Below are 113,448 nucleotides of genomic sequence, written 5' to 3' on the forward strand. Positions count from 1 at the left end.
CGGAACGAAATGGGGCGAGATGGTCGAAGATTGGTTGACTGAGGATCAGATGCTTCAGAAAAAGTTAAGACGAACGATTAAAAAGATTTACGAAACGTTGGTGGCGAACGGATTCGAGGGTTCTTACCGAACGGTCTGCAATTTCATCAAGAGCTGGCATATGACGAGCGAGGAGGAAAACGACACAAGGCACGAACGATTGCAGCACCTTCCGGGTGAGGCGCAGGTGGATTTTGGAACGATGGAAGTCGTCAAAGATAGTCATGCGGTCGATGTAAAGTGCCTCGTCATGAGTTTGCCCTTCAGCAACCGCACAGCAGCCGTCGCACATGTCTTCCCGGATGCGAAACATGTGCTGGATCGTTTCCATCTCATCCAGTTCTTCACGGACGCCCTTCGCCGCCGGCGTCGTTTTTTGAACGAGACGTCACCATCATGTCCGTGTGATTGACCTTGCTCTCGCCTGTCGTCCGGAGACGCTGTCCCCCGAAGACCGGGAGGTCGCCGATTCTTGCCTTCGGGAAGATCCGTTCACCCGGGACCTCTATCAAGGACTTCAACATATCCGATATGTGCTGAAGGCCACGTGCCATGGACAGGCGAAACGTCGACTGACCGATTGGTTGGATCGTTATCAGTCCCATCCTTGCGGGCCTCTGGCGAAGATCGCGAAATCGATCCAGAACCGAGAGGAAGCGATACGTCGAACGATCGTGTCCAGTCTATCGAACGGAAAGATGGAAGGAACGAACAACAAGATCAAGCTCATCAAACGCCGTGGTTATGGCTATCGAAACCTTGAACGGTTCTTTTTAAGGTTGTATCTAGAAATCGGTCGTTAAAATAGCAACCACGAGTTATGGTGATGAGCCATATTAATTCTATTAATAACTGTTTAATAAACATTATTATTTAATCGAAAGATATCTATATTAACTTGTGATAATATAAGAAACTCACAAGTAAGCTGAAACCATTTAAATGCTCACTGCAGCTATAGTAGTTAATCCTGAAATAGTCGAAAAGACGCGACCCTATCATAAGGGCCGCGTCTTTTCATTTTCATATATTCTTGTTAAACCTTTTCTGCCCACGCGACATCAATAAATGCATCACGCCCTGAAATAGCCCGGTCTTCTTTATAATGTATCGGATTCTTTTTGTGGAAGTCCTGATGATACTCTTCGGCCGGGTAAAACGTGTCAGCCGGCAAAATCTTCGTGACGATCGGATCCTTAAATCGTCCGCTCGCGGCGAGGTCGTCACGGCTCTTCTCGGCGGCAACACGTTGTGCTTCCGTATGATAGAAAATGGCCGGTGCGTACTGCGTGCCGCGGTCTTGGAACTGGCCGCCGTCGTCGGTCGGGTCGGTCTGAATCCAGTAAAGTTCGAGCAAGCGTTCATAAGTGAACAGTGACGGGTCGAACGTGATCTCGACGACCTCATAGTGTCCGGTCGTGCCTGTCTTCACTTGTTCATACGTCGGGTCGTCGACGTGACCTCCTGTATAACCGGATACGATCGACTCGATGCCAGGTTGCTCCTCGAACGGCGTCACCATGCACCAAAAACAGCCTCCGGCAAATGTTGCTTTTTCCAATTTAATATCCCCCTCATCACACATTGTCCAAATAAAAACGCCCATGTCGTCGACATGAGCGTTCTGTCATATCGTCCAAGGCAGTCCGCCTTGCTGGAAGTAGCACCTTGCCGAAGCAGGTTGCTGTGAAGTCATAGAGCCAGGTCTCTCGTTCACTCAAGATATCGATATGTAGTTGGTGAGAGCATCATACCACCTCGCGGCGAATGACGTCAATGATTTGCTTGGCGCCATTTTAATACCGTAGCAATGATGATCACGCCGAGTAATAAAATGGACAAAAGCGTCGCATACGGTAACTGACGGCCGTATAACTGTAAAAAGAACAATCCGAAGACAGCAAGTAAGACAATGGCATAAGAGCGAGTCATGACTACCTCCATAACCGTTTTCTACAGTGTAGCAAGTCCGTAAACGTTTTGCGATAAAAAGAGGGAATTTCAACGCGATAGCGAATATCGCACTATTACGAAGGGGGAAACGAAATGAGCGAAACATTGAATTTGATGGAATTGACGATTGAGACCGCACATCAAGGTTACAAGGAAGGAACATTTACAGCCCGAGAGGTGACGGCCTTTTATTTAGAACGAATCGCCGAATATAATGAGACGTTACGGGCGGTCATCCAAGTGAATCCGGACGCATTGTTTGAGGCCGAGGCATGCGACCGCGCGTTTCGACGTGGGGAGCGGCTGCCGCTTCTCGGTATCCCGGTATTAATAAAGGACAATGTTGAGACGGCGGGACTATTGAAGACGACCGCGGGGGCGAAAGCGCTCGAGCATCACTTCGCCGGACGAGACGCCGTCCTCGTTCAAAAACTACGAGACAACGGCGCCGTCATTCTCGGTAAGGCGAACTTGTCCGAGTGGGCGAACTTTTTGGCAGAAGGCATGATGAACGGTTGGAGCGCGGTCGGTGGCCAAACGAAAAATCCATACGGGGACAACCTCGACGTCGGAGGCTCAAGCTCAGGTTCCGCCTCGGCCGTGGCTGCAAACTTGACGCTCCTCGCCATCGGGAGTGAGACGAGCGGTTCCATCATTCACCCGAGTGTACATAACAGTATCGTCGGCATCAAACCGACGGTCGGGCTCGTCAGCCGGAGCGGGATCATTCCGATTTCCCGTTCTCAAGACACGGCTGGACCAATGGCGCGGACGCTGCGCGATGCGGTCGTCGCGCTCGAAGTCATCGCGGGTCCGGACCCGCTCGACCCGGCGACGGCCGTCCAGCCCGCCGGTCCCCCATATGTGACGTGCCTTGACGAGCGTCAAGCTGTCGGGATGCGTGTCGGATACGTCAAACCGGATTTATCCGAAGAAGAACAATCGTACTATGACAAAGCGCTCGCGCATTTGCGAGACAGCGGTGTCGAGCTCGTATCCGTCGACTTGCCGTCAGATGCCACGCTCGATCAAGGAGATATTTTGTATCACGAGTTCAAGCTCGGGATTGACGCCTATCTCGCTTCGACGTCACTCCCGTTTCAAACGCTCGGCGACATCATCGCGTGGAATGAGGAGCACCCGGAATCGATCCCATACGGACAAGAGACGTTTAAGAAAGCGAACATGCTCTCAGGTAGATTGGTTGAAGCGACGTATGTGAAGCGTCGGCTAGAAGATGTCCGGCTCGCCAAAACGGACGGACTCGATCAACTGTTTTCCAAGCATCAATTGCATGGTCTCGTCTTGCCGCACGACTTGAACTATGACATGGCCGCGAAAGCCGGTCACCCGACGATCACGATTCCGTATGCCGTGAAACAGAGCGGTGCCCCGTTCGGGTTATCGTTCACGGGGACGAGTTTTTCGGAGCGCGATTTGATTCGCATCGCCTACGCGTTCGAACGTCATGTCACGCGGCCGCTCCCGCCGTTGTAAGAACGTTGCACCCGTCGACTCGGTCCGCTACAATGGGAATTATGCGGATTGAAGAAAGGACAGATTGCAATGAAACCATCTATATACGGGCTGACGTTTGATCAGCTCACGGACGTCTGTGTCGATTTTGGATACAGTGCCTACCACGCGAGACAAATTTGGGACTCGCTCTACATCGACCGGGTCAAGTCGATGGATGCCATCAACGTGCGAGATGAAGTGAAAACAGCGCTTGCGGAACGTTATGTCATCTCGACACAAGAGTTGTTCGTCAAACAAGAGGCGGACGACGGGACGGTCAAATTCTTACTTAAACTTCACGACGGCCACTACATCGAGACGGTGTTGATGCGCCATAAATATGGTCGCTCGGTCTGTGTGACGACACAAGTCGGGTGTAACATCGGTTGCAGCTTCTGTGCGAGCGGTCTGTTGAAGAAGACACGCGATTTGACGGCAGGCGAAGTTGTCGAACAGATCATGACCGTGCAACATTTCTTGGACGAAGTCGGGGAAGGGGCCCGCGTCAGTCATATCGTCGTCATGGGAATCGGGGAGCCGTTCGACAACTTCGATCACTTAGTCGACTTCCTTCGTGTCGTCAAAGACGAGCGCGGTCTCGCCATCGCGCCGCGGAAAATCAACGTCTCGACGAGTGGGCTCGCCGATAAGATTTACAAGTTCGCCGACCTCGATTTGCGCATCAACTTGGCGCTGTCGCTCCACGCGCCGAACGACGCGCTCCGAACACAGATCATGAAGATCAACCGTGCGTTCCCGCTCGACAAGCTCATGCCGGCCATCCGCTATTATGTCGAGAAGACGAACAAGCGGATCACGTTCGAGTACATTCTTCTCTCGAAAGTGAACGACTTGCCGGAACATGCCGAAGAGCTCGCTGACTTGATTGCGGACATCAAAGACAAATCATACGTCAACTTGATTCCGTATAACCCGGTCAACGAACACATTCAATACGAACGAAGTACGTCTGAAGACATCATGGCGTTTTACGACATTTTGAAGAAACGTGGTGTCAACACAGGGGTCCGCCTCGAACACGGGACCGACATCGATGCGGCCTGCGGTCAGCTCCGCAGTAAACATATGAACGTCGAAGGTGCCAAATAACTCGATTCTCCCGCTCGCGTAGCGGGAGTTTTTTGTTCCTTTCTTGAATCCATGGAGAAACAATTTTCAGAAACAGGAATAGAGACAACGACTCGAGGGAATAGTCCTCTGATATCACAGGAGAGAGTGGAGGCTATTTGAATGGAGAACGTGAACGCGACATGTTGGATTCGAGTCAGAAATACGCTTGGGGAAGGGCCATGCTGGGACGCTGAATTGAAGCGATTCTATTGGGTCGACATCGAAGGGCATACCCTCTGGTGGTACGATGAGAAAGAGGATGAACTCTCTTCATCGGACATGGGCCAACAGATCGGATTTGCCGTCCCGAAAGTGACGGACGGGGTCATCGTCGGACTGAAGGACGGCATTTATGAGTGGGACGAGACGTCGAAACAATTGGATAAAATCGTCGAACTCGACGACGCGGACGGCGTGCTCCGATTCAACGATGGCAAAGCCGACCCATACGGTAGAATCTTTGCGGGGACGCTTCACCTCGAAGACGAAGAGAACGAGGCGACGCTGTACCGGTTGGACCGCGACGGGACGACCGAACAGATGCTCACCGGTCTGACGCTCTCAAACGGTTTGACATGGTCGCCGGATCATCAATGGTTTTATCACATCGATACGCCGACCGAGACGGTTCGGCGATATGCATACGATTTGTCGACGGGCACGTTCGGGGAAGGGGAAGCCGTCATTGACTTCAAAGAGGAAGAAGGATTCCCTGACGGCATGACCTCGGATGAGGAAGGCCACTTATGGATTGCGCACTTCGCCGGCAGCCGCGTCTCGCGCTGGAATCCGGAAACGGGCGATAAAGTACTTGAAGTCAACGTGCCGGCGCCGAACGTCACGTCTTGTTGTTTCGTCGGGGACGATTTGAAGCAACTCGCCATCACGACGGCTCGTGAAGGCATGGATGACGAGGCGCTTGAAAAATATCCGGAAGCCGGATCCGTATTTAAAATCGATACAGACGTGAAGGGGATGCCACTTTATCGTTACGGACGTTAAGGAGGGAGGACGATGGTGAAACGACTGCTCGTTCGCGCAGGAATTGGCCTTGCGCTCGCCGCGGTGGCCCGGGTCGGGATTAAGAAATATCTCGACGACCGCGCGGCGAACGACCATTCTTATCTTGAACCAAAATGGGATGAGACGCCGAGCGTGGACGCGGACAAAGATGAGGACGAGGTCGGTTTGACGCAACTCGATTCGATTTATCGTGCCGAATGGCAAGCGAACGCTTATCCACGTTCCGAGGCGGAACGAAAAGCACTCGAAGACTAACCTTGACGAAAACACGCTCAATCCGAGCGTGTTTTTTGTTGACAGAAACTCGGATTCCGTTCATTATCTAAAATGTAATGATTACCATTTAGGAGATGTTAATTTATGAAACGCATTCCCATCACTGTATTGTCAGGCTATCTCGGGAGCGGCAAGACAACATTGCTAAACCATATTTTAAATAATCGGACCGGCAAGAAGTACGCCGTGATCGTCAACGACATGAGTGAGTTAAATATTGATGAGCGCTTAATCGAGCAAGGGGGCTTCTCTCGAACGGACGAGAAATTGGTCGAGCTATCGAACGGCTGCATCTGTTGCACGCTCCGTGAAGACTTGCTCGAAGCGGTACAGGCGCTCACGAACGACCGTGAGCTCGACGGAATTATCATCGAGTCCTCTGGGATCTCGGAGCCGATCCCGGTGGCCCAGACGTTCACGTACGCCGATGACGCGCTCGGCATCGACTTGACGAGCCGTGTCTATATCGACGCGATGGTGACGGTCGTCGATGCTTACCGTTTCTTGAAAGATTTCAATTCCGGTGAGTCGCTTCATGAGCGGAAACAAGCAATCGATGAGACGGATGTCCGTGAAGTCGTCGACCTGCTCGTCGACCAGGTCGAGTTCGCCGACATCATCGTCTTGAACAAAGCCGACCGGGTGTCGGAGGCCGAACTGAACGAGATGGCCGGTCTGCTGAAGACGCTCAACCCGTCTGCAAAACTATTGACCTCGGTTCATTCGAACGTCGACTTGACCGAACTGCTCGACGTCAACCTGTTCGATTTCGAGCAGGCGATGCATTCGGCCGGCTGGATTCAAGAGCTTGAGGCGGAAGAACATACGCCGGAGACCGAAGAGTACGGCATCAGCTCGTTCGTCTATCGTCGCCGTCGTCCGTTCCACCCAGCGCGACTTCATGCGTGGATTGAGCAGTTCCCTGAGGAAATCGTGCGGGCAAAAGGATTTTTATGGATTGCTTCGCGTAACGACCTCGCCTGCTTGTTCTCGCAGGCCGGATACGCCTCGACGCTCGAGCACGCCGGGCGGTGGCTCGCGACGCTTCCGGAAGAGGAGCGCCGGCTTATGTTCGCGGCAGAACCGGAGCTCGCCGAAGACTATATCGAGCCTTACGGCGACCGCCAAACCGAGCTCGTTTTAATTGGACAGCGAATGGACCGTGCGCGTGTCGAATCGATGCTTGATACTTGCCTGTTGACTGACGAAGAGATGGCGCTCGATTGGACGATGCTCGAAGACACGCTTCCGGGGAATGGCGTTGTCACTTTCTCATAAACCGTTTACAAATCGAAATTGGTCGTCTATACTGTTCCTTGCATGAACAAACCGCATACATTGGACTACACTAGGGGTGCTTCGGCTGAGATGTGAGCATGGCTCCGATCCCTTATGACTCGATCCGGGTAATACCGGCGTGAGGAAGTGTGGCACTTTTTCTGATGGACTTTAATTGGACGAGTGGCCGCATTCTCATGGATGCGGCTTTTTTCGTGCATACAGATAAAGGGGGAACAGAACATGAACAACCAATGTGGAACGAGCCCGATTGTCGGGTTCCGCTTTACACTCAGCCCGATGACGTCCGATTTCGTGAGCGTCATCAAAGGCGCACTGAAGGAGACGGACTTACAGAACGTCTGGCGCCATACTGATGACGTCTCGACGGTCATCCGGGGACGGAGTGAGCACGTATTCGATGTGGCCAAGGCCGTCTTATCTCATGCGACGAAGTCGGGGGTGCACGTCTCGATGAGCGGGACATTCTCGGTCGGCTGCCCTGGCGACACGACGGGGGACAACTTGCTCGACGTGACGAACGAGCCGGCGAACGGTTCGGTCGAAAACCAATACGTCTCATCCCAGTTCGCACTCTATCCGCTCGGGGACGAAACGTATATGGACATCATCTATGAAGAGATCGACTTTGCAAAAGCGCGCGGTGTGTTCAATGACTCGATGCATTACGCCTCCGGCATCCATGGCGACATCGAGCCGGTATTCTCGTTTTACGAGGCGACGTTCGACCGGGTGCGTGCGAAGACGAGCCACGTCGTCATGACGGTCACGTTCAGTGTGAACAGTCCGTCACACGAGGGACAAAACAATGCTTAAGTCGTGGAAGTTAAAAGAGATCGTCTTGTTGTCGATTTTATCGGTCGTCTTCGCCGTCGTCTATTTGGCGTTCGTCCACGTCGGAAATTTGTGGGCTGGGCTGATTGGGCCAATCGCCTACGAGTGGATTTTCGGAATTTGGTTCATCGTCTCGATTATCGCCGCCTATATCATCCGTAAGCCCGGTGCCGCCTTTTTGTCGGAAGTGCTCGCGGCGACGATTGAGATGATGATTGGGAACGCAATCGGGCCACGCATCATTCTCGTCGGGATCATTCAAGGACTCGGAGCCGAAGCGGCGTTCGCCGTCACCGGGTATAAACGATATGACCTGTGGGTGCTCATGCTCGCTGGCTTCGGTGCGGCCGTGACGAGTTTCGCCTATACATACGTCATGGGCGGCCTCGCCGCACTCAGTCCGACTTATGTGGCGACGATGTTCGCTCTGCGCGCGACGAGTGGGATGCTCATCGCAGGGCTCGGTGGGAAGATTTTAAGCGACTTGTTGCTCAGAACAGGAGCCCTCGAAGGCTACGCCCTTGCACGACAAGGACGTGCCCATGGTTGAGGCGGAGCAGCTGACGTTTCGTTACCCCGGTAAACCGACCGACGTGTTGACCGACGTGACGTTCACACTCCGCGACGGCAGGACGCTCATCACCGGGGCGAGCGGGTCGGGGAAATCGACACTGTTCGCCATGATGAACCGTCTCTACCCGGACAATTGTGACGGCATCGTCACAGGGAAACTCCGATTGTTCGACCGGTCGTATGAGACATACGGGCCCGGTGAGGTGAATCGTCGCGTCGGCACGGTGTTTCAAGACCCGGATAGTCAGTTCGTCATGCAGACGGTCGAGGAAGAACTGATTTTTACGCTTGAAAACTTCCAAGTCGACCGGGAAGCCATGATGGGGCGTATCGAGGCGATGTTACAGACGCTTCACTTAAGCAAGTATCGGCATCGTCGGATCCACGACCTGTCAGGCGGGGAGAAACAACAAATCGCCGTCGCCTGCGCCTTGGTCGGTCGGCCGGAATGGCTTCTGCTTGATGAACCACTCGCGCATCTTGACCCGGAGACCGCCGCACGATTCGTCCGTTGGCTCGACGTCGCCGCCCGTACCGTCAACGTCGTCGTCATCGACCATCGGCCGTCCTTATGGGGAAGCTTCTTTGACCGACAAATCGAGCTTCAGACCGGGTGCATCATAAACGACCGGCCGTTCACGCCTCGTCCGGATTATGAGTTCGAACCGATTCAGATGCCACGGACAGATGATTTATTATTTCACATACCGAAAATAAATCGAGAAACGTTTGAATTGGCAGCGAGCGACTTGACCGTCGCCGCGGGAGAAGTCGTCGCCATCCTTGGACGAAACGGAAGCGGCAAGTCGACATGGCTCAAAAGCCTGGCTCGGAATCATCGGGACGTCGGGCTCGTCCCCCAGTCCCCGGCGCACTTGTTTATCACGGGGGAAGTGACACGAGAACTCGCTTATGGTCACGACCGGCCGATTGATGAATTATTGACTCGGCTCGGGCTCGAGACGTTGCGTGACGCCCATCCGCTCTCACTCAGCCACGGCCAAAAGCGACGGCTTGCCATCGGGGTGATGATGCTGTCTGGCAAACGCCTGATCGCGTTTGATGAACCGACCGCTGGACAGGACGAGTCGTCGCTCCGAGCGCTCCACCAGTTGATGGCCGAACGTGCTCGCGAGGGGCAGGCGGTGTTGTTCGTGACGCACGATCTCAGTTTTGCCCGGACCGCGAACACCTATTACTTGATGCGAGATGGGAAGCTGAGTGGGCCGTACGACACGTCACTTTGGGATGATGCTGACTTGCTTCAGGCTCATGGCTTACTGACGGAGGGGACAGGATGACGTTTCATGAGATGAATCCGACCGTCAAGTTTGTGACCGTGACCTGCCTCATGTTCGGCCTCGCTTTCATGTTCAATCCATGGACGCCACTCGCCGTCTTCATTGGCACGCTCGTCCTTCAGTCCCTTTTTGCGAACGTCAGCTGGAAGCGGTGGGGGCTTTTCATGATCCCGTTTTTATTGACCGCCATTGGCACCCTCTGGACGACGCTCGTTTTCGGGAAAGCGTCGAGCGGGGAGGTCGTGTTCGTGTTGTTCGGGAACAACGTCACGGAAGAGAACGTGATGCTCGCGGTGACGCTCGCCTTGCGTGTATTGGCGTTCACGGCGTTGTCCCTCCTCTTTACGTTGACGACGGATCCGAAGCGTTTCGTGTATAGTCTGATGCAGCAAGGGAAGTTATCACCGAAGATCGCCTATAGCGTCTTCGTCGGGTTTCGTTTCTTTCCGATTTTAAAACATGAAATGATGCAGCTTTACGAGACGCATGCGCTTCGGGGAGTCCGTCTTGAGACGCGGCTCGATCACGTTCGGCATGTCCCGAAATTGTTGATCCCACTCCTTGCCGGTTCGATTCGCCAAGCCGAACGAATCGCCTTCTCGATGGAGGCCAGGGCGTTCACAGGAGATAAGCGGACAACATACGAAGTCGTGCCCGTCACACGAAGCGACATGTTGTTGGCGTCATTGTTACTTCTCTTGTTCGGAGTGAGTGTGTGGATTGGAATACGCTAAAACAGGACGACTCACTCAGAGTCGTCCTGTTTCGTTTCTTTGACGATGCGGAACTTCGGTTTGACTGATTCGTTGTTAAACGCCTCGAGCACCGTGTTCTCGTTCGCCATTCGGATTTGTTGAGGCTCACCTTTTGACGTCGTCCCGATACAGAACATGTTCGCCTCGTGGTCAGCAAACAGCGTTTTGTACGCGGTCGAGTGATGCATGAGACGACCGGGTGATCCCCAGCCGACAATGGCCATCCCGCCGCTCTGTTCGACTTCGTCGAGCGTCTCTTCGACGTAATGGAAGTTCGTCTCGTCGAGTTGCGATTCGACGTAGGGGAGATTGTCGTTAATGGCGAGCGTCGGGACGAGACTGATGACGCGCACTTCCCGAATCGGTTTGTCGAGATGATTGCGCATGAGCATGTACGCCCGTTGCGTCGTCGTCCCGGACAAGAACGCGTCACTCATTCGAGGGGAGTAGATGATGACGGCGCAAATCACCCCGTCAACGACGTCAGTAAACTCATAGGACCGCATGTAGCGTTTCGTCTTGTCGTCATTAAAGAACGACTTGACGCGAATCGTCACTTCCTCGATGTGTGTGTTCATATCGTTTCCTCACTTCAACTAAAGATATACGGTCATGTCAGACTCGCGAACCATTCCAAGTAACGAATCGCATAGCGTGCGACTTGTTGTTTCGTCGACTTCCCGTCACCGGGCAAGAGTACGACTTCCTCTTGGTATTGTTCGTAATACGACATGACGTTGTCGACGTACTGTTCACTGCGATTATACTCGAAGATGGCTGAACGAATCGAGTCGGTCGAGTCGGTCGAGCGGCCACCGTGTTCACTCAAGTAGTATGCGGCCGCATGGGCCGAGTCGATCAGACTATGAGGGTCGGCTTGTCCGTCACCGTTGCCGTCACGACCGAGCCCGCCATACTGTTCAATCAACGTCACATCCGTCAAATCGACTTCATCCTCAGGGACATCCCCTTTTTGGTCGTCTGTGTCATATTGCCAGCCGAGCCAAGTCCGGGGCATGAACTGGAACGGACCGATGGCACCGACCGATGAGCGCATCGAGGCACTGTGTGAGAAAATCGTCTCGACGCGATGGACTGCGGCGAGTAACTGCCAATCGACATCATACGTATCCGCCGCGTCCTCATACACCGAGACGTGATTCGCCGGGACGCCGTGATCTCCATAATAGGCACGGTAAAGGGCGTTGTTCACTTTTTCATCTTGACCGAACCAGCCGATTGCGGCGAGGATCAACACCGCCACAAGCATGATACTGGTCAGTCGCAGCATCAATCGTTTCAAGATACCGCCTCCTAGCTTTCTAGACAATACCCGAATAGTGTAGCATATAGCTAACAGGAAGGACAGGAGTGGATATCGATGCTCGAACGAATCGTCTTTACCGTGATTCTCGCCTATTTATTAATCATTCAGCTGTTCAATGCCCGCTTGATGAAATCGATGATCACTTCGCTCGGACGAGGGCGTGTCTACGAAGAGTCAATCAAGTCCGCCTGGGGCTTATCGCTCTTGCTCCTCGCGCTCGTCTTCTTGTTCGATGTGCCGTTTGAAGCGGTCGGTCTCGCGTTCATGCCGGACGCGGCCGACGAACGGGCATGGAACTATTTCGTGTTCAGTTGCGTCCTCATGGGCAGTCTCTTCGTCTTCTACTTATCCGTCTTGACTTCAGAACGGCTCCGCCAGCGGCTTCGTCCGCACTATGAACTTGAAATCGAAAAAGTGCTGTTGCCGCGAACGAATGAAGAGGCCAAGGCTTGGAAAGCCGTCTCGTTCACGGCCGGAATCACGGAAGAATTTATCTTCCGCGGGGTGTTGATTTACACAGTCACCTTGTATGTCGATTTCTCAGACGTTTGGCTCGCCTTGGTGAGCGGGGCCCTGTTCGGTGTAGCCCATGCGTATCAAGGTGTTCGAGGTGTGGTCGTGACCGGTTCCGTCGGCTTCCTCTTCGGCTTTCTCTTTTTGGCGATGGGCGTCCTTTGGCCAATCATGATTTTACATGTGTTACTTGATCTGGTCGCAGGGCCGATTCATGTCGACGAGCCAAAAACGTTGTGACGGCTGACTCATAGGCGTCGCGGTCTTTCAAGATGCAGTTCGTATGTTCCGCATCGTGAATCAACGCAATCTCGTTTTGACGGTTAAGTGCGTTCATCTCGACCGACATCCACGTCGGGACGAAGTCATCACGTGTCCCATGGATGAACAAGACGGGCGCCTTCGTCTCCGCGAGCGCACGTTTTGGACTCACTTGATGCATCCGGAATCCGGCACGTGTCCATAAAAAGTAGTCGATTCCTGGTAAGAGGAAGTCCCCCGGCATCCGGTGCAAGTTGTTCAATTGATGGCGCATCAGTTGACGCAAGTCATCGAACGGACACTCGGCAATCAAGAAGTCGACGTCCGTGAGCGGTCCTGCCTGAAGGATGGTCGCCGCACCCATCGATACGCCGTGCAACCCAATCGCTTCGACCGGTTCATTCATCCGGAGCCACTCGACCCAGTCGACGATATCGTGTTTTTCATGATACCCGTACGAGGCGTAGACGCCTTCTGACTCGCCATGAGACCGTAAGTCGACAGCGAGCAGGTTATAGCCAAGCCGATGGAACATGGCCAAGTGGGGTGCCATGAAACTATGCGACGCCGTATACCCGTGGACGAAGACGATCCATTTCTTTGCCTCGCCATTCCGGTAGACACGGCCATAGAGCCGATAGCCGTCTCGAGATTGGAGCGAGACGTGTTCGAATGGCACGTCGTGATAAAACGATTGATCTTCTGTCGTATACGGCGCGAGCAACATCTCAGGCGTCTTCCGTTTCCCTCGTGTCATCCGTTTGAAGGCGTAATAACTGATGGCGTAGTAGCCGGTGAACAGTGTCGCGAGCCCGTATTTCCATTTTGATTGCATGAACATCGCTCCTTTCTCCATCATTGTACCCGAAACACGTCGTATGCTTCACGTACGAGTTGTCGGGATAGGGGAATACGAGACGATTCCCTCAATCGATTCTTCAACAAACGGCCGTTGCATCGTTCTTCGCCCCAGACTATGCTCGTGTGGTAGATGAAAAGGGGGACTTCATGTGACGCGTGAGGCGATAGATCGCTGGATTCAAGCTTGTGTAGCAGGGCAGACGCATTATGTGACCGAAGAAGGGATTTCAATCCAGCAACGGGGGAGGCGGGCGACGAGGCATTTATCGCCCGTGCTTGACGCCTTGATGGAGCAATATGCCGAGGCAACTCGTGACTTGCACGTTTCCGTTCACGCGCTCGCCGTCGAAACAGGGGTTCGGCCGGAAGAAGTTATGCGTGCACTCCTCGCTTTAACGGACGTGTACCTCGTTTCGCACCACGTCGAAGAACGGTTACTCACGATTCACCATATGAAGATTGATTCGTCCCGAAAGCTATCCGTGCACGTGACGTTCAGCGCGTGGTTGACGTATCATCTCGAGAGAATCCGCAACGCTCGGCCTCAGGTCGGGTCATAACGAAAGGGAGTGGCGACGAAGCCACTCCCTTTCTATATAGCGATCAACTGCCCGTCACGCAGACGGAGGACACGATCGCACACGTCGAGCATGCGCTCATCATGCGTGATGACGAGGACGCGTTTGTTCCGATTATGAGCCGCATCGGCTAGACGTTCCATGACGAGACGACCATTCACGAAGTCGAGGCTCGCCGTCGGTTCGTCGGCCAAGATGAGCTGTGGGTCATTGATCAGGGCTCGGGCGACGGCGACCCGTTGCCGCTCTCCACCAGAGAGCCGTTCTGGCAGCTCGGTGACGCGATGCCGTAATCCGAGGTCCGTCAACAATCCTATCGCGTCGCCTTCGGTCTCGCTCTCGCCTTGGACGAGTTCGAGCTGTTCGCGCACCGTCAAATACGGGACGAGGTGGGCGTCTTGAAACACGAAACCGATTTCGTTCAATCGTAATTTTCGCCGAGCTTCCTCGTCGAGAGTAAACACGTCGACCGAATCGAAGAACAGACTGCCCGCATTAGGACGTTTTAATAGACCAAGTATTTGAAGCAACGTACTTTTTCCGCTGCCGCTCGGTCCGATGATGCCGATACACTCACCTGGGGCGACGCTTAAGTCGACTCCAGATAAAATCGGCTGTTCATAGGCGTGATATATACCACTTAATTTCATTTGATGCGACCTCCTAATGCGTCGGCAGCGTCGAGCCGACGAAGTGTCTGTAACGGTAACACGGTTCCGAGAACCGAGATGATGACGAACAGTGCACTATAAAGCGTCATGTTCGTCAACTCGAACTTGAATCGGACCGTGTCCGGAACGATTTGCGTTGCCAATAAAGTGACGAACGTCGCGACCAAGCTCGCCATGACGACGGTGACGAGCACTTGGGAAATGAGCGCGACACCGATTGTCTGGGAACGAATCCCGATCGCTTTCAATATGCCGAGCTGCGGCAGTTTTTGTAACGTCACCATGTAGAAGAACGCGGTCAAAATGAACGCCCCGATGACGAGAAGAAACGCGCGCATCATCGTGAACGTACCTTGTTCGGCGGAATAACCGGGTACGGATTCGATGATGTCTTGTTTTGAGTATTTCGTTAGAGGCGGGTCGCCGTCGCCGAGCCAGGCCGAGACGTAGGACGGACCACCCGCAGCTTTCTGATAAGCGTTCCACGTCTCCATCGTCGTCCAGACGACAGGGCCGTGGCTGAATCGTCCGTCCGTCACCCCGGTGATCGTGAAGCGGTATCCGCTCGCAAAGTCCTCGACGGTATCCCCAATCGCATACGTCTCTAAAAAACTTGGGTCTACGAGGACTTCCCCGACGGAAAGATTGAGGGCAGGTCCAATCGTCGAGTCTTTCGGTAAGGCGAACAGCGTCGCGTCCTGTTTCGATCCTTTCACGAATGTGAGTGGTTTTACAGCGAGCGGGGTCATCGCCGCGTTAGGCGTGCCTTCGATGAACGAGCGCGTCAGTTGCCCGTCCGCGTCTGCTGTGAGGTGGAACGTGTCGACGTCGAGTTCACGCACAGTCGCCCCGTTATCGTAGGCGAGTCCGTCCGCTAGACCGGTGATGAGCGTCGTCAACAAGACGATGGCGAGCGTGATGAATAAGATGAGCCCGAACTGTCGGCGCTTTCGCCACATTTCTTTTAATCCGAGTGTCATAAAAAAGCCTCCTTCATGTCGATGAAGGAAGCATAACGAACGAATATGAACAGAAGATGAACAAGTCACAACTGTATCGTAAACGTCGTCCCTGAGCCGAGCGTGGAGTCGACGTGAATCGTGCCACCGTGCAAGGCGACGATGTCATGGACGATTGAGAGACCGAGCCCGGTCCCGGCCGCGCCTCGGGAAACGTCACCTTGGAAGAAACGTTCGAACAGACGTGCTTTCGTCGCCTCATCCATCCCATCTCCCTCGTCTGAGACCGTGATCGTGACACGTTCGTCTCGTCTCAACTGGACACGGATCGTACTGCCTTCGTCTGAGGCATGAATCGCGTTTTGGAGCAAGTTCGCCCACACTTGAGCGAGTAAAATCGGGTCGCCTTTTACGGTGATGTCGTCGAGGTCGGTGACGACGGCAATCCCTTTTCGGTCGAGTTGGAACGAGAGACCGCGTACCGCGTCTTCGATTGACGGGGCAAGCGGGACGTCTTGGTCAAGCGAGAGGTTCGCCTCATCGAGACGGGCAAGGAGAAGTAGTTGATGCGTCAACGCCGACAACCGCGTCGTCTCAGCACGAACGATTTTTGCATATTGTTGTGTTTCCCCCTCGGTCGAATCGACGAGCGTCGAGGCGTAGCCAGAAAGGGACGTGAGCGGGGTCTGAAACTCGTGCGAGACGTTCGAGACGAAACGTCGTCTCGCTTGTTCAGACGTCTCAATCGTCCGCGCCATGTCATCGAAGCGGCGAGCGAGAATCCCAATCTCATCGGCACGTTCGAGCGGCAAGTCACGTGGCCGCTTTCTCGATGCGACCGATGCTGTCGCGTCCGTCAACGCTTTTACGGGCTTGATGATGGAACGCGTCGCGACCGCAATCAAGAGAAAAGCCAAACCGGTCAGCAGGGCGAAAAACAAGCCGACAAAGAGATGCAGTTCGCGAATTTGGGCCGATAAGTCCGGTCGCATGAACACGGCATCGACCCCGTCTATGCCTTCAAGCGGAAACCCGTACGTGTTGACGACTTCGTTGTCAAACAAGCCGAGTAGAAACAAATGGAACGGATAATCGCGCATCCCTTCATACACCGCGCCGTTCCGCACCGAGGCGACGATCTGGTCGTCAATCGACTCATCTCGGAAAGTACCGCCGTAACGTACGACGCGACCATCGGCTTTGACGACGTAAAGCTGGTACCCGGTTCGGGCAAGGAGCGTATAGAAGGCGGACTCGTCCTGGTCTGTATGATTCGAGAAGTATCCGATTGCCGTGCTCGCCGTCTCACTCGTCTTCTCACTATAGGACGGTTGCCACCACGTGTAATAAGCGAAATTACTGACGAGAAGGGCGATCGCCCCGGAGAGAAGTAAAATCATGAACACGATGAGGACGATTCGTGTATAGAGGGTTTTCATGGGGTCACCTCGAACGTATAGCCGACCCCACGTACCGTCCGAATCGTGACTCGGTCGTTTACTAAACGGGTCCGAAGCCGTTTAATATGGACATCGATTGTCCGGTCGTCCCCGTCGAAGTCAAGTCCCCATACGTGTTCAATCAATTCTTCGCGGCTGAACACACGGCTCGGGAACGCGGCGAGTTGATAGAGGAGCTCGAACTCGCGTTTCGGCAGATGGATCGTCTCGCCGGATAACGTCACGCGATAATCGCGCAAATCAAGCGAGAGCGGACCGACATGGATGAATGTCGCTGCCGTCAGCTCATACCGTTTCGCGATCGCCTGCAAGCGGAACAACAGTTCATCCGGAATGAACGGTTTCGTCATGTAATCGTCGGCGCCGTGTTCAAAGCCGCTACGTTTGTCGTCCCATTCACCGAGCGCGGTCAATAAAATAATGGGAATGTCGAGTGTCGCCTTCATCCGGCGACATAGCTCTCGACCGTCCATCCCCGGAAGCAACACATCGATGACGGCCGCGTCCGGTGGGTCCGTCATGAACGCTTCTTCCGCAGAAATCGGGTTCGTGGCGAGTGTCGTCACGTGCCCGGCGCGACGAAGCGTCTCGTCGACTAAATGAAGGATTTGTTCGTCGTCTTCCACAATCATTACATGCATCGGTCTCGTCCTTTCTATCCGTACGAAAAACGGCAGCGACGTTTGCCGTTGCCGTTAAGAAATTACGTTGTTGTTAAGTTGCTGTGAAGGGCACGCATCGCCCGTAATAAGGCATCCTTGAAGTATTTGTCTTCTTGCGTCTCAATCGTCTCGATGGCCGTCTTGTCACCGGTGCTCGCCTTGACGAGCAAGTTGATGAAGGCCCCCCAGCGCTTCACATGCTCGGGTTTCGGATGGTTCATCGCCGTCGTCAACGTGAACCAGTACGGTTTGTCTCGGCGTTGCAACGTCGCGATGACTTGTTTCGCCATCTTCGCCTCGTCCTCGGACGGAAGCGTCGCCGTGGCGAACCAACCGAGCAAGGAAGCGCTCATCGATTCAAGCGCCTGTCGCATCTCCGGCTCGATTTCTTGGCGACCGAAATCGGTCAAGTTGACGAAGACGAGACGGTCTTTCAAGTCCATGTGGGTGATCCAGCCGCTCGCTGACTTCAGTTTCTCTTTGTCTTTCGATTGGGCCTTGAACGTATAGCCGTTTTGTTTGCCGATATAGATCCGGAACTGGCCACGGTCGACGTGTTTGTCGATTTTAAACTCGACATCTTGTCCGACTTGGTACGGTTGATTTTTTTTATTTAGCGTCTGTCCTTTTTTCAACTCGGGTCGTCGAACGATGTAACGGAGTGCCTCTTGTTCGGTCCGATCGTCGAGCGTCCACAGGTTATGGGGTGTCACATTTTTGAACCGGTGGCGCCGGACGTAAATGTATTGGTCGAGTGCCTCGATTGCGTCAGCGACCGTACGTTTTCCGGCTAAGTAATCGTCTGCGATATCGCGAAGGGTCAGCGACTCGAGACGGTCGATGTGTCCATTATATGGAACGGTGCCAATCACGAATAGAGCTGTCGCAATCAGTTCACTTTCTCGTGGGGTCAAGGGACGTTTGGCCATGATGCACTTCCTCTCTACGGTCATATACGTCTAGTATAACAAAAACCGTTTTCCTCATGTGAATGGAATGAACCAAATGGAAAATTTGTACAGGCTGACAGGAATTCGGCTCAATCTTCCGAATATTTGTTAAGATAGAGTGAATAAGGGATGTAGAGACGAGGTGATGAGATGAAGCTGTCGATTGAGTCTGGCGACTATATCGTCTTGATTGAGATCAATAAAGAAGTGTTGAAGTGCACGTCACTCGAAGAGGCGACGTTTGCGGAACGGGACCGCTATGAACTCGTCGGCCGGATGAGCGAACGGCTTCCTGCCGAGGTGATCGTCCCGTCTGTCATCGACTATATCCGCTTCGGTAGCGGGTATATCGGAGACAAAATCATCTGGAACAGCGAGACGGAGTCTTTCTTCTGTCAACAGTTCGAGACGATTGATGGTTCGCCTCTCGGTGAAGACTTAGAAGGGTTCAGTCCGGATCCGTACCGGACGGAGCTCGCTCGTTACTATACGTATTTGACGATCGGAAAAATTGTCGAGTTCGACATGGAGCATCCCGAAGAGCCCGACTATTGGTGAAGACGTGAAAAATGTCATACTCTTTTTTTGTGAAAAAAGGGAAATCACATCGGAAATTTGAGATAATGGTCTCATCATGTGCATTGTGAATGGAGCGTAGGGCGATGAAAAAAATAATCTTAGTGACGGCGTTGGCATTGCTCGTCCCGACGACGGCCGGGGCTAATAAACCGGTCATCCTTGAGAAACATGGATACGTCGTCGCAGAGCCGCGCGTCGGCAACCAATATTACATCAAACAAACCGGAACCGACTTGACGTGGAACACGACACGCGGATCGAGTGACATTGTCGTCGCGCTCATCGATTCGTCGGCCGACCGTAGCCATAAAGAGTTGCTGAACGTCCCACGCGTCGTCAATTCGATGAAAGGGCCATATAGCCTCGACTATCATGGTACCCATACGGCCGGAATCATGTCAGGTCTACACAACAAGTATGGTATCGCCGGCCTTGCCCCGAACGTTCGCTATCATTTTTATAACGTGTTTTACGGAAAAAATTCTGAGTTCACCGATTCTTGGACGGTAGCGAAAGCCGTCGATACGGCCGTGGTGAAGGGCGCATCCATCATCAACTTGTCGCTCGGTGGACAAGACTATGACCGAGTACTGGCCGATTCGATTAAACGGGCCCGGGCGAAAGGCGTCGTCATCGTCGCCTCTTCGGGAAATGACGGGGCGACGAAAGTCTCGTTCCCGGCCAACATGAAAGAAGTCATCGCTGTCGGAGCGGTGGATTCGAGACATCGACTCGCCGCGTTCTCGAACATGGACAGCCAAGTCAAAGTCGTTGCACCGGGAGTGAACGTCTTATCGCTCGGCTTGAAGAACAGTTTCATCTATATGGACGGGACGTCGATGGCCGCGCCGATGGTGACGTCGGGGATCGCGCTCGTCAAATCGGTCAATCCGTTCCTGACCCCGACTGACGTCGACGGCTTGATTCAAAAGATGCCGCGTGTGAGCGGGAAGTCATACACGGAACTGAACACGAAGCGGTTGCTCGATGCGACCCCGCGCCCGGTAACCCTATCAGCGCCGGCGACGTTGACGAATCGATACGTTCAAGAAGCGAAACTGAGCGTGATGAACCGTCCGAACTTGAAGACGACGTACACGCTCTATCAAGGGACGCGCAAACTGAAGACGCTCCCGGCGAACGGCGGGGCATTCACGATGTATGCTGGCGGGGACTGGTTGCCGAGCGGACAGTATCGGCTCACGGCCGTCGTGACGGACGGCAAGTATAAACGGGCGTCAAGCCGCAACGTCACGTATGTCAATCCGGTCAAAACGAGTGTGACGGTGAAGGCGGCCGACGAGGCGACGTTCTCGGTCACGACGACGCGGAAAGGGACGGTGACGATTCTCGACGCGAGCGGCAAGACGGTGTATGAGGCGCTCCACGTCCCGGGCACGTTCCCGGTCCGAGGCGATACGGCCGCGAAGTTGACGGTCGTCTTGAAACCGACCGATCTCACCGAACGCATCGTCTCGACGACGTTCACGCCGGCACCACAGCCAGAAGAACCAACGGAAACGATTGAAGAAACATAAAAAACCACCATCAGGTTCGATTCGTCGCACTTGATGGTGGTTTTATATAGTTAATCGATGGTAATGGCCTCACCAATCCAACGAATGCTCGCTTCTAGCACGTTCCCGTTGTCATCGATATGTTCAAAACTTAACTTGCCGTCGGCGATGATGTCGCACAAGCCGGCGCGGACGAGGTCGCTCCAAGCACGACGTGTCTGAATCGATGCGTCATACATCGGAATCGATTCAGGGAAACGTTCATGGAGATGGGCCAAGTTGTGATGATCGAAGTGGTACGGCCGTTTTGACAATTCATTCGGTGCTTTGATGTCAAACGGCTCGAACCCTTGGACGAGTCGATTCTTACGATAGAAGGCGAAGACGCCGTTGTTCAGGTGGAGCGCTTTAATGTCATCGATCTCAATCACATAGGTCAGCCGTTGAATCCAACCGTTCTTTGCATCTTGACGCATCAAAATCCCTCCTTGTTCAATGGAACACGCCTTATTTTAGCGCTGACGGCCATGAAAATCAAGTTCAGGTTGTCGGTTGTCAACGAGACGTTTATCGGCTACAATGATTGAGGTGACTATGAGGTCTGGACAATCGCGGGGCGCAAGCTTTGAGGAAAGTCCATGCTCGCACAGCCTGTGATGGCTGTAGTGATCGTGCTACACGAAACGATAAGTGTAGGCAACGCAAGTTGACGGCAGAAGAAGCACCTAAGTCCTCGGATATGGTGCAAGCTTCTTGAAAGTGCCACAGTGACGGAGTCTGTCCGGAAACGGTCAGAGTGGAACGAGGTAAACCCCACGAGCGAGAAACCCAAACTATGGTAGGGGAACTTCCTGACTGGAATCGAACGGGACGGAAGGCGCCAAGCGGCGCAGATAGATGATTGTCACTCCATCGTGCCAGGGAGACCGCTACGAGCACCGGAGTACAGAACATGGCTTACAGGGCAGCATAGTCTCTTATTAAACATCGACCAGGAGTTCAAGCAATCCTACTTGAGCTCCTTTTTACATGACCATTTTAGGAGTAACACTTATAGAAAGTAGGGGATAATATGGCAAAACGAAAACTGATTGCCACTGCAGCGATGGGCATTGAAGCGCTCGTCGCCAAAGAAGTGCGCGACCTCGGCTACACGTGTGAAGTCGAGAACGGACGCGTCTATATTGATGCCGAGATGGAGGACATCCCACGTTTGAACCTATGGCTCCGGACGGCAGATCGCGTCAAGCTCGTTGTCGCCGAGTTCAAGGCGACGACGTTCACGGAACTGTTCGACGGCGTCGTCGAATTGCCATGGACGGATCTCATGCCGTGGGACGCTCGCTTCATCGTCGACGGCCGCTCGGTCAAGTCGAAATTGTTCTCGATTCGTGACTGTCAGAAAATCACGGAAAAGGCGATTGTCGACGCGATGCAACGCGGGTATAACAAGCCGGGCGAGTGGCTCCCGAAAACGGGTGCGTACTATCCGATTGAAGTCGCCTTGTTGAAAGACGTGGCGACAATCACGATCGACACGTCAGGGGATGCGCTTCACCGTCGTGGCTACCGTGAGCTCCACTCACAGGCGCCGCTCAAAGAGACGATGGCCGCGGCGATGATTCAGCTGACGAACTGGAAGCCGGACATGCCGTTCTATGACGTCTTCACCGGTTCCGGGACGCTCGCGATTGAAGCGGCGCTCATCGGGCGCAATATCGCACCTGGCCTCAACCGTGAGTTCTGCTCACAAGACTGGCCGTGCGTGCCGAAGAAAGCCTGGTACGAGGCGATCAACGAGGCGAACGAGAAAGCCGAGTGGGACAAACCGCTCAAAATTTACGGCATCGACCTCGACCCACGCATGGTCAAGCTCGCCAAAGACAACGCCGAACTTGCCGACGTTCGTGACGCCATCACGTTCGTCCATAGTGATGCGGCCGCGTTGAAGCCGAAAGAAGAATACGGCGTCATCATCGGGAACCCGCCGTACGGGGAGCGGTTGCAGACGGAAGAAGAGATTATCGATCTGTATGAACGGATTGGACAACAGTTCGCCAAGTATCCGGGCTATAGTGTCTACATGTTGACGAGCTATGAGGACTTTGAGAAGGCGTACGGTCGTCCGGCGACGAAACGACGCAAGCTCTATAACGGAAATATCGAGACACAATACTACCAGTTCTTCGGCAAACGTCCACCGAGACGTCCGGTCGAGCCGACAACAGAAGGTAAATAAAAAACCGCTTCGTGAGCGGTTTAAGGTCGTAGACGGACGTCTGCGGCCTTTTTGTGTTGGCTTAGCTAAAATAAAGCTGTAACATCGACTCGACCCAGGCAAGGTCGTCACCGTCGTATACGAGATTTTCGTTCGCAATCAATAACGCCATCCCGTGGACCGTGCTCCACATGAGGACGGTCTTGTCTGGATAGTCAGACGTGTCGGTCGACGTCGTAGCCAAATAGTTAACGGCACTCGTGTGAAATACATTGAATGCCTCGACCGAGGAGTCGATGTCCGTTGCCCCGATTTTGATGGGGACGGCTTGATCGGAAGAGAAGATAAAGAACCGGTATGCGGGATGCTCGATGAGAAATTGAACATAACAGACGCCCATCTTAACGATTTGCGCTTTCGGGTCGTCTGTTTCCGTCACCGCCTTCTTGAGCGCGGTCGAGAAAGCGTTCCACACCATCTGCCCAATCGCTTGAACTAGATCGTCCTTGCTCGTAAAATGCCGATAGGGCGCCGCGTGGCTCACCCCGCAACGTTCGGCGACTTTTCGAATCGATAGCCCGTCGACACCGGCTTCGTTGATTAACGAAAGTCCTTCATCGATCAACTTTTGACGAAGCTCGCCGTGATGATACGTTTTCTGCTTCATGCGATCCCTCATTTCGTGTTCGTCTGTCTCACCATTATAAAAGAAAAATGTTGACGGTGTAAACATGAGGTCTTAATCTAAACGTAAGTAATGTTTACGTCGTCAACATTAAAGGAGGAGCGAATGGGATGAAGCAGACAGCACTCATCACGGGGGCATCGAGTGGAATCGGGCTCGAGCTGGCACACGTGTTCGCGAGCAACGGATACGATTTGATTATCGTGGCCCGTCGCGAGAATCGATTACAGGATTTGAAAGCATCGATTGAATCGAAACATCCGGTCACGGTCACACCGATTCCGCTCGATTTGTCTTTACCGGAGAACGCCGCCGCGCTATATGCTGAGACGACGCGGAGTGGACGGCACGTCGATGTGTTGGTTAACAACGCCGGATTCGGCGATTATGGAGATTTTATCGAGACGGATGTGCAAAAGAATCATGACATGTTACAAGTGAACATCGTCACATTGACGACATTGACGCGTCTTTATACGCCGGCGATGCTCGAGCGTCGACGAGGAGGGGTGATCAATCTGGCCTCGATCGTCGCCTTTCAGCCTGGTCCGTTGATGGCGGTCTATTATGCGTCGAAGAAGGCGTACGTGCTCTCCTTCACCGAGGCGTTGGCTTCCGAATTTGCCGGTAGCGGCGTCACCGTGACCGCGCTCTGCCCCGGACCGACAGATACCGGGTTTGCCGACGTCACCGGTCTCGAGAAGTCGGTCCTGTTCGAGCGATTCCGACCCGTCCCGGCGAAAGACGTGGCCGCGTTCGGCTACCGTTCGTGGGTGCGGGGGAAAGTCGTCGCGATTTACGGCTTGCCGAACAAGTCGCTCGTCTTCGGAGAACGGTTCTTGCCACGTGGCGTCACCTCGAATTTGATGAAATGGATGCAAAAGAAAGCGGTCTGACGCGACAAAAAAGACGCCCTTCTAATGAGAAAGGGCGTCTTTTGAAGCCAGATGATGTCATTCGCCGACCATACCGTCATTGTCATTGTCTCGCATATACGGATAGAGCCAATGGTCGCGGGTGATCGGCATCGTGAACCCGGCGTCTTTCGCTTCTTGAATCGTCACTTGTCCGTTGCCGTTCTTGTCGACGGCCGTGAGGTCACCTTCGTCAGCGGGTAGGCTCGTGTCTGACGACGGTTCGGTCAGACCAAGTGAGGCGTTCACGTCGTCTGGGTTGACGTTGTCGAACGTGTCGACGATGACGTTTCCGTTCAGCGTATACGTGTATTGATAGCGAGACGGGATTTGCGTCACGGTGTCCGGATATGAAATGAGCGCCTCGAAGTCGGTGACGCCCCCGGCATTACGAATGATTGTCTCCATATAGGCCTGGTCGCCATGACGGTTGAGCGTACTGTTCTGTGGGGTGATGTTATAGGCGTTCGAGACACCTCCGAGCGAGTCGGCGATGACATGTCCTTCATCAAGGTCGCTTTGTTCGGTCCCGGGAACTTTTGCCTCGTCCGCATAATAGCGTCCCGAGGCGTTGACGCCCTCCGTGGCATCGTCTTGTAAAATAATCTCATCGGCGATGACGCGCACGAGTTGGCCATATTCGTTCGTGAATGCCCAATAGGTGCGGTCGCCATAGCCGATATCGACGACGACGTTCGCTCTCCGTTGACCGGATAAATCGCCGCCATCGACTTCGATTAGCTCGAACCCTTCGAAGCGGTCGGACGAATCGGTTCGCTCGACGGATGTCGGTTCGACGGGACTTGCCTCCGTCTCGTTAGGCGCCTGCGTGACAGAGTCTGTCTCGGACGTGCAGCCGGTTATGAGCAAAAGAATGAGTGGAACTGCGAATAACAAACGAAAAAGTTTCATATGTACTCTCCTGATTTTTGGCATACTCATCTAGTTTAGGAATGTTCAACGTGTTTGACAAGAACTTCGATTCATCTTAATTAAAGACGCGCAATGTGCCGGGACACCGCCGAACCATGTTACAATCAAAACGTCGACGCGTTTCAATCATTTCCATACAGGCTATACATACGTATACATCGTTTGAGAGGAGACGAGTTATGCAGACATATACTGTCGAATATGCGTTTCAAGACAAAGAACGGACGACACGGACGTGCGAGGTCCAACTCGACCGCACGCCGGATTTGAACGATAATGAGCAATTGGCCCAAATGTATCAGATTGTATCGGATGCGATTCGCAAGCCGATCACGAGCTTTGAAATATTGGCAATCCGCTGAAACATCGGCCCCGGGCACACGCCTTGGGGTTTTGTTCAGTTCACGGGATAGGAGTGAAGGAAAAATGAAAGTAGTCGTTGTAGGGTTAGGGGACGTCGCAAAGAAAGCGTATTTACCGGTATACGCCGGACTCGATGGCGTGGAGGTGCATCTCGTCTCTCGTGATCAAGAGAAGGCCGAGCAGCTCGTTGCACAATATCGGTTCGCCGGGCATTCCCGTTCGCTTGAGGCGGCACCGCTCGAAGAGGCGGACGCCGTATTGATTCACTCGACGACGGCCGCCCACGTCGAGCAAGTGGCGTATGCGCTCAATCAGGGACGGCATGTGTTCATCGACAAGCCGGTCACGTTCACATTAAAGGAAACGGCACGTCTCGTGCGGCTCGCGGAGTCGAACGGTGTCGAACTCGTCACCGGATTCAACCGTCGCTTCGCCACGGCAACGAGAGCGCTACAAGAAGTCGAGTCGAAGAACATGGTGCTCATTCAAAAGAATCGGATTTACCAGCCTTCGACGCTCCGAGAGTTCATCGTCGAGGACTTCGTCCATGTCGTTGACACACTCCGGTATTTGACGGGGCGCCAGCCGATCGAGGCTCTCACGGTCCGACCACGGTTCGAGGGCGACATTTTGAAACAAGTGCAAATCCAGTTCACAGCCGGCGGGATTGAGGCGATCGGCATTATGAACCGGGATAACGGCTGTACGGAAGAAGTGATGGAAGTGATGTCACCTAACCTGAAGCGCGTCTCTCGTGACGTCGAGCGGGTGTATGACTATACCGCAAGCGGTTCGCTCGAACGGGCGTTGAATCCGTGGGAGTCGAATCTTGCCCGGCGCGGGTTTACAGCGATGATTGATGCGTTCTTGAAACTGATTGCCGGAGAACAGAACGACTCGGTATTAGGGAAAGACAGCTTAGAGACGCACGCGATCTGTGAACGAATCGTCGAGGCCGTCTCCGATTGCTGATTCGTTTCCCCCTGTAAGAGAGCGGGTAAGGACTTCGTAAAGAGGAGGGATGAAACGTGGACTTTCAAGAGATTGTCATGCAGGCGAACGATTTGCTATGGACATATGTCCTTATATTTGTGTTGATTGCCGGTGGGATTTTCTTCACAATCCGGATGGGGTTCGTGCAGTTCCGGATGCTACCGGAGATGTTCAAACTGTTGTTTGTCAAAGGGATGAAGCATGAGAAAGGTCAAGTGTCTTCGTTCCAGGCGTTCGCCATCGGTACAGCTGCCCGGGTCGGGACAGGGAATATCGCCGGTGTCTCGACAGCCATCGCGCTCGGGGGACCGGGGGCGGTCTTTTGGATGTGGCTGATCGCGTTGATCGGTTCGGCCTCGGCGTTCGTCGAGAGCACGCTCGCCCAAGTGTACAAAGTGCATGACGGGAAGGCGTGGCGCGGGGGACCGGCGTATTATATCGAACGCGCGCTCGGCCAGCGGTGGCTCGGCATCGTCTTCGCAATCTTAATTACATTTTCATTCGGATTCGCGTTCAACTCCGTTCAAGCGAATACCATCGCCTTGTCCGTCAACAACGTCTTTGACATTGACACTGTATGGGTAGGTCTCATCCTTGCAGTCGTGACAGGCATTGTCATCTTCGGGGGGATTCGTTCGATCTCGACACTGTCCGGGATTATCGTCCCGATCATGGCCGGAGGCTATATCCTCTTGGCACTCTGGGTCGTACTGACGAACCTCGATGTCGTACCGGCCGTCTTCTCGGCCATCTTCTCTGAAGGCGTGTTCGGTTTCCAACAGTTGTTCGGCGGTGCGATCGGAGCGGCCGTCCTGCAAGGGATTCGTCGGGGACTATTCTCGAACGAGGCTGGGATGGGCTCAGCTCCGAACGCCGCCGCGACGGCCGAGGTCAGTCACCCGGTGAAACAAGGACTGATTCAATCGCTCAGCGTTTTCGTCGATACGCTATTCATCTGTACGGCGACAGCGATGATTGTGTTGATTTCAGGCGTACCGGGATCAGCAGAGCTGCAAGGAATCGAGCTCGCGCAAGAGGCGTTGTTGACGGAAATCGGCCCGGTCGCCACATCGCTCATGACGATTGCGATTCTCTTATTCGCCTTCAGTTCGATTTTGGCCAACTACTATTATGGCGAGACGAACATCGAATTTATCTCAGAACGGAAAATTTATCTCGTCATTTATCGAATCGCCGTCGTCGGGATGGTCATGTTCGGCGCCGTGCGATCGGCCGGACTCGTCTGGTCGATTGCCGACATCTTCATGGGTATGATGGCGCTCGTCAACATGTACGCCATCTTCCGACTCAGTAATGTCGCCAAGGTGTTGCTCGATGACTACGTCGCGCAGAAGCGGGCCGGGAAAGACCCTCACTTCAGGCGGGATGACGTCGACTTACCGGGCAAAGAGCACGTTGAGGCGTGGGAGTCGAAGCAAGAACAAATCAGTTGATACGAAGCAAGGGCCAGTCATCGGTCCTTGCTTTCACTCCATTCCAAATATTTTATTTCAATTACCGTTTTTTTTTTAAACCATTAAAGAAAAGAGTTAGAATCATGCTACACACATTCAAAATTGTATTCAAGCGCTTTTTTGTAGAGCGCTTCTTCGATCAGGCGGCCATGCTTGCCTATTATTTCATCTTATCGACCTTTCCTTTCCTACTGTTCGTCCTTGGCATCGTCGGGCTCTTGCCGTTCACGAGCGGGGACGTGATTGAGGCGCTCGCCCTCGTCATGCCGGAGACAAGCTTTGAGCTGTTAGAAGGAAACATTGAGTCAATCTTTGACGACTCAAGGCTCGGACTCGCCTCTTTCAGTATTTTGCCTGCACTCTGGATTTCTTCGATGGCGGTACAGTCACTCGTCCGTTCGTTAAATGATGCCTATCGCTTAATTCGGAATAAATCGTTCTTGCGGGGTGCGCTCCAAGATATCGCTGTCACACTCGCGCTCATGTTCGTGCTCCCGTTCTCGCTTGTCATCCCGGTCGTCGAGGCGGCGCTCCGTGAAGTGTCGACTCACATCATCTTCATTGAGGATATTGTCGCCACGTATGCGCAGATATGGTTTTATTTCCGCTGGATTGTCGGGTCGCTCGTCTTGTTCAGTGTGTTCTTGCTCGTTTATAAATGGTTGCCGAGTCACCGCGGGACGATTCGTGACAGTTGGGGTGGGGCCGCGTTCGCCACAATCGGCATCTTGACAGTTTCGAACGTGTTCAGCTACTATTCACAGTATGCGAACTATGAGCGTTTTTACGGCCAGCTTGGGGCGTTCATCGTCCTTCTCATTTGGTTTTATTTGGCCGCTTCCGTCATCTTGATTGGTGGGCTGCTCAATGCGACGCTCATTGAACGAAAAGAAAAATCCGGGTAACGTGCAATTGCAAGTTAGCATTCCTCGATACGGGGAATGGTATTCTTAAGATCGCATCTTTTAATCGGAGGTGGGAAACATGGATATGCAACGGCTCGTACACAATCGTCGTTTCATCGATCAATCATTGTTTTACCTCGCCTTACAATTATGGAAGTGGATCATGCTACTGCCGGTTTTGTTCTATCTAGACGTTTCCATGCGCGTCGCCCCGTTTTCCCAATATGTGATGGTCAGCCTTTTGCTCTATGTCGCGTTCCGTGTCATCCAGTACGTCATCGCGAGCCGGGCTTCCTTGATGGAGCTGCTCGAGTTCGGATATGGCGTCTTGTCACTCGTGCTCGTGACGTCACTGCTGATTGAAGTATCGGCTTCTCCGACGGCCATCGCGTTCCTCGCCGCCGTCTTTCTTGTCCACCCGACACTTGCCTTGCATCATTACCGTGACTTCACGGAACGGAAATGGCTGAATAAACAGTTTCGCCTGTTCAGCCCGATGCTCAAGCAAGGTGAGGTCCCGGTCCACGTGCTCGTCTTGACCGAGGACGAGATTGTCATCACGGCAGAGAGTGGGAAGGAGTTCACGTATCGGCATATTTATTGGGGCGGATTCTATTTTGAAAATGTCTCTTAAGGTGGTTGTTTGATTGGAAAATGTCATTGTCATCAGTTTTTGGATCGTCGCGTTTCTCGCGTTCTTTAAAGGAGCATACGACATGTTTCGAGAGTATCGGACGACGAAACAGCGCTCGGTCCTTTACTTTTTGATCGTCTTGATTTTGACTTGGTTTTGGTTCAATCCGTACGAACTGACGGCGCTACATCCGTTCGTTCTGATGGCATACTATTGGAACCGGAACCGGATGCTTCGAAACGTCATGCTCGTCCTTGTAATCGTCCCGTTCCTCATCCGTGTCTGGTTACTCGCTACAAACATGTAACCGACATAATAAAAAAGCTCGTCCCGATAGTAAAACCGGGACGAGCTTTTTGATGCTTATTCTTCTTTAGCGGCAGCAAGTTCTGCCTCCATCGCTGAAAATTCACGATTGATTCGTTTTTGTTCACGTTGGTTCGTGAACGTGCTGACGAGGACGATGGCAAGCAGACTGAAGAAGAAGCCTGGTACCATCTCGTAGATGACGCTCGACAAGCCAGTAATGATCCACAGGATGACCGTGATGGCACCGACGAGGATACCAGCGAGCGCACCTTGACGCGTCATCTTCGACCAATAGAGCGACAAGAGGATCGCTGGACCGAAGGCTGAACCGAAACCGGCCCATGCATAACCAACGAGCGTCAAAATCGTGTTCGACGGGCTAAGCGACATGATCGTCGCGACGATCCCGACGAGCAAGACACCAATTCGTCCAGCGAGGACCATTGTCTTCTCGCTCGCATCTTTGTTGAAGAACTTACGATAGAAGTCTTCTGTCAACGCAGACGAGGTGACAAGCAATTGCGACGAGACTGTCGACATGACCGCTGCGAGAATCGCTGCGAGCAAGAACCCTGTGATGAACGGGTGAAACAAGACGTCCGAGAACTGGATGAACACCGTTTCCGGGTCGGCGAGGGCATTCCCTTGACCACGGAAGTATGCAATCCCGACAAGTCCCGTCATGACAGCACCAATAATCGAGACCGTCATCCAACCCATCCCGATTCGGCGTGCCGTCTTAAGCGATGGCACATCTTTAATCGCCATAAAGCGGACGATGATGTGAGGTTGACCGAAATAACCGAGTCCCCATGCGAGGAGTCCGATGATTCCTAGCGTCGTCGTCCCGTTGAACAAGTCGAACAAGTCCGTATTGATGGCGGTCGCCGTATCGACGGCGTTCGACATGCCGCCGACGTCCGTCAGTGCGACGAGCGGCACAAGGACGAGTGCGAGGAACATGATGACGCCTTGGGCGAAGTCCGTCCAACTGACGGCCGTGAACCCGCCGAAGAGCGTGTACAAGATGACAACGCTGATTGTCACGATGACACCAGTCTGATAGTTGATTCCAAACGAGCTTTCAAACAATTTACCGCCCGATACGAGACCGGCCGACGTATAGAACGTGAAGAAGATGATGATGACGGATGCTGACAGAATCCGTAGCCAGTTCGAGTGATCTCGGAACCGATTCTCAAGAAAATCTGGAATCGTGATCGAGTCATTCGCCATCTCAGTAAAGACGCGAAGACGCGGAGCGACCAACAAGTAGTTCAAGTAAGCTCCGATGACCAATCCAACGGCTAACCAAATTGCTGATAATCCCGTGGCATACATTGCCCCCGGTAGTCCCATTAACATCCATCCACTCATATCTGACGCGCCGGCCGACATGGCGGTGACACCTGGCCCCATCTTGCGGCCACCTAACATATAATCCGATGAGTCGGTCGTTCGCTTATATGCGACATAACCGATAGCGAGCATCATCACGAGGTAAAGCGCGATGGATACCCATTCTTGCCATAACATTGTATTACCTCCTGTACGCTGTTTAAATATGGTTCAATCGTCCGCTTACATCATGTGACGTCTTTCCCACATTATGTTATAGCGGAACGGTGAAGACGAACTTGTGACTAACCTTAACGGACCTTCACAGTCATTGCAAATCAGTCTTTTTTCATAAAAACGGCTCTAAAGCGCATTATATCAACGGATAAGCCTTACTTTTTTCACAAATAAAGTTTAAATGTTCTGAATTTTCGTCACTTGGAGGAGATGTGTCTGTAATCTCCTTGTAACATTATGGCTTTGAAATCGTTATCTTATCAAAAAAGGGGCGGCTCGTTTGAGCCGTCCCTTCATTAACTATGTCCTACTCTTCGATTGAGCGTCCGAAGATGATTTGTTCGACCGCGCGCATCGTCGGAAACGTCTGTCCGGATTTGGCTCGCATCGTCACGAGCGCATACTGCTTATCGGCCTCTTCCATCAAAAAGACCATCGTATATCCGGATTCGTCCGTGTAGCCGGTCTTCGTCGCCGTCACCAAATCCGAATAATGGATGCTTCGTTCGTTGACGGCCGATCCGAGATGATACCACCAGCGGCGCTTCCCGTTCCCGTCCTTGTCCGAGAACAGCGCTTCGTATTCATATGTACCGGCAATCTCGATCAGCTCGGGATACTGTCCGAAGACGTATGCGATTTTCGCCATGTCGTGCGCTGTCGTGTAATGGTCCGGGTCGGTATAACCGTGCGCATTCATAAAATGGGTGCCCGTCAAGCCGAGGGTATCGACCCGTTCGTTCATCAATTCGACGAACGCGGAGGTCGAGCCGCTCACATATTCGGCGAGTGCGTTCGCTGCGTCATTCCCTGACTCGAGCAACGTCGCATAGAGGGCTTGACGGACGGACAATTTGTCGCCGACGGCGAGATGCGCGATATGACTGTCCCACGGAATATCGAGCGTGGACGGTTTGATTTCAATGAGTACGTTGTCGAGTTCACCCGCAAGGCTCGCCTGTTCATAGGCGAGAAGCGCTGTCATCAATTTTGTGGTGCTCGCCGGATAGACACGATCTTCTCCGTTTTTATCGAGTAAAATCACGCCATCGGTCAAATTGACGAACGTCATCGCACCAACGGGCATCAACGCGTCGTCTACCGGTTCGATTATGTCTAATCGCCAATCAGGGATCGGGATGTCAGGAAACGTCGGGCCTTGACTGACCTCAACGGCAATCGGCTCTTCTTCGATAGGCTGGACGGGCGTCTCCCGTTTGAATCCGACGAGTGCCGGGATGAGCGCGACGATGGCAAGGAGGATCAATCCAAATAGAATCCGTCGCATCATATATGTTCGTTGTTTTTGTCTACGTGTTCGATTCACACTACATTCGCTCCTTTATTGTTTACTTTTCTACCATAATGGATATAGAGCAAACAAATCGTCAGAAAAATCAAGAAACAGGTCAATATTTTGTTGAACGACTTCGAATTCTGATTCAACTACCGAATCGAATAACAGGTGCAAAGATAGGCAACGGCTGACGAATGTAATAAAGTAGTGATGTAAGGATAAATGAACAGGGGTGGTCAAGACATGGAATTGACAAAACAGTGGCGTGAGCACTTTAAACAGCTTCGCGCCTTCGACGAGGCAATCTCGTTACTCTACTGGGATATGCGGACGCAGATGCCGGAACAGTCGGCACCGCTACGGGCGGAGACAATCGGCTATTTATCGACAGAGGCGTTCAAGCGTCAGACGAGCGAATCGTTCAAACGATTGCTCGACGAGATGGAAGGGGCAGACGGATTGACGCCAATCGAGTCCCGCTCGCTCTCTGTCGCCAAGACGCAGTATGAACGGAACGCCAAAATCCCGCCTGAAGAGTATCAGGCGTACGTCACGCTCGTATCGGAAGCGGAGACGGCGTGGGAGAAAGCGAAAGAGCGCGATGACTGGGGAATGTTCGCGCCATACTTAGAGAAGATTGTGACCTATCAACGAACGTTCGCCGATTATTTCGGCTATGACGCGCACCCTTATGACGCATTGCTCTACGACTTCGAACCAGGCATGACGGTCGCACAGCTCGACCGATTGTTCGAAGGACTCCGCGATGAACTCGTGCCACTCATCCGTCAACTTCCGGAGGCAGAAGCAAACCTCGATTGGTCGATGGAACAGAAGGCGCAAGAGCGAATCTGTCATGATTGGATGCGGGTCGTCGACTATGATTTGAGCCGTGGGCGATTGGATGCGACCGTCCACCCGTTTGAAATCACAATCAACCGTCGTGACGTCCGAATCACGACGAAATACGATGAAGCCGATTATCGGAACGCCTTGTTCGGTACGATGCACGAGGCGGGACACGCGACGTATGAACAACAAATCGATGCGTCACTCGACGAGCTCGGTCTCGGAGGCGGAGCGTCGATGGGGATTCACGAGTCGCAGTCGTTGTTCTTCGAAAACTTTGTCGGTCGGAGCGTCGCCTTTTTACAAAGTGTGTATCCAAGACTGCAAGCCGAGCATCCGCCCCTCGCATCTGTCGATTTCGAGACGTTTTATGCCGGGGTGAACGAGGCAAAGCCGTCGCTCATCCGAATCGAGGCCGACGAGCTGACGTACAGCCTTCATATCATCATCCGATATGAACTTGAAAAAGCGCTCATCCAAGGAACGTTATCCGTAGCGGAGCTTCCGGCCGCATGGAACCGTCTGTATAAAGAGTATCTCGGGGTCGACGTTCCAAGCGACGCGAAAGGTGTGCTTCAAGACGTGCACTGGGCCGGCGGTTCATTCGGCTACTTCCCGAGTTACGCCCTCGGTCTCGTCTATGCGGCTCAGTTGACAGAAGCGCTCCGGGCCGAACATCCTGAGCTCGACACGTGGATTGGGAACGGGAAATTCGGTCCGATCAAACAATGGCTCGAAACGAACGTCCACCGTCATGGCAAGTCGCTCACCCCGAACGAGTTGGTTCGCGAGGTGACGGGTGAAGAAATCTCAGTCCGTCCACTCGTCCGCTATTTGACGGCCAAGTACGGGACAGCGTGAGCCGATGAGACTGTTCGCGCACCGGGGGGTCATGGCGCATTATCCAGAAAATACGATGTCGGCCTTCAAGGCTGCGATTGAGGCAAATGCGGACGGCATCGAGACGGATGTCCATATGACACGGGACGGTATGCTCGTGCTCATCCATGACGAGTCACTTGAACGGACGACGGATGGACGAGGGCGGGTCGTCGACAAGACGTATGCCGAACTCCGAACGGCCAACGCGGCGCTTCACTTCGGAGGAGATGAACCGATTCCGACACTCGAAGCGTTTCTCGAACTCGTCAAACCGACATCGCTCCTTATCAACCTCGAACTGAAGACAGATGTGGAGCATTATCCGGGAATCGAAGCAAGTCTGGTCGACATGGTGAGGCGGACACGTTTCCCGGTCGAACGACTGATCGTGTCTTCCTTCCATCATGATACGTTACGACGTTTACGTAAGTTGACGACTGAATACGAACTCGCCGCCTTGACCTCGAAACGGATTACGGACCCCGTCTCCTATTTAAAGCGACTTGGAGCCGATGCCATTCATCCAAACGTCCGCGCATTCACGGACGACGAGATAAAGGCATTGGTCGAAGCGGGGATCCACGTTCGGCCGTACACGATCAAGACGGAAGAACAAGTAAATCGTTTCAAGGGACTCGGCGTCGACGCGTTATTTGTGAATGACGTCGAATGGGCCCGAGCACATTTGACCCTGTGACAATACATGTCACAGGGTTTTCATTTAATTGAGACGGGGAAGTAACAGTACTGTAAAGAAAGCGGTCTCACTCGAAGAGGCGTCACAGCACATTCGAGACATACTGTCGCCTTTACGCCATTGTCCTGTTGTCTTAAATTTAAGATGTCACCCGCTACATAGCAATCGGATGTAGCACGCAATGCAGCATCACACCAAACTTGTGGTACGCAGTCCATCGGTCAACTTAAGGGAAAAGGGAGGAAAATTTCACATGAAGAAATTGATGTCTTTACTCGGAACGCTCGCACTTGCGTTCGCACTCGTCTTACCAGTCAGCGCGGACGGCCATGATGGCGATGCAATGGTCCGGGTACTCCACGCTTCACCTGATGCCCCAGCGGTCGACGTCTACGTCAACGGGGAAGTCGCAGTCGAAGGCGCGGAGTTCAAAGCACTCACAGATTACCTGACGCTCCCAGCTGGGGATTATAACGTTGAAATCAAACCAGCAGGCGATGCAGAGACGGTCGTCGTCGCAGCCGACCTCTCACTCGAAGCAGGCAAATTCTACACAGCTGCAGCAATCGGCCAACTCGAGAATATCGAGATCGCAGCAATGGAAGATGACTCTAACTTTGAAGATGGCAAGTCAAAAGTTCGTGTGGCTCACTTTGCACCGGATGCACCAGCCGTTGATGTGGCACCAAAAGGTGGAGACCCACTCTTCTCGAACCTCGAGTTCAAAGCGGTATCTGACTATGGTACACTCGATGCCGGCACGTATGACCTTGAAGTCCGTCCAGCGGGTGCGACTGACGTCGTGAAAGCGCTTGACGGGGTCGCCCTCGAAGGTGGTAAGAACTATACAGCATTCGCCATCGGACTCCTTGAAGGGGAACCAGCGTTTGAAGTGTTGCTTGCAGCAGACGGTGGGGAAATGGCAGGAGCTCCTGAAACAGGACAAGGCGGACTCGCGCAGCCTGCCTCGATGAACTGGTTGCTTGCAGCAGCAGTACTTGGTGCGGCAGCGGCTGGCTTCTACGTCTTTCGTCGTAAGCAGCAAGACGCCTAAGCTTTTACTGATTGGATCGTTCGCATTTCTCTCGATGGCCGCCAAGGTCGATGCGCCGGATGAAGAATTCCGACTCCCAACGGTCGGATTCGCCGAACCGCTCGTCCTTGCCTCGACTGAGGTCAGCCGGCAATCGTTTCACCGGGAAACGTTTATCCCAGAACGACTCCTCATTCCATCACTCGACGTCGACGCGATTATCGAACCGGTCGGGAAAGACCGACTCGACCGGATGGATACGCCAGATGACGTCAATGCAGTTGGATGGTATCAATACGGCGCACGTGCCGGTGCAATCGGCAACGTCGTCTTATCCGGACATTTGGATGATCTCCAAGGTCCGGCCATCTTTAGCGAACTCGCCACGTTGCAACTCGGAGAGACGGTGACGCTCCGACGCAACGAGCAAGTCGCTCGGTATGAGGTCGTCTCGTTAGAACGCTATCGGACCGAAGATGTGCCGCTCGCATCCATCTTTGCGGCCACACAATCGGAGCGGTTGCAATTGATCACCTGTGCAGGGCCGTACGACCCTGAACATGGATACCGCGACCGCATCATCGTGACGGCGAAGCTTATACGAAATTGAATCGATGGCCCGGAGTGATTGCCACTCCGGGCTGTTTATTGTTAAATGGGGTGTCGTCACTTTTTTTATTCAGAACGCGGAACGGGGAAGAAAACGATCAAATCATTTAGAAAGTATACCTCATCGATCGGTCTATGGCTTATGATGTACCTTCTCGTCTATATCGCCACAGAACAAGCCGCTTGGAGCTTGTTTCTTGCGAGTGTGAGCTATGTGGTCTGGTTCAACATAACAAAGAGATCAGTCAAAAGGCAGGCGCGAGCTATAAACCGAGAGATAAGAGGAATGCACCTTCGCAATGAGGACGATTTGCATAAAGAGGCTAAACGTAGGTGGGATGAAAAGACACGAAATCGACCGCCTCATGAGAACTAAATAGATGTAAAAAAATAAGCCATAAATCCATCACTGGGATGGGTCTATGGCTTATTTTGACGTCGACGTGGGCCGTTACGCGTCCATGCGGTCGAGCAGCTTCGACAAGACGATGAGCTCCTCATCCGAGAAGTCCTCGAACACATCCATCAAGTACTCGATCTTCATGTCTTCTAACGTCTCGAACAAGGCGCGGCCTTCATCTGTCGCTTGGAGTTCGACGACACGGCGGTCGCGCTCGCTCCGTTCACGTGAGATGAGTCCCTTCTTCGTCAACTCATCTGCGAGTGCCGTAATCATCGAGGCCGAGAACTGGAACTCGTTCGAGAGCGCCGATGCAATCTGGGGGCTCGTTTGGCAGAGTGACCGAAGGATGAAAAATTCATTACGCGTCAAATATTGCGAGAACATCGCGCGGAGGTTTTTTTTCACGCCACGATAGTTCATGCGAATCCCGCGTTCGGCGTCAGCGACGAGCTGACGGCGGGATGCTGTCTGTACAGGGGTTGTCATCCTCGGAAGTACCTCCTACTTAAAAATCATTATTTGCATATATTTCAGTACATAAAAACATTCTACAATAAAAACATGAAGTCTGTAAAGTTATGTCGGCTCTTCCCGAATCCGTAATTGTTGGATGATTTCGTCATAATGTTTCAAGTCCGGATAAAACCGACGGAAGAAGAACTCGATTTGCTGGTCATCGCCTTCGACGAGCAACTTGGCGAGCACGGCATAGACGACTCCCATCCCTTGACGGGGGAGTAGCGAGGACGGTAAGAGCGCCGAACAGTTCACGGCCCGGTTGAAATACAAGTCGAGCGTCTCGCTCAAGTCGTGGAACGTGCGAATTTGGGCGTAATGGAACATGCGGGTCAGCTCGATGATTGTCGACAAGTCCGTCTCGAGCAGCCAGTCGCTCTGGAAGATGGCATTGTCGAGTTTCTCGACTGTCGGATCGTTCGCGATATAATAGTTCAAGTTGTCGCGTGTGATTGTCACTTCTTCCGGGGAAGCGATGATTCGTTCAACCGTCTCCTGCTCGAACGTCCGGAGCTGTTTTCGGATGTTGACGAACTCTGAATCGGCGATTTCGAGCAGACCGGCGACGCGACTGAAGCTACGCTTGATTTCTGGTGGGACCGCGTTCGGGTTCTTGTAGCCGAGGTCGTGCTCGATCTCGGCCCAAGCGTGTTGCAAGATGGACCGGACTTGAATCTCCGCCTCCTTCTCCCGGTACCGCTCATATTCGCCGAGCGCGAGACGTTTGTCGCTCAAGCCCACCACATAATGGACGGACAAATAGCCGAACTCGTTCGCGTCGAGCAAGGTCGACTTGTCGATGGACTGTTCCCGGTCGATTCGAAACTCTTCTTCTAGAATTCGGGCGACAGCTCGGACGTCGTCATGAAAATACGTGACGATCCGTAACCCGGCCAAATCTTGTACGTCCCGCAGCGACCGATATTGATAAGGTTTCCTAGATAATTTTGCATAGAGGCTCTCTGCCTCTTTTGCCCGAGCGACGATGGAATGGAATTGAATCCCGGCATTGTCGAGCAACTCACTGAGTAATTGCTTCAGTTTGGCCGCGAACGCCTCGTAGTCCTCTTTTTCATTCAAGTAGTCGAGCATGATCGCATTCATGTCTTGTTTCGGCATCCATATCACTCCTTGTCTCATTGTCATAAGTATAGCATCATTGTTTTCAAGGTACATAAGCCAGGTGAGACCGGAAAACTTGAGGAGGACCAATATGAAAGCACAACATACATTTCGTTCGGAGGAGCGCGAGAAGCTTGAAATCGTCGCTTCCCTGTTACAACAGGCCGGATATCAGATCACTTCGATTTCATCCTCGAACGAAAACATGACGTTCAAAGCGACCCGTGACACGGTCCTGTCTAAACGTGACGAGGAGGAACGAATCAACCAACTCGTCCATCATTTCGGGATCCTTTCCTGGTCTGTTACGTATCGATGAACCTTCTCTGAAACATTCCGTCCGAAATCGGGTTTTAGCGCTCACTTTTTGGGAATAGTATATTATTCGATTTTGACTGTGAACGTTTAGGAGGATGAAGGATGTTAGAAACGAGAATTGTACGTGATATGACGTCGGTCGACCATGAAGTGAACGGGATGGTGTCGGGCGGCTGTGTGAACGAGCACATCTACTTATTTGCTAGAGACGAAGAATTGACGCTTCGGCTCGCCGCCGAGGCGGGCGTCCAGCCGTATCGGATCACCGAGAAAGGGTTGTGGGAGTCGCTCATGTCCAAGTTCACGAAGAATTCAGACGATCGCATCGAACAACTTGAAAGCCTCGGGTTGACGAAAGAGATGGTCGAATCGCTCGAAGGCGAGATTCAAGACGGAAAAATCGTCCTCGTCTGTGACAAAACGTAAAACAGGATGGAACTGACTTGTGTCAGCTCCATCCTGTTTTATTTCGTGTCGTAATAGGCGTCAACGATACGCTTCAGCGACCGGACGTTCAAATCGAGCGGCTGAAAACCGGCCTCGGCGAGCAACTGTTTCGTGTTCGCGTCGGTGAACCGGATGTCTCGGTCTAGGTAGGGGTTGAAGACTTTCACCATCTCGTTGAACGTCTCCTCGACCGTGCTGAGCGACGACGTCGGTGCCTCTGTGATTTTCAAGTGGGGGAAGGCGAGCGCCTCTTTCATAAATTCGAGCATGTCCGCATTTCGTGGTGGCGTGTCGTTCGTCACGTTATAAATCGTGTTCGGACGCGCATGTTCGATTGCGGCAAGCAGGACGTCCGCGACGTAGTCGACCGGGACGAGATTCGACGTCCCGCTCTCCGACCCGACGAGCCGAATCGGGCCAGCCGGAGCCCCACGACGTTCGAGCCGACGTTTGAACACCTCGAGGGCGCGCATGTAGCCGTACATCGTGAACTTCGAATCGGCTTCTCCTGTCTTCGAGTCGCCGACGATGATGGCCGGTCGGAAGATCGAGACCTCGAGTTCGTGGCGCATCGCCCAGACGGCATGTTCGGCGTGGGCCTTGCTCTCTTCGTATGGATTATGGAACGTCTGGTCCGTATAGAGCGTCTCGTGGCCGATTTCTTTTGCTCCGAGCGTGTAGGCCGTGCTCACATGGAAAAAGCGGCGACACCCGAGTGCTTTCGTCAAGCCGAGCGCTTGTTTCGTGCCGGTCAAGTTCGTCTCGAACAGCTCATCGCGAAGTTCTTCGTCGAATTTTACGAGTGCGGCCATATGCAGCACGAGGTCCACCTTCCCATGATTTCGCTCGATAAACGTCTCGTCCGCACCGAGGAGCGGCGCCGTCAAGTCACCGGCGAGCACTTCGATGGCCTCACGTTCTTTTGGCGTAAAAACATGGGTGACTTTTTCGGGGGAGCGGGCGAGGACATAGAGGTGATGGCCTCGCGCAATCAATTCCTTTGCCAGCCGGCCCCCTAAAAATCCTGTTGCACCTGTCATAAAAATATTCACAGCGTTCTTCCTCTCTCGTTCAGTCTTTCTTCATCATACCAACAAGGAAGGTTTCAAGCTACTTTGATTCGTGTTTTCAAATTTGGGGTTTAACAATTTTTAAAGTGGGTTATGAACTAAAGAGAAGCGTACGAAACGGTACGTCATGACAGTGATGACCTGTCAAATAACTTAAGTGAGGTTTTTTAGAATCATGGCAAATCTATTCGGAACTGATAAGGATAGCTACAGGAAGCAACAAGCAGAGATTGAGAAAACGGTCGAAGAGAAAGGGATCACGCAAATCCATCTCTACTTCTCGGACGTCCTCGGCGATTTAAAGCTATTGACGCTGTCTGCAAAATTGTTGCCCGAAGTCTTTGAAGGGAAAACGATGTTCGACGGTTCATCCATCGACGGGTTCTCTTCCATCAAAAACTCAGACTTATTCTTACGCCCGGATTTAGATCGTCCACGGTACGAAAAAGACGGTGAAGAGAGCATCCTCGCCTTCTTCTGTGACGTTTGTACACCTGATGGGGAGCGGTACGAATTCGATCCCCGGAACGTCTTGAAAGATGCGCTCGAGCGTGCTGCCCGGGATGGCTACTCGATTTTTGTCGGGGCTGAGCCGGAATTCTTCATCTTTGACGAGAACGGTGAATTCTATGACGAGGCTGGATACTTCTCGACCCGCTCGGAAGACAAAGGTTATGAGGTACGACAACATATCGCCAATCGCCTAAGCGAGGTCGGTTTCAATATCGAGGCGGTCCACCACGAAGTGGCACCCGCCCAGCACGAGATTGGCATCAAATATGACGATGCGCTCCATACAGCGGACAACATTCAATTCTTCAAAGAAATCGTCCAGCTCGCCGCACAAGAGAAAGGCGCGAAAGTGTCGTTCTTACCGAAACCGCTCCGCGATGTGAACGGGTCGGGGATGCACTTGAACATCTCGGTCTGGAAGAACGACAAAGATGGAAAACCGACCGAGAACGCGTTCGAGGAGCCGGATGCAGATTATGGATTGTCGACGACGGCCCGTCACTTCATCGAGGGAATCTTGAAGCATGCCCGGGCGACGGCCATCTTCACGAACCCGCTCCCAGAGTCGTATGAACGACTCGTCCCAGGTTTTGAGGCGCCGGTCAATATTTGCTGGAGCCCGTCGAACCGAAGCTCGATGATTCGAATCCCAGCATCGCGCGGCAGTGCGACACGCGTCGAAGTGCGAAACCCGGACCCAAGCGCGAACCCGTATTTGGCACTCGCGGCCCTTATTTATGCAGGTCTCGAAGGAATCGAGCAACAAATCGAACCGTCAGCACCGAACGAAGACGACTTGTTCGAATACTCGGCGAAGCAAATCGAGAGCCAAGGCATCGCCTCGCTCCCGGCAACGTTCCACGAGTCGATTCAATCGCTCAAGTCGGATAGCTTCCACAACTATTTCAACGAAGATTTGATCGATCGTTACTTGTCACTCATCCAAGTGCGCAAATAACACGAAAGACGCCATTCCTCCAATGTGAGGAATGGCGTCTTTTTAATGAATTCCGCGCATAAAGCGTTTGATAACTGGCGCGAGGGCGAACAAAATCAGACTGAGGACGATGGCGGCGCCACCGATGATCCCAAAATAAATCATCTCATTCTCAGGTGAATAGAAACGGACAAGCTGGGCGTTGATCCCTTGTGCGGCCGCGTTTGACAAGAACCAAAGTGACATCGTCTGGGCCGAGAAGGCGGCCGGCGCGAGTTTCGTCGTCGCCGATAGTCCGACCGGAGACAAGCTCAGCTCACCGAGAACGACGATGAAGTAACTAAGGACGAGCCAGAGCGGGTTCACGAGCGTATCCGGACCACCGAAGTAAGCCGGGAGTAAAATGACCAAGAAGCTCAGTCCGGCGAACAAAATACCGAAGGCGAACTTGACCGGGATACTCGGTTCTCGGTCACCGAGCCGCACCCAAAGCCAGGCGAACACAGGTGCGAGCAGGATGATAAAGAGCGGGTTGAGCGATTGGAACCAAGCGGCCTTCAACTCAAGGCCGAGGAAGTTCAAATTCGTCCGTTGATCGGCATAGTTCGCAAGAATCGTCGCCCCTTGCTCTTGAATCGCCCAGAACATGACCGAGGCGATGAAGAGCGGGATATAGGCAAGGATACGTGACCGTTCGATTTCGGTCGTTTTCGGGCTCCGATACATGACGATGAAATAAATCGTCGGGATCGTAATCCCGAACACACCGACGAGTCCGATGAACGTATTGATCGTGAACAGACCGCGCGGAATGAGAACGGCGAGCAGCCCACCGATGAGAAGTACCGCGATCGTCGTAAATTTGATTGCGTTCTTTCGTTCACTTGGCGTCAACGGATTCGGCACATAAGAACCGGCGAGACCGAGGTTTCCTTTCTTCGTGACGATAAAGACGACAAGCCCGATGAACATTCCGACGGCGGCGAGGGCGAAGCCCCAATGGAAGCCGTAATCGGCCTGGACTTGACCGACGATGAGCGGGGAGATGAACGCCCCAAGGTTGATCCCCATATAGAAGATACTGAAACCAGCGTCCCGACGACGATCGGTCTCATGATACAAGTCGCCAACGATACTCGAGACGTTCGGTTTCAAGAGACCGGTCCCGATGACGATGAGTCCCATCGAGATGAACAAGAACGTCAGACTCCCAGGAACAGACAAGACGATATGGCCGAGCATGATGAACACGCCGCCATAGAATACGGCCCGTGACGTCCCGAAGACACGGTCGGCGAGCCAACCGCCGATGACGCCGGACATATAGACGAGCGCCCCGTACACCGACATGATAGACAAGGCGACGTTCCGGTCTAAGCCGAGTCCTCCTTCAGATACCTCGTAATACATATAGAAGACGAGGATGGCCCGCATCCCGTAATACGAGAAACGTTCCCAAAACTCAGTGAAGAACAACGTGAACAACCCTTTTGGCTGTCCGAAAAATCCTTTTTGTGGCACACTGTCCACGATTTTCTGTTTATCGATTCTTTCCATGAAAGATTCCTCCCAACTTTCATATCATAAAAAGAACCATTATCTTTGTAAAGTAAAAAGAAGCGAAATTTCAGATTTTAATATTTTTGAAACGAAACTAAAAACCACACTAATCCGAGTGGTTTAGTGTGGTCTTAAACTTAGGCTGTCTTCTGTTTCGTCTCCGCTGCGCGAACGCGTCGTCCGAGCTGCCAATAGATGAGGCCGGAGATACAACTGGCGATGCCGACGAGGAGTAACGCCACGTGTCCGGCTCCACGGTTGAAGAACAAACTTGCAAAGAGTGGTGCTGTCACGCCGCCAATCAACCATTGGATGCTGGCAGCGCCGTTGTATGCCCCACGCATATTCTCGGGCGCGATCATGGCGATGAACGTCTGCTGGACCGGGGACATGATCATCTCGCCGAGCGTATAGAACGCGTAGACGGCAAGCAGAATCGCGACGAGCATGAGATATGGAGTCCCAAGCGTGTACAAGAGACGCGGGACGACAGCGAGGAGCATCATCCCGACTCCGAACACGGTCGCTCCTGCGAGCATGACGTTCCCGAACGGTTTTCGACCGAGCTTCGAGGCGATTGGGAATTGGAACAACACGACCATGATGCCGTTTAACGCGAGCAAATAAGCGAACGGGTTTTGTCGATCCGTGAACGTCGGGAGCGACTCGCGCAAGAAGAGCGGCAACATGCTCTCGACGATGGCGAAGCCCATCGAGATGAAAACGCCGGCAAAGATGAACACGAGAAAGACGCGATCTTGTGAGAAGACGCGGAGCACGTCCTGGTTGGATAACGTCTCATGCTCGGTCGTCTCAGGCAACGACTCCCGAATGAACTTGCCGAGGACGAGCGCGTACAAGCCGAAGACGACAGCCGCCGCAAAGAAGATATACTGCCGGTCGAGGAAGAGGACGGCACTGCCGAGGAGCGGACCGAACGCGGCACCGATGTTATGGCCCATACGAAGAAGGCCGAACGCCTCATTCAACTGCTCCGGTTCGGTCACGTCGGCGACCATGGCGCTCGCTGCCGGGTGGAAGAGCGAGTTCGTCAAGCCGAGCATCGCGTTCAGAAGCAGGAGCGGCCAAAACGTGTCGGCAAATGCAAAGCCGACGAGCGCGAGCGCATCCCCGATGATGGCCGTCATCATGACAGGTTTACGCCCATACAGGTCGGCGAGGCGGCCACCGATGATGGAACCGATGAGCGCCATGATCGGTCCGGTCGCGAGGATAATCCCGACTTGGATGTAACTGTCGAGCTTGTCGCTGTAATAGAGGACGAGGAACGGGGCAATCATGAACATCATGACGCCGGTGATTGTCTCGCCAAGAAAACGAATCCAAATGTTGCGGTCGAGCCGCTTGAGTGATTGATACATACGTGTTCACCTGTTTCTCAGAAAGTAAAAAGGGACGATGCATGCACGGAGGCATACTCGTCCCTTCTTTACGCATGCCTCGAAAGACAGGCGAAACCGTTCGTTTGTCACGAAAGCCGAGGCGCCTGCCTGTCCGTATGAAGTTTTGTCTGTAGTCCGTTCATGACTGACATGGCGGCAGCCTCCTTTCTGTTAGTTGTCTACAGCTAAACTGTATGACAGATTGTTTGAATGTGTCAACCTATTTTATAGCAGTTCGTTTAAATTCTTCCGAGATAGGCGATAGTCGATAATGCGCGACAAGATGACCTGAATCATCGCCGTGACGGGCACACTGATGAACATCCCGACGAGCCCGAAAAGACTCCCGCCGATAATGATGGAGGTGATGACCCAAAACGGTGTGATGCCCACGCTATCACCGAGAATCTTCGGCCCAAGCCATAAGCCGTCGAACTGTTGCAACAAGAAGATGAACACGAGGACGAGGACGGCGGTGAACGGGTCATAGAAGTACGTGATGATGAACGCGGGAATCATCCCGAGGAGCGGGCCGACGTATGGGATGAAGTTCAATATCCCGATGATGACACCGAGCAAGAGGGCGTACGGTGCCCCGATGATCAAGAGACCGATGACGGCCATGACTCCGATGATCAGGCAGTCAAGCGACTTGCCGATAATGTATCGTTTGAAGATGTAGTCCATCTCTTGAAAAATGTCGATTGTTGTCTTCGCCGTTGCGACAGGAAACATGGCGTAAAGTAGGCGTTTGAACATGCGAGCAAACACCTCTTTGTCTTTCAAGAGATAGATGGAGATGACAATGCCAATCAAGAAATTGATTAACGTCATTGTAAAGCTTGAGACATATCCGACAGAAGACAAGACGGCCGTTTCGACCCAACCCGAGTAGCGTTCCTCGAAACGTTTGAAGTCGAGGGTCTGGGCAATTGTCTCATTGTAATCTTGTAAGAATACGTTTAATTGACTGACGAAGCCATCGAGTTGACGGATGTAAAACGGCAGCTCCTCAATGAGCGAGGAGACGCTTGAATAAATGCGTGGGAACAGCGTGACTGCTGAGATGACGAGTAATCCGATGAACGTCACATAAACGATCGAAAGGCTTTGGTATCGTTTTAAAGCGAAGCGCTCTTCCATATAGGAAAGCACTGTGTTCAGCAGAAGTGCGATTGCAATCCCCATAATAACGGGCGTCAGTAATTGAAACGTGTATTGCAGTACGCGTGAGATCGTGTCCGGTTCGCTGATGACCCGCCACAAGACGAGTAGAATCAGGCCGATCACTGTTAATTTCCAAATCAATTGCCGGTTAAGCTCCACGAGTCCATCCCCTCATCCTATATTTTTTTCAGAATAACGTTCTTCTTTTACTATGACCGTTTTTTTTCAGGGTTTCAAGAGCACGTTATCATTTTTCAAAATAAGGATTGACAGGCAACCGTTCCTTTGGTTTACTAAAGGACATATTACACATAAATCGCATATAAACACTTTCTATCAAGAGAAGCGGAGGGACTGGCCCGATGAAGCTTCAGCAACAGATTGTTTCAATACTGTGCTAATTCCAGCAAGGTAACCTTGAGAGATGGGAAGGTGGTTGTTTGAATACGTCTGTATCTCGACACCCCTTTCCGCGGAAAGGGGTGTTTTTTGCATAGGAGGACTATCCATGGCAGACAGACGTTCACAATTACTTAAAACTTTACCGCCGCAACACTTCGTCGGGCTCGCAAAAGAAGTGGCCGCACTCGAACAGGCAGGAGCCGATATCATCCGGCTCGGACAAGGGACGCCGGACTTGCCGACGCCACAATCGATTTGTGACGCGCTCGAGACGGCACTCGCGAACCCCGAGACGCATCAGTACGGACCGTTCCGAGGCCAAAGCCGTTTGAAGCAGGCCGTGGCGACGTTCTACTTGAACGAATACGGCGTCGAGCTCGACGCGGAGACGGAAGTCGCCATTTTAATCGGGTCGAAATCGGGGCTGATCACGCTCCCGCAATGCATCCTCGAACCGGGCGACGGCATCTTGCTCCCGAACCCCGGATACCCGGACTATATTTCGGGCGCACGGCTCGCCGGTTCGGTCGTCCATGACCTCGTCTTGACGGAGGCGAACGGCTTCTTGCCGGACTACGCGACACTTGATACGCACGGAGCGCGCCTTATGTACTTGAACTATCCGAGCAATCCGACGGGCGCCGTCGCGACGCCTCAATTCTTTGAGGAGACGGTCCGTTTCGCCCATGAGCGGGAACTCATGGTCGTCCATGACTTCGCCTACGGCAGCATCGGTTTTGACGGTCATGTGCCCCCAAGCTTCCTTCAGGCTGAAGGCGCGAAAGAAGTCGGTATCGAAGTGTACACGATGTCGAAGGCGTTCAATATGTCTGGCTGGCGTGTCGCGTTTGCCGTCGGCAACAAAGACATCATCGAAGCGATCAACACGTATCAAGACCACGTCCATGTCAGTGTCTTCTCGGCTATCCAAGAAGCCGCCGTCGCCGCGCTCGAATCACCGAAAGCGATTCGAGACGACCTGTCCCGCCTCTATGAGACGCGGCGCGACCGTCTCGTCGACGGATTACGTCAAGCGGGCTGGGACGTCTCGGTCCCGAAAGGCTCGTTCTTTGTCTGGGCGAGAGTGCCGGAAGGGGATGCGAAGTCGTTCGCCGACAAGCTGCTTCATGAAGCAGGGGTAGCAGTGACACCGGGCTACTTCTTCGGAAGCGAAGGGGAGCGTTACGTCCGGTTCGGGCTCGTCTCTTCGGAGCCGAAGATCGATGAGGCCGTCGAACGAATCGAGCGGTTGTTCGCTGCGTATGAAGAGGTACGGGTATGATCCGTCAAGCCGTGCTCGAGTACGATCACGCCGAGGATGCCCTCGAACGGCTCGATGAACTGATTGCCGGGCGCCAGGTTCATGTGTTACGTGGTAGTCACGGTTACCCGGTGGTCGAACGGCTGCTACCTTCCATCGAAGCCTACCCGGGTACGTTGTTTGCGGGCGAATGTACCGATCAAGAGGCGGACCGAGTCGACCTTGACGGTGCGGACGTCCTGATTGCCGTCGGTGGCGGCAAACTCGTCGATACGGCCAAACTCATCGCCGTACGGAACGGGGTCCCGCTCATCGTCATCCCGACGCTCGCCTCCAACTGTGCGGCCTTTACCCCGCTCAGCGTCGTCTATCGAGATGACGGGGGTTATGACCGCTATGACGTCTTCCGTGTCGTCATCGAACGCGTCATCGTCGACGACCGGGTTATCCATTCGTCACCTTATGATTATTATCGAACCGGTGTGATCGATACGGTCGCAAAGTTTTATGAGGCCCGCTATTTGAGCGGGGACACGTCGGATGATGCGGGTGTCGATGCTGGACTTGCGCTCTCGAAGCAGTGTCACCGCCTGCTCGCGCTCGAGTTGACCGAGACCGCATTCCGCTCGTATGGAGAGGAGACGCGTTATGCGGTCGACCACGTCCTCGCCATCGGTGGTGCGGTCGGTGGCTTCGGGGATGCAGGGACGCGCGTCGCCATCGCGCACGCTGTCCACAACGCGCTCAGTCAGTTCGAGACGACCCATGCGTTCTTGCATGGCGACAAGGTCGGGTTCGGTTTACTCGTCCAGGAATCGTTACACCGTTCGCCCGACGTGGCTGTGCTCCAAGCATGGCTCGAGCGAGTAGGGGCCCCGACGACACTCGAGACACTCGGGCTAGACGAAGTCGACATCCCCAAACTCGTCGAAGCGGTCGTCAAGGAAACGACATTGCAACAGCTACCGGAACCGATTGATTATGACTATCTGAAAATAATTTTTGAAAATTTACAGAAAACGGTTTACAGATAAATCAAAATTGAGTAAGATTAAGACAATTAAATGAATCGTTTGCTTATCAAGAGTGGTGGAGGGACTGGCCCGATGAAACCCGGCAACCAGATCGTAATGATCATGGTGCTAATTCCAACAGACGGAAACGTCTGGGAGATGAGCGTGTCCGACTTTGCTGTGTCGTGCCCGCCTCTCTTGATGAGTGGCGGGTTTTTTATATCAAAGGAGGAATCATTCAATGAACATCAAATCAAAATCAGTACTAGCCGGAACATCCCTACTTGCCGCTCTCGCCCTCGCGGCATGCGGTCAGTCGAACGCGAGTGAAGCGCTCAGCAACGAGTCGCTCACGATCGGTGTGACCGGGGGGCCGCACCAGCAAATCGCCGAGGAAGTGAAGAAACTCGCCGCTGCAGACGGGCTCGAGCTCGACATCAAAGTGTTCAACGACTATAACACGCCGAACACGGCGCTCGCCGAGGGTAGTCTCGACGTCAACAGCTATCAGACACTGTCGTTCCTCGAGCTCCAAAAAGCCGACAAAGGCTATAAGATCGACGACGTGTTCAAGACGGTCGCCTTCCCGATGGGCCTCTATTCGGACAAGCTGGCTGACATCAAGGACTTGAAAGAAGGCGACAAGGTCGCTGTGCCGAACGATCCGGCAAACGAACTCCGTGCCCTTCGCCTCTATGAGACGGCCGGCCTCATCACGCTCAAAGAAGGCTTGACGGACAAGGCGACGAAGCGAGACATCGCCGAGAACCCGCTCAACTTAGAGTTCATCGAGCTTGAAGCGTCACAGCTCCCGACTCAACTCCCTGAGGTCGCACTCGCGGCGATCAACACGAACTTCGCGATGGGCGCAGGGCTCTCGATTAACGAGGACGCCCTCTTCCATGAAGACACGGTCAACAACCCGTATCCGAACTACGTCGTCGTCCGGACCGACAACAAAGACGACGAGGTCGTCGAGACGCTCAAGTCGTACTACCACTCAGACGAAATTCGGACGTTCATCGAAGAGACGTTCAACGGCTCGATCGTTCCGGCGTTTTAAGGAGGCCCTATGATTGCACTTAAACACATCAAAAAGACGTTCACCGTCAACAAACATACGGTGACCGCACTCGACGATGTCTCGCTCACAATCCATAAAGGTGAGATCTTCGGCATCATTGGGCGGAGCGGCGCCGGGAAGAGCACGCTCATCCGGATGATCAATCTGCTCGAACGCCCGACGTCAGGTCAAGTCGAGATTGAAGGGCAAGACGTCACGAAACTCGGGAAAAAAGAGCTCTCGAAGCTCCGGCACCGCATCGGGATGATCTTCCAACACTACAACTTGCTGAAGACGGCAACGGTCGAAGAGAACGTCGCCATCCCGCTCCGTCTAGAGGGGCTCGATAAGGGAACGATTCAAAAGCGTGTCGACAAGTACCTCGAGATCGTCGGCTTGTCCGAGCACCGGAAGCATTACCCGGAGCAGCTCTCAGGCGGTCAGAAACAACGCGTCGCCATTGCCCGTGCCCTCGCACATGAACCGGACATTCTCCTTAGCGACGAGGCGACGAGCGCACTCGACCCGGAGACGACCGAATCGATTCTCGACTTGCTGCTCGAGATTAACCGGGAGCTCGGCTTGACGATCTTCCTGATCACCCACGAGATGGAGGTCATCGAGCGCATCTGCGACCGTGTCGCCGTCATCGACGGCGGGAAAATCGTCGAGGAAGGCGACGTGCTCGATGTGTTCGCCGACCCGCTCCACGCGACGACGCAAAAATTCTTGAAGACGAACCTCGACGTTCCGGACGAAGTCGTCAAGGAGCTGAGCACACATGGGACGCTCGTCCACTTGTCGTTTATCGGCAGCCAGACGGAACAGGCGGTCCTCGCCCAACTGACGAAGAAGTTCGGTCTTCTCCCGAATATTATCGGGGGCGGCATCAAAAAGTTGAAACGGGGACTCGTCGGCAACTTGCTCATCCATCTTGATGGGGACGTCGACCAGACCGACCAAGCTGTCCGTTATCTCGAAGCGAGCGGCGTGAAAGTGAAGGAGGTGACGAACCATGCTACAGTTTTGGGCCGACTGGGGTGACTTGATTTGGACCGGGACGGTTCAGACGTTGACGATGACAGGCATCGCTCTCGTCATTTCGACACTCATCGGATTACCGCTCGGGACGTTGCTTGTGTTGACGCGTCCGAACGGGCGCCTATCGAACCGTTACGTGTACGGGGCACTCTCGAGCGTCATCAACGTCGTGCGCTCAATCCCGTTCATCATCTTGCTGTTCTTCATCTTGCCGTTCACGCGTTTCATTATGGGGACGACAATCGGGGTGCAAGGGGTGCTCCTGCCGCTCATCGTGTTCACGGCACCGTATATCGCGCGGCTCATGGAGTCCGCACTTCTCGAGGTCGACCGTGGCGTCGTCGAGGCGTACGAAGCGATGGGCATCTCGACGCGGAAAATCATCTGGTACGTCCTCATCCGTGAGGCCCGCTCGTCTATCGTCCTCGGCTTGACGATCGCGACGATTGGCTTGATCGGGGCGACCGCGATGGCAGGACTCGTCGGAGCGGGAGGACTCGGGGATATCGCCTATCAATACGGCCACCTCCGTTTTGAGCCTGAGGTCATGTACGTGACGATCTTCGTCTTGATCCTACTCGTTCAATCGATTCAATCGTTCGGCAACCGCTTAGCGGCCCGACTCAAGAAGGCATAAGAAAAGAGCTCTGCTGCGGCAGGGCTCTTACTGTTTGTCGAGTAAACGTTTCAACTCGGCGATTCGGTTGTGTCGCGGAACGAACGTCCGAATCTCTTTCTCGCTGAATCCGATTTGGATCCGGTTGTCGTCGACGACAATCGGACTTTTCAAGATTTGCGGGTGAGAGGCGACGAAACTGTAGAGTTCACGAAGTGACATCTCATCGAGCTGGTCCGCAGCTTGCTTGTAGACACTTTTTTGGACGGACAACAAATCGGTCGTGCCGTTCTCGGTGAGGCGAAGCATGTCTTTAAACTCGTTGAACGACATCCCTTGGTCGGTCAATTTCTTCTCGATGAATGGGATCTTCTGTTCACGTAACCAATCAATCGTTTTACGGGAGGAACTGCAGCTTGTATGTGTGAATACGGTGACCGTCACCACAACCACTTCTCCTTTGCGTCAAGTTGGATAGTTCTATTTTCTCTCATTCATACGAATGAGCGAGGAATATGTTTCAAATCACATAGACTTTTTTCTAAATGTGGGACGAGAACGAGTTGCGACAAGGCCATGCTTTAAAGATGAAGCGCTGACGAATGCTGGCCAGTTAGGTACAACCGTTGTCATGGCAGATTTTTCTCATATCATCTCAAGTAAGAAAATGGTAAAATTGGATTATCAAACAATAAGGGGCGTTTCAAGTGAAGCGGAAGATGATTGCGACCGTGATAGGTATGCTTGTCCTTTCAGGGTGTGCAAATGAGCGAGAAACTGCTTTGAAATTAGATTATATCGATGAACAGTGGATCGTCGGGAACTATACATCCGAGAAAAAAGCGACGATCGGTGTCGAGACCGTGCTCGAGGCGTGTACGGGGGAATTGACGACGACACTCGAGGGTGAACTGACCGTGCGTGATACGGTCGTAGTGAGCCGCCCGCCGTTCACCAACATCGGAGACGATTTCATGTACAAGGCGGTCACGTATGTAGAAGGGGACCAACTGTATGCCGTTTGCCGGGACATGGTATCGCCACATCTGCAGGCGGAAGTCGTCCCATCTTTCCCGGAACAGATCGTCACGGCTCAACCGGTCGACCGAGCGCCGGTCGTGCTACCCGTCTCACCAGCTGACAAGGAAGCGTTCCTCGAGGCGGAGACGTTACAACACCATCCGTTCAAGCTCGTACCGTTCCGTGATGCCGTGTTCTCGTTCTCACAGGCGTTCTACGGAGAAATCGAGATTGCGATCGACGGCTGGCCGCCGTTGTTCCCCCTTCATATGTTTGAACCGGCGTCCGCTGGAATCGGGGACATTCAGATGATGCTCGCGTCGAGCGAGACCGAGTCGTTACCTTATATTTTAATGCGATACGGCGACGGATCCGTCTCTTCCCAACCACTCGAAGTGACGTTCGATGCGGAGATGGTGGCCCCTCGCTTCGAGTCGCTCGAGATTGAACGGCTACCGATCGATACGGGCGCCCTCATGCCGGACGTTTCCTACCCGGTTTTCGCCTTGCATTATGAGAAGGATGGAAAGCCCGAGACGTCTGAAATGACGTTCACGTATCGGGAAGGGACGTTCAGTACGGAAGAAGACCGCGACTTGAGGCAGCAGTTCGCAGATGAGCAGTTGGGGAATCAAAGCGCGTCACCCTCTGTCTACGTCCATAAGAGACCGTTCAACTTTGACGAGACGCTCGGCTATCCGGATGTCCTCAAGGCGGCAGGCACCGATTTTAACGAGCTGATCGAGGCGGTCGAACTGGCCGAGCCCGTCAAACGAGGTGGCGAGACAGGTGAGTATCGACTGTTGACGATCGTAGACGGCTTGAAGGGACAGCAGTTCGCCATTTCGTTCAAACAACGGTCGAAAAAGCGGGATGTGTACATCACCGACCTCTTGTCGGAACAAACCTTTAAATTGACGAGCACAGGGGCCGAGACGTTCTTCTCGTACTTCCCTCAAGTGAGAAAGTGAGTGGCATGATGATTCGAGGAAGAAGATTAAACAAGTTGTATGTGAGTGGCATCGGACTCATCCTTTTGCTGACTGGTTGTGCCGCATCAGAAGATGTCGTGCAGTATGAGTATGTCGCGTCCCACTGGACGGCTGAACGTATGATGATGAATGAATCGGTCCAACAAGTCGACCCGAAAACGATTCTCACGCAATGCGAGGAGCAAGAGCTCGTCTCTGAAATCGAAGAGGAGACGTTGACGATGCTCGGAATCGCCTATGCGACTCGAATGCCTTTCAGTGAGCAAGACGGAACGACGTACGCGTTCACCCAAGTCGCATATGTTGAAGGGGAGTCGCTCTATGCGCTCTGTCAATCCAATCATCTCGAAAGCTATCGGGCCGTCAAGCTGGAGACCCGTCCTGATTTTCTGAAGGACGAAGAAGGAATCAAGGTACCAATGCGTCCTCAGATCGAATCGGCTACGGACGAGGCCCGGGAGACGCTTCAGCGAAAAGACTCGATTTATGAAGACGGTCAAGGTCAAAAGATTCGACCGTTCACCGAAACGCTGATGACAATATCACCTAGCTTCAACGGGACCATCGAATTTGGTGTCGGCGATGAAGGGATCTATCATCCATATTTCGACTTTGCACCTTACCTCGTCAAACACGACACCAACGTCGCGCTCGGGTATGATGTGCTCACAAATGAAGCCTATATGCTCCTTTCACATGATGGAAGATATTACGGGACATACCCGATACAGGATAGCGACTTGGTTCAAGGAGTAGACCACATCTCCGTACGGGTGTTAGCTGACGAAAAAATATTAGAGCCTCTCCAACCGTTTCCATTATATGAATTAACGTTGGAGATAGACGGACAAGTTGTCACGAAGACGGTGTCGATTCGTTTTCAGTCAAACGCCTTGTTACAAGAACCATCAGAAGTCGAACCGGTGTCGCTCGCCTATCTCCATCGATTTCCTTATCAGCCGAACGTGCCGTTTCATTATCCGGATGCGATCAGCCTTAACCAAGATGCGCATACACGATTGATTGAAGCGCTTAATGACGCGAACCCGACGAAACGTGTCGGGGACTCCGGCGCGTACAACTATTTGACGCTATTTCAAGGAAACCGTAGCCAACAGTTCGAGCTATCCTATCACAAAAGGTCGAGTAAGGTTGATGTTTACGTGAAAGAGATCGACTCGGCGCAACAGTTCAAGTTGACGAGTGAGGGAGCGGAGACGTTCCGGGACGTGTTCCCCCAAGCGTTCGAATAAATGAACGACAACAGGTAAGGTGTGGCCAAACTTCGGCCGTGCCTTACCTTTTTATAAGAGAAAATTACATGTGGCAAATACTTCAAACTCAAGATATTGACCATCCCTTCAAAAAGGGTCTAGTCGGGACTTTTTTCTCACGTTAAACTAAAATTCCAATACATTTAAGTAAGAAAGACCTAAGTTCAACCCCAGATGAAAAGGTGGGATATTAATATGACACAACACATGACACGTACGCTTACAGCATCTGATGTTCTCACGACCATCGCCTCGAATATGGCGATGATCCGATTTGACCGACAACGTCGCGTCGTCGATGTGAACGACTTGTTCGCCAAGACGATGAAATATCGTCGAGACGAGATGATCGGCATGCATCACCATTTGTTCTGCACGCCCGAATTTGTCGGCAGTCCTGACTATCAAGTGTTTTGGAACAAGTTGTTCAGCGGTTTCAGCGCAAGTGACAAAATCGAACGGATTGATGCACACGGTGAATCGATTTGGCTCGAGGCGACCTATATGCCAATCTTTGAAGGCGATGAAGTCGTTGGGGTCGTTAAAATCGCTTCGGATATCACCGAGCGCCAATTGACGATTGAACGCTATGCACGCACGTTCCAAGACATGGCCGGAGACTTGGACGCTCGTGCCCGGAGCGGGATGGAAGAGAGTCATCACTTAAAACAGACGATTGAACGACTCGAACGGGACGCGTCGGTCAATTTGGTTACGCTTGGCAAACTGCAAGACCAAGCCAGTGAGATCACGAAAATCGCTAGCACGATCAAAGAAATCGCTGCGCAAACAAACCTGCTATCGTTGAACGCCGCCATTGAAGCGGCGCGTGCCGGAGAACACGGTCTCGGGTTCAACGTCGTCGCGACCGAAGTGCGAAATTTGTCACGCCTCGTCGAGCGGGCCGTCATCGAGGTCCGAGCGAACACGGATGGGATGAACCGTGAATTGACGTCGATTGTCGACGGCGTCTCGCGGTCGAACGAAGATATCCACGCGAGCGTCGCCATCATGGAGGACACGTTGCGTCGCTTCGAGAGTATCGAGCAATCGGCGGATTCATTGAACGGCACGACGGTGGCGTTCACGGGTGCAATTTAAAAAAACCAATCGACAAGGGTGAAAACCCCCGTCAATTGGTTTTTTTGATTTGGAGCGTATGTCCGTTCGCTTTGAGCCAGGATGTGGCCGATTTGAAGTCTGGATAAATCGAGGCGACCGTCGACCAGAACGCTTTTGAATGGTCGAAGTGGACGAGGTGGGCCCATTCATGGGCGATGACGTAGTCGAGTACTTTGGTCGGCGCGAGCATGAGCCGGACGTTAATCGAGATCGTCCCGGTCGAGCTGCATGAACCCCAACGTGTCTTTTGATGTCCGATGCGAATCTTCTTTGCCCGGACGCCGAGTCGTCGTTCATATAAGGCTGAGCGCGCGGTCACATAACGTAGTGCCTCGGCACGCAGAAATTGTTCATAAGCAGTTCGAATTTGTGTCTCATCCCACGAATCAGGACAGATGAACGTCTCTTCGTACCAAGTGAACGTGTCGACCATGGGACGTCGGACGAGCGGCACTGGTTCCCCTTTAAATAGCAGGCAGTCGGACGGCAACGCCTGTATACGAGGAAGTGACGCGAGTCGGGTGTCAATCCAGTCTTTATGCTCGCGCAAGATGGCCTCGACCGTTCGGTTCGGGAGCCGGGCCGGAATCCGCAACTCGATTCCTTCTGGCGTCACGTAAAAAGCAGCGTGTTTTCTGCGCTTATGGCGGATGACGGTCACGGTCATCGGTCTCCCTCCTTCCTATTCTTGCTCGATTATAAAACACGTCTCGAAAAACCGCCATGCTTTCGCCGCCAAGCGGCTTGAAATTTTTGATACAGTAAGAAGTAGGAGGGATGAACATGAAATCAATTCTACATCAAACACTCGACCGACACGGGACCGACTCGGTCAAATGGGACGGGCTCGAGCGCTGGTTCCGTTTGAAATCCGATGTCTTGCCGTTATGGGTCGCCGATATCGATATTCGAACCGCCCCGGCCATTAGTGAGGCACTTGCAGCGCGGGCTTCTACCGGAGAGTTTGGCTACACGCTGTTCTCCCAAGACGCACAGCGGGCGGTCCGTTCCTGGTACGGGCGCCGCCATGACACCGAGGTCGATTCGAATCACGTCTTGTTCTCGAACGGGGTCGTTCCTGGACTCACCCATATCGTCGAAGCCTTGACGGAAGTGGGGGACGGGGTCGTCATCCAGTCACCGGTCTATCCACCGTTCCATGAACTCGTGACCGGCTTGCAGCGCGACGTGTTCGATGCCCCACTCATTCAAGTCGCGGACCGGTTCGAGATGGATTTTGATGCGCTCGAGGAGGCGATGGTCCAGGCGAAACTGTTCCTTCTTTGCTCGCCCCATAACCCGGTCGGTCGGGTGTGGAGCGAAGACGAGTTGAAGCGCACCCTCGAACTGGCCCGTCGTCATGACGTCATCGTCGTCTCGGACGAGATTCATGCGGATTTGACGTTCCCGACACAAGGGCACGTCGCGCTCAATCGCTTGGACTCGAACGTCATCACCGTGAGCGCGCCGTCTAAAGCGTTCAACATCGCGGGACTGTTCGCTTCCTATATCATCTGTCCGAACGATGCCTGGCGAAAACGCATCATCCAAGTCCAAAACAAGCACCACGTCTCACCGACGCCTTTTGCCAATACGGCGATTGTCGCAGCCTATACCGATCCGCGTGCCGAACGTTGGCTCGACCAATTGCGCGCCGAGCTCGAGGAACAGGCCGACTATCTCGTCGGACGTATGAATGAGGCGCTTCCTCAATTGACATGTTTCATGCCGGAGGCGAGTTATCTCTTATGGATCGACTTCGCCACGCTCGGGCTTAGTCCGGATGAGCGGAAGAAGTGGCTACAACAGGACGTGCGGATCTTCCTCTCCCCGGGACTCCCGTTCGGCGAATCTGGACAGACGTTCGAGCGGATGAACTTCGGGACGCGCCGCGAGATTCTCGACGAGGCGATCGAGCGCCTCGTCCGCCAAATCGCTGCGGACAAACAACCCCAATGAAACGCGTTTGTCCGAAACGAGAAACGGGAAAAATTTCACAACGAGCCGCTCAACGAAGCGGGAGAAAGCAGGTGAGAGGATGGAGATCAATTGGAAGAAAAAGATGGAGGAGCAGCTGAGACGAAGCGGCTTCACGCTTCAAGTCGAGAACATGGCCAACATCGGGATGACCGAGATTCATGCGACCTCCTCTCCGCTCATCTTTTATCCGCTCCGGATTCGGCTTTATGAACGGATGGGATGGCTCATGTGCACCGTGGATGCGACGACCGTCAACCGGACGGATGACCATCCCCTGTTCGAGCGTATGGTCGCTGCGGTGTTCGAGCGGATCGTCCGTCATCTCTATCACGCGTACGGTTTCCACTTGTTGACGTATATCGGCAATACGGGAAATTACATCGCACCGAAAGAGTCCGAGACGGGCGAGATCGTCCGGTTGCTGGCCCAACTATGGAATGATCGATCCTTTTTACATTTAGAGACGTATGAAGAGTTTCCAGCGCTGTACGTGACCCCACCTTGGGCCCATCAGGCGTATGCGCTTGAGAGCACGGAGGACGAGTGGATTGTGTATGCGGGGCGGAGCGGTCGGCCGGCGACCGATTATCGTGCGGACGGGACGGAGCTTCGTCCCCATCGATTGAGCGAAGGCGATCTCTTTTTCCCAATCGACCGGATTCCGAAAGAGCGAGGACCGCTCGCTTTGGCCGAGTGGCTACGACTCGAGCGCAGGGAAGTCGAAGATTTCATGCTCGCCTTCATGCGGACGATCCGAAAGTTCGACCCTTCGTTCGGTTTCGCCTGGGGAGGGACGGAGACGTTCTTTCACGGGGTTCCGGTCGAACCGTATGCTCAAGTGCTTCGTCTTGAGAGTGGGAAACGACGGTACCGCGTCATGAACAACTCGGCGAAGCGACTGTTCGCCGTCGCTGATGATCCGTTGGCATGTTTGAATGAAGTTGAACAGACGCTACGGACGGTGCGCTTACCGGACGAGCGTGTGTCCTCGCTCGGTCAACTCGTGATGGGCATTTGGCAACAGTTCGAGTCGGACGAGGCGACCTATATTCAGGAAGTCGCCTATCGCGGCATCTCCCAGTTCCAAATCGAGGAAAAGATCGGTTATGCCCTTGCCAATCAACAACGTATCCGCTGGATCGAGAAGACCAATCCGCACCAATCCATCATCGAGTATGCCTATTTGCGGATCACGTTCCCGAAACGGCCGCCGGGGCTCGTCACCGTCGAACCGATTGAATCTCCCTATGAAAGAGGTGCCCTATGAGAATTGTCGATGCACGCGCGATGCCGATTAGCCATGAGGACTTGATTGCGGTGACCGATACGTCGGTTTATTTCCGACAGCGGCATAGTGATACCGCCTTTTCAATTTATCGATACGATGAAGAGGACGGGGCCGTCACCGAAATCAACCAGCGCCCGTATGAGGACTACGGGATGGCCAAGCTGTTCATGAATGACGGTCGCGTCTATTTCTTGAACGAGGCGCCGGACAATACCGGCGTCGTCCGGACCGAACTGGTCGCGCTCGCGTATCGGACCGGGCGTGAACAGGTGATCGCAACATTCGAAAAAAGGGGCAACAGCACGCTTTATTGGGTACTCGGGGACCGTTACTTCCTCTTCTTGACAAGTTACGGGGCGACGAACGAGGCCTGGTTGTTCGACGTCGAGACGAATCGACAAGAACGGATTCGCGATGAACGGCTCATCGGTCAGGCCGGGCGATTCCGAGAACTCTATCTGTTCACGACCTCCCTCGAAGGGGTGCCTTACGTCATTTGCAATGCCCGGCTCGATGAGTTTGACTATTACGAGGCGCTCGAGTCCGGCCTCGTCTCACCAGACGACCCGGTCGATCATTCTGAAGCGATTCTCGTCTGTTCAGTCGAAGAAGCGGTCGATGCGATTTGGTCCAAGTCGGAAGAAATTCCATTCGACGATTTGCTTCGCCTGCATGGGGAAGGGGACACCGTTCAGTATTTAGGGGAACGGGACGGAAAACTCCGGTTCGCGGCCTTTATCGATGAAACGAACGAAGAGACAATTTATGAGCTGACGGCCCCTGATGTGTTACGGGAGGTCGCCGTCATCGATTGGGGTGCATACGAGCCGCTCGATTTCACGTATGACGACGTCAGTTCGACGATTTTCATCAAAGTGGAAGAATCTGTTGAGCATACGGAACTGATTGATGCGACGTCCGGTGCCCGTTATCTCGATACATCACCGTTCGAGCGCGTACTCGGTGGGACGTATTTCGTTCATGAGTCGGCCGCCGGTGACCAAGGGGTGAGCATCTTCCATCTCGAGGCGAACGAACGAAAACGGTTTGAGAATGCGTACTATACGGTGCTCGATGACACGATTATGATTTTATCGACGCACCTCCTATAAAAAAATGCCCCGTCTTTTCTAGGACGGGGCTGTAACATACACAAAGGTTTACATAACATATTATTGTAAACTTGTGATTGCTTGTTTTTTCTTCTCGTCCCCGATATGGGCATACACTTGGGTCGTCGCGACCGATTCGTGTCCGAGCAGCTGTTGAATCGTCAAGACGTCGACCCCCGCCATCGCGAGGCGCGAGGCGAACGTATGTCGCAATTTATGCGGCGTTACTTGTTTGTGGACCAAGAAGGGGAGATACGATTTTAACCGATCGATGTGCCGCTTCAACAAATGTTGGACGGTCCGGACGGAGAGACGTTTGCCTTCATCCCCTATAAAGACAGGTCCGGTCTTTAGTTCTGACCATTCGGACAAGAGTGTCACGAGTGGGGGGGCGAGCGGGATGTTCCGTTCCTTGTCCCCCTTTCCGATGACACGAATCGATGCCGCTTCAAGGTCGATGTCGCTCCAATCGAGGCCAACCAGTTCCGATACCCGGATTCCCGAAAGACCGAGCAGTTGGATGATAAGGAAATCTCGATCTCGGTTACGTTCGTACCAAGCGGCTTCCCGGTCGCTCATGCCGACGTTGCTTCGCACAAACGTCGAGAAATCGAGCCACTCGGACTCCGTCAAATAGACAGGGTTGCGCTTGGCCCGTTTTGGTCGCTCGACGGCTTGGAACGGGTTCGTCGTCGTGACGCCGGTCTCGATGAGGAAATTGAACAGTGACTGCATCGAGGACAGTTTGCGGTTGATGACGCTCGGTGCGTTGTCGAGCTCGAGCGCGAGGTACATCGCATACGCTTCGGCCCCGGCATGATCGAATTCAGCGAATGAGGCGGCCTCGACCGTCCTCGGGTCAACTTCGGCCAGACTGGCGGCTTCGACCCACCGAAAAAAATCGGCAAAATCATATAGATAGCGCTGTGCCGTCTGCCTTGAATAATGCTTTGCGGCTAAATGGTTGAAGAATCGTTGAATAAAATCGGGCATGCGCTCATAGCCGTTCAAGTCGAAGCGGCGTGAGGTCGCTTGGGACGGGCTTCGACCGAGTTGGCGGAATAAACTCACTTCATCACTCCTTTAAGAACTAATCGACGAGATGATGCGATCCTTGCCGGCCTGTTTGCCGGCGCGGAGGCGATCATCCGCTTCTTTAACGAGGCGCTCTACCGCCTCGGGAGCACTCCCGCTTCGGTGGGCGACACCAATCGTCATCGTGACGTGCAGGCGGCACCCTTCGTAAATCGTCTCCGTCGCGTTGATGCGTCGACGCAATTCGTCGAGCCGTCCGTTGATATCGTTCTCGGTCTCGCCGACGAGGAAAAGCAAGAACTCTTCGCCGCCCCAGCGGACGCAGACGGCATCTGACCATGTCAACGTCTTGGCGACTTGACGTAAGACGAGGTCACCGCAGTCATGGCCATGCTGCTCATTAAAGGCTTTGAAGTGATCGATGTCCGCGATCGCGACAGCGTACGGTTGACCCGTCTGGACGGCCCGTTGAATCCCGTCTTCGATACGGGCGGTCCCTGTCAGGCGATTGTAGAGCCCGGTCAGGCCGTCGCGCGAGGCGAGCGTGTGCAACCGTTCATTCGTCCGTTCGAGCTCGTTCGTCACTTCGACGACCGATCCTTCAAAGATGAATGAGAGTCCCGCGATGAGTCCGATCGTCGACAACAGACAGAACAAGCCGAGTGCTTGCTCGATGCTCGTCGCGAGCAGGTGTGTCCCTTCCGTCACGAACAAATAGAGCGAGCTGTAAATCGCCATGGCGAGTCCGGTCGTCGCGACACGCGTGCCCCGATTCACGTTCGGCATGAAGAACATGCCATAGGCGACCATGATGATGAAATAATGGACGTTCGCATCCCACCCGAGGACGATCGTCGAGATGATGGCGTTATAGACGACCTCGACGAAGAGGCCGATAAAGAATGTCCGATAGTACCGTTTATGTACGAAATAAAACGAAATCGTATAATACAGGATGCTCGCGACGTTCGACCAGGCGAGGATCATAACATCGAGCTGTAAAAACGTGACAAAGAACACGACGTGAATCAACCAAGCGAGCGCGTTCCCGTATAATGTGATGCGATAGTTATATAACGTACCGCGACGTTCCTCATAGGCAGTCCCCATGTGAACACCTCCTAGAACTAGTATAGCGAAATCGCACTCGTTTGCCCATCCATGTATCAAATTTCGAGTCAATCACGTTCAGATTAATCGCTTCAAACCGTCGATATGATTGCGTGAAATAGATATTTCACGCAAGGTTCAAGAATGTTTAGCTTCAATCTCTCTTGCGATATTCTCGTATACTGATTCGATCTAAAAATCTTGAAGTCGATAAACATGGTTTACATAATAATTTATAGTGAACCAATTGATTTGTTTTAAAAAGAGAAAAGAGTTACAGTTGTATGTATGATGAAAATAAACCTTGAAACAGGGAATAAGGTAACGGTACACTGAGTACGTAAACAAAAGGGGGCAAACAGAATGGATGACCAGCATTTGAAACGATTGCTCGAAGAAGCGAAAACGATTGCCGTCGTCGGGATCTCCTCGAACCCGAACAAGACCGCGAATCAAATTGCCGACTATCTGTTGTTGCAAGGCTACACCGTCATCCCGGTCAACCCGACGCTCGAGACGTGGAACGGACGGAAAGTGTATCCGACCGTCGAGAGCATTCCCGGCCATATCGATATCGTCGACGTCTTCCGTCGCAGCGAATTTTTGGCCGAGGTCGCCGAGGATGCCGTCCGACATGGGGATGTCGGGCTCATCTTCAACCAGCTCGGTCTCTCGAACGCCGACGCGGAGCGGATCGCCCGTGAAGCCGGCATCGATTACGTCGAGAACCGATGCATCTACGTCGAGCATGCCCGCTTGATCGGTTAAGACCTGCCTCCTTGGCAGGTCTCCTTTTTTTCACGTGCCTCGCGCGTCGGAGGCAGGCTTGCCAGAATCCGAAAACAGCTATACAATAGGGTAGAAAAACGAACGTGTGTTCGAAATTGAGGTGACGAAAATGTCAACAGATTTATTCAATTACAATGAAGACGCCATTCAGGTGCTCGAAGGACTCACGGCCGTCCGTAAACGACCAGGGATGTACATCGGTTCGACCGACCATCGCGGTCTCCACCATCTCGTCTATGAGATTGTCGATAACGCGATCGATGAGGCGCTCGCCGGGTTTGGCGGGCAAATCGATGTGACGATTCATAAAGACGATGCCATCACGGTCCGTGACCACGGCCGCGGCATGCCGACGGGAATGCACGCTTCCGGCAAACCAACGCCAGAGGTCATCTTCACGGTGCTCCACGCTGGCGGGAAGTTCGGCCAAGGCGGCTATAAGACGTCCGGGGGACTTCACGGGGTCGGCGCCTCGGTCGTGAACGCACTCTCGAGCAAGGTCGTCGTGACGATTCACCGAGACGGCAAATTGTTCGAGCAGACGTTTGCCGACGGCGGAATCCCGCAGACGACGCTCCTTGAGACCGGGAAGACACGCCAGACCGGCACAAGCGTCTATTTTAAACCGGACGCCTCGATCTTTTCGACGACGACCTACAACTATGACACGCTCGCCGAACGGTTACGCGAGTCGGCTTTCCTCTTGAAAGGGCTCACGATCACATTGAAAGACGAGCGTTCTGAGAAGGAAGAAACGTTCCATTACGAGGAAGGGATCGCCGAGTTCGTCCAATATTTAAACGACGACAAGGCGACGCTCCATCCGATCGTCTATTTCGAAGGGACGGAGAACGATATCGAGCTCGAACTCGCCTTCCAGTTCACGGACGCCTACTCCGAGAACGTCCTCTCGTTCGTCAACAACGTCCGGACACGCGATGGCGGGACGCACGAAGTCGGCGCGAAGACGGCGATGACCCGCGTCATGAACGAATATGCGCGTAAGAACGGCTTGTTGAAAGAGAAAGATAAGAACCTTGACGGGGGCGACGTCCGTGAAGGACTCACGCTCATCGTCTCGGTTCGGATTCCCGAGGAGTTCCTTCAGTTCGAGGGCCAGACGAAGTCGAAACTCGGCTCGCCGGAAGCGCGTACGAGCGCGGACAGTGTCATGGCGAAGCAACTGACGATTTTCCTCGAGGAGAATCCACAGATGGCGACGATGCTCATCAAGAAGGCGATTCGTGCTGCCCAGGCCCGTGAAGCCGCCCGCAAGGCGCGCGAAGAGGCCCGTAACGGTAAGAAGAAGAAACGATCGAGCATCTTGAACGGGAAACTGACACCGGCGACGTCAAAGAACGCCGCCAAGAACGAACTGTTCCTCGTCGAGGGTGACTCAGCCGGCGGCTCGGCCAAACAGGGTCGTGACCGGACGTTCCAAGCCATCTTGCCACTCCGTGGGAAGGTCATCAACTCGGAAAAGTCGAAGCTTCAGGACATCATGAAGAACGAGGAAATCAATACGATCATCCATGCGATCGGGGCCGGCGTCGGCCACGACTTCGACCTCGAGGACTGCAATTTCGATAAGATCATCATCATGACCGATGCCGATACGGACGGGGCCCATATCCAAGTGCTCCTGTTGACGTTCTTCTTCCGTTATATGCGCCCGCTCGTCGAGGCCGGCAAAGTGTTCGTCGCCTTGCCGCCGCTCTATCGCATCTCGAAAGGGAAAGGCAAGTCGGAACAGTTCGAGTATGCCTGGGACGAAGAAGCGCTCGAGAAGCTCGTCAAAGTGTACAAGAAAGGCTATATCCTCCAGCGCTACAAAGGTCTCGGGGAGATGAACGCCGACCAGTTATGGGAGACGACGATGAATCCGGACACACGGACGCTCATCCGCGTGACGGTCGACGACGCCGCCGTCGCCGACAAGCGCGTCTCGGTGCTCATGGGAGACAACGTCGCCCATCGCCGCGAGTGGATCGAAGAGAACGTCGCCTTCGGTCTCCAGGAAGATGATTCGATCATCGCCAATGAACACGTGACTAAAGCGATTGAGGAAGTGATGTAACGATGTCGACGATTCAACACATTTTAAACTTGTCGCTCGAACAGGTCGTCGGTGACCGCTTCGGGCGTTACTCGAAATATATTATCCAGGACCGGGCACTCCCGGACGCGCGCGACGGGCTCAAACCCGTCCAGCGCCGCATCCTGTATGCGATGCACCATGAAGGCAATACGAATGAGAAACCATACCGTAAATCGGCCAAGACGGTCGGGAACGTCATCGGGAACTATCACCCGCACGGTGACAGCTCCGTCTATGAAGCGATGGTACGTCTGTCGCAGGACTGGAAGCTCCGCTACCCGCTCATCGACATGCACGGAAACAACGGCTCGATGGACGGCGACTCGGCTGCCGCGATGCGGTATACCGAGGCCCGACTGTCGAAGATTGCGGGCGTCATGCTGACGTCGATCTCGAAGAACACGGTCGACTACACACCAAACTTCGACGATTCGACCGAAGAACCGCTCGTCTTGCCCTCGCTCCTTCCGAACTTGCTCATGAACGGGACGACGGGCATCTCGGCCGGTTACGCCACCGAGATCCCACCGCATAACTTGACGGAGGTGCTGAACCTTGCCATTGCCCGTTTGAAAGGTCAGGTTCAGACGGCGACGGAAGCGCTCGAGTATATGCAAGGACCGGACTTTCCGTCCGGCGGGATCGTCATGGGTCGCGACGGCATCTTGAAAGCGTTCGAGACCGGGAAAGGCAAGGTCATCATCCGCGCCAAATCGGTCATCGAGCCGCTCAAAGGCGGCCGTGAACAGATCACGATCACGGAGCTCCCATATGAAGTGAACAAGGCCAACCTCGTCAAGAAGATGGAGGAACTGCGTCTCGACAAGAAAGTCGAAGGCGTCGCCGAAGTCCGCGATGAGACCGACCGGACCGGTGTCCGTGTCGTCATCGAGTTGAAGAAAGAGGCCGATGCGGAAGGTGTGCTCCACTTCTTCTTAAAGCATACGGACCTTCAGCTCGCCTATAACTACAATATGGTCTCGATCGTCAACCGGACACCGAAACAGATGGGACTACTTCCGACCATCGACGCTTACTTGAAACATGTCGAAGAAGTCGTCACCCGTCGCACGACGTTCGAACTCGAGCAGGCGAAGAAACGCGCCGAGATCGTCGACGCGCTCGAACAGGCCATCTCGGTCTTAGATGAGACACTCGAACTCATCCGTTCGGCGAAAGACAAAGCCGAGGCGAAACAAAAGCTCATGAACCGCTTCTCGTTCTCGGACCGTCAAGCCGAAGCGGTCGTCATGCTCCAATTGTACCGCTTGACGAACACGGATATCGTCGAACTTCAAAAAGAGGCGAAAGCGCTCCAGAAAGAGATTACGCGTCTTGCGAACATCTTGAACGTCGACGCGACGAAACGGAAACTCATCTCGAAAGAACTGACGGCGCTCCGTGACGAGTTCGGTGATGCGCGACGTTCGGTCATCGAGTCCGAGGTGGAAGAGTTGAAACTGAAGACCGAGGTCATGATCGCCGTCGAAGAGACGATGGTCTTCGTCAGCCGTGACGGCTACGTCAAACGCTCGTCGATGCGGTCATACGGTGCTTCGAGCGACGAGATGCCGGACATGAAAGACAAGGACCGTCCTGTCCTCGTCACCCAGGCGATGACGACAGACCACTTGCTCGTCTGGACGAACAAAGGCAGCTACTTGCTCATCCCGGTCCATCAAATCCCAGAGTCGAAATGGAAGGATGCCGGACAGCACGTGGCTAACCTCGTGCCGATTGAAGGCGAGCAAGTCGTCTCGGCCGATGTCGTCTCGACGTTCGATACCGATGCACATTGCCTGTTCGTGACACGTGACGGCATGGTCAAACGGACGCCGCTCCGTGACTATGACGCCCAACGTAAGTCGAAAGCGCTCATGGCGCTCAAGTTAAAAGGCGACGATACGGTCGTCTTCGCAGGGATCAGCGACGGGCCGGGCCAATTGTTCCTCGTCTCGGAGCGAGGCTATGGGCTCTGGTTCAAGGAAGATGACGTACCGGTCGTCGGGCAACGTGCCGCCGGCGTCAAGGCGATGAACTTGAAGGATGGCGACACGGTCGCCGATGCGTTTGCCTTCTTCACGCCGCCTCTCTTCGTCCTCGTGACGCAGCGTGGCGCAGTCAAGAAGATGAAGCTCGAGGATCAGTTCGATTGCACGAACCGTAACTTGCGTGGGACGATGCTCATCCGTGAAGTCAAATCGAAACCGCATCAGATTCGTCGTGTGCTCCCGGTGCATGACGATGAGACGCTCCACATCATCGGGAAAGAGAAAGCGAAGACGGTCAAGACGAAGCAGTTGACGCTTCTAGACCGCTACGCCAACGGCTCGTTCGTGTTTGACGAGGAGACGTTCGGTGAGATTGAAGACGTGTACCTCGATTGAGGAGGGCCCTGTACAACAGACGTTGTGCAGGGTTTTTTCGTTCCGGTATAAATGTATTTAAGGAGACAGAAGCTTGAAAAGTAGCTGGATTCGCGACATCGATCTTGAAATGAAATGGTTGCTTGACGAGCGGTACGGACTAAATGATTCGTTTACAGAAAGCTTTTACGATGAGAAATGAACAAAAGACGCGCGAGGCGTCTTTTTGAATACGTCTTAGATGTCAGCCTCCATAAGATACCGTTCCAAATCGGCCTGTTGGCGCAAGTGATGGCGGGTATGCATCTCGATCAGGGCGTACCACTCTTGTGCGTTCAACCAGCCAAAACCGCCATGCTGGGCTTTAACGTAAGGATTTGCCGACCGGACGAACGGTTCGAGGCGCTCAAGACGGGAAAGCAATGCATCGATCCGGCGTTCGAGCAGTTCCCGTTTGTCCGTATTGTTCGGAGGTTGGTTCATTTCGTCAGGTAAACGGATTTTCATCGGAGGGAACCCACCGGCCTGAAACAACCGTTCACCGAACTCGGTCTTCCCGAGCGGTTGCTCTTCAGTGGAAGCGAGACACCGTTTAATCTCATCCGCATATTCCTCAGCCACAACGATGATATGGTCGTACATTTGTCCGATTGACCAGATATCGTCTGCTGCCTGATATCGCAACTGTCGCTCGGTATAACCGTCCAAATCGTCTTTGAATTGGGATAATATAAGCATCGTCATACGTTTCCTCCTTGATGAATCATATTGTATGAAGTATATCATGTGCACGATACGTACTTTCTGCTAGAAGCGGGTATTCTTGAAGAGGAACAACTCACCCCTGCGGCGAAATGAGTAGCAGGACAAACGATGGAGGGATGACTATGTCAGAATGGCTCGATTGGGCCAAACGGCTACAGGCATTGGCTCAGGCCGGCTTGACGTTCACGAAAGACGAGTTTGACCGCGAGCGGTACCTTGAACTGCAACAGATTGCGACCGAGATGTTTGAACGACAATCCAATCTCGCGTTGGACGAGATCACCGAGTTGACGCACATTGATGGCTATCCGACACCAAAGCTTGACGTACGGGGTGTCGTCTTCCAAGAAGACCGGTTGTTGCTCGTCAAAGAACGTTCAGAAGGACGTTGGACGCTTCCGGGTGGCTTTTGCGAGGTCGGGCTCTCGCCTACGGAGAATATCGTCAAAGAAATTGAGGAGGAAGCGGGATTTGATGTCGCACCGATCCGTCTCGTCGCCTTGTTTGATATGCATCATCACCCACATCCGCCCATGTCGCAGCATTACTATAAACTGTTTATCGAATGCGAGCTGATTGGCGGGGAGGCGCAGGTGAGCTATGAGACGAGCGACGTCGGCTTTTTCACACGGGACGCGTTGCCGCCGCTCTCGCTCGCTCGGAACACGCTCGAGCAACTCCATATGTGTTTTGACGCCCGGTGGCAAGAAGACTGGGTGACATTGTTTGATTGAGGGGAGGGGATTGTGTGGTCATTACACGCTTGGAACATGTTCATCAACTGACCTTTTACGCGCCGGTACTGCCGATTAACGTCCAATTGATTGAAAGAGAGCTCGGGCTCGTCTTGATTGATACGGCACTTGAACGGAACGCCGCGGACATTTTGGCCTATATCGAGGCGCTTGAACGGCCGCTTCTTGCCATTTTATTGACGCATGCCCACGGCGACCACGTCGGAGGTGTCGATCGCATCTTGAAAGTCCATCCTCATGCCGAGTTGTACATCTCGCGCCGCGATGCCCGATTGCTTGAAGGGGATCGGACTACCGACCCGGATGAGCGGGAGCTTAAAATTAAAGGCTCGCTCCCGACAATTCATTCGTTGCCGGACAAGCGGTTAGACCCAGGTGAGCGGTTGTTCGGGTTCCGCGTCTATCACGCTGCCGGTCACACACCAGGCTCCGTCGCTTATTTTGATGAAGCGAGTCGGATTCTGTTCGCAGGCGACGCGTTTCAATCGCATGGGGGAGTCGCTGTGGCAGGGGACGTCAGACCGCTTTTCCCGCTTCCTGGACTGGCGACATGGGATAAGTCGGCCGCTGTCGAGAACGCCGAGAAGTTGATCGATCTCGCGCCACGTCATACGTTCGTAGGCCATGGAAAATCGATTGAAGGGACTCATCGGCTCTATCGGGCGCTAAAACGCGCGAAGCGTAAACGGGCACGGCTGTTTTCACGGTAAAGGAGGAGGTGTGAGATGATGGAGCTACGTGAGATTCAGACGACGCAATATCGTTCGGCTGAGCAAATGCTCGAGATTCAACGAAACGCCTACGCGGTCGAGGCTGAGTTGATCGGTTTCGATGAGATTCCAGCTCGATATGAGACGGTTGAAGTGATTCAAAATTTACCCGGTGAGAGTTACGGATTGTATAACGACGAGCGGTTGATTGGATTTATCACGATTGAGACGGCCGAGACAACGGTCGAAGTCACAAAGCTGTGTATTGATCCGACGTATTTTCGGGCGAGACTGGCGACGACCTTGCTCGAACACGTCCTAAGCCTTCATGAAGACAAGCTAGTTTATGTCCATACCGGAAAACATAACGGTCCAGCAAAGCGTCTGTATACGAAGTTAGGTTTTGAAGCGAGCTCCGAATTCGAACCGGAACCCGGTGTCACATTGATTCGATTTACACGTGCATAACATCTCGTCTCATTTCTCTCATTCTGTCTCACTTCTTTAAGTATACTAAAGGATTGAGACAGAGTTTTATTTTTACTGATAATATATGTTATGTAAACTAATAAAAAAACAAAGAAAAATTGAAGCCAGTTTGACGTCTCTCCTCTCACAAATAACGACAAAGGATTCAGGTCTCCACATCGTGCTCGAGCCGTGTCCGCCGAGTTTAAACCCTCTGTTTTACTTAACTTACGAGCAATCTAAATATGTAAGATTGGCAAATCTATTAGACATTTATCGCATTGGATTCCTCAAGTTCTTTATGTTTATGCAATACTCATCTAGCCATTTCATGTCTCCACTGCAGCTTGCTCGACTATAAATGACGTTGACCGCTCTAACGTTGGGTTCTCCTAAGCTACCGTATTTCCTCAAGCTCAATCCGAAATTAGTAGCAAAGATTATTCATAATATAGAGTATAGATGATCCTAAGGACTCTGATTAATAAAACAACTAGCATGACTTTTATACACTCAAGTTAGCGTAAACATGATGATTATTTGCCAAAGTGAAATCGTCAGCGGAACGAGCCCTAAAATCGTCAGCCATTTTTTCTTCGTCATCATTCCGACTACGAAGCCCATCAGCCCGATTATGAATACTAGAGCAATTGTCATCAATGTCATTGTTGCCGTCCCTCCTTTCTGTTTGAGTTTATCCCTACCTTCATTCGTCTCCGCTCCTGTATATTCCTTTTCATAAAATATGGTTGTCCGATTCATATACATTTGTAAAGGATGTTCTTTACATCTTTTTTCAATCTGTTTCGTTCATGAATTGAGTCTGTATCATGAACTCTGATTCCTTCATTCAAGCGAATGATAACGCTTCATGAATCAATGTTTCATCATAATTCATTTAACTGTTTGATGAATATTTAAAGTTGCCTAACAAGAGAGGTCATGCTATTTTTAGACAGATGATACTTATTAAGGAGGAACATAGATGAAACGTTTAACAAAAGGCTTTGCGGCCACCCTTTTCCTTGCAGTTCCGCTCGCGGCGTGTGGTGATTCGAGCACCGAACAGGCCGAAATGTCACGTTGGGACGAAATTCAAGAGAGTGGCACGCTTACTGTCGGAACGGCCGGTACACTCTACCCTGCTTCGTTCCGTGCCGAAGAAAGCGACGAGTTGACAGGATTCGATGTCGAATTGATGAAAGAAATTGGCCAGCGGCTTGACCTCGAAGTTCAGTTCAAAGAGATGGCGTTTGATAACATGTTGACGAGCGTCCAAAACGGGCAAATTGACGTCGCAGCGAACGACATCTCAGTCACAGAAGACCGGAAAGAGAAGTTCGCCTTCTCGACACCGTATAAATACACGTACGGAACGGCCATCGTCCGAAAGAGTGACCTCTCAGGCATCGAGTCGCTCGAGGATTTGAAAGGCAAGAAAGCCGCTGGAGAAGCGACGACCGTCTTCATGGAAGTGGCGCGTCAATATGGGGCTGAAGAAGTCATCTACGACAACGCGACGAACGACCAGTATCTTCGTGACGTCTCAACCGGTCGCACTGACGTCATCTTGAACGACTACTACCTGCAGACGCTCGCCCTCGCCTTCTTCCCGGAGTTTGATATCGCGATTCACCCGGATATCGCCTATAACCCACAAGAAGTCGCCTTCCTCATGTCGAATGAGAACGACGAGTTGCAACAAAACATCGACCGTGTCCTCGCGGAGATGCTTGAAGACGGTACGGTGAAATCCTTATCGGAGCAGTTCTATAACGGCGCAGATGTCTCGGTCGAACCGGATGTCGATGCAACGATCGTCGAATTGGACTAATTATGTTGGAAGGAGTGAAATGGGAGGCGATCTTTGACGCCGATTTGGCTATCCGCTCGTTCCCGTATCTTCTCGGGGGGTTACCGAACACACTATGGATTTCATTCGTCAGCATGTTCTTCGGACTCGTGCTCGGTTTAATCCTGGCTCTTGGTAAGTTGTCGCCGTCACGGCTACTCCGCTTCCCGTCGACGTTTTATATCTCGTTCATGCGGGGCGTGCCGATTTTAATCATTCTGTTCATTCTCTATTCCGGGTTCCCGTTTATCGGAATTCAATTCGCGGCATTGACGGCCGCCATCATCGGGTTCAGTTTGAACTCGGCCGCCTATATCGCCGAGATTATCCGAGCCTCGATTCGGTCGGTGGATGATGGACAGGTCGAGGCCGCCCGCTCGCTCGGGATGAACAAGTGGATGACCCTGAAAGGCGTCTTGTTGCCACAGGCGACGCGGATTGCGCTCCCCCCGCTCTCGAACGTGTTCCTCGATTTGATAAAGGCGAGTTCGCTCGCCGCGATGATTACCGTCCCCGAAATCTTCAACAAGGCGAAGATTGTCGGCGGTCGAGAATTTGATTACATGACCGTCTACTTGGTCGTCGCCCTCATCTATTGGGGCATTTGTACGTTCATGTCGTTCTTCCAAGACTGGCTCGAGCGACATTTTGAACGCTATTTGGATACACCGAAACGATGACACTTCCGTCATCGTTTTTTCTTTTCATTCCATGCAAGGGTTTGAGTGTGCTATGATTTTTATAAATATTCAGAAAAAAGACGGGGGAACTACAATGATACAACCATGGACTACTTATTTGAACGATCAAGTGATCGGACAGTCGAAAGCGATCAAGCTGTCGACGATTGCACTCCTATCTGGGGGTCATGTCTTACTCGAAGACCGGCCGGGGACCGGGAAAACGACGCTCGCGAGAAGCCTTGCGTCTTCTGTATCGGCTGCATTCCAACGGGTACAGTGTACACCAGACACGCTTCCGAGTGATATTTTAGGGATGGAGCTGTTCAATCCGACGACAGGTTCGTTCGAACGTCGGACCGGGCCGATTTTCACGTCAATCTTGCTCGTCGATGAAATTAACCGGACGACACCACGGACACAGTCCGCACTCCTTGAAGCGATGCAGGAACGTCAAGTGACGCTTGGGGAAGTGTCGATGCACCTCCCTGATCCGTTTTTCGTCATCGCGACGCAAAACCCGTTTGACGGGCAAGGCACGTTCCCGCTTCCGCAAGCCCAGCTCGACCGCTTCTTGTTCAAGCTGTCACTCGCTCCATTATCACGGGAGTCTGAGCGTAGGCTACTCCGGAACGAGCACTTGAGCGCGGCACCATTTACGTTGAAGCATGATGAGCTCGCCGAGATGCAACAAGCGGTCCGTGATGTGACGTTCCATGAGGCGATGGAGGATTACCTTCTTGATTTCGTCGAGGCGCTCCGACATCACCGGGATATCGAAGTCGGGCCGAGCCCGCGGGCGACACTTGCGTATACGATGGCAGCCCGGGCCCACGCCTATATGGACGGTCGAGACTATGTCGCACCGGAAGACATTCGGGCGCTCGCCTTGCCGATTCTCGGTCACCGTGTCGTCTTGACGGTTGAGGCGTCTTTGAAGACAAAACCGTCGAAGTTGATTAAATCCGTCCTCGAGACCATCGCGGTCCCATCCGAGGTGTGACATGCAACTCGTCAGCCCTCGCTATCTCGAGTCCGGGTATATGTGGCTCTTGTTCGTCGTCGGGGTGTTCATCGCCCTATACGGCAACGTCTTCCTCGCGAGTGTGGTCATCGGGTTCAGTCTATATGCGCTCATCATGCCGGAGCTGTTGTTTCGGCTCGCGGATTACGTCCATGTCTCAGTGACGGATGAGTTGAAACTGTTCCCTGGCGACGAGGAGACGTATACAATCAATCTATTGTCGACGGCGCCTGTCCCGCTCGGGGTCGTCCGTTTGTCCGGTTACTTGCATCCGACCGTCGATTCGGAGGACCACGCATTCTGGCGCCAAGAGAACTATGTCGGTCGCGAAGCGGAAGTCGCCTACACCCTTCCGTTGAAAGCGATCAAGCGTGGTCCAATCCGGATTGAGGCGATCGGTATCGAAATCCGTGATCCGCTTCGGATGTTCTCGCTGTATAAAGAAGAACCGCTCGACCGAATCGGCTACGTCTTTCCGGACTTTATGCCCTATCCGATCCCGAAACGACCACCGACGTTGCCTGGGGAAGAGATGGTGCGGCATAGCGCGTATCGAGACCCAGAGACGTTCCAATCGGTGGCGCCTTATCATGGCCAGCCGATGCGTCAACTCTATTGGTCGGCCTACGCGAAGACGGGCGAACTGCTCGCTCGGACCGAGCAACCGGTCCAGGCGAACGAGTATGTCGTCGTCCTCGACTTGTTGACGAAAGACGGGCGTGCCCTCACCCACCAGATGGAGCGGTTAATCTCACAGGCGGCGGCCTTGTGCCGTGACTTTGAGAAAGAGAACGCGAGCTATGGCCTGATCGTCCCGACGCTTACGAAAGACGGAATCACCTATGACCTCGCGCCAGGGAGCGGTGAGACGCATTTCCGTAAAGTGATGACGACGCTCGCCTGTTTATCGGAACGCGACTTCCCGCTCGCACGATCATTGTTTGAACGGAAGGTTGCTAAATACGGGGGCAGCCAGTCTATCCTCCGGCTCGGAGGTGACGGACGATGAAACTATTATGGTGGGTCTTTGCCGCGTTTTATGTCGGTCACGTCTTTCCACTCGTCTATCTCCTCACGTTGCGATTACCCCGTAATTGGCAGCTCGGGGCGCAGACGGCGTTAAGTGTGGCGGCTTTATACTTCTCGTTCGAGATGAGTGTCACCTTACTACTGTTCACTTACGTCCATGCGTTCATCCGTACGCTTGATTGGACGGACCGGTACGCCATCGCGAGCGTCTTGTTCTTGATTGTCGACTGGTTGTTCCCGCCGGCGTCTCAACCACTCGCGATGATTGCCTTCCCGTTCCTGTTCTTGTTTTGGCAACGGAGCCTCTATTATCGTCGCGACTACAAACGGATGTTGACGATGCTCGCAGCCGGTCTCTCGATCGGGTTAACGATTGCCGTCGTACTCCGGACGATCAAAGAGCTCTTGTTCGGTGACCTCGCAGCATGGGTCAGACCATTTCTCATGTGGGTGGCCGGCTGGTTCGACGGGTTCACGCTCGACCCGTCAGATCGGGTGAACCGGTTCATGGTGCCGGATAACCCGAACTTGGATGAGGAGACGCTGGCGAACGAGACGTTCTTCGAGACGGCGTCGAATCAGACGGGGCTCTGGATCGCGGTATTCATCTTCTTGCTTGTTCTTGGTGTATTTCTATTTATCTATCTACAGAAACGAAAAGACGTGCAAGAAGAGACGGTCGTCCCGAAACGGGCGCATGTCCCCCATGATCGGACGCTGCGTTCTGTGCGGACGCCGAAACATGTCCGTCTACTCGATGCAGGTAGACGGCTCGAGAAAGCCCATCCACGCTTCCGGGAAGAGACGGTGTACGATTGGCTGACGCGTATCCGCTTCAACGATGCCGCGCTCTTCGCTTCTTGGCTCGAAGCGGCCGAGTACGGGGAAAAAGAAGCCCCGTCTCCAATCGTCGAGTCGTTCGAGCAACATGTCAAACAGCAGCTCAAATAAAAAGATCAGCACGGATCCGAAACGGTCCGGCTGATCTTTTTTTAGAGGATTGGGCTGAGTAGCCGCGAGACGCTCTCTTTGAACCGAATCCAGCGTGTCCTCGTCTCGTAGCGCTCGACGGTGAGGCACGTGGCGTTCGGAACGTCCCGTTCGAATGCATCGATGACGGACTGTGCGACCGTCTCGTCAAAAACGAGGGCTGAGATCTCAAAGTTCAAGTGGAAGCTACGCGCATCGATGTTCGTCGTCCCAATCGAGGCGACCTCGCCATCGATGACGAGCGTCTTCGCATGTAAGAATCCACCCTCATACGTATACACGTCCGCCCCGTACCGTACAAGTTCGGCTGCGTTGGCGTACGTCGCCCAATAGACAAACATATGGTCCGGCTTGTTTGGAATCATGAGATGAACTTTTGTACCGGACATGAGAGCGATGCGACAAGCGTCTAAGAAACTTGCGTCCGGGATGAAGTATGGTGTTTGAATGTAGATGGCTTCTTTCGCCTCGGTGATCATTTTAACGAGCATGTTCTTCAAGTGTTCGGTCGTTGAGTTCGGACCGGAAGTGACGACTTGGACGGGGGCTGTGAACGTCTCATGCATGACGGCCGGCCACATGAGTTCGTCTTTCTCGGTCGTTCGTTTCGTCGGCTCGGCTCGGTTCCAATCGAGGAGAAACCGTTCGGACAGTTCCCGCACCGCCTCACCACGCATGCGGAGATGGACGTCACGCCAATAACCGAACTGCCGGTTCGCTCCGAGATACTCGTTGCCGACGTTGAATCCTCCGATATAGCCGATCTCCCCGTCGATGATGCACAGTTTACGGTGATTCCGATTGTTGACTCGGAAATTAATCCCAAGGCGTGACGGGAAGAACGACTTTACCTCGCCCCCGTACTGTAACAGCGCCTTAAAGTGCTTCCGTCGTAGCCCTCTTGAGCCGACCGCATCATAGAGCAGTCTTACCCGGACGCCTTGTTTTGCTCGTTCGGTGAGGGCGGCGATCAGAGCTTGTCCGAGTGAATCATTTTGGATGATGTAATATTGGATGTTGATTTCCGTTAACGCGTTCTCGATATCATGAAAGAGCGCCTCAAATTTTTGCTCGCCGTCATGGAAGACTCGGATTTGATTATGTGAGGTGACAAGCGCATTCGTGGCGCACAAGTTGAGTCGTGCCAAGCGCCGATACTTGGAGAGAATCGGATGACTCGTGAACAGACCGTGGTGTCCGTCCAATTCGTCGAGTTGGGCTTGGACGTGTTGCGCATATTCGTGTCGCCGTTCTTCGGCGACTTGATAAAAGTTGTTCGACTTGATGAGACGACCAAAAAAAATATAAATGAAGAAACCGACGAGCGGCAAAAACAACAAAACGAGAAGCCATGCCCATGTCGAACCGATGTCCCGGCGTTCAAAGAAAATGATGGTGATGGCGAACATCATGTTCACAATTAGTATAAGTACGCCAAGCGTACTGAGAACGACCTCGGTTGTGATCACGTTTCGTCCCCTCCTTTTCCTTTTTCATACCCGTTTTTACCGTTCAGTCGCGAATGTTAACGAATTCGTCAACAAGAACACAAAAAAACACCGCGCTTGCGGTGTTTTTGGGGTCGTACGAATTAGTTTAAGATTGTGATTTTGACTGACTGACGACCGAATTGAAGAGCTTGCTCTTGTGTCGGCATCAAGAGGTCAATTTTGTTGCCTTTGATTGCGCCGCCAGTGTCTCCAGCGATGGCTTCGCCGTATCCTTCAACATAAACTTTCGAGCCGAGTGGGATGACTGAAGGGTCAACCGCGATGACTTTTTGGTTCGGGTTTGAACGAACGTCGATTCCTGTTGCTGTGATTCCTGAACATCCTGCACAGTATGGTGTATAAGCTGTCGCTTCAACAGTCATTGTCCGCCCTGAAGCCGGAGCTTGGGTTTGCGTTGTAGACGTCGACTGTTTTGTGACCGGTGTAGATGTTGAAGCTTTTGGCTTCGCTGCAGGAGCGTCGTTCGCTACTGATGCAGCAGCTGCGCCTTTCACTGCGAATTGCTGACCTGGGAAAATGAGATCTGATGAAAGACCGTTCCATGTCATCAATTGGTTAACTGTGACGCCGTTGTTAGTCGCGATTCGATACAACGTGTCGCCTGCTTTAACGGTATACGTTTTAGATGAGTTCGAAGCTTTTGCTTCTGCCTTTCCAAGTTTCAATACTTGGTTCGGGTAAATCATATTCGAGTTTAAGCCGTTCGCTTGTTTAATGTCGTTTACAGAGACGTTGTTGTTCACGGCGATACGGTACAATGTATCTCCAGACTGAACTGTGTGTGTTGATGCTGCCGAAGCTGGAGCAGCGACTCCTAAACTAAGGCCAGCGAGTGCCGTTAGTGTCAATAGTGGTTTTTTCATAAGAATATTCCTCCCTTTTCTAACGCCCCCTTACTGTAACACCTCTATATTTCACTGCCGTTACAGCATGATATGAGAGTGATATCAGTTCAGTTACAGAACTTTATTGGCGATAAGTCAAGAGTGAATTTCTTACAAAACGGATACAAACGGCTTCATTGAGCCATTTCACGATATACTAAACGAAGAAGAAAGGAGCGAATAGGCTTTGGAACTATTACTGCTATATTACATTGTGACTAATTTACTAGCTTTTATTACGTTTTTTCTTGATAAACGACGTGCAAAAGCGAATGCGTGGCGAATTTCGGAAAGGACGTTGTTGACGTTCGTCTGGATGGGTGGGGCGTTCGGTGCGTATATCGCGATGCGGCTATTCCGTCATAAGACGTTGAAGCCTGCATTTCGACTCGGCGTCCCGATAGCGATCCTGGTCCACGCTGGAATCTCGGCATACTTCATCTTTTGACGCCATTATATAGAAGAAACACGATCACACTGGTTGAGGATTCCTCACTCGAAATGTCAAAATTGACGCTTATAGAACAAGGGTTGGAGTATTGGACCGGTGTGAGATTGTACAAAATGTTCGATTGTTGAGGTGGAGAGATGTATCTTGAAGGAAATATGATTACTGTTGAAACATGCACAGAGCGGAGGATAGAGACGGGTTTCACAACGAGTTCTAACTTTCAGATTTGGCTCGTCACAAAAGGACGTCTTACGGTACGCATCAACGGCACGCATGTCCGGCTTGATCCGGGCATGGCATTGATGCTTGATTGCGGCCAACTCACAAAAGTCGAACGTACGGCAGCACCGTTTCAAATCACGATTGTCCATGTCGACCCGTACGACTTGTTCGCGCCGGCGCTTGTAGAACGGTATGTCGCCCCATATATCGAAACGATTGGATACTACGTGGCGCATCCAGCCGCACCGACGGACAAGGCGACACTCCACACGATCGAGAAAGCGGTCAGGCGTCTCAAGAGCGACTCGGCTTTCGCGTTGCTCGATGCGACGTTACAACTCGCTGTCATCTGGCGCTATTGGATTCAGCAGACACCTGCGACGAGACCACCCGGTCATGACCGAATGAAACGCATGATTTCCTATATACATAACCATGACACGATGAAGCTTACACTCGAGGAGATTGCCGCCGCGGGTGGACTCAGCCGGGCAGAATGTTGCCGTTACTTCTCAAAGTGGGGAGACACCTCACCGCTCGCTTACGTTCAAGACGTCCGGATGCAACGGGCCGCTCGGCTGTTATGTGAAACGTATCTTTCGGTCGCTGAAGTAGCGAACCAGCTTGGCTTTACGAGCGTGAGTCATTTTGTCCAGACGTTCAAGAGAGTTCACAACCGAACGCCGCTCGCGTTTCGCAAACAAAAGACATAACAAAAGCCGACACGCGCGTGTCGGCTTTTATCTTTATCGGGCGGTCCAGCCGCCGTCTGCTTTTACGACGTCCCCGTTGACGAAACTTGAATCATCTGAGGCGAGGAAGAGCGCGACCTTCGCAATTTGATCCGGCTCTCCGATTGGGGCCTCCCCTGCCCCTTGAATGGCCCGCATCCCAAGTTCGCTCGGTGCGGTGATGGTGGCACCGATATTCGTGTTGACCCCGCCCGGTGCGATGGCGTTCGCCCGAATCTTGTTGAACGTGCCGTAAGTCGCAGCAATATTCTTCGTCAGACCAATCAATGCGTGCTTCGAGGCGACGTAGGAGGCCCCGCCACGTGTCCCGAATAGGCCGCCGACCGAGGCGTTGTTAATGATGACTCCACCTGAATCTTGCTTGTCCATGACCTGAATCGCGGCCCGGGCTAGTTTCATCGGTCCGGTCAAATTGACGGCGATGACCCGGTCCCACACCTCGTCCGTCACTTCACCGACCGTCAAAAAGTTGTCCATGATGCCCGCGTTGTTGACCAAGATGTCGAGTGACCCAAACGTCGACGTCGCGGTCTCGACCATCTTGTCGATATCTTCCTGTTTCGTGACGTTCCCCGCAACGCCGACCGCTTCACCACCGGCGTCTTGAATTTCACGTGCGGCCACCTCGACCGCCTCCCCGTTCATGTCGACCGCGACGACGCGCGCCCCTTCTTTTGCGAACAGCTTAGCAATGGCGAGACCCATCCCTGAACCGGCACCGGTCACGATTGCTGTTTTTCCCGATAATTTCACCCGACATTCCTCCTTGTCATCATGAAAAGCGACACAGAAAAACGACAAGTGCGAACTGAACACGTGTCATTGTATTAATACCCCGATTATCACCTATTCATGAGAGGAGTCATCAATTTATTTTACATTTTCATCATACGGTCGCGTACAATAGACACATACAGATACTGGGAGTTGAAAGGTGGAATTCGGTTGCGTCATATTCATGCAGAAGTGGTCGGGAACGGCCCGCCCGTTTTATTTTTACCGGCCGGAGGATTTACCGGAGAAGAAGGACGCTCGCTCGCCGAGAAACTGCGCGGTGATTTCGAGGTCCATTTGCTCGATTTGCCCGGGTTCGGAAAAAGCGAAGGAGTAAGACAAATCGTCGATGCCGAACAGATGGCGGATTGGGTTAACGATTACGTCGTGAGACACCGACTCGGGTCAGTTCATGTGATCGGACACTCCCTAGGAGGTGCGGTCGCACTCGCTTTCGCCACGCAGTATCCGGAGCAAATAACACGGCTCGTCTTGCTCGATCAAGGACACAAGGCGTTCCCGCGTTTCCCGTTAAAAGAATATGGCATTTTTCGCCTTCTCGTCCCGCTCCTGGGCGGGCTCTCTCGTCTGCTAGGACCTCGAGTCGTGGAACGAATTGAAAGGAAGATCGTCTCAGACGAACCACTTCAGCCCATCTCAGACGAACGGTTCCAAACGTTTTGTACGAAGACCGGACTTCCTGAACGAGATGAAATTCGACGCGCATTAAATACGCCGGCCAAGTTCGGTAAAGGCGGATTGAACCTGTTGTTCGGTTTTTATCATCTTGATGTGCCAAAGCTTATGCGTTCTCTTCAGGTCCCGACGTTACTTCTTTATGGCGATTTTGTCGGACTCGATGACAAAGAAGCCCGATTGACGCAGTCAGCCATTCTAGATTTGCAGCGGCATGAGCTCCCAATTACATACATCCGAATGACAGGCGGCCACTTCGTGCATTGGAATCCGGCGTTCCCGATTGAACAAGTGCGACAGTTTATACTAACCGAGAAAGTGAGTGGTCTGAGATGAAGCGTCAGCAAAAGATTGTCCTTCTTATCGTATCAATCATGTTGCTGTCTGCTGGAGTCGTCTGGGGCGTTGAGAAGACGAAGCAACCCCAGTTGCCTGAGGGAGCGGAACCGATTCTCACCTACCCTCTTGATGACCGTGACATGAGTCTCCGCTTTTTCACGCAACGTTTTGTCGACGAATGGAGCGACGATTTGACCTCACAAGGCGTCGGCCTCGAAATTACCATCGACGACCGTATCGAGTCGATTTCTTCGATTTCTCTGTCCGAAGAAAATCTCATGTGGTCGACCGCCGGCCAAACGTGCGAAAATCGATCAGAATGTGTGCCCTACGATATTCTGTACGGGATCAACCAAGGCACGACGACACGTGTCATTGCCGAGTTGAACGGAGAGAGGTACGAACCTGAGCTATTGAAGACAAAGGCCGGGAAAGACGTCTGGCTCATTCTCGTCGACCAAATCGAGTCGATTGAGTCGATTACTGCTTATGATGCTAAAGGGAATGTATCCTATGAGTTCAATAATAAAACAGATTGAGGATTCGTCCTCAATCTGTTAACGTTCACAAGCGATGCCGTCTTGATCCCGGTCTTTCGTGATGTTCGCTTGATATAGCGCGGCATCGACGTGTGGCTTGTATTTTGTTTTTCCACCTACATTTTTGACGGTCTTGTTTTTCGCGACACCGCCTTTATACGTCTTATTCAACTCGGTGCAGTTTTTGAATTTTTTGGCCGCAGCATCGACGGATGATGTCGGTGTCACGCTCATCGTAAATAGGGCAATCCCAGCGATGGTGGCATAGAGTAGTTTCTTCATCGTGTCTTCCTCCTTCGAAACAAGCGATAGGTGACAGGATTCTCTTTCATTATAGGAGGCGTTATTAGCAATTCCCCTTTTTATAAAATTAATGAAAGAAGGCAATCCTTCATCGAGTTATTTATATTGATGCAAGATCGAGCACTTCCGTTACTGCTGCTCGCAACATTCCTGATTTTGAACGTCGTGTTCGTCATCGAGATTTGGAAGCGACGCGCCCACTTCTCCAAAACATTCCTCGTCTTCGCGAGTTCATTTGCTTGTTTACTTATGACATCATCGCTGATCCTCATCCTGTTCACGATGTTCATCGGCTACAATGACTGATGTCTTCCATCCGATGACATCCGTATCGAAATCATCGAGTCACTCTGTTATGTTCGACGTATGATGAATACAGAAAGGAGGGAATGCAAATGCTTGAATCATTGAACCGATTGATGGATCACATCGATCAACATTTGACGGAAGACATTACGAGTGAGGACGTCACCCGAATCGTCGGGGTATCCGATTATCACTTTCGTCGGATGTTTTCTTATATGGCTGGGATGACACTGAATGAATACGTGCGAAACCGGAGACTATCAGAAGCGAATAAAGATTTGATTCATGGAAAATCTGTCACCGATGTGGCCTACACGTACGGGTATCAATCCGTCGACGGTTTTTCAAGAGCGTTTCGAGATTGGTGCGGCTTTTTGCCTTCAGAAGTGATTAAGAACAAAATCCAAAAGTCATTCCCGAAATTCACATTTTTTATCGACATTAAAGGAGGAATCTCAATGGAATTCAAACTAGAACAAAAACCTGCATTCAACGTGGTCGGCGTTACTAAGCGCGTCCCGATTCAATTTGAAGGAGTGAACAACTCAATCGTCGAGTTGGCCCAGTCCATTACGGAACAACAACGAAGCGAGATGCACCAGTTGGCGGACCTTTATCCGCACCAAGTAATGAATGTATCGTATGATTTCGATGAAGGTTATTTGAACGAAAAAGGGTCGCTGACGCATATGATTGGTTTCGCAACAACACAAGAGAATCCGTACGAAGACCTTGAACAAGTCACGATTGCGTCGAACTTATGGGCCGTCTTCCCGAACACCGGGCCGTTCCCGGAGACGCTCCAGGAGACGATGGCCAAGACGTATGCCGAATGGTTGCCGACGTCTGGATATGAATTAGCAGATTTACCGAGCATCTCATTTACAAAGCATGACGGTCCATCAGACAACGTCTATAGCGAAGTGTGGGTGGCGGTCAAAGAGAAAAAACTGTAAACGTGATTTAGGTGCGAAAACCCCTTAGTAGAGCACATGCTCTACTAAGGGGTTCAATCTGCTTTATAGCGGGTCACCTGACCTATTCATTAATGGCTATGAATTTTTGAATGGTACTTCTACACTTACATCTTCTTTAGATAATCAATCAATATCAGTTTATGATTGACCTGATGCTGTCCCTGTCGTTTATAGCCAAGCTTTTAATAGAAATGATGATTCCTAGTATTCAAATGAGGCGTATCCAGCACCCATTCCTCAGCGAGCGGGAATTGTGCCTCAATCAAGTGAATCAATTCTGTCCCAAAACCTTTATTTTAATGCTGTTTCGATAAAAAACTCGATTCAAACGATACTTCCCGTCACCGTTATCGCGTACGTCTGCTCCACCAGCAATCTCTCCATCAATCCAGATGGTGTAATGGATAAATAGTTGAATTTTCTTGATTAAACGCTCAATCGGTTCGTTGACGGGGTTCGTCTTATAGTCTTCGCAGGTGACTAAGTCTTCTTGAAACGCTTCTTTCTGTATATCTAACAGAACAGCTGCTTCATGAATCGTCGACCGTTTAAGAAGTAACATTGTCTGGCTCCAATCGTATGTATTATCTCGTTTTAACCTCGTCTATTCATATAAAATACATAATTAGAAAGAAAAGCATCAGGAATCTATTCGGCTTTCTACATGAATGGTGTCTTGGATGATATAGTGTAAAAACTCAGCAAATGACTTGAGGCGTTCATTCGGATCATAGTCTTCCTCTGGGACGTTCGTGTTCCGGTACACGACGCTCGGCTCTCCGTTCACCTCGGTATCAAGATCAAGGCAGGCATAATAATCTTCTAGATCGTCATAATAAACAGCGATTAAATTTTCTGCCAGCCCATTTTCATAGTCGGTCGGATGATGAAGCTCTCGGTTGATTTCAATCAATTCTTCATCCTCCAAAGAAAAGAATAAATTCTCCCCGAATAGTCCTCCACCGAACTCTTTCAAGAATGTGAGGTAGCTCCCTTTGAATGTTACTCCTAGTTTGTTTTCGATAGCTTTAATTTGTTGATTGGTACAGCCTCTCCCTAACTCCGAAAGCTCAGGGTGCTCAAAAATCAATTGTTTCGCCATTTCATATGACTCTTTTGAGCTATTAGTCGTTAGAGTTTTCTGATTTTCTACGGAACCGTCCCCATCTTTTGTATTACTTGTTTCATCTAAATATTCTTTTGATATAGCGCCACTACACATTATATAAAACTCCTCTGTAAAGGAGTCGCTTATATATTCCGGTTCGGTTATTTCTGCAGGATAAGCCCGAACTTTGACATCTAAACCATCGAATGTATATTCACTTGTGTCTAGAGTAAAAATCAAGCCTTCATCATCATATACATGCTTTCGAATACAGAATAAAGGGGGAGGCAACGGAGGCAGAGACAATCTTGTTAACGCCTCTTTAAATCGATTCGTTCGAATTACGACATCATATTCACTGTTATCTGGGGAGATTCCCCATAGGGCATCCTCGTCCATGACCAGATAGCCATATGTCTCCAAAAATTTACGATACATCGGCGGAAACGTCACATTCAGTTGTTCCTCCGCCTCACGAATCGCTGCTTCCGAAGCTCCTGAACCGTATGTAAACATTTCTGGATACTTCTCAATCATCTTTACGACCCGATTGAACTTCAACTCAATTTTGTTCATCGTGTTTTCTCTCCTTCGTCTCGCACGCGTTTATAGATGTCGATGTCCCCACTTCTGAAGTCGACGCGTGCATTCCAGTTCCGGACGTCAGATTGGATGACGAACACGTCGTCCGACTCCCAGCGACTCGTTCCGAAATACAACGAGAACGCGTACGGGCTCGCAATTTCCTCAATCACCTTCTTTTGAAACAGTCTTATACCTCGTTCGTACCCTTCAATCCAAAACGACGCACCGGTCACCGAGACGATCAATTTGAAAAGCACAATCCGATTGCGTTTTTTGTTCGATTTCGGCGTCTTATTCAGCAAGGCGACCAACTTATAGTCGTTCATTTCAATCTGCTTCAGGCAATGTTCGATCATGTCAGAAATCGGTCGTTCCGAGCTAATCATCTGTCCATCTAACAATGGCACGAGCACGTCCCGAATGACTATCGCGAACTGGTGAAACTTCTCTTTCTCATCAAGCATCATCTCATACGTCTCATAATCGAACGTCTCATGCGTGAACTCGTGCGTCACGAGTTGATGATGTGTGTCATCATACGTATGCGTATTGTATGTATGATTTGTTTCAGCATGGATAAGGTTTATTCCTACAAAATTAGGGTCTTTGAAACGAATGTCCCCGCTCTCCATGAAGCGTGACAACGCACGTGATAACAATTCTTCAAAAACGTATGAAGAATGAATCGCTGTGATGTGTTTCTTTGCCCAGTTCCGGTCGCGCTGCGCGTTTACGCTCGAATATAAACGAATGGTAATGTGCCCCATCTTTTCCCCCTCATTTCTCTCACTTCTTCATTATACAAAAAACTCCCTTTGACAATCATCGAGATCATCAAAAGGAGTCTGAGATTACTTGACCGGTTCGTACGTGAGCGCTTCCCCGTTCGTCTCGATGACGTGCTTGTACCAATCGAACGAATCTTTCTTCATCCGCTCCATCGACCCTTTGCCTTCGTTGTCACGGTCGACGTAAATCATGCCGTACCGTTTTTTCATCTCGCCCGTCGTGAACGAGACGATGTCGATGATGCCCCATGGCGTGTAACCGATTAAATCGACACCATCATAGACGACCGCCTCTTTCAACTGCTCGATATGCGCCTTCAAGTAGTCGATACGGGCCGCATCATGAATCTTCCCGTCAACAATCTCATCGACGGCACCGAATCCGTTCTCGACGATGAAGAGCGGAATTTGATAGCGGTCATACAGTCGGTTGAGCACGTAACGGAGACCGACCGGATCGATCGCCCATCCCCAGTCGCTCGACTTGATATACGGGTTCTCGACGCCGTTCGGTAGACCGCCGTTGACGATATCGCCGCTGTTGTCGGCGACGACGTCACTTTTCACAGTCGTCGACATGTAGTAACTGAACCCGAGGTAGTCGACGGTCCCGTTTTTCAAAATCTCCTCGTCTCCTTCAAGGAACGGAATCATATAGCCTTCACGTTCAAATTCGTTCAAGGCGTAGCTCGGATAGACACCGCGCACTTGCACGTCCGGGAAGAAGTAACGCTGACGCATCATCTCTTCGGCGAGCATGACATCGTCCGGGTTCGACGAGTACGGATAGATTGGCACGTGGGATACCATCGCCCCGATCTCAAAGTCCGGGTTGATCGCCTTCCCTTTCGCGACGGCGAGGGCGCTCGCGATTAACTCGTGGTGGCCCGTCTGATACATGACTTCACGCGCGTTCTCCCCTTCTTCGACGATGACGCCTGAGTTCGTCCATAAGAAGAGCGGGTTGTTGACGTCCATCTTGTTGTTGATCTCATTGAACGTCATCCAGTATTTGACCTTGTCTTTGTAGCGGTCGAAACAGACCTCGGCGAAGCGGACGAAGTGGTCGACGACGGCACGGTTACGGAACCCACCGTACTCGCGTGCGAGGTGGAGCGGCATCTCGAAGTGCGACAACGTGATGATCGGCTCGATATCATGCTTCAACAGCTCGTCGAACAAGTCGTCATAGAACTTGAGACCGGCCTCATTCGGTTCTGCGTCGTCCCCGTTCGGGAAAATTCGGCTCCAGCCGATCGACGTACGGAGACACTTCAAGCCCATTTCGGCGAACAAGGCGACATCCTCTTTATAGCGGTGGTAGAAATCGATCGCCTCATGGTTCGGATAAAACTCGTTCGGCTCGACCTTGTCCGTGATGCGACGCGCGACGCCGTGAGCACCGGCCGTCAAGACGTCAACGACGCTCGGCCCTTTGCCGTCGGCGTCCCAGCCACCTTCAAATTGATGAGCAGCCAGTGCGCCGCCCCATAAAAAGTCTTTTGGTAATGTTTTCATTGTAGTTCCTCCTTAATTGTTCACAACCGTGAGCATCACTTGTGTTGAATCTGTCTTTTCGTTTGATTGAACGAGTACATCGGCGTATGTCGCACTGTTCGTCACGATGACCGGTGTAATCGTCGAGATGTTATGGGCTACAATCATGTCACGGTCAAACGTCGTCAACACATCGCCCGCTTTGAAGGAATCCCCATCCTTCACGTGTACGGTGAACGGTTTCCCATCGAGCGTGACCGTATCAAGACCGACGTGAATCAAGATTTCAATTCCTGAGTTCGAGCGGAGACCAATCGCATGTTTCGTCGGTGCGACCATGACGACCGTCCCATCAAACGGGGCTACGACGTTATTCCCGTCTGGTTCGACGGCGTAACCTTTCCCCATCGCCCCGGAGCCGAACACGTCGTCCGGGACGTCGGTCAACGCGAGGACATTCCCTGACACCGGTGAGACGATCGTCTCTTCCTGAACGAGCGTTGCACTTGCTTCTGCCGTCGCCGGTGTTTCTGTCGCTTCTGTCACTTGTTTAGCCGTATCTTCTCCAAAACCGAAGAGTTGAATCAAGACGACCGGGAGAATGATGGCGATTGCCGTCCCGATCAATAGTCCCCAGATGGATGAAGGGACGTCCGAGCTGATCCCGTTTACGAGCGTGAGCGGACCCGGTAGACCGGCATAGGCGAAGTAGTACGGGTTGAAGAAACTGGCGACGATGGCGCCAATCGCACCTGAGATACAGCCGAAGATGAACGGTTTTTTGAAACGGAGCGTGACCCCGTAAATGGCGGGCTCGGTAATTCCGAACAGACCGGTGATTCCAGCCGAGACACCAACTTTTTTCGTCTCTTGACTCTTCGCTTTCAAGATGACACCGAGCACGGCACCGACTTGGGCGATGACGGCGATCGTTTGATATGCCTGAAACGAGTCGCGGCCGTATAAATCGAAGTTCGCGAGCACCATCGGCGTGACGCCCCAATGGACACCGAAGATGACGACGACTTGCCATAAGCCACCGATAATGGCACCGGCGAGCATCGGCGCGTTTTCTGCTAAGAAGTTATACCCGTTCGCGATTCCGACCGCACCCATCGTCGTGATCGGTCCGATGACAAGAATCGTCAGCGGCACCATGAGTACTAAACTGAAGAACGGGACGAATAGTGGACGAATGACCTCGTTCATATGTCGGTTCAAGAACCGCTCGACGTAAGATAAGATCCAAACGAGGAAGAGCGGTGGCAAGACGGAAGACGTGTACGTCGTCCCCGACAAGGCGAGCCCGAGGAAACTGATTGTCTCCCCTGACGTGATGCGTGCTGCCATCTCTGCCCATGTCGGGCTGACCAATGCCGCGCTCGCCGCCACGGCGATGAACGTGTTCGTCTTGAAATGCTTTGACGCGGTAATGGCGATAAAGATCGGTAAGAACGTGAACGGCGCCCACGAGATGAAGCTGAACACTTCGTACGTTCCTGTCTCGGCGAACCCTTCAAAGAGAAGTGTCGTGATGATGAGCGTCCCTTGCAAAATCCCCGCGGCCGCTAAAATATAGATGAACGGAGCGAACACGGCAGACATCGTCGCGATGATACGGTTGAGGACGGTCCCTTTATTGCCTTCTTCCGTCTCATTCGTCTCCATCTTCACGAGTTTCGAGAACTCATCGAACACTTCCCCGACATGTTGCCCGATGACGACCTGGAATTGACCACCCGTCTCGACGACCGTGATGACCCCCGGCATCGCCATGACTTTCTCTTTCGCTTGCGGATTCGACCGTTTCAACACGAGGCGAAGCCGTGTCGCGCAACGCGCAGCATTGATGACGTTCTCTTCCCCACCGACCGCATCTAAAATGTCACGGGCGAGCTTTGAATAATCCCGAACTTTACTCAAGTGAAAACCCTCCTTTGATATAACGCTTACATTTTGTACACTCTTACTATAATTGTACCGGTACAATTAATCAAGACCGATATAAAATATTTGTGTGACCATTTTTCTGATGGCCATATGATATAATAGTGACACCATGACAATGTAGATGAGGGACAAGGATGCTAAAATACCAACAAATTGCAGCAGAGATTGAGCAGTACATTAATGATCAGGATTTAAAGCAAGGGGATAAGTTGCCCGTACTCGAGCAGTTGATGAGTCAATATGGCGTCAGTAAGAGCACCGTCACGAAGGCGCTCGAGTTGCTTGAACGTCGCGGTGTCATCTTTCAGTTGCGGGGAAGCGGGATCTTCGTCCGACGTCACAACCGCCCGGGCTACATGAGCCTGTTCTCGACGCAAGGGTTTAAAAACAACCTCGGCGACCGCGTCTTGACGTCGGATGTGCTCGATGTGTCGATCACGAAGCCGAGTGAAGACGTCGCTAGAAACTTAGGGATTGACGTAGCAGATGACGTGTATCGCGTCGAACGGATCCGCTACGTCGATGGGGAAGTGTTTTGTTACGAGGAGTCGTATTATGTGAAGGCGATCGTACCCTATTTGAATCGGGAGATTGTCGCCGACTCGATTTTCGACTACGTCCAAAGTGCGCTCGGCGTCACGATCGGTTTTTCCGATATGTATATGCAGGTCGGGCGACTGAACGAGACGGAGGCCGGTTATCTTGGCCTGAAGATGGACGACCCGACGCTCCGCATCGAGACGATTTTCCATCTGACGAACGGGAAGCCGTTCGACTACTCACGAATCACCTATCATTACGAGCACTCGCAGTTCGTCGTCCAGGCGAACGGGCCATACATGTGAAAACACCGCTCGACGCGATTTGCGTGGAGCGGTGTTTTGGTGTGGTTCAGACGAGCGGTTTGCGTTTCAAGTCGAGTAACGCACCATCCGTTTTATAAAGCAATTCGTTGAACCGTTCTACCCCGTGCGCTTCGATGAACGCTTCTTCAGATGGGAAGATGGGAATGAACCAGACCGGGACTACGGTTTGCTCGTCCCCTTCATACGCATGAAACGACTCATCAAAATAAAAAGGTTTCGCCACATAGATTGCTGAGAAGTTCAATCGTTTGAAAACGTTCGGGGGGAGTTCGAAATACTCACCGAGTTTGAAGGCGTGATGTGTCTCGAGCGCATGCGTCGTTAATTGCCATAACAACTCGAGCACGTCTTCATACGAACGTTTTTGCTTGAAACTCAACAAGAGCTCTTGGTGTGTCTGGGTACCGTCCTCGTTTTGTAGCGTATGCCAATGAAGGCCTAGCGTCGAGAGGGTAAACGTATCGGTCATAGGACTGTCATTGAACTGCAAGAACTGCACGGCCTGCTCTAACAAATCGTCCGTCTCGAATTGATTCGTGAATTCTCCACAGTGGGCTTCAAGGTGTTCTAAATAATCCAATGGTTCCTCCTACTTTCTTTTAAGTGGTAGTGCTACATATGCGACTTTATTGAGTCAAATAATTATACGCATCCGAATCGACTGCGCATATTTTCTGAATATAGTCTAAACAATCAGATTCGCTAGGAAACGTGTGAGGCGTTAGTATGATGTCACATGAGGCCATGGCGACATGATGCAGGAGTTGTTCGACAACTTCAAACACTTCAGCTATGAGCTCTAGACTCAAGCTAATGTTTGGGGTCACAAGATAACTGACATGAATCACGTTGTCCTTCGGTTCAAAAAAAGGCGTCTCATGTTCGGAAAGCCATGGGTAATCGCTAAGTTCACTTGGCCTTCTCTCATCTTTGATGACAAGGAACGTATCCGTCTCATTACGCCGTACTCGCCAAACTTCACAATCGATTGAGTTAAATTCTCTAAATAAGTTCAAGCCAATCCCCCTCGGGCATACTCTCGACATTTAAAAGTTGTTCTGTCACTCAAGAGTGCCGCATACGATTAGTAAGGTAAAATCTTACGGCATGATATGCTGTATCGTTTTCGAAACAACTTTTATTCATCAGACTGCCCAAATTCACAACCAAACGTCCATCCATTCAGCTTTAACATTTTTTCAAACTGTTCATTGAATCGATTGATATCAACATCCTTATTCTTTTTTCGGTGTCGAACTATACCGTTGATGAATAGTGAGGGGGACCTCGACGGAGTCGTTTCCCAAACAGGTTTCCATGCCGCGTCCTTTTCATATTCTCTCGATGGACGAGCGCCGACCAACTGTTCCTCGGAAACCCCAAAACGAATCACATTCCGTTGACCCGTTCGTAACGAAACAACGTTTGCGCCTCCCCAAACGTCGGGATCTACACCATCATCCTCCCAAAAACAGTTCGGACAAATCAAAAACGTTCCTGGCGGCTTCTCCTCCATCGTTTTGTACCCGCAACAGATACACGTATATGTTTCCATTTATACAGCTCCAATTCGTAAAAAATATGCAACAAGCAATATAAAAGCACCGCTTACTACTTCAAAACCGTTTAACCGAGCCGTTCACATGATCAAGAAAGTGATACACATCGTCCGCATCATGCGCCAGTACGAAGTTTCCAAAGATATGAGGATGGAATTCTCCTAGAAATATCTCGAGTGACTGTACAGGTGTAGTTGATGAAAAAGACTGCCAAAACCTTTTTGCTTTTGGAATCTCAAGTTGAGGTAATAACGTTTCTTCAATCAATTTCTCCCATGCTGCGTCATGTAGCGTCAACCGATACACCGTCTCGCTTGAAGCAATGGTACCACCGAAACAGAACGTCAATTCGATTGGATATGCACCACGTGTCACGTGGCGAAAGAACGTCTCATAATCCGCTGAGTCAATCGATCCGACGGATACAATATTCGTCCCTTGGAGTGTCAACCCCTCCCGGTAATAGCTCAAAAGCCAATCCGTTTCATTCGAGAACGTGACGACGTCTTGGCGCTGGTCGTCACCGGAAAGTGTCAACCATGGGGCAATCTCTTCATGATTGCGAACAATTACAGATAGGACAGACTCCTCTTCTATGCGTTCAAGCGAGAAACGGTGTCGCTTCGGCAACCGTACTGACGTCTTCCGTTCCACACGTAACGGGAACGTTGCGCCAGTGAGATGTCGGAAAATTAGATGATTTGCTTCTCCCTCTTTTAATGCCTGTCTCGGTAAAATCAGCATCACTGTCTGATTATAGATGATTCGACACGGCTTCAAGTCCGGCTCGTTCGTGTAGTCCGTAAAACAAGTCACGAGCGCGTCCGCCGCCTCAGGCAAACGTTGCTCAAACTCTGTCCATCCGTACAACTCCACGATGTCCGGCAACCCGTTCTCATCGGTGATGACGTCCCAAAACGCGTCCCAGTTCATGCCATAGTGAGCCGGGAATTGTAACTGTTCTTTTAATTGTTCATGCAGCTCGGTTTCCGTCGCGATGTTTGAGACGTCTAGCGTCACACGAGTGACTCGGTCATTCTGTTGACACACCTCGATCGGATGCATCCAGACATACACCGTCTCGACGACCCCAGATGGAGCGACATCGACATAGACGTCTCGGGTGAACGGATGCAAGACGAGGTAACGTAGCGGCGTTGCATCCGTGAAACACTTATCGATTTGTATATCACCTGAATGAAACGAGAAGATGTCAGCAGCTTGTCGACGAACCGTACGATACTTGTCATCAAGTTCTTGATTGTAGACGCGGTCGAATTCATTACGGTCGACTTTCCATAACGTCCCATCGTTCGAACTTGATAAGCGTATCGTTTTTTGTTCAAACGCATCTGAGTGCATCGCGTGTTGCCGTACAAAGAAAGCCGTGGCCGCATCGACTTCATGCAACCACGGACGTTTTAAAGTCATCTTTTTCCTCGCCTCCTGTATAAAAGGTAACCAATTGGGAGACCCGCCAACAATGCGAGGCCAAGCATACGATACGATGTTGGCTCTGTCGTCTGAGCATTCCCCGCCCCACCCACGAGACCATCCTCCGCGGAACCTTGATCGTTTGAATGTGTCTCGACCAAAAGTTTCTGATACATCTCGAGCGTGGTCGTGTCTCCGGCGATGACCCGTTTCGCGTCGGTCGTCAAGGCGGTCAACGTCTCTCCGTCATAGTCATACCAGGCGTTATCGCGCGCGGAATGGACCAACGTACCAGACACATCAGCTAAGGCAATGGCCAACTCGTCACCATACCCGAGCGTGGAGAAGGCAAATACGCCTGGCTCTTGCTCGTACGTCCCGATGACGTTTCTCGGCTCCCCATCTTGTAGGACGGCTGATACGTACTCCTTACTCGAGACGAACGTACACGCGTCATCTGGCGAATAACAGGATTGTGCGGTCATCATCACTTCGTGCAGCGGACCGAACGAGATGTTGCGACTTTCCGTCAAGTGATAGTTACTCGGGTCGTCTCCTTCGATATGGTCGAGGACGATCGACTCGAAATGTGTTTCAGCAAATTGCTCTGCTGACCGTTCTGTCGGCGCGGCAATGGCTGACGTCGTACCGAGCGTGAAGAGCCCGGTTAAAGCGAATGTTGTGATTAGGCGGAACATGTCATTACTCCTTTCAACCGACAGCGATCCGGTTCAGCAGTGACGCGTCAATCCGAATCACTTCCGCATGCGGATGCTTCTGTCGCTCGATGATTTGATTGAACCGTTTCGAAGCGATGAATCGATCGGATTCATGGACCCACGCCAAACGTACAAGGGCGAGGCGCAATTGCCTACGACCATCACTCATTCGCTGGTGGTCGATTTGATTATCGGCGTCTAGCCGATTGATGAACAGCTCGACTTTACAATCTTCCTTCACCAAATAGGATACCAGATAAGCGGCTTGTTGAATCAACTCTTCGTAATGCGCGTGGAGGCCATTCCCGAGCGGACCGCTCAAATCGAGTGCGAGTGTGAACGTATCGAGGTTTTGGCGTTGAAACACTCTCGCCTGCAGCTTCCCTGTCTTCGCTGTCGCGACCCAGTCAATCTGTTTGACCGGCTCTTGCTCGTACCGTTTTGTGCTTTGCATCATCAACGGGTCTTTGAGCGGCGAATGTTTGACGAGTCGGTCTCCCATCCGGACAAGGCGTGAGTCGAATCGGTTCTGTCTCGTGATGGGCGGAAGGATGATCCAGGAAGGCAGCGTAAAACCGGTGACGAAAATGGTGCCGAGCCAAAACGGGAGCTTGAACCGAAGAGTGCATCCATCGATTTGAACGGGACCGCGTTGCTTCGCGTGGATTGGAAGCAAATAGGTCGATTCATGACGAAGCTGTAAGGTGTGCACGGACTGATCATCATCAAACGTCAAGCCGTGCCCCGTGACCAGACGGATTGATGTCGGGATCCCGAGCGTTTCAAGTCGCTCGATGCCTGTCACGTCCATCTTGAGCGAGACGCGATCATTCACGAACAACAACTGCTCCTTTTGATGGAACGACAAGCCTGTCGCCTCAACGATTTGTTTCGTCAGCCATTTTCGTACGAGCATCAGCCCGAGAATCACGCCAGCCACGTAAGCGAACGGCCAGACGTATGGCAACCAAACGAAGAAGACGAGTATCCCTGTATAGGCTGGCCAAAGCTTTTCATCTAAAAGGGACGGTGTACTGACTTCGACCTGTCGCATCCTCACACCTTCTCGACCGGGACATCGACGCGCTCCAAGATGTCAGCGAGGACGGCCCGTTTCGTCGACTTCACGTCTCCTTCGAGCGTGAGCGTCAACCGGTGCGCGAGGACATGCGTCGCAACGGCTTGGACATCCTCTGGCGTCACGAAGCGGCGACCCTCGATGTAGGCATATGCCTGAGACGCCTTGACGAGGGCGAGTGTCGCGCGAGGGCTGGCCCCGACATCGACGAGCGGATGGTTCCGCGTCTCTTGGATGAGGGCGAGCAGATAGGTCACGACGTCCTCATGGATGCGGACCTCCTCGACTTCTTGCCGTGCAGCTAAAAACGTCTCGGACGACATGAGGGCGTGGACGGCGTGGCGTGTCTTTGAAATCGTCTGTAAAATCAGTTGACGCTCTTCCCTTACCTCAGGATAGCCGACTTGGAGCGACATCAAGAAGCGGTCGAGTTGTGCGTCCGGCAAGGCGAACGTCCCTGCCGACTCAATCGGGTTCTGTGTCGCGATGACGAAGAACGGTTCCGGCAGTTGATACGTGACCCCGCCAATCGACACTTGTCGCTCTTCCATCGCCTCGAGTAACGCCGACTGTGTCCGAGGGACGGCCCGATTGACCTCGTCAATCAAGAGGATGTTCGTGAAGATTGGGCCCGTCCGATTTTCGAACGTCTGCGTCTGCACGTTGAAGTAGTCAGCACCGATGATATCACTTGGAAGCAGGTCGGCCGTGAACTGGATCCGTGTGAATTCCGCCTCGAAGCTCTTCGCGATGCTTTTAGCGAGGAGCGTCTTTCCCGTGCCTGGGACGTCCTCTAGCAAGATGTGTCCGTTCGCGAGTAGCGCCGTGCAACAGAGGCGCGTGATGTCAGGTTTTCCAAGATAGATTTGGTCGAGTTGTTCGAGTACGCGTGTGATGGTCATGAAAGTGGCTCCTTTTCTAGGCGAAGTAAGTGGGCATCGAGCTGTTGTTTGAACGCTTCTTCCCGTTGTAGCGTGATCTCGACTTGGTCATAACGGGTCTCGAAATAGCTTAGAAGTGAGGCGTCGAGTTGGATACGATTCGCCCAAGTAGATAACGTCTCGAACGGTCGTCGTCGTTGTTGTGGTGGTAGCGCTTGTTCGAATTGAATCAGATGTTGCCGTAACGGGGAATCCGGTAACGGGTGAATCGAGCGTGGGGGCTGCTCGAACACTTCTTCTGGTTCTTGACTTGAGTGGTCCACTTCGTCTGTCGATATGGAACCACTCAGTTTTTTGTTGAGACGGCGCCTACGCCACATCCATACGCCAATTAACAGAAGGAGTGCACTGAGGATGTATGGGAACAGAGAAAGGCGATCGGCTTCGTCATTGGATGGGTCCCCATATGACGGAGACAAGTCATATGAATTTCCTCTCGGTGTACCACCTTCCTCATCCGATGGTCCAACAATGCTTCCACTTCCAAAAGACTTGGACGCAGAATCTTCGTCAGCACCACCTTCGCACCAACGATTGGTGTCAACCACTTCGATAATCCCAAACAACTTTCGCTTGTCGTGACAGTCCGTCACCCAGTTCGTGATAGGACTCCCAGAAATGTCTAACCCTTTAAAGTATGTATATGCGACTTGACCTGAGAATGAAATGAGTGCGACAACAAGTAACGAAATCAAAACCGTGGATAGAAACAGAGCTTTGGCCTTTCTCATATAACGATCCGTCTGTGAATTTGTTGATTCGACTGCATTCCATACCACGGCTCCCTTCATTCAACGATTCCATTTAATCCTTTTTATGGAAAATGGATTTGAAAGGATTATAGCATATAGTTTGATAGAATATTCAGTCTTTTTATAAAAAGAGTCGCCCGTCTATTGAACGAGCAACCATATTTCCCCGCTATGTATGTGATCCTCATCTTGAATCAGCTCATGGAACCGATGTACCTCGACGTCCGCCGGAAGGTTGAACCGCTGTAGGCACATCGAGTCGACAGGCAAGCGCGTCCACGTCTGCTCGGACGTATCGCGTTCCATGAACACCTTTAGTCGTGCGTCACTTTCGAATACGAGAAGTTCGGACTGCCAGAGCGTCGGCAGGTCAATCAAGACGACGACCCGGACTGTTTATCTTCTCGGAGATGCACAAACCGAGCTCCCCCTTCTAGCATCGCCTCGATGACGGCTTGCTGGATTCGGCTATCCTTCTCGATCGATAGTAAGAACGATTGATCAATCGGAATTTTGCTATGCCAATACCCATCATGGAACGTTGTCGGAAACGAGTGGGTCTGTTCTGCGATATACATACGCAACCGTTTCAACCTTCGTCTGACACCTCGTACTTTCGTTCTTCTCTTCAAGACATCGCCCCTAAAACTCGGTCGACTTGCTGCTGATGGTGGCGGTCATGTTCGATGAACTCGGTGACGATATAGGCAAGTGTGTACGGAACCCCTTGATGTGGGCAATGGGTCGCCCCATTTACTGTCGTGTGCATCATCATCGTCTCGTGACGAAGTGACGTCAGCCCTTCTATAAGTGAACTCCGACTCGTTTTGGCTAACTGGAGCGCCTTTTCTCCAGAGAGACGTTTCGCTTTTTGTGTCGCGCGCGCGTTAAACGAATCGAACTCCGGGAAGATCATCCCTTCCCCGTTCTTGACGGCCGGGATGATGACGTTCAACAGATGGTTGTCCCAATGGGCGATGTGTAAGACGATTACTTTGATTGACCATTTGTCGGTCGCGATCGGTTTCTCCCACGTCGATTCATCCAATTCCGTTAGCGTATTAAGCCATGTGGTATAGGATGCAAACTCGTCGATGACGTTTGAAGTGTTTGTCATGAAAATGTCCTCCTTGATTTATGAAGTAAAAAATCCGCTCATATTCAATCTCATCTATTCCGATTCAAATAACCCTTCCGTTTGATTATATTCCTCTAAACTTTGCCAATCGGGAAAAGTTTGACGGAATCGCTCGCTTACGTCCTCAACTTGGCTGAGCATTAAAACAAACGTTGAGTCCCAAAAAATCAATTCACACATAGCGTCTGGATGCTGAATACGGGGTGATTCAATCCACAAATCGCCATTCCCGTCTGCGAACGGATGGACGATTAGTTCGTTTAACGTGATGGACGTCTCTCGTTCAAACGCCGTGAACACTCCCCATATGACGTATAGGTTTGTGTGCTGGACAAGTTCGAGTAGACGTTCACCTTTTATCCAGTAGGCCGTTCCCTCCTCAAGTTCTTGAATCTCTTCGAAATACTTCAACGAGTCATTCGAGATTACGGCGTCGAGGTCCGTCACCAGCCAATTATAGTTGGTGACTTGTAAACAAAGAGCATCCATGACTTCTTGAATGGAAACGAATCGCTCGATAATCGTATTCATGTCAATATTACCTCATTTTCCAACAACCATCTGAACCATCTGCCGTGCCCGTCCGTCTCCGCAATCGTCTGCTCTCGTTTGATACCGTTCACGTATTCGTCCAGATGCAAGTCTTTGTCTTGAATATTGTTATAAAGATGAAAAACGTCTCTCGTCTAACCGATTTCTTCGACCACGTTCAATAAGTGTTTTTTCATGTCGATCGTCATTTGGTTGGCCACGTGCGTGTGGAAGATACATAAGGTGCTTCCTTCTGGAATGCTTCCGACAAGGCCGCTCAATCGACTGATCCCGTCACCTTCGATGAAGTCGATCGGCTGCTCGCCAATATTGCTCGACGCGCGCTCGAACATCTGTAAACGTTCCTCATGCTCTGGCCAAATCAACGACTTGAGCCATAACCGCTCTGCTTCATTATCTAAATCGACGATGTTCAAATCAAGTCCGATGCGCTTCACGACCGGAGCGGGTGCGGACAAGAGCGGCGGTGTAAGCTCCCCGACGAATTCTGAACGGATATGTAACCGTGACTGCACCTCTCCGAACACTTCCTCTGTCCCATATGAATACGCGTACTGGTCCCACAATAGTTGTAAGCCGGCACTTGTCCCGATCTCAATCAATGCCAATGGTTTTCTCGTTTTTTGATGAATGTAGCCAAAAGCGGGATATAAGTATGCACACCTTCGGACTTCGTTCGTCTGAACGCGTTTCGAACTTAATATAGACTCGATCTCATTTCGATACGTGAGACAAAACGATTTGAACGACTCAAACGATTCGGTTACGGGATTAGCGTCGCGCACTATACTCGGGTAGTAGTCTTTTAGCGGGTGGTCATACCCTTGCATCAGCAAATAATGGACCGCACTGAACAATAAGTTCGGTACCGGTTGGTCTTCCCTCGCCACGTTACCGATTTCAAGCAGTTCGTCGTCTTGCGAGATGTAAAGTGACAACGATTCATAGAGCGGGCTCGAGTCCCGGCATTCTTTCTCGGCAAACGTCACAAACTTTTGAGACAGTTTAGATGTCGCCAAATCAAATCCTCTCCTCACACGGGTTTCATGCTTACTACTTCCCGTGTAAGTCATGAGACTCCTTTTTATCCATACAAAAAACGGCACCGCATACACGGTACCGCCCGATCTTACAGCCAGACTGGTAAAGAAAAGAAAACGAGGAACAAGACGGTCAAGACACCGACGACCGGACTGAGCGACCGATAGCCCTTCTTGAACAAGACAATCATCGTATAAGCGATGAAGCCGAGCCCGATCCCATCGACGATGGAATACGTAAACGGAATCATGATGATGACGAGAATCGCCGGGAAGGCATGCTCCCAATTGTCGAGCGGAAGATGCTTCACGTTCTGGAACATCATCATGCCGATGATGATTAACACCGGCGCGATCGCCGTCACTGGGATGATCGCGAACAGCGGCAACAACAAGAGAGAGACGACATAAAGCCCTGACGTGACGAACGAGGCGATGCCGCCCCGGGCCCCGACCGAGATGCCGGCCGCGACCTCGACCGTCGAGACGGTCGGGCTCGAGCCGAACAGTGCACCGGCCATCGTCGACAGTCCTTGCGCGACGAGCCCTTTCGGTGCGTCCGCATCCTTATCAATCGCCCGTGTCTGGTTCTGAATCAAGCTGATATTCTCAATCAGCAAGACGAGCGTTAACACGCCGACGGCGACGAGGAAGAGTGGTGACATCGATTCGGTGAACGAGACACTTCCGAATACAGTGCCGAACGACTCGAAGAACGGTGTGAGCGCGAACTCACCGGTCCAGTCGAGCGTGCCCATGACGGCGCTCAAGCCGACGCCGAACGCGATCGTCCAAAGGAAACTGCTCGGTCCCATCTTCAAGAAAAGAAGGATGGCGATAAAGAGCGTCAAGAACGCGACCTGTACCGGCCGTTCCCCGAGGTCTCCGATGTGAAGCAGAGCCCCACCGCCGCCCGAGACGATCCCCGCCGCCTCGAGGCCAATTAAGATGAGGAACAGGCCGAGCCCGACCGTCAATCCGTCATGAATGATTGGCGGGAACGCGTTCGCGAGTTTCCTCGCCACCTTCGTCACCGTCAACAGGACGACGAGCGCCCCCGAGACGAACGAAACGGCGAGCGCGCCTTGCCAGCTCAGTCCCATCTGCAGGACGAGCGTGTACGTGAACAACGCATTGATGCCCATCCCCGGTAATAGGAGCAGTGGCAAGTTGAAAAGCCCTGCGATGAACGTTCCGATGATGCTTGTCATAATCGCTCCGACGAGCGCTCCCTCGAATGGGAGTCCGGCTTGTGTCAAGATTGCCGCGTGCACGGCCGGGATGTATGCTGTCGCCAGAAAATTCAGCACGCCCCCGTATGTTTCTGTTTTCCATTCTGTTTGTTTTGCCATAGGAATCAATCCTTTATTGGCACCCTCACCCACCCATGTGGTTATACACACGAGGTTGATTATATCCTGTCTGACTTCTGACATGCAAGCGAATGTTGACTCAAATCCATCTTTCGACCCAATCGTGAGACCTGCTCCGCCTAAAGCTTCATTTTATAAAATAAGAACAAACGTTCTTATTTTTAGCATCTTTTTTGAAGAGAATCTGCTATAATGAAGGAGCAGGTTAACGCAGCAATAGTGGGGTCAGCCGCCAAGTCCACAATGGAGGAAGGCGGTGGTGCGGATGGAACAGCTATGGACCTGGGTCGGCGATTACGTAATCCTCCCGATCCTCGCTCCGATTATCGTTCACTTGGTCATTCACCAAACATCCAATCGTGCAACGTCTGAACGCACAAAAAAATGACCCCCTCGGCGCAATGAGATGGGTCACTTTCTGATTCACTAACCATTGTGGCGGCTGGGACCACTCTTAAAGTGGTAGCCTGTAAGCCAGAGGCCGGTGTATCGAGCACCGGTCTCTTTCTACTTGCATCATACCACATTTGTTCCCGGTTTTCAGTAACAGAAACACGAAAATGATGAATTTGACGTGGCGACCGACCACCCGGATACTGAGTTCCCCCTCCCCCTTTCATCGTCTGCATGCAAAATGAAACACTACATCGATTTTAGATTTCATTTAGACCTTCTTTAAGATTTCTTTAGAACTGGTTACTACAATGAAGACAGTTCAAATTCTTAGGAGGTTTTTTATGTATAATCAAGATTATTCAGTGATGTTCACGATCGAATCAGGGGTCGTGCTCATCCCGCTCGCGATACTCGGACTAATTACGTTACTCGTCTGGTCGTTTCGGAAGTCACATGTGAAAGCTGCTCAACTTATTTTGCTTCTCACATTCGGGATATATCTATTAGGTGTCCTCCACTTCGTCTTCTTCCCGATTGATGTCAATTTAGGAAAATACGCGAACCAAGTCCCATGGTGGAGAACGATTAATTTCATTCCGATCTTGACCATCGACTTGTACTCGTTCGTCCTAAATGTCGTGATGCTTCTACCGTTCGGTTGTTATCTTCCATTCTTAAAACCGGCGATCACCAAAAAAGAAGTATTGAAATTAGGATTTCAATTCAGTCTCGTGCTGGAATTGACGCAACTTTTGGTGCGGACGACGTTAGGTAGTGGACGAAGCACGGATGTAAATGATTTGCTGGCGAATGCGCTCGGCGCCCTCCTCGGATTCTTACTCGTTCGATTCGTCGTCCAATACGCGCCGTTCCGACGCATGTATCAAACGTTCCAACTCTAAATCGCAAGGGAGTTTCAGGCATGACAAAAATCTTGTTAGTGGACGATGACGTCCAAATCGCTGAACTGATCGACGTGTATATAAAGAATGACGGATATGAGACGACGATGGCGACCGACGGAAAGATGGCGCTTGCCTTGTTTGACAAAGAGCCATTCGATTTAATTATTTTAGATTGGATGATGCCGCGGATGGACGGGCTCGAGTTTTGTAAACAAGTTCGCCAGACGAGTCATGTCCCGATTCTTATGCTCAGCGCCAGAGTGGGTGATTTCGATAAAATCCAGGGACTGACGACGGGCGTCGATGACTACATGATCAAACCGTTCAACCCGCTCGAACTGATGGCCCGTATTAAAGCGTTGTTGCGCCGTTCAAACTATAACCGCCCCGTCGAGTCGTTGTCCGTGCAAGCTGGACCGTTCTTCATTGATCGAGCCCGCCATACCGTCACGATGCAAGATCAGACGATTCGATTGACGGCGCGGGAGTTTGAGATTTTATACCTATTGGCGAAGCATAAAGGTCGCGTATATAGTTCTGAAGAGATTTTCGAGGCGGTATGGCAAGAGCACGGCGACGGATCGAACCAGACCGTGATGGTGCATATTAGCAACATCCGCGAGAAATTGCATGCCGTCGTGCCACATGAGGTCATTATTCAGACGGTATGGGGAGTGGGGTATAAAATTGAGACATAACGTTTGGCGCGTCATCACGTTCATTCCCGTTTGGAAGCGCCTGCTTTATATAGGGATTGCTTTAGGGGTCGCCACATTGAGTGGGGCGCTCTTATTGCCTGTCGTCTGGTATTATGAAGAATCGTCCCGCTTTGTGGCGAGCCTTCTCATCGTCCTCTCGTATTTCCGAGAAGGTGTATTCGTCGTCTTCTACAGTCTAATCGTGCTGTGTTGTCTCGTATTGATCTATCAGTATGAGCAAAAACGTTATTTGGAGTTCCATATCCATCGTATGACGTCACTCGTAACAGCCCTCCATGCAGACCGTGACGCGGTCGCACAGCCGGTCCCGCCTGAGTTAGACGAACTGATGACAACGGTCCGTGCCATCTCGGACAGCGCGGTACAGGCAGAGCATGACTTGATTCAAGCCGATCGCCTGAAGCATGAGCTCGTCACGAACGTCGCGCACGATTTACGTTCCCCACTCACATCCATCACAGGATATCTTGACTTGATTCATAGCGACCGCTACCGGGACGAGGTCGAGTTGCGGCATTACATCCAAGTGATCCATGAGAACGCGACCAATTTAAAGGGCTTGATTAACGACATCTTTGACTATACGTTCTTGCAAAACGATCGAATCGTCCTTCAAAAGAACGAGGTGCGTCTCGATGAATTGCTCAATCAGCTCATCACACAGTCGACGTTACGGCTCTCAGAAGTTGAGATGGAAGCAAGATTTAAATCGGTAGCTGATCAGCCTGTTGTCGAGGGTGACGCGTTGAAGCTCGTACGCGTGTTTGAAAATATATTCGAGAACGCGATGCGTTACGGTCGAGACGGAAAGTACATCGATACGTTCATCGATGATACGGAGGACACGGTTCTCATCAAAATGACGAACTATGGCGAGGAGGCCATCCCCTCACGTGACATCCCCTACGTGTTTGAACGTTTTTTTAGAGTGGAGAAGTCACGGTCGCACTACACTGGCGGATCGGGTCTCGGTCTTGCCATCGCGAAATCCATCGTAGCGTTGCATGACGGAGAGATTCGTGTGAGTAGTCAACCGGGCGAGACGTCGTTCACTATCATCCTCCCGAAAAAAGCTTATCCTCCCGTTCAGCAGAAAGCATGACACGTGTCATGCTTTTTTTCATTGGATGCACATATAGAAAGAGCGACGGAATCGCATATTGCGATGTCGTCGCTCTTCGGTCAATCGTTAGCCTGATGTCTTCATCTCTTTTTCGTTCGGGTAACGTGAGAACCAGTCAAGCATGGCATCTGCTTCTCGTTTCGGGATGTCTTCGATCGACTCGATTGACAACAACCCACCGCGCGTCGACAAGACGACGTTACATAGACCGAAACGACGCTGTAACCAGGACTGCGACACGTGAATCTGTTCGATGCGGGGTTTGTCCGTCACAAACGAGCGCACGTTGAACGCCCCCGTCCGTAGTTGGATGAACGTTTCGTTCCGCACATAGCGGGTCGTGTAATAGCTAAGCACACGCCCACCGACGATGAGTGCCCATAATAATAGGAGCCACCACGCGTATTCACGGAAGAAATAGATGACAATCCCGGTGACGATCACACCGAACCAGCTGATGCGCATCAGTTTGATCCCAAGCGAGCGTTTCGGCAAGCGATGGAGCGTATCGGCCCAAGCGAACTGGCTGAAGTGTTCGTTCAGCACCGCCATCGCCTTATCCCGTTTGACGAACGGGAGAATCGTCGACGACTCGTCTTTCAATTCGTCCATCGTCCCGGCCGCGACGAGTTCGACACCAATGATGTTGAACCAGCGCCGGATGAACGTCTCTTTGATGCGAATCGCTTGAATCTTCTCGTACGGGATCTCTTTGGCCGACCGGTTCAGTAAGCCTTTCTCGACCCGGATGCGGTCGCCCCTTCGTTCGAGGACGAAGTTCCCGTACTTCAGGAAGTTGATCACCGTCCCGATGACGACCGACAAGAGCAAGATGGAGAGAATGAGCACGCCGATGGCAATCACCGAGGCGCTGATGACCCAGTCCCCGATTTGGTCGAACGTGCCGTCGAGGTTGATGAAGTCGTCGATGTACGTGATGATCGTCGAGGCAACCGGGAAGATGGCGAACACGGACAGCGACGTGAGCGAGGCAAGCAAAATCTCGCGGGTCGATAGTGTATATAACCGAACGCCCGGCGGTTTCTCGATCGTTACGGTTTTCTCCGTGACTCCGTCTTCTGATTCGCTCGGCTCGGTCGAGGCGTCAAGCCGTCGACGTCTCGACTGGTCGAGCACATCCTCGAGCCGTTTCGCCTCACCCGGGAAGACGCCTGCGAGTTTGAACGACGCGTCATCACTGTTCGCATTCGTATCGAACGTCAATTCGACGACGCCGAGCAACCGGTAAAAGAACGGGCTGTTCGAATGGACGCTCTGAATCTTATAGAGCGGCAGCGACTTCTCTTGCTTCATCCAGTTCCCTTCGATGACGTACATCGTCTTCTCGTCCAAGGCGTACCGGAAGTTGCGCCAACCGAAAAACTTTTGCAGCAAATCGAACCCGATGAACAGGAGCACGGCGACGCGAAGGATGATTCCAAACGTCGTCTCCCAGTCGTTGTTTAAGACGAACAAGATGACGATCGGGATGGCGAACGACTTTAACATGTCGACGATGCGTAGGACGAGCACCCGTGTCGGAAGCCGATGCCACGTGAGCGACGCTTCGGTCATACGACATCCTCCTCTTCGATGCGGGCGTAGACGGCGATCTGTTCGCGGAGCGTCTTCGCGAACGATTCTTCGATGGCGTAAATCTCATGTGAGCCGGCAGCCGTACCGATTGTGATCGTCTGCAGACCGAATTTCCGAAGGAGCGGTCCTTGTTTGGCGTGCACGTATTGTACTTTCGTCATCGGGATTAAGACGTCATGTGTCGTGATGATGCCGTGATGAAGTCGAATCTCGAGCGGTTGGACGAGATACGTGAAGCGCTCCTGTTTCCACTTTTGGAAGACGATGATGTCGACTAGGCTGTAGATGACCGCAATCGCCAGTAACCCATAAGCGGTGACTTGGAGCCAACCTGGCCAGTCAAACCAGACGGCCGCGAATACGAGCGCACCCGTGATGATCAAACCGATCACATAGAAGATGGCACTCGATAAGCGGAACACGGTTCTCGCCTCGACCGGCAATGTACCGCTGATGGGTGATGCTGTTTCAATCTCTGACATTGGTGTTTCCCCCTATCCGTTCGGACGTTCGTCCGTCTCTCTCTTTAGTATACGCCGTTTTGTAGAAAGAAGTTTCAACTCGATGCTGGAAAAGCGGCCAATTGTTTGTTGATTAACTGGAAACGGTGCACATCCTCAGGCTCGACTTCGTCGACGATGGTCGTTAACGCTTCGTGAGCGGAACGTTTTAACGCATCCGTGATTCGCCCGGTCAGCTTGATTGAAGCGAACGCACTTGCGAGGATGACGATGTCACATGCGAAGCGATCCCCGTTTTGCATCCAGTCCTCGGGCGTCGAGATGTCTTCTTCAAGCCAGTCCGATAGAATCGCATACGCCCCTTCCAAAAAATCGAGGTCGCGGTCTTTTCGAAGCGCTTCTCCAAACATATCGAGGACATCGGCCCCTTCATCGCTCCCGAACGGCGCGAATTCGTCCGTGCAGTCCAAATAGAAGTCTTCTTGGAAATGTAGCATGAACGCCGGGTGGGCCGTCAGCGGATGCGGCCCAATCTCTGGGTCGTCGACGTAAAGATGGGTGTCCCAGTCGTACTCGACCTCGACGTACCCTTTTTTCAGTTTTTGACGGACGAGCTTGTCCGCTTCTTTCTTGCACGCTTCTTCCGTATCGAACGATTTCAGCTGGACTTTCCCGATTGTGCCGCGTTTTCCGTATTGGACGACGAACTCGTCCGTGCCGACACGGATGTTCCAGAATTTTGTGGTGTGTTGTAAGTAGGTCTGCATCTTGTTCTCCTTATGTAACGACATAGCTTAAGTATACAAAAAACCGCTCGAGAGCGGTTTAGTCTTCAAAGAACCACTTCTTGCGCGGTTCTACTTTCAAGTTGTCGCCATGTTTCTTCATCTCGGTGATAAGATAACGTTCAAGCTCGTTCATCGCCTTGACCCAGTCCGTCATTGTCGCGACGAGCGGGACGACGGTCAGGATCAAGTCTTCCTCTTCGTCTCGCATCTTCTCAATCATCAGCTTGGCGAAGTCGAAGTTCTCATGGATGAGGTCCTCTTCCCGATCGATGATGTGCTCGTTCTCGAGTTCATACGCTGAGAATAGGCGCTCATGTCGTCTGAGCAAATGGCGTACATGTCGCAACAGTTCTTCCTCGAGCTGAGGTGGCAAATGTTCGAGTGTCAAAAAATCGTCATGCAGTTTGTCGAGCACGTGGATGGCGGCACTGTTCGTGTCGATCATCTTCGACTTCAAGACGGCTCGGCGATAAATCGGCGTCTTCTTCTCGAGCCAGCGATTCGCTTTAATCTCTTCTTCGAAGAAGTCGTATGTCGTCTTCGAGCCGCGGTGTTTTTTCTTCGTCTCTTCGAGTGACTCGAACGAGGAACGTCCCCCGTCCGTCTCGGAGAATAGACGCGCGATGCGGACGGCCATTTGGAACACCGTCGTGATCTCGTCCTCGAGCTTCCGTTCATAGCGTGGCGGGAACAACAGTGCGTTGACGAGAAGCGCGACCGTGATCCCCATCATGATGAGTAAGTAACGTTCCCCGGCGAACATCCAAATCGGCATTTCCGATTGGCTCGCCCCTTCCATGATCAGAATCGTCGTCAAGATGACGGTCCGTGTCGTCGACTCGAGATTCAAGAACAGAAGGATCGAGATGGCGATGATGATGACGACGCCGATGGCGATCGGGGTCGGGTTCGGCGTCAACAGTAACGAGAAGACGGCAAGTAACGCCCCAATCAAGTTCCCTTTCATCTCTTCTAAAAATCGGAGTCCCGTCTGATAGACGGACGGAAGTAACGCGAGCGACGCGGCAAGCGCCGGTACAACGATTTGTTGAAACTGAAACGCCTCGGCGATCAATAACACCAAGGCGACCGAAATCCCGGTTTTGATGGTTCGAGCTCCAAATCTCATGCGGTGTCGACAGCGAGCTGTCTTCCTCCCTTATACACGTCTTGTTTTTTTGTATCCTTCTTGTCACGGGTTCAAACATACGAACAAATGGAGCCGTCAAGCGCTGTTTCGAGAGCGCTTCCGTGGTATGATGGCGGTGGATATTTTCTTTCATCTTGATGGGGAGGGGTTTACTTGTCAACCATTGCTTTATTTGGAGGGAGTGGCCGCACGGGGATGCGGTTGCTCGAACGTTTATTAAAGGACGGACACGACGTCCGACTCTTGTCACGCCGTGAGGTCGAACCGCGAGAACGACTCACAGTCATAATTGGTGACGCAACCGATGCAGATGCCATCACAAAGACGGTGCAATCAGCCGACGTCGTTATATCGGCCCTCGGTACGGATAAGCAGAATGTCTTGTCCCGCTTCACCCCACTCGTCATCTCTGCGATGCAAGTAAACGGAGTGACGCGCATCTTGACGGTCGGGACGGCCGGTATCTTGCAGGCACACGACATGGACGCGTACCGTTTCGAGACACGCGAATCGAAACGGACGATGACGACGGCTGCCGAGGACCATGCCCATGCGTATGAGTTGCTCCGCGACTCAGATTTCGACTATACGGTCGTCTGCCCGACGCAATTGATTGACGAGCCGTCAGATGGAGACATCGTCATCACACCAGACGAACTCGGGACGCTTCACTCTGGCCCGATTTCACGCGATGACGTCGCCGATCTCGTCGTCAAGGCGTGGGAAGAAAACAACTATATCAGGCACCGCGTCGGGATCACGACGGAGTCACGATGAGGGGATGAAAACTTTGAACGAACAACACCTGCGCCTCGCGCAATTGACCGACCTGTTTGAGACGCAAGACGAGACCGATTTGGCCCGTCCTGCCCGGACGGCACTCCGCAAAGTGACCCGTGACGAGATTTGGATCGCCGTCTGCGGTCACTTCTCTGCCGGAAAATCAACCCTGCTTAACAACTGGCTAGGGGACGGCGTCTTACCGACGAGCCCGATTCCGACGAGCGCCAACATCGTCACGCTTCGAAGCGGTGCGACCGGCGCCTCGGTCGCCGTCAACGACACAGACTGGATTCAGCTTGGGACCGATGAACTCGAACGTCTGAGTGACTTTTGTAAGATTGAAGAGATCAAAGAGGTCGAATACGCCCTGCCCCGCTTCCCGTTCGGCGACGACGTCGTCTTGATGGACACACCGGGCATCGATTCGACGGACGAACGCCACCGTCAGGCGACGGAGCGCTCGCTCTTCCTTGCAGACCATTTATTTTTCATGATGGACTACAACCACGTCCAATCGGAACAGAACATCGAACTCATGAAGCAGTTCAGCGCCGAGGGTCGTCCGTATTCAATCATCATCAACCAAATCGACAAGCATGAGGAGAGCGAGCTGTCGTTCTCGTCGTTCAAGCAGACGCTCGCGGCAGCGTTCGCACACCACGATATCGAGCCAGATGACGTGTTCTATATCTCGCTCCGTCAACTCGACCATGCGGAAAACGAAGTGACACGGCTACGTTCATATGTTGAACAAGTCATCGCCACAGCAAGGGAAAATCGTCTCACGAGTGCCGAACAGTTGACGGACACGCTCCTCGCGCGTTCGGAGCAGACGTATGCCCGTTCACTCGAGCAATTACCGGTCGTCGAGAAACACCCGACCGAAATTCAGGCCCGCCTGCAGCGACTCGAGAAAAAACACGTCTGGCTCAGCGCATTCCGCCGCGAGTTCTTCCGCCACCAGGCCCCGATCGTCGCCAGCGCCCCAACCATGAATTATGAGTTCCGTGAACTGTTGCGGGATTATTTGGAGAGCTGTGCCCCGACATTCAAGGTCGGCCTGTTCTTCTCGAAAGACAAGACGAAACAAGAACGGTCACGCCGTGAGGAAATCGCCGTCAAAGAGTTCAATCGACTGCTCGACACGAACTTGCGACCGCACTTGATCAAATACGCGGAAGACATCATCCGTGACTTGAAGTTGCCAGAAGCGATGCTTGCTCGACCAGACGCGTTGCCGGAAGCACCGGCCACGCTCATCACCGACCAAGTGAAAAGTGGTGCCTCGCTTAGCGGAGATACAGTCCTTCAGTTCAGTCGGGACATCGAATCCGCCCTCGCCGCCTGGGTGACGAAAGCGTCCGACCCGTGGGTGGCGTCGGTCGAATCGTACCTTGAGACAGACGGTGCGGATCGACTCGCCCGAATCATGACCGAACAAGACTCACTTTACGATATGTTGGACACGCTCGGTACGAGACGTCGCCTGTTGGAGCGTCAATCTGCACTTCATGCCTATACGGAACGCGCCTTGACGTCGGAACGCATCGAAGAGCTCGAAGTTCGTCACTATGTCGATGTCGAGTATTTACCAAAGCAACAAGTTGCCCAGCAACAGAAAGAAGTTGCACTGACGACAGTCTTGGATGATAATTTGACCGCATTTTTATCTGATTTTTCATATGAATATGCGGTATGTGAAATATTAAAAAGTCATCCGTTATTCACGTCCCGAGTGAAGTCGCTCCGACGCAAACTCGAGCGGGCCGAAGCCGAGACGTACACGCTCGCCATCTTCGGGGCGTTCTCTTCCGGTAAATCGTCGACGTTGAACGCTCTGCTTGGCGAGACGGTGTTGCCGACGTCACCGAACCCGCTCACCGCCTCGATCACGAAAATCGTCCCCCCGAACGGACGAACGCACAAGAGCGCCACGATCACGTTCAAGTCGCGTGACGAGCTCGAGACGGAACTCGACGGTTACGGGACGACACTCGATTCACTCGCGCTCGACCATCCGTTCGTGAACGCGGTGAAACACGCCCCACTCCACCATCTCGGGACGACGGAGAAGGTCGATTACGACACGTTCGCCTCGTTCGTCACGGAAGAGACGAAGAGTTGCATCGTCAAAGAGATTGAGCTATATGTCGACTCCCCTTGGGCCGAGCGCGGCATCATCTTCGTCGACACACCGGGCGCCGACTCGCAGTTCAACCGACATAGCGAGGTCCAGTTCGGCTATATGCGTGACGCCGATGCCGTCTTGTTCGTGACGTATTACAACCACGCGTTCACCGAGGCCGACCGTGAGCTCGTCATCCAGCTCGGACGGGTCCAAGGGACGGGCGACCACCAGATGTTCTTCCTCGTCAACGCCTCTGACTTAGCGACGGATGAGACGGAACGGGACGCCGTCTCCGACTATGTCGCCCAGCAATTGACGAAGCTTGGTGTGAGACACCCTTCCGTGTTGCCGATCTCGAGCCGAAACGCTATGAACGGGCAAGACGAAGGATTCGACCGCTTCGCTGAACGGCTTGGCCAGTTCGTCGACCACGACCTGCGCCAAGCGAACGCGCTTCGCATCAAGGAAGAGACGGCCGCACTCCTCGCCTCGTTCGAAGAGGTCGTCCGGGAAGCGGACGCCGACGCGAGCGTCAAAGCGAAACGTCGCGAACGACTTGAACGGTTACAGGATGGACAACTACTTCCAATCACGTCACTAGACGCACCGTTCGCCCGGGAAGCGAAGGAATTGCTCGCCCATCTCGAGACACGGTCACTCCTGCGTCTGTCGGACTTCGTCAAGGAGACGTTCCATCCGATCGAAGTGGACGGCTCGAAGGCGAGTTTAGAACGTGCGCTCATCCGGACCCTCGATAAGTACGCCTATGACGTCCATCAAGAGCTTCAAGTGTTCAAGTATCGGCTCGAGAAGTTCTTGAAAAAAGAGACGGCCCGGCTCATCACGCAAGAGACAGCGAAGTTGCGTCCGCTATTGCCGACGTTCGCGTTCGACGAGGACGTGACGATCGACTGGCTACGTGACACGGTCGAGACGGTATCGTTTGATCAACCCGCCTTCCGCCCGGTGTTGAAACAGTTCAAGAACACGAGCCAATTCTTCGAAGGGGACGGCCGGACGATGCTACGTGACGACTTGAGCGCGCGCCTGCGCCTCGCAGTCCGGGAACAGCTCGAAGCAATCGGTGCCCGAGAGATCGAACGCACGTCTCGTGAGCTCGCCGGACTCGAGGAAAGCCTAAGTGCCGCGTGGAACGATGAAGTGCGTGAACTCGTCTCCGGCGAGCTGAGCGTCCTCTCAGACGGACAGTCGTTCACGGACATGAGACAGCGCCTCGAAGCGCTCGGAAAGGAATGAACGCATGGGATCTTTACTCCTTGTCGGCTTGATTCCGGCCGTGATCATGACGATCGCGCTCGGTCTGTTCATCCGACACTTATATATCACGAACAAAGAATGAAACAAGCCTCGAGCGTGCGCTCGAGGCTTGTTTTTATGCGTCAGCCGGGTAACGAACGTCGATTTGCCCGCGCATATCGGTCATGACGTCGGCAAGCAGGAGCATGTCGTCATGCGTATGACGCGACGTCTCCCGTTCCCCCGCCTCGATTAAACGAATGAATTCCTGAATTTCGAACGCCAT

The 113,448-nt window shown here is 52.4% G+C and carries 118 protein-coding genes, 1 other RNA gene, 1 pseudogene and 4 riboswitches (2 of these 124 cut by a window edge); of the genes and pseudogenes, 65 read left to right on the forward strand and 55 right to left on the reverse strand.

The annotated features are described in order from the left end of the window. Nucleotides 1-451, forward strand: the 3' portion of a protein-coding gene (locus KNP92_RS06175) for a transposase (protein ID WP_214838630.1). Its footprint begins 5 nt before the window's first position; the window shows 451 of its 456 coding nt (coding positions 6-456); its start codon lies off the left edge, out of view; its stop codon occupies nucleotides 449-451. Next, nucleotides 444-842, forward strand: coding sequence for a transposase (locus KNP92_RS06180; protein ID WP_214838632.1), 399 nt, complete (start codon nucleotides 444-446; stop codon nucleotides 840-842). The genes KNP92_RS06175 and KNP92_RS06180 overlap by 8 nt, the downstream gene beginning before the upstream one ends. A gap of 233 nt (nucleotides 843-1,075) precedes the next feature. Here KNP92_RS06180 and msrA read toward each other — a convergent pair whose 3' ends face one another. Continuing rightward, nucleotides 1,076-1,600, reverse strand: coding sequence for a peptide-methionine (S)-S-oxide reductase MsrA (gene msrA, locus KNP92_RS06185; protein WP_214838634.1), 525 nt, complete (start codon nucleotides 1,598-1,600; stop codon nucleotides 1,076-1,078). Between the two features lie 66 nt (nucleotides 1,601-1,666). Then, nucleotides 1,667-1,768, reverse strand: a riboswitch (SAM riboswitch). Nucleotides 1,769-1,812: 44 nt separating this feature from the next. Further along, complete coding sequence (locus KNP92_RS06190; protein ID WP_214838636.1) at nucleotides 1,813-1,971, reverse strand: hypothetical protein; 159 nt, start codon at nucleotides 1,969-1,971, stop codon at nucleotides 1,813-1,815. Between the two features lie 114 nt (nucleotides 1,972-2,085). Between KNP92_RS06190 and KNP92_RS06195 the strand changes: the two genes are divergently transcribed. The 9 genes from KNP92_RS06195 (at nucleotide 2,086) to KNP92_RS06235 (ending at nucleotide 10,681) form a co-directional block, all read left to right on the forward strand. Further along, nucleotides 2,086-3,489: an amidase family protein gene (locus KNP92_RS06195; protein ID WP_214838638.1), complete on the forward strand. Its 1,404-nt coding sequence runs from the start codon at nucleotides 2,086-2,088 to the stop codon at nucleotides 3,487-3,489. 69 nt (nucleotides 3,490-3,558) lie between these two features. After that, nucleotides 3,559-4,620, forward strand: coding sequence for a dual-specificity RNA methyltransferase RlmN (gene rlmN / locus KNP92_RS06200; protein ID WP_214838640.1), 1,062 nt, complete (start codon nucleotides 3,559-3,561; stop codon nucleotides 4,618-4,620). A gap of 141 nt (nucleotides 4,621-4,761) precedes the next feature. Beyond that, nucleotides 4,762-5,643 carry an SMP-30/gluconolactonase/LRE family protein gene (locus KNP92_RS06205; RefSeq protein ID WP_214838642.1) on the forward strand — a complete coding sequence of 294 codons (882 nt, stop codon included), beginning with the start codon at nucleotides 4,762-4,764 and terminating at the stop codon, nucleotides 5,641-5,643. Between the two features lie 12 nt (nucleotides 5,644-5,655). After that, nucleotides 5,656-5,919: a hypothetical protein gene (locus KNP92_RS06210; RefSeq protein WP_214838645.1), complete on the forward strand. Its 264-nt coding sequence runs from the start codon at nucleotides 5,656-5,658 to the stop codon at nucleotides 5,917-5,919. A 105-nt stretch (nucleotides 5,920-6,024) separates the two neighbouring features. Next, nucleotides 6,025-7,218: a GTP-binding protein gene (locus tag KNP92_RS06215; protein WP_214838647.1), complete on the forward strand. Its 1,194-nt coding sequence runs from the start codon at nucleotides 6,025-6,027 to the stop codon at nucleotides 7,216-7,218. Nucleotides 7,219-7,280: 62 nt separating this feature from the next. Beyond that, nucleotides 7,281-7,381, forward strand: a riboswitch (TPP riboswitch). Nucleotides 7,382-7,461: 80 nt separating this feature from the next. After that, nucleotides 7,462-8,055, forward strand: a complete 594-nt coding sequence (locus tag KNP92_RS06220; protein WP_214838649.1) for a YkoF family thiamine/hydroxymethylpyrimidine-binding protein — start codon at nucleotides 7,462-7,464, stop codon at nucleotides 8,053-8,055. Beyond that, a complete protein-coding gene (locus KNP92_RS06225; protein WP_034806559.1) occupies nucleotides 8,048-8,623 on the forward strand; it encodes an ECF transporter S component in 576 nt (191 codons plus the stop codon). The genes KNP92_RS06220 and KNP92_RS06225 overlap by 8 nt, the downstream gene beginning before the upstream one ends. Continuing rightward, nucleotides 8,616-9,947 (forward strand): ABC transporter ATP-binding protein, encoded by a 1,332-nt coding sequence (locus KNP92_RS06230; protein ID WP_214838651.1) that lies wholly within the window; start codon nucleotides 8,616-8,618, stop codon nucleotides 9,945-9,947. The genes KNP92_RS06225 and KNP92_RS06230 overlap by 8 nt, the downstream gene beginning before the upstream one ends. Next, nucleotides 9,944-10,681 (forward strand): energy-coupling factor transporter transmembrane component T family protein, encoded by a 738-nt coding sequence (locus KNP92_RS06235; protein WP_214838653.1) that lies wholly within the window; start codon nucleotides 9,944-9,946, stop codon nucleotides 10,679-10,681. The genes KNP92_RS06230 and KNP92_RS06235 overlap by 4 nt, the downstream gene beginning before the upstream one ends. An 11-nt stretch (nucleotides 10,682-10,692) precedes the next feature. Here KNP92_RS06235 and KNP92_RS06240 read toward each other — a convergent pair whose 3' ends face one another. Both KNP92_RS06240 and KNP92_RS06245 read right to left on the reverse strand, forming a co-directional pair. After that, nucleotides 10,693-11,280, reverse strand: coding sequence for a DUF1643 domain-containing protein (locus KNP92_RS06240; protein WP_214838655.1), 588 nt, complete (start codon nucleotides 11,278-11,280; stop codon nucleotides 10,693-10,695). Nucleotides 11,281-11,312: 32 nt separating this feature from the next. After that, a complete protein-coding gene (locus KNP92_RS06245; protein WP_251136411.1) occupies nucleotides 11,313-12,005 on the reverse strand; it encodes a lytic transglycosylase domain-containing protein in 693 nt (230 codons plus the stop codon). 78 nt (nucleotides 12,006-12,083) lie between these two features. On the opposite strand from KNP92_RS06245, the gene KNP92_RS06250 reads away from it, so the two are divergent. After that, nucleotides 12,084-12,782 (forward strand): CPBP family intramembrane glutamic endopeptidase, encoded by a 699-nt coding sequence (locus KNP92_RS06250; protein ID WP_214838657.1) that lies wholly within the window; start codon nucleotides 12,084-12,086, stop codon nucleotides 12,780-12,782. Here KNP92_RS06250 and KNP92_RS06255 read toward each other — a convergent pair. Then, a complete protein-coding gene (locus tag KNP92_RS06255; RefSeq protein WP_214838659.1) occupies nucleotides 12,712-13,638 on the reverse strand; it encodes an alpha/beta hydrolase in 927 nt (308 codons plus the stop codon). The two genes, KNP92_RS06250 and KNP92_RS06255, sit on opposite strands and share 71 nt — an antisense overlap. A 175-nt stretch (nucleotides 13,639-13,813) precedes the next feature. Here KNP92_RS06255 and KNP92_RS06260 point away from each other — a divergent pair, with 175 nt between their 5' ends. Next, nucleotides 13,814-14,224 carry a hypothetical protein gene (locus KNP92_RS06260; protein ID WP_214838662.1) on the forward strand — a complete coding sequence of 137 codons (411 nt, stop codon included), beginning with the start codon at nucleotides 13,814-13,816 and terminating at the stop codon, nucleotides 14,222-14,224. Nucleotides 14,225-14,256: 32 nt separating this feature from the next. On the opposite strand, the gene KNP92_RS06265 is transcribed toward KNP92_RS06260, so the two are convergent. The 5 genes from KNP92_RS06265 to KNP92_RS06285 form a co-directional block, all read right to left on the reverse strand. Continuing rightward, a complete protein-coding gene (locus KNP92_RS06265; RefSeq protein WP_214838664.1) occupies nucleotides 14,257-14,892 on the reverse strand; it encodes an ABC transporter ATP-binding protein in 636 nt (211 codons plus the stop codon). Continuing rightward, nucleotides 14,889-15,893, reverse strand: a complete 1,005-nt coding sequence (locus KNP92_RS06270) for an ABC transporter permease (RefSeq protein WP_214838665.1) — start codon at nucleotides 15,891-15,893, stop codon at nucleotides 14,889-14,891. The genes KNP92_RS06265 and KNP92_RS06270 overlap by 4 nt, the downstream gene beginning before the upstream one ends. A gap of 65 nt (nucleotides 15,894-15,958) precedes the next feature. Continuing rightward, the gene (locus KNP92_RS06275; RefSeq protein WP_214838667.1) at nucleotides 15,959-17,311 is read right to left on the reverse strand and encodes a sensor histidine kinase; all 1,353 of its coding nucleotides are present in this window, start codon (nucleotides 17,309-17,311) and stop codon (nucleotides 15,959-15,961) included. Next, the gene (locus KNP92_RS06280) at nucleotides 17,308-17,973 is read right to left on the reverse strand and encodes a response regulator transcription factor (RefSeq protein ID WP_214838669.1); all 666 of its coding nucleotides are present in this window, start codon (nucleotides 17,971-17,973) and stop codon (nucleotides 17,308-17,310) included. The genes KNP92_RS06275 and KNP92_RS06280 overlap by 4 nt, the downstream gene beginning before the upstream one ends. A 62-nt stretch (nucleotides 17,974-18,035) precedes the next feature. Beyond that, on the reverse strand, nucleotides 18,036-18,923 hold the full coding sequence (locus KNP92_RS06285; protein ID WP_214838671.1) for a hypothetical protein: 888 nt from the start codon (nucleotides 18,921-18,923) through the stop codon (nucleotides 18,036-18,038). 171 nt (nucleotides 18,924-19,094) lie between these two features. On the opposite strand from KNP92_RS06285, the gene KNP92_RS06290 reads away from it, so the two are divergent. Together KNP92_RS06290 and KNP92_RS06295 are read left to right on the forward strand one after the other, a co-directional pair. Further along, a complete protein-coding gene (locus KNP92_RS06290; protein WP_214838673.1) occupies nucleotides 19,095-19,502 on the forward strand; it encodes a hypothetical protein in 408 nt (135 codons plus the stop codon). Between the two features lie 104 nt (nucleotides 19,503-19,606). Further along, entirely contained in the window at nucleotides 19,607-21,061 is a 1,455-nt protein-coding gene (locus KNP92_RS06295) for a S8 family peptidase (protein WP_251136412.1), read from the forward strand. A gap of 50 nt (nucleotides 21,062-21,111) precedes the next feature. On the opposite strand, the gene KNP92_RS06300 is transcribed toward KNP92_RS06295, so the two are convergent. Beyond that, nucleotides 21,112-21,516, reverse strand: a complete 405-nt coding sequence (locus tag KNP92_RS06300; protein ID WP_214838677.1) for a hypothetical protein — start codon at nucleotides 21,514-21,516, stop codon at nucleotides 21,112-21,114. A 121-nt stretch (nucleotides 21,517-21,637) separates the two neighbouring features. On the opposite strand from KNP92_RS06300, the gene rnpB reads away from it, so the two are divergent. Together rnpB and KNP92_RS06310 are read left to right on the forward strand one after the other, a co-directional pair. After that, nucleotides 21,638-22,005: RNase P RNA component class B (gene rnpB, locus KNP92_RS06305), an RNA gene on the forward strand. Nucleotides 22,006-22,112: 107 nt separating this feature from the next. Continuing rightward, nucleotides 22,113-23,279, forward strand: a complete 1,167-nt coding sequence (locus KNP92_RS06310) for a THUMP domain-containing class I SAM-dependent RNA methyltransferase (RefSeq protein WP_214838679.1) — start codon at nucleotides 22,113-22,115, stop codon at nucleotides 23,277-23,279. Between the two features lie 61 nt (nucleotides 23,280-23,340). Here KNP92_RS06310 and KNP92_RS06315 read toward each other — a convergent pair whose 3' ends face one another. After that, complete coding sequence (locus KNP92_RS06315) at nucleotides 23,341-23,925, reverse strand: TetR/AcrR family transcriptional regulator (RefSeq protein ID WP_214838681.1); 585 nt, start codon at nucleotides 23,923-23,925, stop codon at nucleotides 23,341-23,343. Between the two features lie 128 nt (nucleotides 23,926-24,053). Between KNP92_RS06315 and KNP92_RS06320 the strand changes: the two genes are divergently transcribed. Next, a complete protein-coding gene (locus tag KNP92_RS06320) occupies nucleotides 24,054-24,839 on the forward strand; it encodes an SDR family NAD(P)-dependent oxidoreductase (RefSeq protein ID WP_214838683.1) in 786 nt (261 codons plus the stop codon). Nucleotides 24,840-24,896: 57 nt separating this feature from the next. Here KNP92_RS06320 and KNP92_RS06325 read toward each other — a convergent pair whose 3' ends face one another. Continuing rightward, a complete protein-coding gene (locus KNP92_RS06325) occupies nucleotides 24,897-25,769 on the reverse strand; it encodes a DNA/RNA non-specific endonuclease (RefSeq protein WP_214838690.1) in 873 nt (290 codons plus the stop codon). A gap of 200 nt (nucleotides 25,770-25,969) precedes the next feature. Between KNP92_RS06325 and KNP92_RS06330 the strand changes: the two genes are divergently transcribed. The 6 genes from KNP92_RS06330 (at nucleotide 25,970) to KNP92_RS06355 (ending at nucleotide 30,467) form a co-directional block, all read left to right on the forward strand. Further along, a complete protein-coding gene (locus tag KNP92_RS06330) occupies nucleotides 25,970-26,152 on the forward strand; it encodes a hypothetical protein (protein ID WP_214838692.1) in 183 nt (60 codons plus the stop codon). Between the two features lie 64 nt (nucleotides 26,153-26,216). Beyond that, a complete protein-coding gene (locus KNP92_RS06335; RefSeq protein ID WP_214838695.1) occupies nucleotides 26,217-27,125 on the forward strand; it encodes a Gfo/Idh/MocA family protein in 909 nt (302 codons plus the stop codon). Between the two features lie 77 nt (nucleotides 27,126-27,202). Then, entirely contained in the window at nucleotides 27,203-28,600 is a 1,398-nt protein-coding gene (locus KNP92_RS06340) for an alanine/glycine:cation symporter family protein (protein WP_251136512.1), read from the forward strand. Nucleotides 28,601-28,704: 104 nt separating this feature from the next. Further along, nucleotides 28,705-29,526, forward strand: a complete 822-nt coding sequence (locus tag KNP92_RS06345; RefSeq protein WP_214838699.1) for a YihY/virulence factor BrkB family protein — start codon at nucleotides 28,705-28,707, stop codon at nucleotides 29,524-29,526. Nucleotides 29,527-29,611: 85 nt separating this feature from the next. Then, nucleotides 29,612-30,160: a hypothetical protein gene (locus tag KNP92_RS06350; protein WP_251136413.1), complete on the forward strand. Its 549-nt coding sequence runs from the start codon at nucleotides 29,612-29,614 to the stop codon at nucleotides 30,158-30,160. A 13-nt stretch (nucleotides 30,161-30,173) separates the two neighbouring features. Then, nucleotides 30,174-30,467, forward strand: coding sequence for a hypothetical protein (locus tag KNP92_RS06355; protein ID WP_214838703.1), 294 nt, complete (start codon nucleotides 30,174-30,176; stop codon nucleotides 30,465-30,467). 56 nt (nucleotides 30,468-30,523) lie between these two features. Here the strand turns inward: KNP92_RS06355 and putP are convergent, their stop codons facing one another. Further along, a complete protein-coding gene (gene putP / locus KNP92_RS06360) occupies nucleotides 30,524-32,005 on the reverse strand; it encodes a sodium/proline symporter PutP (protein WP_214838705.1) in 1,482 nt (493 codons plus the stop codon). Between the two features lie 346 nt (nucleotides 32,006-32,351). Continuing rightward, a complete protein-coding gene (locus tag KNP92_RS06365; RefSeq protein ID WP_214838706.1) occupies nucleotides 32,352-33,332 on the reverse strand; it encodes a D-alanyl-D-alanine carboxypeptidase family protein in 981 nt (326 codons plus the stop codon). A gap of 252 nt (nucleotides 33,333-33,584) precedes the next feature. Here KNP92_RS06365 and KNP92_RS06370 point away from each other — a divergent pair, with 252 nt between their 5' ends. The 4 genes from KNP92_RS06370 (at nucleotide 33,585) to KNP92_RS06385 (ending at nucleotide 37,412) form a co-directional block, all read left to right on the forward strand. Further along, on the forward strand, nucleotides 33,585-35,051 hold the full coding sequence (locus KNP92_RS06370) for a carboxypeptidase M32 (RefSeq protein ID WP_214838708.1): 1,467 nt from the start codon (nucleotides 33,585-33,587) through the stop codon (nucleotides 35,049-35,051). A 4-nt stretch (nucleotides 35,052-35,055) separates the two neighbouring features. Continuing rightward, entirely contained in the window at nucleotides 35,056-35,769 is a 714-nt protein-coding gene (locus KNP92_RS06375) for a glycerophosphodiester phosphodiesterase (protein WP_214838710.1), read from the forward strand. 253 nt (nucleotides 35,770-36,022) lie between these two features. Next, nucleotides 36,023-36,823, forward strand: coding sequence for a DUF4397 domain-containing protein (locus KNP92_RS06380; RefSeq protein ID WP_214838712.1), 801 nt, complete (start codon nucleotides 36,023-36,025; stop codon nucleotides 36,821-36,823). 34 nt (nucleotides 36,824-36,857) lie between these two features. After that, nucleotides 36,858-37,412 (forward strand): class F sortase, encoded by a 555-nt coding sequence (locus KNP92_RS06385; RefSeq protein WP_251136414.1) that lies wholly within the window; start codon nucleotides 36,858-36,860, stop codon nucleotides 37,410-37,412. Nucleotides 37,413-37,862: 450 nt separating this feature from the next. Here the strand turns inward: KNP92_RS06385 and KNP92_RS06390 are convergent, their stop codons facing one another. Both KNP92_RS06390 and KNP92_RS06395 read right to left on the reverse strand, forming a co-directional pair. Then, on the reverse strand, nucleotides 37,863-38,300 hold the full coding sequence (locus KNP92_RS06390; RefSeq protein WP_214838714.1) for a MarR family winged helix-turn-helix transcriptional regulator: 438 nt from the start codon (nucleotides 38,298-38,300) through the stop codon (nucleotides 37,863-37,865). A 90-nt stretch (nucleotides 38,301-38,390) separates the two neighbouring features. Continuing rightward, on the reverse strand, nucleotides 38,391-39,449 hold the full coding sequence (locus KNP92_RS06395) for a GTP pyrophosphokinase (RefSeq protein WP_251136415.1): 1,059 nt from the start codon (nucleotides 39,447-39,449) through the stop codon (nucleotides 38,391-38,393). Nucleotides 39,450-39,543: 94 nt separating this feature from the next. Here KNP92_RS06395 and KNP92_RS06400 point away from each other — a divergent pair, with 94 nt between their 5' ends. Continuing rightward, nucleotides 39,544-39,771 carry a ribonuclease E inhibitor RraB gene (locus KNP92_RS06400; protein WP_214838718.1) on the forward strand — a complete coding sequence of 76 codons (228 nt, stop codon included), beginning with the start codon at nucleotides 39,544-39,546 and terminating at the stop codon, nucleotides 39,769-39,771. 101 nt (nucleotides 39,772-39,872) lie between these two features. Further along, nucleotides 39,873-40,196 carry a YflT domain-containing protein gene (locus tag KNP92_RS06405; RefSeq protein WP_251136416.1) on the forward strand — a complete coding sequence of 108 codons (324 nt, stop codon included), beginning with the start codon at nucleotides 39,873-39,875 and terminating at the stop codon, nucleotides 40,194-40,196. A gap of 38 nt (nucleotides 40,197-40,234) precedes the next feature. On the opposite strand, the gene KNP92_RS06410 is transcribed toward KNP92_RS06405, so the two are convergent. Then, the gene (locus KNP92_RS06410) at nucleotides 40,235-41,269 is read right to left on the reverse strand and encodes an SDR family oxidoreductase (protein WP_214838720.1); all 1,035 of its coding nucleotides are present in this window, start codon (nucleotides 41,267-41,269) and stop codon (nucleotides 40,235-40,237) included. A 193-nt stretch (nucleotides 41,270-41,462) separates the two neighbouring features. Here KNP92_RS06410 and KNP92_RS06415 point away from each other — a divergent pair, with 193 nt between their 5' ends. Further along, nucleotides 41,463-42,758, forward strand: a complete 1,296-nt coding sequence (locus tag KNP92_RS06415) for a glutamine synthetase family protein (RefSeq protein WP_211779425.1) — start codon at nucleotides 41,463-41,465, stop codon at nucleotides 42,756-42,758. A 42-nt stretch (nucleotides 42,759-42,800) separates the two neighbouring features. Here KNP92_RS06415 and KNP92_RS06420 read toward each other — a convergent pair whose 3' ends face one another. The 3 genes from KNP92_RS06420 to KNP92_RS06430 form a co-directional block, all read right to left on the reverse strand. Continuing rightward, on the reverse strand, nucleotides 42,801-44,294 hold the full coding sequence (locus KNP92_RS06420) for a peptide MFS transporter (protein WP_214838722.1): 1,494 nt from the start codon (nucleotides 44,292-44,294) through the stop codon (nucleotides 42,801-42,803). Between the two features lie 140 nt (nucleotides 44,295-44,434). Next, nucleotides 44,435-45,679: an MDR family MFS transporter gene (locus KNP92_RS06425; protein WP_214838724.1), complete on the reverse strand. Its 1,245-nt coding sequence runs from the start codon at nucleotides 45,677-45,679 to the stop codon at nucleotides 44,435-44,437. A gap of 246 nt (nucleotides 45,680-45,925) precedes the next feature. Continuing rightward, on the reverse strand, nucleotides 45,926-47,008 hold the full coding sequence (locus tag KNP92_RS06430; RefSeq protein ID WP_251136417.1) for an AI-2E family transporter: 1,083 nt from the start codon (nucleotides 47,006-47,008) through the stop codon (nucleotides 45,926-45,928). A gap of 189 nt (nucleotides 47,009-47,197) precedes the next feature. Then, nucleotides 47,198-47,298: riboswitch (SAM riboswitch) on the forward strand. Between the two features lie 77 nt (nucleotides 47,299-47,375). On the opposite strand from KNP92_RS06430, the gene KNP92_RS06435 reads away from it, so the two are divergent. From KNP92_RS06435 to KNP92_RS06455, 5 genes are all read left to right on the forward strand, one after another. Continuing rightward, entirely contained in the window at nucleotides 47,376-48,551 is a 1,176-nt protein-coding gene (locus KNP92_RS06435; protein WP_214838728.1) for an aminotransferase class I/II-fold pyridoxal phosphate-dependent enzyme, read from the forward strand. Beyond that, complete coding sequence (locus KNP92_RS06440) at nucleotides 48,548-49,564, forward strand: iron-containing alcohol dehydrogenase (RefSeq protein WP_214838730.1); 1,017 nt, start codon at nucleotides 48,548-48,550, stop codon at nucleotides 49,562-49,564. Before KNP92_RS06435 ends, KNP92_RS06440 begins: the two co-directional genes overlap by 4 nt. A gap of 40 nt (nucleotides 49,565-49,604) precedes the next feature. Beyond that, a riboswitch (SAM riboswitch) is annotated at nucleotides 49,605-49,709 on the forward strand. Between the two features lie 75 nt (nucleotides 49,710-49,784). Next, complete coding sequence (locus KNP92_RS06445; protein ID WP_214838732.1) at nucleotides 49,785-50,606, forward strand: MetQ/NlpA family ABC transporter substrate-binding protein; 822 nt, start codon at nucleotides 49,785-49,787, stop codon at nucleotides 50,604-50,606. Nucleotides 50,607-50,615: 9 nt separating this feature from the next. Next, the gene (locus tag KNP92_RS06450) at nucleotides 50,616-51,650 is read left to right on the forward strand and encodes a methionine ABC transporter ATP-binding protein (protein WP_214838739.1); all 1,035 of its coding nucleotides are present in this window, start codon (nucleotides 50,616-50,618) and stop codon (nucleotides 51,648-51,650) included. Next, entirely contained in the window at nucleotides 51,622-52,284 is a 663-nt protein-coding gene (locus KNP92_RS06455) for a methionine ABC transporter permease (RefSeq protein WP_214838741.1), read from the forward strand. Before KNP92_RS06450 ends, KNP92_RS06455 begins: the two co-directional genes overlap by 29 nt. Nucleotides 52,285-52,311: 27 nt before the next feature. On the opposite strand, the gene KNP92_RS06460 is transcribed toward KNP92_RS06455, so the two are convergent. Next, nucleotides 52,312-52,710, reverse strand: a complete 399-nt coding sequence (locus tag KNP92_RS06460; RefSeq protein WP_260564056.1) for a Spx/MgsR family RNA polymerase-binding regulatory protein — start codon at nucleotides 52,708-52,710, stop codon at nucleotides 52,312-52,314. Between the two features lie 335 nt (nucleotides 52,711-53,045). Here KNP92_RS06460 and KNP92_RS06465 point away from each other — a divergent pair, with 335 nt between their 5' ends. The 3 genes from KNP92_RS06465 (at nucleotide 53,046) to KNP92_RS15845 (ending at nucleotide 56,650) form a co-directional block, all read left to right on the forward strand. After that, the gene (locus KNP92_RS06465) at nucleotides 53,046-54,254 is read left to right on the forward strand and encodes a hypothetical protein (protein WP_214838743.1); all 1,209 of its coding nucleotides are present in this window, start codon (nucleotides 53,046-53,048) and stop codon (nucleotides 54,252-54,254) included. A gap of 8 nt (nucleotides 54,255-54,262) precedes the next feature. Continuing rightward, nucleotides 54,263-55,528 (forward strand): hypothetical protein, encoded by a 1,266-nt coding sequence (locus tag KNP92_RS06470; protein WP_214838745.1) that lies wholly within the window; start codon nucleotides 54,263-54,265, stop codon nucleotides 55,526-55,528. A 216-nt stretch (nucleotides 55,529-55,744) separates the two neighbouring features. Next, entirely contained in the window at nucleotides 55,745-56,650 is a 906-nt protein-coding gene (locus KNP92_RS15845; protein ID WP_214838752.1) for a methyl-accepting chemotaxis protein, read from the forward strand. Nucleotides 56,651-56,681: 31 nt separating this feature from the next. Here KNP92_RS15845 and KNP92_RS06480 read toward each other — a convergent pair whose 3' ends face one another. Beyond that, nucleotides 56,682-57,338 (reverse strand): M48 family metallopeptidase, encoded by a 657-nt coding sequence (locus KNP92_RS06480; protein ID WP_214838754.1) that lies wholly within the window; start codon nucleotides 57,336-57,338, stop codon nucleotides 56,682-56,684. 116 nt (nucleotides 57,339-57,454) lie between these two features. Here KNP92_RS06480 and KNP92_RS06485 point away from each other — a divergent pair, with 116 nt between their 5' ends. The 3 genes from KNP92_RS06485 (at nucleotide 57,455) to KNP92_RS06495 (ending at nucleotide 61,051) form a co-directional block, all read left to right on the forward strand. Further along, a complete protein-coding gene (locus KNP92_RS06485; protein ID WP_214838756.1) occupies nucleotides 57,455-58,630 on the forward strand; it encodes a MalY/PatB family protein in 1,176 nt (391 codons plus the stop codon). A 79-nt stretch (nucleotides 58,631-58,709) separates the two neighbouring features. Beyond that, nucleotides 58,710-59,918, forward strand: coding sequence for a hypothetical protein (locus tag KNP92_RS06490; RefSeq protein WP_214838757.1), 1,209 nt, complete (start codon nucleotides 58,710-58,712; stop codon nucleotides 59,916-59,918). Beyond that, nucleotides 59,915-61,051 (forward strand): hypothetical protein, encoded by a 1,137-nt coding sequence (locus KNP92_RS06495; RefSeq protein ID WP_214838759.1) that lies wholly within the window; start codon nucleotides 59,915-59,917, stop codon nucleotides 61,049-61,051. Before KNP92_RS06490 ends, KNP92_RS06495 begins: the two co-directional genes overlap by 4 nt. A 60-nt stretch (nucleotides 61,052-61,111) precedes the next feature. On the opposite strand, the gene KNP92_RS06500 is transcribed toward KNP92_RS06495, so the two are convergent. Further along, nucleotides 61,112-62,122 carry a tyrosine-type recombinase/integrase gene (locus tag KNP92_RS06500; RefSeq protein ID WP_214838761.1) on the reverse strand — a complete coding sequence of 337 codons (1,011 nt, stop codon included), beginning with the start codon at nucleotides 62,120-62,122 and terminating at the stop codon, nucleotides 61,112-61,114. A 12-nt stretch (nucleotides 62,123-62,134) separates the two neighbouring features. Further along, entirely contained in the window at nucleotides 62,135-63,196 is a 1,062-nt protein-coding gene (locus KNP92_RS06505; protein WP_214838763.1) for a GGDEF domain-containing protein, read from the reverse strand. A 363-nt stretch (nucleotides 63,197-63,559) separates the two neighbouring features. On the opposite strand from KNP92_RS06505, the gene KNP92_RS06510 reads away from it, so the two are divergent. The 3 genes from KNP92_RS06510 (at nucleotide 63,560) to parC (ending at nucleotide 68,470) form a co-directional block, all read left to right on the forward strand. Beyond that, complete coding sequence (locus tag KNP92_RS06510; RefSeq protein ID WP_034808183.1) at nucleotides 63,560-63,964, forward strand: CoA-binding protein; 405 nt, start codon at nucleotides 63,560-63,562, stop codon at nucleotides 63,962-63,964. 130 nt (nucleotides 63,965-64,094) lie between these two features. Next, nucleotides 64,095-66,062, forward strand: a complete 1,968-nt coding sequence (gene parE, locus KNP92_RS06515) for a DNA topoisomerase IV subunit B (RefSeq protein WP_214838764.1) — start codon at nucleotides 64,095-64,097, stop codon at nucleotides 66,060-66,062. 2 nt (nucleotides 66,063-66,064) lie between these two features. After that, nucleotides 66,065-68,470: a DNA topoisomerase IV subunit A gene (gene parC, locus KNP92_RS06520; protein WP_034808181.1), complete on the forward strand. Its 2,406-nt coding sequence runs from the start codon at nucleotides 66,065-66,067 to the stop codon at nucleotides 68,468-68,470. 216 nt (nucleotides 68,471-68,686) lie between these two features. On the opposite strand, the gene KNP92_RS06525 is transcribed toward parC, so the two are convergent. Then, nucleotides 68,687-69,193 (reverse strand): DinB family protein, encoded by a 507-nt coding sequence (locus tag KNP92_RS06525; protein ID WP_211779450.1) that lies wholly within the window; start codon nucleotides 69,191-69,193, stop codon nucleotides 68,687-68,689. Between the two features lie 143 nt (nucleotides 69,194-69,336). Here KNP92_RS06525 and KNP92_RS06530 point away from each other — a divergent pair, with 143 nt between their 5' ends. The 3 genes from KNP92_RS06530 to KNP92_RS06540 are packed head-to-tail and all read left to right on the forward strand — an operon-like array spanning nucleotide 69,337 to nucleotide 71,147. Continuing rightward, nucleotides 69,337-69,948 carry an NUDIX hydrolase gene (locus KNP92_RS06530; RefSeq protein ID WP_214838766.1) on the forward strand — a complete coding sequence of 204 codons (612 nt, stop codon included), beginning with the start codon at nucleotides 69,337-69,339 and terminating at the stop codon, nucleotides 69,946-69,948. A 14-nt stretch (nucleotides 69,949-69,962) separates the two neighbouring features. Continuing rightward, nucleotides 69,963-70,679, forward strand: a complete 717-nt coding sequence (locus tag KNP92_RS06535; protein ID WP_214838768.1) for an MBL fold metallo-hydrolase — start codon at nucleotides 69,963-69,965, stop codon at nucleotides 70,677-70,679. Nucleotides 70,680-70,694: 15 nt separating this feature from the next. Beyond that, on the forward strand, nucleotides 70,695-71,147 hold the full coding sequence (locus tag KNP92_RS06540; protein WP_251136418.1) for a GNAT family N-acetyltransferase: 453 nt from the start codon (nucleotides 70,695-70,697) through the stop codon (nucleotides 71,145-71,147). A 513-nt stretch (nucleotides 71,148-71,660) separates the two neighbouring features. Here the strand turns inward: KNP92_RS06540 and KNP92_RS06545 are convergent. Next, nucleotides 71,661-71,804 (reverse strand): hypothetical protein, encoded by a 144-nt coding sequence (locus tag KNP92_RS06545; RefSeq protein ID WP_214838770.1) that lies wholly within the window; start codon nucleotides 71,802-71,804, stop codon nucleotides 71,661-71,663. 328 nt (nucleotides 71,805-72,132) lie between these two features. Between KNP92_RS06545 and KNP92_RS06550 the strand changes: the two genes are divergently transcribed. The 5 genes from KNP92_RS06550 (at nucleotide 72,133) to KNP92_RS06570 (ending at nucleotide 76,683) form a co-directional block, all read left to right on the forward strand. Next, entirely contained in the window at nucleotides 72,133-72,981 is an 849-nt protein-coding gene (locus tag KNP92_RS06550; protein ID WP_214838772.1) for a transporter substrate-binding domain-containing protein, read from the forward strand. A 2-nt stretch (nucleotides 72,982-72,983) separates the two neighbouring features. After that, the gene (locus KNP92_RS06555; protein WP_214838773.1) at nucleotides 72,984-73,679 is read left to right on the forward strand and encodes an amino acid ABC transporter permease; all 696 of its coding nucleotides are present in this window, start codon (nucleotides 72,984-72,986) and stop codon (nucleotides 73,677-73,679) included. A gap of 94 nt (nucleotides 73,680-73,773) precedes the next feature. Beyond that, nucleotides 73,774-74,682, forward strand: a complete 909-nt coding sequence (locus tag KNP92_RS06560) for an AAA family ATPase (RefSeq protein WP_214838774.1) — start codon at nucleotides 73,774-73,776, stop codon at nucleotides 74,680-74,682. 1 nt (nucleotide 74,683) lies between these two features. Beyond that, a complete protein-coding gene (locus KNP92_RS06565) occupies nucleotides 74,684-75,712 on the forward strand; it encodes a DUF58 domain-containing protein (RefSeq protein ID WP_214838775.1) in 1,029 nt (342 codons plus the stop codon). Continuing rightward, complete coding sequence (locus tag KNP92_RS06570) at nucleotides 75,709-76,683, forward strand: hypothetical protein (RefSeq protein WP_214838776.1); 975 nt, start codon at nucleotides 75,709-75,711, stop codon at nucleotides 76,681-76,683. Before KNP92_RS06565 ends, KNP92_RS06570 begins: the two co-directional genes overlap by 4 nt. A 41-nt stretch (nucleotides 76,684-76,724) precedes the next feature. Here the strand turns inward: KNP92_RS06570 and cls are convergent, their stop codons facing one another. Further along, a complete protein-coding gene (cls, locus tag KNP92_RS06575) occupies nucleotides 76,725-78,191 on the reverse strand; it encodes a cardiolipin synthase (RefSeq protein ID WP_214838777.1) in 1,467 nt (488 codons plus the stop codon). Between the two features lie 122 nt (nucleotides 78,192-78,313). After that, nucleotides 78,314-79,096, reverse strand: coding sequence for a LysM peptidoglycan-binding and 3D domain-containing protein (locus KNP92_RS06580; protein ID WP_214838778.1), 783 nt, complete (start codon nucleotides 79,094-79,096; stop codon nucleotides 78,314-78,316). Between the two features lie 235 nt (nucleotides 79,097-79,331). On the opposite strand from KNP92_RS06580, the gene KNP92_RS06585 reads away from it, so the two are divergent. Both KNP92_RS06585 and KNP92_RS06590 read left to right on the forward strand, forming a co-directional pair. Continuing rightward, nucleotides 79,332-79,565, forward strand: coding sequence for a DUF1294 domain-containing protein (locus KNP92_RS06585; RefSeq protein WP_260564120.1), 234 nt, complete (start codon nucleotides 79,332-79,334; stop codon nucleotides 79,563-79,565). Between the two features lie 158 nt (nucleotides 79,566-79,723). After that, entirely contained in the window at nucleotides 79,724-80,503 is a 780-nt protein-coding gene (locus KNP92_RS06590; RefSeq protein ID WP_214838779.1) for a helix-turn-helix transcriptional regulator, read from the forward strand. A 33-nt stretch (nucleotides 80,504-80,536) separates the two neighbouring features. On the opposite strand, the gene KNP92_RS06595 is transcribed toward KNP92_RS06590, so the two are convergent. After that, a complete protein-coding gene (locus KNP92_RS06595; protein ID WP_214838780.1) occupies nucleotides 80,537-81,295 on the reverse strand; it encodes a glucose 1-dehydrogenase in 759 nt (252 codons plus the stop codon). Nucleotides 81,296-81,487: 192 nt separating this feature from the next. Between KNP92_RS06595 and KNP92_RS06600 the strand changes: the two genes are divergently transcribed. Together KNP92_RS06600 and KNP92_RS06605 are read left to right on the forward strand one after the other, a co-directional pair. Beyond that, nucleotides 81,488-82,348 carry an alpha/beta fold hydrolase gene (locus KNP92_RS06600; protein ID WP_214838781.1) on the forward strand — a complete coding sequence of 287 codons (861 nt, stop codon included), beginning with the start codon at nucleotides 81,488-81,490 and terminating at the stop codon, nucleotides 82,346-82,348. After that, nucleotides 82,345-82,890 carry a hypothetical protein gene (locus tag KNP92_RS06605; protein WP_214838783.1) on the forward strand — a complete coding sequence of 182 codons (546 nt, stop codon included), beginning with the start codon at nucleotides 82,345-82,347 and terminating at the stop codon, nucleotides 82,888-82,890. The genes KNP92_RS06600 and KNP92_RS06605 overlap by 4 nt, the downstream gene beginning before the upstream one ends. A gap of 18 nt (nucleotides 82,891-82,908) precedes the next feature. Here KNP92_RS06605 and KNP92_RS06610 read toward each other — a convergent pair whose 3' ends face one another. Beyond that, complete coding sequence (locus KNP92_RS06610; protein WP_376778119.1) at nucleotides 82,909-83,124, reverse strand: excalibur calcium-binding domain-containing protein; 216 nt, start codon at nucleotides 83,122-83,124, stop codon at nucleotides 82,909-82,911. 177 nt (nucleotides 83,125-83,301) lie between these two features. Between KNP92_RS06610 and KNP92_RS06615 the strand changes: the two genes are divergently transcribed. Beyond that, a complete protein-coding gene (locus KNP92_RS06615; protein ID WP_214838787.1) occupies nucleotides 83,302-83,499 on the forward strand; it encodes a hypothetical protein in 198 nt (65 codons plus the stop codon). An 89-nt stretch (nucleotides 83,500-83,588) separates the two neighbouring features. Further along, entirely contained in the window at nucleotides 83,589-84,455 is an 867-nt protein-coding gene (locus tag KNP92_RS06620) for an AraC family transcriptional regulator (protein ID WP_214838789.1), read from the forward strand. 292 nt (nucleotides 84,456-84,747) lie between these two features. Here KNP92_RS06620 and KNP92_RS06625 read toward each other — a convergent pair whose 3' ends face one another. From KNP92_RS06625 to KNP92_RS06645, 5 genes are all read right to left on the reverse strand, one after another. Beyond that, nucleotides 84,748-85,038, reverse strand: coding sequence for a hypothetical protein (locus KNP92_RS06625; protein ID WP_214838791.1), 291 nt, complete (start codon nucleotides 85,036-85,038; stop codon nucleotides 84,748-84,750). 78 nt (nucleotides 85,039-85,116) lie between these two features. Further along, entirely contained in the window at nucleotides 85,117-86,160 is a 1,044-nt protein-coding gene (locus KNP92_RS06630) for an SMI1/KNR4 family protein (RefSeq protein WP_214838792.1), read from the reverse strand. Next, complete coding sequence (locus KNP92_RS06635; RefSeq protein ID WP_214838794.1) at nucleotides 86,157-86,936, reverse strand: hypothetical protein; 780 nt, start codon at nucleotides 86,934-86,936, stop codon at nucleotides 86,157-86,159. Before KNP92_RS06635 ends, KNP92_RS06630 begins: the two co-directional genes overlap by 4 nt. Before the next feature lie 84 nt (nucleotides 86,937-87,020). Next, complete coding sequence (gene bglA, locus KNP92_RS06640) at nucleotides 87,021-88,475, reverse strand: 6-phospho-beta-glucosidase BglA (RefSeq protein WP_214838796.1); 1,455 nt, start codon at nucleotides 88,473-88,475, stop codon at nucleotides 87,021-87,023. Between the two features lie 12 nt (nucleotides 88,476-88,487). Continuing rightward, complete coding sequence (locus KNP92_RS06645; RefSeq protein ID WP_214838798.1) at nucleotides 88,488-90,377, reverse strand: beta-glucoside-specific PTS transporter subunit IIABC; 1,890 nt, start codon at nucleotides 90,375-90,377, stop codon at nucleotides 88,488-88,490. A 161-nt stretch (nucleotides 90,378-90,538) separates the two neighbouring features. On the opposite strand from KNP92_RS06645, the gene KNP92_RS06650 reads away from it, so the two are divergent. After that, nucleotides 90,539-91,249: a GntR family transcriptional regulator gene (locus tag KNP92_RS06650; RefSeq protein ID WP_214838800.1), complete on the forward strand. Its 711-nt coding sequence runs from the start codon at nucleotides 90,539-90,541 to the stop codon at nucleotides 91,247-91,249. Between the two features lie 46 nt (nucleotides 91,250-91,295). On the opposite strand, the gene KNP92_RS06655 is transcribed toward KNP92_RS06650, so the two are convergent. The 14 genes and pseudogenes from KNP92_RS06655 to KNP92_RS06720 form a co-directional block, all read right to left on the reverse strand. After that, a complete protein-coding gene (locus KNP92_RS06655; RefSeq protein ID WP_214838803.1) occupies nucleotides 91,296-91,850 on the reverse strand; it encodes a suppressor of fused domain protein in 555 nt (184 codons plus the stop codon). 46 nt (nucleotides 91,851-91,896) lie between these two features. Next, nucleotides 91,897-92,286, reverse strand: coding sequence for a hypothetical protein (locus KNP92_RS06660; protein WP_214838805.1), 390 nt, complete (start codon nucleotides 92,284-92,286; stop codon nucleotides 91,897-91,899). A 122-nt stretch (nucleotides 92,287-92,408) separates the two neighbouring features. Further along, nucleotides 92,409-92,825: a CPCC family cysteine-rich protein gene (locus KNP92_RS15920; protein WP_214838806.1), complete on the reverse strand. Its 417-nt coding sequence runs from the start codon at nucleotides 92,823-92,825 to the stop codon at nucleotides 92,409-92,411. Between the two features lie 61 nt (nucleotides 92,826-92,886). Next, nucleotides 92,887-94,260 carry a barstar family protein gene (locus KNP92_RS06670; RefSeq protein WP_214838808.1) on the reverse strand — a complete coding sequence of 458 codons (1,374 nt, stop codon included), beginning with the start codon at nucleotides 94,258-94,260 and terminating at the stop codon, nucleotides 92,887-92,889. Then, nucleotides 94,257-94,961, reverse strand: a complete 705-nt coding sequence (locus KNP92_RS06675; protein ID WP_214838810.1) for a hypothetical protein — start codon at nucleotides 94,959-94,961, stop codon at nucleotides 94,257-94,259. The genes KNP92_RS06670 and KNP92_RS06675 overlap by 4 nt, the downstream gene beginning before the upstream one ends. Before the next feature lie 13 nt (nucleotides 94,962-94,974). Further along, nucleotides 94,975-96,036, reverse strand: coding sequence for a DUF58 domain-containing protein (locus KNP92_RS06680; protein WP_251136420.1), 1,062 nt, complete (start codon nucleotides 96,034-96,036; stop codon nucleotides 94,975-94,977). Between the two features lie 2 nt (nucleotides 96,037-96,038). Further along, the gene (locus KNP92_RS06685) at nucleotides 96,039-96,962 is read right to left on the reverse strand and encodes an AAA family ATPase (RefSeq protein ID WP_214838812.1); all 924 of its coding nucleotides are present in this window, start codon (nucleotides 96,960-96,962) and stop codon (nucleotides 96,039-96,041) included. Continuing rightward, the gene (locus KNP92_RS06690) at nucleotides 96,959-97,696 is read right to left on the reverse strand and encodes a hypothetical protein (protein WP_251136421.1); all 738 of its coding nucleotides are present in this window, start codon (nucleotides 97,694-97,696) and stop codon (nucleotides 96,959-96,961) included. Before KNP92_RS06690 ends, KNP92_RS06685 begins: the two co-directional genes overlap by 4 nt. A 198-nt stretch (nucleotides 97,697-97,894) precedes the next feature. After that, complete coding sequence (locus KNP92_RS15925) at nucleotides 97,895-98,131, reverse strand: DUF3916 domain-containing protein (protein WP_214838816.1); 237 nt, start codon at nucleotides 98,129-98,131, stop codon at nucleotides 97,895-97,897. Continuing rightward, the gene (locus tag KNP92_RS15930) at nucleotides 98,128-98,346 is read right to left on the reverse strand and encodes a DUF3916 domain-containing protein (protein WP_214838818.1); all 219 of its coding nucleotides are present in this window, start codon (nucleotides 98,344-98,346) and stop codon (nucleotides 98,128-98,130) included. Before KNP92_RS15930 ends, KNP92_RS15925 begins: the two co-directional genes overlap by 4 nt. Before the next feature lie 35 nt (nucleotides 98,347-98,381). Further along, nucleotides 98,382-98,870 carry a DinB family protein gene (locus KNP92_RS06705; RefSeq protein ID WP_214838820.1) on the reverse strand — a complete coding sequence of 163 codons (489 nt, stop codon included), beginning with the start codon at nucleotides 98,868-98,870 and terminating at the stop codon, nucleotides 98,382-98,384. A gap of 54 nt (nucleotides 98,871-98,924) precedes the next feature. Next, the gene (locus KNP92_RS06710; RefSeq protein ID WP_214838822.1) at nucleotides 98,925-99,422 is read right to left on the reverse strand and encodes a hypothetical protein; all 498 of its coding nucleotides are present in this window, start codon (nucleotides 99,420-99,422) and stop codon (nucleotides 98,925-98,927) included. Then, nucleotides 99,419-100,516: pseudogene (locus KNP92_RS06715) on the reverse strand (DUF2332 domain-containing protein). Before KNP92_RS06715 ends, KNP92_RS06710 begins: the two are co-directional and overlap by 4 nt. A gap of 56 nt (nucleotides 100,517-100,572) precedes the next feature. Further along, nucleotides 100,573-101,835, reverse strand: coding sequence for an NCS2 family permease (locus KNP92_RS06720; RefSeq protein ID WP_214838824.1), 1,263 nt, complete (start codon nucleotides 101,833-101,835; stop codon nucleotides 100,573-100,575). A 758-nt stretch (nucleotides 101,836-102,593) separates the two neighbouring features. Between KNP92_RS06720 and KNP92_RS06725 the strand changes: the two genes are divergently transcribed. The 3 genes from KNP92_RS06725 to KNP92_RS06735 are packed head-to-tail and all read left to right on the forward strand — an operon-like array spanning nucleotide 102,594 to nucleotide 104,978. Next, complete coding sequence (locus KNP92_RS06725; RefSeq protein WP_214838826.1) at nucleotides 102,594-103,154, forward strand: VanZ family protein; 561 nt, start codon at nucleotides 102,594-102,596, stop codon at nucleotides 103,152-103,154. 20 nt (nucleotides 103,155-103,174) lie between these two features. Continuing rightward, a complete protein-coding gene (locus tag KNP92_RS06730) occupies nucleotides 103,175-103,855 on the forward strand; it encodes a response regulator transcription factor (RefSeq protein WP_214838828.1) in 681 nt (226 codons plus the stop codon). Next, on the forward strand, nucleotides 103,845-104,978 hold the full coding sequence (locus KNP92_RS06735; protein WP_214838830.1) for a sensor histidine kinase: 1,134 nt from the start codon (nucleotides 103,845-103,847) through the stop codon (nucleotides 104,976-104,978). Before KNP92_RS06730 ends, KNP92_RS06735 begins: the two co-directional genes overlap by 11 nt. Before the next feature lie 87 nt (nucleotides 104,979-105,065). On the opposite strand, the gene KNP92_RS06740 is transcribed toward KNP92_RS06735, so the two are convergent. The 4 genes from KNP92_RS06740 to KNP92_RS06755 form a co-directional block, all read right to left on the reverse strand. Continuing rightward, the gene (locus KNP92_RS06740; RefSeq protein ID WP_214838832.1) at nucleotides 105,066-106,574 is read right to left on the reverse strand and encodes a PH domain-containing protein; all 1,509 of its coding nucleotides are present in this window, start codon (nucleotides 106,572-106,574) and stop codon (nucleotides 105,066-105,068) included. Then, complete coding sequence (locus tag KNP92_RS06745; RefSeq protein WP_214838834.1) at nucleotides 106,571-107,077, reverse strand: PH domain-containing protein; 507 nt, start codon at nucleotides 107,075-107,077, stop codon at nucleotides 106,571-106,573. Before KNP92_RS06745 ends, KNP92_RS06740 begins: the two co-directional genes overlap by 4 nt. A gap of 74 nt (nucleotides 107,078-107,151) precedes the next feature. Next, nucleotides 107,152-107,823 (reverse strand): WGR domain-containing protein, encoded by a 672-nt coding sequence (locus tag KNP92_RS06750; protein ID WP_214838836.1) that lies wholly within the window; start codon nucleotides 107,821-107,823, stop codon nucleotides 107,152-107,154. 58 nt (nucleotides 107,824-107,881) lie between these two features. Then, on the reverse strand, nucleotides 107,882-108,973 hold the full coding sequence (locus KNP92_RS06755) for an FUSC family protein (protein WP_214838838.1): 1,092 nt from the start codon (nucleotides 108,971-108,973) through the stop codon (nucleotides 107,882-107,884). A gap of 174 nt (nucleotides 108,974-109,147) precedes the next feature. On the opposite strand from KNP92_RS06755, the gene KNP92_RS06760 reads away from it, so the two are divergent. Next, a complete protein-coding gene (locus tag KNP92_RS06760) occupies nucleotides 109,148-109,771 on the forward strand; it encodes an NAD(P)-dependent oxidoreductase (protein ID WP_214838840.1) in 624 nt (207 codons plus the stop codon). Nucleotides 109,772-109,775: 4 nt separating this feature from the next. Continuing rightward, on the forward strand, nucleotides 109,776-113,162 hold the full coding sequence (locus tag KNP92_RS06765; protein ID WP_214838847.1) for a dynamin family protein: 3,387 nt from the start codon (nucleotides 109,776-109,778) through the stop codon (nucleotides 113,160-113,162). Between the two features lie 136 nt (nucleotides 113,163-113,298). On the opposite strand, the gene KNP92_RS06770 is transcribed toward KNP92_RS06765, so the two are convergent. Further along, a protein-coding gene (locus KNP92_RS06770; protein WP_214838849.1) for a Gfo/Idh/MocA family protein crosses the window boundary here: on the reverse strand, nucleotides 113,299-113,448 show its end. Its footprint extends 831 nt past the window's final position; only the last 150 of its 981 coding nucleotides appear in the window; its start codon lies off the right edge, out of view; its stop codon occupies nucleotides 113,299-113,301.

Source organism: Exiguobacterium sp. s122 (genome assembly GCF_018618475.1).
GTDB classification, from domain to species: domain Bacteria; phylum Bacillota; class Bacilli; order Exiguobacteriales; family Exiguobacteriaceae; genus Exiguobacterium; species Exiguobacterium himgiriensis.

What these genes read in the sequence shown, in the direction of transcription:
- KNP92_RS06190 (WP_214838636.1), bottom strand. Translation starts at nt 1,971, where the DNA reads ATGACTCGCTCTTATGCCATTGTCTTACTTGCTGTCTTCGGATTGTTC.
- KNP92_RS06195 (WP_214838638.1), top strand. Translation starts at nt 2,086, where the DNA reads ATGAGCGAAACATTGAATTTGATGGAATTGACGATTGAGACCGCACAT.
- rlmN (WP_214838640.1), top strand. Translation starts at nt 3,559, where the DNA reads ATGAAACCATCTATATACGGGCTGACGTTTGATCAGCTCACGGACGTC.
- KNP92_RS06205 (WP_214838642.1), top strand. Translation starts at nt 4,762, where the DNA reads ATGGAGAACGTGAACGCGACATGTTGGATTCGAGTCAGAAATACGCTT.
- KNP92_RS06210 (WP_214838645.1), top strand. Translation starts at nt 5,656, where the DNA reads ATGGTGAAACGACTGCTCGTTCGCGCAGGAATTGGCCTTGCGCTCGCC.
- KNP92_RS06215 (WP_214838647.1), top strand. Translation starts at nt 6,025, where the DNA reads ATGAAACGCATTCCCATCACTGTATTGTCAGGCTATCTCGGGAGCGGC.
- KNP92_RS06220 (WP_214838649.1), top strand. Translation starts at nt 7,462, where the DNA reads ATGAACAACCAATGTGGAACGAGCCCGATTGTCGGGTTCCGCTTTACA.
- KNP92_RS06225 (WP_034806559.1), top strand. Translation starts at nt 8,048, where the DNA reads ATGCTTAAGTCGTGGAAGTTAAAAGAGATCGTCTTGTTGTCGATTTTA.
- KNP92_RS06230 (WP_214838651.1), top strand. Translation starts at nt 8,616, where the DNA reads ATGGTTGAGGCGGAGCAGCTGACGTTTCGTTACCCCGGTAAACCGACC.
- KNP92_RS06235 (WP_214838653.1), top strand. Translation starts at nt 9,944, where the DNA reads ATGACGTTTCATGAGATGAATCCGACCGTCAAGTTTGTGACCGTGACC.
- KNP92_RS06240 (WP_214838655.1), bottom strand. Translation starts at nt 11,280, where the DNA reads ATGAACACACACATCGAGGAAGTGACGATTCGCGTCAAGTCGTTCTTT.
- KNP92_RS06250 (WP_214838657.1), top strand. Translation starts at nt 12,084, where the DNA reads ATGCTCGAACGAATCGTCTTTACCGTGATTCTCGCCTATTTATTAATC.
- KNP92_RS06255 (WP_214838659.1), bottom strand. Translation starts at nt 13,638, where the DNA reads ATGCAATCAAAATGGAAATACGGGCTCGCGACACTGTTCACCGGCTAC.
- KNP92_RS06265 (WP_214838664.1), bottom strand. Translation starts at nt 14,892, where the DNA reads ATGAAATTAAGTGGTATATATCACGCCTATGAACAGCCGATTTTATCT.
- KNP92_RS06270 (WP_214838665.1), bottom strand. Translation starts at nt 15,893, where the DNA reads ATGACACTCGGATTAAAAGAAATGTGGCGAAAGCGCCGACAGTTCGGG.
- KNP92_RS06275 (WP_214838667.1), bottom strand. Translation starts at nt 17,311, where the DNA reads ATGAAAACCCTCTATACACGAATCGTCCTCATCGTGTTCATGATTTTA.
- KNP92_RS06280 (WP_214838669.1), bottom strand. Translation starts at nt 17,973, where the DNA reads ATGCATGTAATGATTGTGGAAGACGACGAACAAATCCTTCATTTAGTC.
- KNP92_RS06285 (WP_214838671.1), bottom strand. Translation starts at nt 18,923, where the DNA reads ATGGCCAAACGTCCCTTGACCCCACGAGAAAGTGAACTGATTGCGACA.
- KNP92_RS06290 (WP_214838673.1), top strand. Translation starts at nt 19,095, where the DNA reads ATGAAGCTGTCGATTGAGTCTGGCGACTATATCGTCTTGATTGAGATC.
- KNP92_RS06295 (WP_251136412.1), top strand. Translation starts at nt 19,607, where the DNA reads ATGAAAAAAATAATCTTAGTGACGGCGTTGGCATTGCTCGTCCCGACG.
- KNP92_RS06300 (WP_214838677.1), bottom strand. Translation starts at nt 21,516, where the DNA reads ATGCGTCAAGATGCAAAGAACGGTTGGATTCAACGGCTGACCTATGTG.
- KNP92_RS06310 (WP_214838679.1), top strand. Translation starts at nt 22,113, where the DNA reads ATGGCAAAACGAAAACTGATTGCCACTGCAGCGATGGGCATTGAAGCG.
- KNP92_RS06315 (WP_214838681.1), bottom strand. Translation starts at nt 23,925, where the DNA reads ATGAAGCAGAAAACGTATCATCACGGCGAGCTTCGTCAAAAGTTGATC.
- KNP92_RS06320 (WP_214838683.1), top strand. Translation starts at nt 24,054, where the DNA reads ATGAAGCAGACAGCACTCATCACGGGGGCATCGAGTGGAATCGGGCTC.
- KNP92_RS06325 (WP_214838690.1), bottom strand. Translation starts at nt 25,769, where the DNA reads ATGAAACTTTTTCGTTTGTTATTCGCAGTTCCACTCATTCTTTTGCTC.
- KNP92_RS06330 (WP_214838692.1), top strand. Translation starts at nt 25,970, where the DNA reads ATGCAGACATATACTGTCGAATATGCGTTTCAAGACAAAGAACGGACG.
- KNP92_RS06335 (WP_214838695.1), top strand. Translation starts at nt 26,217, where the DNA reads ATGAAAGTAGTCGTTGTAGGGTTAGGGGACGTCGCAAAGAAAGCGTAT.
- KNP92_RS06340 (WP_251136512.1), top strand. Translation starts at nt 27,203, where the DNA reads ATGCAGGCGAACGATTTGCTATGGACATATGTCCTTATATTTGTGTTG.
- KNP92_RS06345 (WP_214838699.1), top strand. Translation starts at nt 28,705, where the DNA reads ATGCTACACACATTCAAAATTGTATTCAAGCGCTTTTTTGTAGAGCGC.
- KNP92_RS06350 (WP_251136413.1), top strand. Translation starts at nt 29,612, where the DNA reads ATGCAACGGCTCGTACACAATCGTCGTTTCATCGATCAATCATTGTTT.
- putP (WP_214838705.1), bottom strand. Translation starts at nt 32,005, where the DNA reads ATGTTATGGCAAGAATGGGTATCCATCGCGCTTTACCTCGTGATGATG.
- KNP92_RS06365 (WP_214838706.1), bottom strand. Translation starts at nt 33,332, where the DNA reads ATGCGACGGATTCTATTTGGATTGATCCTCCTTGCCATCGTCGCGCTC.
- KNP92_RS06370 (WP_214838708.1), top strand. Translation starts at nt 33,585, where the DNA reads ATGGAATTGACAAAACAGTGGCGTGAGCACTTTAAACAGCTTCGCGCC.
- KNP92_RS06375 (WP_214838710.1), top strand. Translation starts at nt 35,056, where the DNA reads ATGAGACTGTTCGCGCACCGGGGGGTCATGGCGCATTATCCAGAAAAT.
- KNP92_RS06380 (WP_214838712.1), top strand. Translation starts at nt 36,023, where the DNA reads ATGAAGAAATTGATGTCTTTACTCGGAACGCTCGCACTTGCGTTCGCA.
- KNP92_RS06385 (WP_251136414.1), top strand. Translation starts at nt 36,858, where the DNA reads ATGGCCGCCAAGGTCGATGCGCCGGATGAAGAATTCCGACTCCCAACG.
- KNP92_RS06390 (WP_214838714.1), bottom strand. Translation starts at nt 38,300, where the DNA reads ATGACAACCCCTGTACAGACAGCATCCCGCCGTCAGCTCGTCGCTGAC.
- KNP92_RS06395 (WP_251136415.1), bottom strand. Translation starts at nt 39,449, where the DNA reads ATGCCGAAACAAGACATGAATGCGATCATGCTCGACTACTTGAATGAA.
- KNP92_RS06400 (WP_214838718.1), top strand. Translation starts at nt 39,544, where the DNA reads ATGAAAGCACAACATACATTTCGTTCGGAGGAGCGCGAGAAGCTTGAA.
- KNP92_RS06405 (WP_251136416.1), top strand. Translation starts at nt 39,873, where the DNA reads ATGTTAGAAACGAGAATTGTACGTGATATGACGTCGGTCGACCATGAA.
- KNP92_RS06415 (WP_211779425.1), top strand. Translation starts at nt 41,463, where the DNA reads ATGGCAAATCTATTCGGAACTGATAAGGATAGCTACAGGAAGCAACAA.
- KNP92_RS06420 (WP_214838722.1), bottom strand. Translation starts at nt 44,294, where the DNA reads ATGGAAAGAATCGATAAACAGAAAATCGTGGACAGTGTGCCACAAAAA.
- KNP92_RS06425 (WP_214838724.1), bottom strand. Translation starts at nt 45,679, where the DNA reads ATGTATCAATCACTCAAGCGGCTCGACCGCAACATTTGGATTCGTTTT.
- KNP92_RS06435 (WP_214838728.1), top strand. Translation starts at nt 47,376, where the DNA reads ATGGCAGACAGACGTTCACAATTACTTAAAACTTTACCGCCGCAACAC.
- KNP92_RS06440 (WP_214838730.1), top strand. Translation starts at nt 48,548, where the DNA reads ATGATCCGTCAAGCCGTGCTCGAGTACGATCACGCCGAGGATGCCCTC.
- KNP92_RS06445 (WP_214838732.1), top strand. Translation starts at nt 49,785, where the DNA reads ATGAACATCAAATCAAAATCAGTACTAGCCGGAACATCCCTACTTGCC.
- KNP92_RS06450 (WP_214838739.1), top strand. Translation starts at nt 50,616, where the DNA reads ATGATTGCACTTAAACACATCAAAAAGACGTTCACCGTCAACAAACAT.
- KNP92_RS06455 (WP_214838741.1), top strand. Translation starts at nt 51,622, where the DNA reads ATGCTACAGTTTTGGGCCGACTGGGGTGACTTGATTTGGACCGGGACG.
- KNP92_RS06470 (WP_214838745.1), top strand. Translation starts at nt 54,263, where the DNA reads ATGATTCGAGGAAGAAGATTAAACAAGTTGTATGTGAGTGGCATCGGA.
- KNP92_RS15845 (WP_214838752.1), top strand. Translation starts at nt 55,745, where the DNA reads ATGACACAACACATGACACGTACGCTTACAGCATCTGATGTTCTCACG.
- KNP92_RS06480 (WP_214838754.1), bottom strand. Translation starts at nt 57,338, where the DNA reads ATGACCGTGACCGTCATCCGCCATAAGCGCAGAAAACACGCTGCTTTT.
- KNP92_RS06485 (WP_214838756.1), top strand. Translation starts at nt 57,455, where the DNA reads ATGAAATCAATTCTACATCAAACACTCGACCGACACGGGACCGACTCG.
- KNP92_RS06490 (WP_214838757.1), top strand. Translation starts at nt 58,710, where the DNA reads ATGGAGATCAATTGGAAGAAAAAGATGGAGGAGCAGCTGAGACGAAGC.
- KNP92_RS06495 (WP_214838759.1), top strand. Translation starts at nt 59,915, where the DNA reads ATGAGAATTGTCGATGCACGCGCGATGCCGATTAGCCATGAGGACTTG.
- KNP92_RS06505 (WP_214838763.1), bottom strand. Translation starts at nt 63,196, where the DNA reads ATGGGGACTGCCTATGAGGAACGTCGCGGTACGTTATATAACTATCGC.
- KNP92_RS06510 (WP_034808183.1), top strand. Translation starts at nt 63,560, where the DNA reads ATGGATGACCAGCATTTGAAACGATTGCTCGAAGAAGCGAAAACGATT.
- parE (WP_214838764.1), top strand. Translation starts at nt 64,095, where the DNA reads ATGTCAACAGATTTATTCAATTACAATGAAGACGCCATTCAGGTGCTC.
- parC (WP_034808181.1), top strand. Translation starts at nt 66,065, where the DNA reads ATGTCGACGATTCAACACATTTTAAACTTGTCGCTCGAACAGGTCGTC.
- KNP92_RS06525 (WP_211779450.1), bottom strand. Translation starts at nt 69,193, where the DNA reads ATGACGATGCTTATATTATCCCAATTCAAAGACGATTTGGACGGTTAT.
- KNP92_RS06530 (WP_214838766.1), top strand. Translation starts at nt 69,337, where the DNA reads ATGTCAGAATGGCTCGATTGGGCCAAACGGCTACAGGCATTGGCTCAG.
- KNP92_RS06540 (WP_251136418.1), top strand. Translation starts at nt 70,695, where the DNA reads ATGATGGAGCTACGTGAGATTCAGACGACGCAATATCGTTCGGCTGAG.
- KNP92_RS06545 (WP_214838770.1), bottom strand. Translation starts at nt 71,804, where the DNA reads ATGACAATTGCTCTAGTATTCATAATCGGGCTGATGGGCTTCGTAGTC.
- KNP92_RS06550 (WP_214838772.1), top strand. Translation starts at nt 72,133, where the DNA reads ATGAAACGTTTAACAAAAGGCTTTGCGGCCACCCTTTTCCTTGCAGTT.
- KNP92_RS06555 (WP_214838773.1), top strand. Translation starts at nt 72,984, where the DNA reads ATGTTGGAAGGAGTGAAATGGGAGGCGATCTTTGACGCCGATTTGGCT.
- KNP92_RS06560 (WP_214838774.1), top strand. Translation starts at nt 73,774, where the DNA reads ATGATACAACCATGGACTACTTATTTGAACGATCAAGTGATCGGACAG.
- KNP92_RS06565 (WP_214838775.1), top strand. Translation starts at nt 74,684, where the DNA reads ATGCAACTCGTCAGCCCTCGCTATCTCGAGTCCGGGTATATGTGGCTC.
- KNP92_RS06570 (WP_214838776.1), top strand. Translation starts at nt 75,709, where the DNA reads ATGAAACTATTATGGTGGGTCTTTGCCGCGTTTTATGTCGGTCACGTC.
- KNP92_RS06580 (WP_214838778.1), bottom strand. Translation starts at nt 79,096, where the DNA reads ATGAAAAAACCACTATTGACACTAACGGCACTCGCTGGCCTTAGTTTA.
- KNP92_RS06590 (WP_214838779.1), top strand. Translation starts at nt 79,724, where the DNA reads ATGATTACTGTTGAAACATGCACAGAGCGGAGGATAGAGACGGGTTTC.
- KNP92_RS06605 (WP_214838783.1), top strand. Translation starts at nt 82,345, where the DNA reads ATGAAGCGTCAGCAAAAGATTGTCCTTCTTATCGTATCAATCATGTTG.
- KNP92_RS06610 (WP_376778119.1), bottom strand. Translation starts at nt 83,124, where the DNA reads ATGAGCGTGACACCGACATCATCCGTCGATGCTGCGGCCAAAAAATTC.
- KNP92_RS06615 (WP_214838787.1), top strand. Translation starts at nt 83,302, where the DNA reads ATGCAAGATCGAGCACTTCCGTTACTGCTGCTCGCAACATTCCTGATT.
- KNP92_RS06620 (WP_214838789.1), top strand. Translation starts at nt 83,589, where the DNA reads ATGCTTGAATCATTGAACCGATTGATGGATCACATCGATCAACATTTG.
- KNP92_RS06625 (WP_214838791.1), bottom strand. Translation starts at nt 85,038, where the DNA reads ATGTTACTTCTTAAACGGTCGACGATTCATGAAGCAGCTGTTCTGTTA.
- KNP92_RS06630 (WP_214838792.1), bottom strand. Translation starts at nt 86,160, where the DNA reads ATGAACAAAATTGAGTTGAAGTTCAATCGGGTCGTAAAGATGATTGAG.
- KNP92_RS06635 (WP_214838794.1), bottom strand. Translation starts at nt 86,936, where the DNA reads ATGGGGCACATTACCATTCGTTTATATTCGAGCGTAAACGCGCAGCGC.
- bglA (WP_214838796.1), bottom strand. Translation starts at nt 88,475, where the DNA reads ATGAAAACATTACCAAAAGACTTTTTATGGGGCGGCGCACTGGCTGCT.
- KNP92_RS06650 (WP_214838800.1), top strand. Translation starts at nt 90,539, where the DNA reads ATGCTAAAATACCAACAAATTGCAGCAGAGATTGAGCAGTACATTAAT.
- KNP92_RS15920 (WP_214838806.1), bottom strand. Translation starts at nt 92,825, where the DNA reads ATGGAAACATATACGTGTATCTGTTGCGGGTACAAAACGATGGAGGAG.
- KNP92_RS06670 (WP_214838808.1), bottom strand. Translation starts at nt 94,260, where the DNA reads ATGACTTTAAAACGTCCGTGGTTGCATGAAGTCGATGCGGCCACGGCT.
- KNP92_RS06675 (WP_214838810.1), bottom strand. Translation starts at nt 94,961, where the DNA reads ATGTTCCGCCTAATCACAACATTCGCTTTAACCGGGCTCTTCACGCTC.
- KNP92_RS06680 (WP_251136420.1), bottom strand. Translation starts at nt 96,036, where the DNA reads ATGCGACAGGTCGAAGTCAGTACACCGTCCCTTTTAGATGAAAAGCTT.
- KNP92_RS06685 (WP_214838812.1), bottom strand. Translation starts at nt 96,962, where the DNA reads ATGACCATCACACGCGTACTCGAACAACTCGACCAAATCTATCTTGGA.
- KNP92_RS06705 (WP_214838820.1), bottom strand. Translation starts at nt 98,870, where the DNA reads ATGACAAACACTTCAAACGTCATCGACGAGTTTGCATCCTATACCACA.
- KNP92_RS06710 (WP_214838822.1), bottom strand. Translation starts at nt 99,422, where the DNA reads ATGAATACGATTATCGAGCGATTCGTTTCCATTCAAGAAGTCATGGAT.
- KNP92_RS06720 (WP_214838824.1), bottom strand. Translation starts at nt 101,835, where the DNA reads ATGGCAAAACAAACAGAATGGAAAACAGAAACATACGGGGGCGTGCTG.
- KNP92_RS06725 (WP_214838826.1), top strand. Translation starts at nt 102,594, where the DNA reads ATGTATAATCAAGATTATTCAGTGATGTTCACGATCGAATCAGGGGTC.
- KNP92_RS06730 (WP_214838828.1), top strand. Translation starts at nt 103,175, where the DNA reads ATGACAAAAATCTTGTTAGTGGACGATGACGTCCAAATCGCTGAACTG.
- KNP92_RS06740 (WP_214838832.1), bottom strand. Translation starts at nt 106,574, where the DNA reads ATGACCGAAGCGTCGCTCACGTGGCATCGGCTTCCGACACGGGTGCTC.
- KNP92_RS06745 (WP_214838834.1), bottom strand. Translation starts at nt 107,077, where the DNA reads ATGTCAGAGATTGAAACAGCATCACCCATCAGCGGTACATTGCCGGTC.
- KNP92_RS06750 (WP_214838836.1), bottom strand. Translation starts at nt 107,823, where the DNA reads ATGCAGACCTACTTACAACACACCACAAAATTCTGGAACATCCGTGTC.
- KNP92_RS06755 (WP_214838838.1), bottom strand. Translation starts at nt 108,973, where the DNA reads ATGAGATTTGGAGCTCGAACCATCAAAACCGGGATTTCGGTCGCCTTG.
- KNP92_RS06765 (WP_214838847.1), top strand. Translation starts at nt 109,776, where the DNA reads ATGAAAACTTTGAACGAACAACACCTGCGCCTCGCGCAATTGACCGAC.